This is a genomic window from Stenotrophomonas sp. 3(2025) (genome assembly GCF_052665395.1).
The window spans coordinates 57,672-170,470 of sequence record NZ_JBQOIF010000007.1 but is presented as its reverse complement, the minus strand read 5'-3'; the positions used below and the strand labels follow the sequence as shown (position 1 = coordinate 170,470).

The 112,799-nt window shown below is 66.9% G+C and carries 105 protein-coding genes and 1 tRNA gene (2 of these 106 cut by a window edge); 57 read left to right on the top strand and 49 right to left on the bottom strand.

Features of this window, described 5'->3' with window-relative positions; translation table 11 throughout:
- Window positions 1-1,270: the 5' portion of a DNA repair protein RadA gene (radA, locus tag ACUXVE_RS07910; RefSeq protein WP_025873829.1), read on the bottom strand. The gene continues 107 nt to the left of window position 1, outside the view; the window shows 1,270 of its 1,377 coding nt (coding positions 1-1,270); the start codon lies at window positions 1,268-1,270; the stop codon falls past the left edge of the window.
- A 148-nt stretch (window positions 1,271-1,418) separates the two neighbouring features.
- Between radA and ACUXVE_RS07905 the strand changes: the two genes are divergently transcribed.
- Window positions 1,419-3,476, top strand: coding sequence for a putative bifunctional diguanylate cyclase/phosphodiesterase (locus tag ACUXVE_RS07905; RefSeq protein WP_445514165.1), 2,058 nt, complete (start codon window positions 1,419-1,421; stop codon window positions 3,474-3,476).
- A 295-nt stretch (window positions 3,477-3,771) separates the two neighbouring features.
- Here the strand turns inward: ACUXVE_RS07905 and cyoD are convergent, their stop codons facing one another.
- Genes cyoD through cyoA form a run of 4 tightly spaced genes read right to left on the bottom strand, consistent with a single transcriptional unit; the run spans window position 3,772 to window position 7,791 of the window.
- Window positions 3,772-4,113: a cytochrome o ubiquinol oxidase subunit IV gene (gene cyoD, locus ACUXVE_RS07900; RefSeq protein ID WP_025873831.1), complete on the bottom strand. Its 342-nt coding sequence runs from the start codon at window positions 4,111-4,113 to the stop codon at window positions 3,772-3,774.
- Window positions 4,113-4,751, bottom strand: a complete 639-nt coding sequence (gene cyoC, locus ACUXVE_RS07895; RefSeq protein ID WP_025873832.1) for a cytochrome o ubiquinol oxidase subunit III — start codon at window positions 4,749-4,751, stop codon at window positions 4,113-4,115. The genes cyoD and cyoC overlap by 1 nt, the downstream gene beginning before the upstream one ends.
- Window positions 4,748-6,745, bottom strand: coding sequence for a cytochrome o ubiquinol oxidase subunit I (gene cyoB, locus ACUXVE_RS07890; RefSeq protein ID WP_093817877.1), 1,998 nt, complete (start codon window positions 6,743-6,745; stop codon window positions 4,748-4,750). Before cyoB ends, cyoC begins: the two co-directional genes overlap by 4 nt.
- Before the next feature lie 2 nt (window positions 6,746-6,747).
- Window positions 6,748-7,791, bottom strand: a complete 1,044-nt coding sequence (gene cyoA / locus ACUXVE_RS07885; RefSeq protein WP_093817661.1) for a ubiquinol oxidase subunit II — start codon at window positions 7,789-7,791, stop codon at window positions 6,748-6,750.
- Between the two features lie 338 nt (window positions 7,792-8,129).
- On the opposite strand from cyoA, the gene ACUXVE_RS07880 reads away from it, so the two are divergent.
- Together ACUXVE_RS07880 and ACUXVE_RS07875 are read left to right on the top strand one after the other, a co-directional pair.
- Entirely contained in the window at window positions 8,130-8,558 is a 429-nt protein-coding gene (locus ACUXVE_RS07880; RefSeq protein WP_445514164.1) for a VOC family protein, read from the top strand.
- Complete coding sequence (locus tag ACUXVE_RS07875; protein ID WP_445514163.1) at window positions 8,555-9,187, top strand: GyrI-like domain-containing protein; 633 nt, start codon at window positions 8,555-8,557, stop codon at window positions 9,185-9,187. Before ACUXVE_RS07880 ends, ACUXVE_RS07875 begins: the two co-directional genes overlap by 4 nt.
- 111 nt (window positions 9,188-9,298) lie before the next feature.
- Here ACUXVE_RS07875 and ACUXVE_RS07870 read toward each other — a convergent pair whose 3' ends face one another.
- The 4 genes from ACUXVE_RS07870 to ACUXVE_RS07855 form a co-directional block, all read right to left on the bottom strand.
- The gene (locus ACUXVE_RS07870) at window positions 9,299-11,479 is read right to left on the bottom strand and encodes a hypothetical protein (protein WP_445514162.1); all 2,181 of its coding nucleotides are present in this window, start codon (window positions 11,477-11,479) and stop codon (window positions 9,299-9,301) included.
- A gap of 270 nt (window positions 11,480-11,749) precedes the next feature.
- Window positions 11,750-11,825: transfer RNA gene (locus ACUXVE_RS07865), tRNA-Thr, on the bottom strand.
- Window positions 11,826-11,878: 53 nt separating this feature from the next.
- The gene (locus tag ACUXVE_RS07860; protein ID WP_445514161.1) at window positions 11,879-12,883 is read right to left on the bottom strand and encodes a 2-hydroxyacid dehydrogenase; all 1,005 of its coding nucleotides are present in this window, start codon (window positions 12,881-12,883) and stop codon (window positions 11,879-11,881) included.
- 101 nt (window positions 12,884-12,984) lie between these two features.
- Window positions 12,985-15,873 (bottom strand): autotransporter domain-containing protein, encoded by a 2,889-nt coding sequence (locus ACUXVE_RS07855; protein WP_445514160.1) that lies wholly within the window; start codon window positions 15,871-15,873, stop codon window positions 12,985-12,987.
- Between the two features lie 267 nt (window positions 15,874-16,140).
- On the opposite strand from ACUXVE_RS07855, the gene ACUXVE_RS07850 reads away from it, so the two are divergent.
- The 5 genes from ACUXVE_RS07850 to ACUXVE_RS07830 are packed head-to-tail and all read left to right on the top strand — an operon-like array spanning window position 16,141 to window position 22,146.
- Entirely contained in the window at window positions 16,141-16,641 is a 501-nt protein-coding gene (locus ACUXVE_RS07850) for an RNA polymerase sigma factor (protein WP_222390294.1), read from the top strand.
- Entirely contained in the window at window positions 16,638-17,606 is a 969-nt protein-coding gene (locus ACUXVE_RS07845; RefSeq protein ID WP_222390296.1) for a FecR family protein, read from the top strand. Before ACUXVE_RS07850 ends, ACUXVE_RS07845 begins: the two co-directional genes overlap by 4 nt.
- A gap of 26 nt (window positions 17,607-17,632) precedes the next feature.
- Window positions 17,633-20,431 (top strand): TonB-dependent receptor domain-containing protein, encoded by a 2,799-nt coding sequence (locus tag ACUXVE_RS07840; RefSeq protein WP_445514159.1) that lies wholly within the window; start codon window positions 17,633-17,635, stop codon window positions 20,429-20,431.
- A gap of 45 nt (window positions 20,432-20,476) precedes the next feature.
- Entirely contained in the window at window positions 20,477-21,445 is a 969-nt protein-coding gene (locus ACUXVE_RS07835) for a hypothetical protein (protein ID WP_445514158.1), read from the top strand.
- Complete coding sequence (locus ACUXVE_RS07830) at window positions 21,442-22,146, top strand: hypothetical protein (protein ID WP_445514157.1); 705 nt, start codon at window positions 21,442-21,444, stop codon at window positions 22,144-22,146. The genes ACUXVE_RS07835 and ACUXVE_RS07830 overlap by 4 nt, the downstream gene beginning before the upstream one ends.
- 8 nt (window positions 22,147-22,154) lie before the next feature.
- Here the strand turns inward: ACUXVE_RS07830 and ACUXVE_RS07825 are convergent, their stop codons facing one another.
- The 7 genes from ACUXVE_RS07825 to murJ all read right to left on the bottom strand — a co-directional run bounded on the left by ACUXVE_RS07825 (window position 22,155) and on the right by murJ (window position 31,915).
- The gene (locus ACUXVE_RS07825) at window positions 22,155-22,820 is read right to left on the bottom strand and encodes a lysoplasmalogenase (protein WP_445514156.1); all 666 of its coding nucleotides are present in this window, start codon (window positions 22,818-22,820) and stop codon (window positions 22,155-22,157) included.
- Window positions 22,817-24,700: a M61 family metallopeptidase gene (locus ACUXVE_RS07820; protein ID WP_445514155.1), complete on the bottom strand. Its 1,884-nt coding sequence runs from the start codon at window positions 24,698-24,700 to the stop codon at window positions 22,817-22,819. The genes ACUXVE_RS07825 and ACUXVE_RS07820 overlap by 4 nt, the downstream gene beginning before the upstream one ends.
- A 257-nt stretch (window positions 24,701-24,957) precedes the next feature.
- Entirely contained in the window at window positions 24,958-25,908 is a 951-nt protein-coding gene (gene ispH, locus ACUXVE_RS07815; RefSeq protein WP_093817647.1) for a 4-hydroxy-3-methylbut-2-enyl diphosphate reductase, read from the bottom strand.
- A gap of 27 nt (window positions 25,909-25,935) precedes the next feature.
- Window positions 25,936-26,460 carry a signal peptidase II gene (gene lspA / locus ACUXVE_RS07810; RefSeq protein WP_222390305.1) on the bottom strand — a complete coding sequence of 175 codons (525 nt, stop codon included), beginning with the start codon at window positions 26,458-26,460 and terminating at the stop codon, window positions 25,936-25,938.
- Complete coding sequence (gene ileS / locus ACUXVE_RS07805) at window positions 26,460-29,291, bottom strand: isoleucine--tRNA ligase (protein WP_445514154.1); 2,832 nt, start codon at window positions 29,289-29,291, stop codon at window positions 26,460-26,462. The genes lspA and ileS overlap by 1 nt, the downstream gene beginning before the upstream one ends.
- Window positions 29,288-30,235 carry a bifunctional riboflavin kinase/FAD synthetase gene (locus ACUXVE_RS07800; protein ID WP_025873849.1) on the bottom strand — a complete coding sequence of 316 codons (948 nt, stop codon included), beginning with the start codon at window positions 30,233-30,235 and terminating at the stop codon, window positions 29,288-29,290. Before ACUXVE_RS07800 ends, ileS begins: the two co-directional genes overlap by 4 nt.
- A 75-nt stretch (window positions 30,236-30,310) precedes the next feature.
- On the bottom strand, window positions 30,311-31,915 hold the full coding sequence (gene murJ, locus ACUXVE_RS07795; protein ID WP_445514178.1) for a murein biosynthesis integral membrane protein MurJ: 1,605 nt from the start codon (window positions 31,913-31,915) through the stop codon (window positions 30,311-30,313).
- Between the two features lie 116 nt (window positions 31,916-32,031).
- On the opposite strand from murJ, the gene rpsT reads away from it, so the two are divergent.
- A complete protein-coding gene (rpsT, locus tag ACUXVE_RS07790) occupies window positions 32,032-32,301 on the top strand; it encodes a 30S ribosomal protein S20 (RefSeq protein ID WP_025873851.1) in 270 nt (89 codons plus the stop codon).
- Window positions 32,302-32,491: 190 nt separating this feature from the next.
- Here rpsT and obgE read toward each other — a convergent pair whose 3' ends face one another.
- Genes obgE through rplU form a run of 4 tightly spaced genes read right to left on the bottom strand, consistent with a single transcriptional unit; the run spans window position 32,492 to window position 34,333 of the window.
- Window positions 32,492-33,547 carry a GTPase ObgE gene (gene obgE, locus ACUXVE_RS07785; RefSeq protein ID WP_032975970.1) on the bottom strand — a complete coding sequence of 352 codons (1,056 nt, stop codon included), beginning with the start codon at window positions 33,545-33,547 and terminating at the stop codon, window positions 32,492-32,494.
- A complete protein-coding gene (locus ACUXVE_RS07780) occupies window positions 33,544-33,681 on the bottom strand; it encodes a hypothetical protein (protein WP_157804331.1) in 138 nt (45 codons plus the stop codon). Before ACUXVE_RS07780 ends, obgE begins: the two co-directional genes overlap by 4 nt.
- 59 nt (window positions 33,682-33,740) lie before the next feature.
- Window positions 33,741-34,004, bottom strand: coding sequence for a 50S ribosomal protein L27 (gene rpmA, locus ACUXVE_RS07775; protein WP_049467623.1), 264 nt, complete (start codon window positions 34,002-34,004; stop codon window positions 33,741-33,743).
- Between the two features lie 11 nt (window positions 34,005-34,015).
- Window positions 34,016-34,333 (bottom strand): 50S ribosomal protein L21, encoded by a 318-nt coding sequence (gene rplU, locus ACUXVE_RS07770; protein WP_093817644.1) that lies wholly within the window; start codon window positions 34,331-34,333, stop codon window positions 34,016-34,018.
- Between the two features lie 319 nt (window positions 34,334-34,652).
- Here rplU and uvrA point away from each other — a divergent pair, with 319 nt between their 5' ends.
- From uvrA to ACUXVE_RS07755, 3 genes are all read left to right on the top strand, one after another.
- Entirely contained in the window at window positions 34,653-37,649 is a 2,997-nt protein-coding gene (gene uvrA, locus ACUXVE_RS07765; protein WP_445514153.1) for an excinuclease ABC subunit UvrA, read from the top strand.
- Window positions 37,649-38,056 (top strand): acyl-CoA thioesterase, encoded by a 408-nt coding sequence (locus tag ACUXVE_RS07760; protein ID WP_093817642.1) that lies wholly within the window; start codon window positions 37,649-37,651, stop codon window positions 38,054-38,056. The genes uvrA and ACUXVE_RS07760 overlap by 1 nt, the downstream gene beginning before the upstream one ends.
- Before the next feature lie 77 nt (window positions 38,057-38,133).
- Window positions 38,134-38,859, top strand: coding sequence for an enolase (locus ACUXVE_RS07755; protein ID WP_140224862.1), 726 nt, complete (start codon window positions 38,134-38,136; stop codon window positions 38,857-38,859).
- Window positions 38,860-39,016: 157 nt separating this feature from the next.
- Here the strand turns inward: ACUXVE_RS07755 and ACUXVE_RS07750 are convergent, their stop codons facing one another.
- Complete coding sequence (locus tag ACUXVE_RS07750) at window positions 39,017-39,466, bottom strand: copper chaperone PCu(A)C (RefSeq protein ID WP_093817640.1); 450 nt, start codon at window positions 39,464-39,466, stop codon at window positions 39,017-39,019.
- A 35-nt stretch (window positions 39,467-39,501) separates the two neighbouring features.
- Here ACUXVE_RS07750 and ACUXVE_RS07745 point away from each other — a divergent pair, with 35 nt between their 5' ends.
- The 4 genes from ACUXVE_RS07745 (at window position 39,502) to ACUXVE_RS07730 (ending at window position 43,209) form a co-directional block, all read left to right on the top strand.
- Window positions 39,502-40,278 (top strand): enoyl-CoA hydratase/isomerase family protein, encoded by a 777-nt coding sequence (locus tag ACUXVE_RS07745; RefSeq protein ID WP_093817639.1) that lies wholly within the window; start codon window positions 39,502-39,504, stop codon window positions 40,276-40,278.
- A gap of 153 nt (window positions 40,279-40,431) precedes the next feature.
- Window positions 40,432-41,331, top strand: coding sequence for an acyl-CoA thioesterase II (gene tesB / locus ACUXVE_RS07740; RefSeq protein ID WP_032951563.1), 900 nt, complete (start codon window positions 40,432-40,434; stop codon window positions 41,329-41,331).
- A gap of 3 nt (window positions 41,332-41,334) precedes the next feature.
- Window positions 41,335-41,844: a DUF2007 domain-containing protein gene (locus tag ACUXVE_RS07735; protein ID WP_140224859.1), complete on the top strand. Its 510-nt coding sequence runs from the start codon at window positions 41,335-41,337 to the stop codon at window positions 41,842-41,844.
- Window positions 41,845-41,991: 147 nt separating this feature from the next.
- On the top strand, window positions 41,992-43,209 hold the full coding sequence (locus tag ACUXVE_RS07730) for an RNA polymerase sigma factor (protein WP_428700764.1): 1,218 nt from the start codon (window positions 41,992-41,994) through the stop codon (window positions 43,207-43,209).
- A 51-nt stretch (window positions 43,210-43,260) separates the two neighbouring features.
- Here the strand turns inward: ACUXVE_RS07730 and ACUXVE_RS07725 are convergent, their stop codons facing one another.
- Window positions 43,261-43,824, bottom strand: coding sequence for an EF-hand domain-containing protein (locus ACUXVE_RS07725; protein ID WP_445514152.1), 564 nt, complete (start codon window positions 43,822-43,824; stop codon window positions 43,261-43,263).
- Between the two features lie 156 nt (window positions 43,825-43,980).
- On the opposite strand from ACUXVE_RS07725, the gene ACUXVE_RS07720 reads away from it, so the two are divergent.
- Together ACUXVE_RS07720 and ACUXVE_RS07715 are read left to right on the top strand one after the other, a co-directional pair.
- A complete protein-coding gene (locus ACUXVE_RS07720; protein ID WP_032975961.1) occupies window positions 43,981-44,736 on the top strand; it encodes an arginyltransferase in 756 nt (251 codons plus the stop codon).
- A gap of 38 nt (window positions 44,737-44,774) precedes the next feature.
- Window positions 44,775-45,980, top strand: a complete 1,206-nt coding sequence (locus ACUXVE_RS07715; protein WP_445514151.1) for an endonuclease/exonuclease/phosphatase family protein — start codon at window positions 44,775-44,777, stop codon at window positions 45,978-45,980.
- Between the two features lie 89 nt (window positions 45,981-46,069).
- On the opposite strand, the gene purT is transcribed toward ACUXVE_RS07715, so the two are convergent.
- Window positions 46,070-47,257, bottom strand: coding sequence for a formate-dependent phosphoribosylglycinamide formyltransferase (gene purT / locus ACUXVE_RS07710; protein WP_445514150.1), 1,188 nt, complete (start codon window positions 47,255-47,257; stop codon window positions 46,070-46,072).
- Between the two features lie 145 nt (window positions 47,258-47,402).
- On the opposite strand from purT, the gene ACUXVE_RS07705 reads away from it, so the two are divergent.
- From ACUXVE_RS07705 to ACUXVE_RS07680, 6 genes are read left to right on the top strand one after another with little or no spacing between them, the layout of a single operon-like run.
- Window positions 47,403-48,284, top strand: coding sequence for an SPFH domain-containing protein (locus ACUXVE_RS07705; RefSeq protein WP_445514149.1), 882 nt, complete (start codon window positions 47,403-47,405; stop codon window positions 48,282-48,284).
- A gap of 45 nt (window positions 48,285-48,329) precedes the next feature.
- Window positions 48,330-48,509 carry an Arc family DNA binding domain-containing protein gene (locus ACUXVE_RS07700; RefSeq protein ID WP_445514148.1) on the top strand — a complete coding sequence of 60 codons (180 nt, stop codon included), beginning with the start codon at window positions 48,330-48,332 and terminating at the stop codon, window positions 48,507-48,509.
- Window positions 48,506-48,685, top strand: coding sequence for a DUF4177 domain-containing protein (locus tag ACUXVE_RS07695; protein ID WP_025873867.1), 180 nt, complete (start codon window positions 48,506-48,508; stop codon window positions 48,683-48,685). Before ACUXVE_RS07700 ends, ACUXVE_RS07695 begins: the two co-directional genes overlap by 4 nt.
- Before the next feature lie 2 nt (window positions 48,686-48,687).
- Window positions 48,688-49,977 carry an alpha/beta hydrolase family protein gene (locus tag ACUXVE_RS07690; protein ID WP_445514147.1) on the top strand — a complete coding sequence of 430 codons (1,290 nt, stop codon included), beginning with the start codon at window positions 48,688-48,690 and terminating at the stop codon, window positions 49,975-49,977.
- Entirely contained in the window at window positions 49,974-50,567 is a 594-nt protein-coding gene (locus tag ACUXVE_RS07685) for a PH domain-containing protein (protein WP_301910136.1), read from the top strand. The genes ACUXVE_RS07690 and ACUXVE_RS07685 overlap by 4 nt, the downstream gene beginning before the upstream one ends.
- A 9-nt stretch (window positions 50,568-50,576) precedes the next feature.
- Entirely contained in the window at window positions 50,577-51,386 is an 810-nt protein-coding gene (locus ACUXVE_RS07680) for a M15 family metallopeptidase (protein ID WP_445514146.1), read from the top strand.
- A gap of 384 nt (window positions 51,387-51,770) precedes the next feature.
- On the opposite strand, the gene ACUXVE_RS07675 is transcribed toward ACUXVE_RS07680, so the two are convergent.
- The 4 genes from ACUXVE_RS07675 to ACUXVE_RS07660 form a co-directional block, all read right to left on the bottom strand.
- Complete coding sequence (locus ACUXVE_RS07675; protein WP_222390325.1) at window positions 51,771-52,142, bottom strand: DUF423 domain-containing protein; 372 nt, start codon at window positions 52,140-52,142, stop codon at window positions 51,771-51,773.
- Between the two features lie 104 nt (window positions 52,143-52,246).
- The gene (locus ACUXVE_RS07670; RefSeq protein WP_049467700.1) at window positions 52,247-53,320 is read right to left on the bottom strand and encodes an SRPBCC family protein; all 1,074 of its coding nucleotides are present in this window, start codon (window positions 53,318-53,320) and stop codon (window positions 52,247-52,249) included.
- A gap of 245 nt (window positions 53,321-53,565) precedes the next feature.
- Window positions 53,566-54,207: a response regulator gene (locus ACUXVE_RS07665; protein WP_025873873.1), complete on the bottom strand. Its 642-nt coding sequence runs from the start codon at window positions 54,205-54,207 to the stop codon at window positions 53,566-53,568.
- Window positions 54,207-55,412, bottom strand: a complete 1,206-nt coding sequence (locus tag ACUXVE_RS07660; protein WP_025873874.1) for a sensor histidine kinase — start codon at window positions 55,410-55,412, stop codon at window positions 54,207-54,209. Before ACUXVE_RS07660 ends, ACUXVE_RS07665 begins: the two co-directional genes overlap by 1 nt.
- A gap of 150 nt (window positions 55,413-55,562) precedes the next feature.
- On the opposite strand from ACUXVE_RS07660, the gene ACUXVE_RS07655 reads away from it, so the two are divergent.
- From ACUXVE_RS07655 to ACUXVE_RS07635, 5 genes are read left to right on the top strand one after another with little or no spacing between them, the layout of a single operon-like run.
- Window positions 55,563-56,159: a GNAT family N-acetyltransferase gene (locus ACUXVE_RS07655; RefSeq protein ID WP_093817630.1), complete on the top strand. Its 597-nt coding sequence runs from the start codon at window positions 55,563-55,565 to the stop codon at window positions 56,157-56,159.
- Entirely contained in the window at window positions 56,105-56,965 is an 861-nt protein-coding gene (gene minC / locus ACUXVE_RS07650) for a septum site-determining protein MinC (protein WP_093817629.1), read from the top strand. Before ACUXVE_RS07655 ends, minC begins: the two co-directional genes overlap by 55 nt.
- 36 nt (window positions 56,966-57,001) lie before the next feature.
- Entirely contained in the window at window positions 57,002-57,811 is an 810-nt protein-coding gene (gene minD / locus ACUXVE_RS07645) for a septum site-determining protein MinD (RefSeq protein ID WP_025873877.1), read from the top strand.
- A 2-nt stretch (window positions 57,812-57,813) separates the two neighbouring features.
- The gene (minE, locus tag ACUXVE_RS07640; RefSeq protein ID WP_005408532.1) at window positions 57,814-58,074 is read left to right on the top strand and encodes a cell division topological specificity factor MinE; all 261 of its coding nucleotides are present in this window, start codon (window positions 57,814-57,816) and stop codon (window positions 58,072-58,074) included.
- Window positions 58,075-58,120: 46 nt separating this feature from the next.
- Window positions 58,121-58,600, top strand: coding sequence for a hypothetical protein (locus tag ACUXVE_RS07635; protein WP_032975950.1), 480 nt, complete (start codon window positions 58,121-58,123; stop codon window positions 58,598-58,600).
- An 88-nt stretch (window positions 58,601-58,688) separates the two neighbouring features.
- On the opposite strand, the gene ACUXVE_RS07630 is transcribed toward ACUXVE_RS07635, so the two are convergent.
- From ACUXVE_RS07630 to ACUXVE_RS07620, 3 genes are all read right to left on the bottom strand, one after another.
- Entirely contained in the window at window positions 58,689-59,927 is a 1,239-nt protein-coding gene (locus ACUXVE_RS07630) for a DUF819 family protein (RefSeq protein ID WP_445514145.1), read from the bottom strand.
- A gap of 129 nt (window positions 59,928-60,056) precedes the next feature.
- A complete protein-coding gene (locus ACUXVE_RS07625; RefSeq protein WP_445514144.1) occupies window positions 60,057-62,135 on the bottom strand; it encodes a prolyl oligopeptidase family serine peptidase in 2,079 nt (692 codons plus the stop codon).
- Window positions 62,136-62,353: 218 nt separating this feature from the next.
- Window positions 62,354-64,318 carry an OPT family oligopeptide transporter gene (locus ACUXVE_RS07620; RefSeq protein WP_025873881.1) on the bottom strand — a complete coding sequence of 655 codons (1,965 nt, stop codon included), beginning with the start codon at window positions 64,316-64,318 and terminating at the stop codon, window positions 62,354-62,356.
- A 200-nt stretch (window positions 64,319-64,518) separates the two neighbouring features.
- On the opposite strand from ACUXVE_RS07620, the gene ACUXVE_RS07615 reads away from it, so the two are divergent.
- On the top strand, window positions 64,519-65,667 hold the full coding sequence (locus ACUXVE_RS07615; protein WP_445514143.1) for a DUF1624 domain-containing protein: 1,149 nt from the start codon (window positions 64,519-64,521) through the stop codon (window positions 65,665-65,667).
- 97 nt (window positions 65,668-65,764) lie between these two features.
- Window positions 65,765-67,519: a peptide MFS transporter gene (locus ACUXVE_RS07610; protein ID WP_222390334.1), complete on the top strand. Its 1,755-nt coding sequence runs from the start codon at window positions 65,765-65,767 to the stop codon at window positions 67,517-67,519.
- 55 nt (window positions 67,520-67,574) lie between these two features.
- Here ACUXVE_RS07610 and ACUXVE_RS07605 read toward each other — a convergent pair whose 3' ends face one another.
- The 4 genes from ACUXVE_RS07605 to ACUXVE_RS07590 form a co-directional block, all read right to left on the bottom strand.
- Window positions 67,575-69,560, bottom strand: coding sequence for an alpha/beta hydrolase family protein (locus tag ACUXVE_RS07605; RefSeq protein WP_445514142.1), 1,986 nt, complete (start codon window positions 69,558-69,560; stop codon window positions 67,575-67,577).
- Window positions 69,561-69,627: 67 nt separating this feature from the next.
- On the bottom strand, window positions 69,628-71,622 hold the full coding sequence (locus tag ACUXVE_RS07600; protein ID WP_445514141.1) for an alpha/beta hydrolase family protein: 1,995 nt from the start codon (window positions 71,620-71,622) through the stop codon (window positions 69,628-69,630).
- A gap of 94 nt (window positions 71,623-71,716) precedes the next feature.
- On the bottom strand, window positions 71,717-73,705 hold the full coding sequence (locus ACUXVE_RS07595) for an alpha/beta hydrolase family protein (RefSeq protein ID WP_445514140.1): 1,989 nt from the start codon (window positions 73,703-73,705) through the stop codon (window positions 71,717-71,719).
- A gap of 163 nt (window positions 73,706-73,868) precedes the next feature.
- Window positions 73,869-74,504, bottom strand: coding sequence for a LysE/ArgO family amino acid transporter (locus ACUXVE_RS07590; protein ID WP_025873889.1), 636 nt, complete (start codon window positions 74,502-74,504; stop codon window positions 73,869-73,871).
- A gap of 140 nt (window positions 74,505-74,644) precedes the next feature.
- On the opposite strand from ACUXVE_RS07590, the gene ACUXVE_RS07585 reads away from it, so the two are divergent.
- From ACUXVE_RS07585 to ACUXVE_RS07520, 14 genes are all read left to right on the top strand, one after another.
- The gene (locus ACUXVE_RS07585; RefSeq protein ID WP_025873890.1) at window positions 74,645-75,550 is read left to right on the top strand and encodes a LysR family transcriptional regulator ArgP; all 906 of its coding nucleotides are present in this window, start codon (window positions 74,645-74,647) and stop codon (window positions 75,548-75,550) included.
- Between the two features lie 102 nt (window positions 75,551-75,652).
- The gene (locus ACUXVE_RS07580; RefSeq protein ID WP_222390345.1) at window positions 75,653-76,237 is read left to right on the top strand and encodes a hypothetical protein; all 585 of its coding nucleotides are present in this window, start codon (window positions 75,653-75,655) and stop codon (window positions 76,235-76,237) included.
- A 79-nt stretch (window positions 76,238-76,316) separates the two neighbouring features.
- The gene (locus tag ACUXVE_RS07575) at window positions 76,317-76,763 is read left to right on the top strand and encodes a GNAT family N-acetyltransferase (RefSeq protein ID WP_222390347.1); all 447 of its coding nucleotides are present in this window, start codon (window positions 76,317-76,319) and stop codon (window positions 76,761-76,763) included.
- A gap of 193 nt (window positions 76,764-76,956) precedes the next feature.
- Window positions 76,957-78,648 (top strand): malate dehydrogenase (quinone), encoded by a 1,692-nt coding sequence (gene mqo, locus ACUXVE_RS07570; RefSeq protein ID WP_222390349.1) that lies wholly within the window; start codon window positions 76,957-76,959, stop codon window positions 78,646-78,648.
- 353 nt (window positions 78,649-79,001) lie between these two features.
- The gene (locus ACUXVE_RS07565) at window positions 79,002-81,194 is read left to right on the top strand and encodes a TonB-dependent siderophore receptor (protein ID WP_445514139.1); all 2,193 of its coding nucleotides are present in this window, start codon (window positions 79,002-79,004) and stop codon (window positions 81,192-81,194) included.
- Between the two features lie 260 nt (window positions 81,195-81,454).
- The gene (gene mdcA / locus ACUXVE_RS07560; protein WP_313249470.1) at window positions 81,455-83,098 is read left to right on the top strand and encodes a malonate decarboxylase subunit alpha; all 1,644 of its coding nucleotides are present in this window, start codon (window positions 81,455-81,457) and stop codon (window positions 83,096-83,098) included.
- Window positions 83,099-83,108: 10 nt separating this feature from the next.
- Window positions 83,109-83,429 (top strand): malonate decarboxylase acyl carrier protein, encoded by a 321-nt coding sequence (gene mdcC, locus ACUXVE_RS07555; RefSeq protein WP_445514138.1) that lies wholly within the window; start codon window positions 83,109-83,111, stop codon window positions 83,427-83,429.
- Entirely contained in the window at window positions 83,426-84,334 is a 909-nt protein-coding gene (locus ACUXVE_RS07550; RefSeq protein WP_445514137.1) for a biotin-independent malonate decarboxylase subunit beta, read from the top strand. Before mdcC ends, ACUXVE_RS07550 begins: the two co-directional genes overlap by 4 nt.
- Window positions 84,335-84,336: 2 nt before the next feature.
- Window positions 84,337-85,041, top strand: a complete 705-nt coding sequence (gene mdcE, locus ACUXVE_RS07545; RefSeq protein WP_445514177.1) for a biotin-independent malonate decarboxylase subunit gamma — start codon at window positions 84,337-84,339, stop codon at window positions 85,039-85,041.
- Window positions 85,034-85,684, top strand: a complete 651-nt coding sequence (gene mdcG / locus ACUXVE_RS07540; RefSeq protein WP_445514136.1) for a malonate decarboxylase holo-[acyl-carrier-protein] synthase — start codon at window positions 85,034-85,036, stop codon at window positions 85,682-85,684. Before mdcE ends, mdcG begins: the two co-directional genes overlap by 8 nt.
- A complete protein-coding gene (gene mdcB, locus ACUXVE_RS07535; protein ID WP_445514135.1) occupies window positions 85,681-86,538 on the top strand; it encodes a triphosphoribosyl-dephospho-CoA synthase MdcB in 858 nt (285 codons plus the stop codon). Before mdcG ends, mdcB begins: the two co-directional genes overlap by 4 nt.
- Complete coding sequence (mdcH, locus tag ACUXVE_RS07530) at window positions 86,535-87,455, top strand: malonate decarboxylase subunit epsilon (protein ID WP_445514134.1); 921 nt, start codon at window positions 86,535-86,537, stop codon at window positions 87,453-87,455. Before mdcB ends, mdcH begins: the two co-directional genes overlap by 4 nt.
- A gap of 101 nt (window positions 87,456-87,556) precedes the next feature.
- Window positions 87,557-88,924 carry an SLC13 family permease gene (locus ACUXVE_RS07525; protein WP_071305649.1) on the top strand — a complete coding sequence of 456 codons (1,368 nt, stop codon included), beginning with the start codon at window positions 87,557-87,559 and terminating at the stop codon, window positions 88,922-88,924.
- 104 nt (window positions 88,925-89,028) lie between these two features.
- Complete coding sequence (locus ACUXVE_RS07520; RefSeq protein ID WP_088101547.1) at window positions 89,029-89,748, top strand: GntR family transcriptional regulator; 720 nt, start codon at window positions 89,029-89,031, stop codon at window positions 89,746-89,748.
- 136 nt (window positions 89,749-89,884) lie between these two features.
- Here the strand turns inward: ACUXVE_RS07520 and ACUXVE_RS07515 are convergent, their stop codons facing one another.
- Window positions 89,885-90,223, bottom strand: a complete 339-nt coding sequence (locus tag ACUXVE_RS07515; protein ID WP_088101548.1) for a hypothetical protein — start codon at window positions 90,221-90,223, stop codon at window positions 89,885-89,887.
- Window positions 90,224-90,377: 154 nt separating this feature from the next.
- Between ACUXVE_RS07515 and ACUXVE_RS07510 the strand changes: the two genes are divergently transcribed.
- Window positions 90,378-91,325 (top strand): nucleoside hydrolase, encoded by a 948-nt coding sequence (locus tag ACUXVE_RS07510; protein ID WP_222390361.1) that lies wholly within the window; start codon window positions 90,378-90,380, stop codon window positions 91,323-91,325.
- A 4-nt stretch (window positions 91,326-91,329) separates the two neighbouring features.
- On the opposite strand, the gene ACUXVE_RS07505 is transcribed toward ACUXVE_RS07510, so the two are convergent.
- The 6 genes from ACUXVE_RS07505 to ACUXVE_RS07480 all read right to left on the bottom strand — a co-directional run bounded on the left by ACUXVE_RS07505 (window position 91,330) and on the right by ACUXVE_RS07480 (window position 97,050).
- The gene (locus tag ACUXVE_RS07505) at window positions 91,330-92,604 is read right to left on the bottom strand and encodes an MFS transporter (protein ID WP_445514133.1); all 1,275 of its coding nucleotides are present in this window, start codon (window positions 92,602-92,604) and stop codon (window positions 91,330-91,332) included.
- Between the two features lie 140 nt (window positions 92,605-92,744).
- Entirely contained in the window at window positions 92,745-93,881 is a 1,137-nt protein-coding gene (locus ACUXVE_RS07500) for a metallophosphoesterase (protein WP_445514176.1), read from the bottom strand.
- 82 nt (window positions 93,882-93,963) lie between these two features.
- Complete coding sequence (locus ACUXVE_RS07495) at window positions 93,964-95,502, bottom strand: TerC family protein (RefSeq protein ID WP_222390363.1); 1,539 nt, start codon at window positions 95,500-95,502, stop codon at window positions 93,964-93,966.
- Between the two features lie 62 nt (window positions 95,503-95,564).
- On the bottom strand, window positions 95,565-95,789 hold the full coding sequence (locus ACUXVE_RS07490) for a helix-turn-helix domain-containing protein (RefSeq protein WP_025873919.1): 225 nt from the start codon (window positions 95,787-95,789) through the stop codon (window positions 95,565-95,567).
- A 13-nt stretch (window positions 95,790-95,802) separates the two neighbouring features.
- The gene (locus ACUXVE_RS07485) at window positions 95,803-96,270 is read right to left on the bottom strand and encodes a DUF2975 domain-containing protein (RefSeq protein WP_025873920.1); all 468 of its coding nucleotides are present in this window, start codon (window positions 96,268-96,270) and stop codon (window positions 95,803-95,805) included.
- 186 nt (window positions 96,271-96,456) lie between these two features.
- The gene (locus ACUXVE_RS07480) at window positions 96,457-97,050 is read right to left on the bottom strand and encodes an NMCC_0638 family (lipo)protein (protein WP_032975907.1); all 594 of its coding nucleotides are present in this window, start codon (window positions 97,048-97,050) and stop codon (window positions 96,457-96,459) included.
- A gap of 131 nt (window positions 97,051-97,181) precedes the next feature.
- Between ACUXVE_RS07480 and ACUXVE_RS07475 the strand changes: the two genes are divergently transcribed.
- Together ACUXVE_RS07475 and ACUXVE_RS07470 are read left to right on the top strand one after the other, a co-directional pair.
- Window positions 97,182-97,493, top strand: a complete 312-nt coding sequence (locus ACUXVE_RS07475) for a metalloregulator ArsR/SmtB family transcription factor (RefSeq protein ID WP_025873922.1) — start codon at window positions 97,182-97,184, stop codon at window positions 97,491-97,493.
- 11 nt (window positions 97,494-97,504) lie between these two features.
- Window positions 97,505-98,893: a DUF2867 domain-containing protein gene (locus tag ACUXVE_RS07470; protein WP_445514132.1), complete on the top strand. Its 1,389-nt coding sequence runs from the start codon at window positions 97,505-97,507 to the stop codon at window positions 98,891-98,893.
- 42 nt (window positions 98,894-98,935) lie between these two features.
- Here ACUXVE_RS07470 and ACUXVE_RS07465 read toward each other — a convergent pair whose 3' ends face one another.
- From ACUXVE_RS07465 to arsH, 6 genes are all read right to left on the bottom strand, one after another.
- The gene (locus ACUXVE_RS07465) at window positions 98,936-99,367 is read right to left on the bottom strand and encodes a pyridoxamine 5'-phosphate oxidase family protein (RefSeq protein WP_025873924.1); all 432 of its coding nucleotides are present in this window, start codon (window positions 99,365-99,367) and stop codon (window positions 98,936-98,938) included.
- A 144-nt stretch (window positions 99,368-99,511) separates the two neighbouring features.
- On the bottom strand, window positions 99,512-100,012 hold the full coding sequence (locus ACUXVE_RS07460) for a GNAT family N-acetyltransferase (protein ID WP_445514131.1): 501 nt from the start codon (window positions 100,010-100,012) through the stop codon (window positions 99,512-99,514).
- Between the two features lie 11 nt (window positions 100,013-100,023).
- Window positions 100,024-100,467, bottom strand: coding sequence for a hypothetical protein (locus ACUXVE_RS07455; RefSeq protein ID WP_445514130.1), 444 nt, complete (start codon window positions 100,465-100,467; stop codon window positions 100,024-100,026).
- Between the two features lie 72 nt (window positions 100,468-100,539).
- Entirely contained in the window at window positions 100,540-102,282 is a 1,743-nt protein-coding gene (locus tag ACUXVE_RS07450; protein ID WP_154879619.1) for a GGDEF domain-containing protein, read from the bottom strand.
- A 56-nt stretch (window positions 102,283-102,338) separates the two neighbouring features.
- Window positions 102,339-103,364, bottom strand: a complete 1,026-nt coding sequence (locus ACUXVE_RS07445; protein WP_032975895.1) for an AI-2E family transporter — start codon at window positions 103,362-103,364, stop codon at window positions 102,339-102,341.
- Between the two features lie 86 nt (window positions 103,365-103,450).
- Window positions 103,451-104,182, bottom strand: coding sequence for an arsenical resistance protein ArsH (gene arsH / locus ACUXVE_RS07440; protein WP_222390371.1), 732 nt, complete (start codon window positions 104,180-104,182; stop codon window positions 103,451-103,453).
- 17 nt (window positions 104,183-104,199) lie between these two features.
- Here arsH and ACUXVE_RS07435 point away from each other — a divergent pair, with 17 nt between their 5' ends.
- From ACUXVE_RS07435 to ACUXVE_RS07420, 4 genes are all read left to right on the top strand, one after another.
- Complete coding sequence (locus ACUXVE_RS07435) at window positions 104,200-104,529, top strand: ArsR/SmtB family transcription factor (RefSeq protein ID WP_080149449.1); 330 nt, start codon at window positions 104,200-104,202, stop codon at window positions 104,527-104,529.
- 15 nt (window positions 104,530-104,544) lie between these two features.
- The gene (locus ACUXVE_RS07430; RefSeq protein ID WP_445514129.1) at window positions 104,545-105,051 is read left to right on the top strand and encodes an arsenate reductase ArsC; all 507 of its coding nucleotides are present in this window, start codon (window positions 104,545-104,547) and stop codon (window positions 105,049-105,051) included.
- Window positions 105,052-105,065: 14 nt separating this feature from the next.
- Window positions 105,066-106,088, top strand: a complete 1,023-nt coding sequence (arsB, locus tag ACUXVE_RS07425; RefSeq protein WP_140224925.1) for an ACR3 family arsenite efflux transporter — start codon at window positions 105,066-105,068, stop codon at window positions 106,086-106,088.
- Between the two features lie 185 nt (window positions 106,089-106,273).
- Window positions 106,274-106,666, top strand: coding sequence for a DoxX family protein (locus ACUXVE_RS07420; protein WP_025873933.1), 393 nt, complete (start codon window positions 106,274-106,276; stop codon window positions 106,664-106,666).
- A 39-nt stretch (window positions 106,667-106,705) separates the two neighbouring features.
- Here the strand turns inward: ACUXVE_RS07420 and ACUXVE_RS07415 are convergent, their stop codons facing one another.
- Entirely contained in the window at window positions 106,706-107,713 is a 1,008-nt protein-coding gene (locus ACUXVE_RS07415; RefSeq protein ID WP_025873934.1) for a LacI family DNA-binding transcriptional regulator, read from the bottom strand.
- 95 nt (window positions 107,714-107,808) lie between these two features.
- On the opposite strand from ACUXVE_RS07415, the gene ACUXVE_RS07410 reads away from it, so the two are divergent.
- The 5 genes from ACUXVE_RS07410 to ACUXVE_RS07390 are packed head-to-tail and all read left to right on the top strand — an operon-like array spanning window position 107,809 to window position 112,443.
- On the top strand, window positions 107,809-108,861 hold the full coding sequence (locus tag ACUXVE_RS07410) for a sugar phosphate isomerase/epimerase family protein (RefSeq protein ID WP_445514128.1): 1,053 nt from the start codon (window positions 107,809-107,811) through the stop codon (window positions 108,859-108,861).
- Window positions 108,862-108,887: 26 nt separating this feature from the next.
- Window positions 108,888-110,105, top strand: a complete 1,218-nt coding sequence (locus ACUXVE_RS07405; RefSeq protein ID WP_093817598.1) for a nucleoside permease — start codon at window positions 108,888-108,890, stop codon at window positions 110,103-110,105.
- A gap of 12 nt (window positions 110,106-110,117) precedes the next feature.
- Window positions 110,118-111,242, top strand: coding sequence for a Gfo/Idh/MocA family protein (locus ACUXVE_RS07400; RefSeq protein ID WP_105163603.1), 1,125 nt, complete (start codon window positions 110,118-110,120; stop codon window positions 111,240-111,242).
- A 19-nt stretch (window positions 111,243-111,261) separates the two neighbouring features.
- Entirely contained in the window at window positions 111,262-112,128 is an 867-nt protein-coding gene (locus ACUXVE_RS07395) for a sugar phosphate isomerase/epimerase family protein (RefSeq protein WP_208081889.1), read from the top strand.
- Window positions 112,129-112,164: 36 nt separating this feature from the next.
- Window positions 112,165-112,443 carry a c-type cytochrome gene (locus ACUXVE_RS07390; RefSeq protein WP_445514175.1) on the top strand — a complete coding sequence of 93 codons (279 nt, stop codon included), beginning with the start codon at window positions 112,165-112,167 and terminating at the stop codon, window positions 112,441-112,443.
- Between the two features lie 10 nt (window positions 112,444-112,453).
- Here the strand turns inward: ACUXVE_RS07390 and ACUXVE_RS07385 are convergent, their stop codons facing one another.
- Window positions 112,454-112,799, bottom strand: partial view of a 3-keto-disaccharide hydrolase gene (locus ACUXVE_RS07385; protein ID WP_445514127.1) — the final stretch only. It continues 428 nt past the right edge of the window; the window shows 346 of its 774 coding nt (coding positions 429-774); the start codon falls outside the window, past its right edge; it ends in the stop codon at window positions 112,454-112,456.

Sequence of the window (112,799 nt, the reverse complement as noted above, 5' to 3'; positions counted from 1 at the left end):
AACCGTGGGTCGCCGCCTCGCGCAGGCGGTCCTCGCCGTTGGGCACCGGTCGGATCTCACCGGACAGGCCGACTTCGCCGAACGCGATGGTCTTCTCGGCCAACGGACGGTCCTGCAGCGAGGACAGCACCGCCAGCAGCACCGGCAGGTCGGCGGCGGTCTCCTGCACGCGGATGCCGCCGACCACGTTGACGAACACGTCCTGGTCGCCGACCAGCACGCCGCCATGCCGATGCAGCACCGCCAGCAGCATGGCCAAGCGGTTCTGCTCCAGCCCGACCGCCACGCGGCGCGGATTGGACAGCGGCGAGGCGTCGACCAGCGCCTGCACTTCCACCAGCAGCGGCCGGGTGCCCTCGCGGGTAACCATCACGCAGCTGCCCGGCTGGTGCGTGCTGGCACCGGAAAGGAAGATCGCCGACGGATTGGAGACCTCCTTCAGGCCCTTGTCGCCCATCGCGAACACGCCCAGCTCATTGACCGCACCAAAGCGGTTCTTGAACGCGCGCAGCAGGCGGAAGCGGCTGCCGCTCTCACCTTCGAAATACAGCACGGCATCGACCATGTGCTCCAGCACGCGCGGGCCGGCGATGCCGCCTTCCTTGGTCACATGGCCGACCAGGAACACGGCGGTTCCGGTTTCCTTGGCGAAACGCACCAGCCGTGCGGCACTCTCGCGCACCTGACTGACCGAACCGGGCGCGGCGGTCAGCGTCTCGGTCCAGAGCGTCTGTACCGAGTCGGCCACGATCAGCCGCGGCCCACTCTTGGTGGCGTGTTGCAGGATGGATTCGACACCGGTCTCGGCCAGCGCGTTGACGCCCTCCAGCGGCAGCTCCAGCCGATGCGCGCGGCCAGCGACCTGGGCCAGTGATTCTTCGCCGGTGACGTAGAGCACCGGCAGGACCGCGGCCATCTTCGCCACCGCCTGCAGCAGCAGAGTGGATTTGCCGATGCCCGGATCACCACCGACCAGCACCACCGCGCCCTCGACCAGGCCGCCGCCGAGCACGCGGTCGAATTCACCGATGCCGGTGCTGACCCGGTTGTGTTCGGTCTGCGCCACGTCCTTCAGTGCGGTGATCTTCGGCGGGTCGATCTTGCCCGCCCAGCCGGCACGGCGCGAGGCGGGCGCCTTGGCCGCCGCAGCGCTCTCAAGGACGATTTCCGACAGCGAGTTCCAGGCATTGCACTCGGTGCACTGGCCTTGCCACTTGCTGTATTCGGCGCCGCATTCATTGCAGACATACGCGGTGCGGGCTTTGGCCATCGGAGATTTCCTGCAGGGGCAACGAGCGTGGCAGGATAGCCGAGCCGGGTCGCAGCTGCTGCGACCACTCAAGTCCCACCCGTCGGTGCCGATAGCGGTGGCGGGCGTGCGCCTTGCGGGCGCCCCTCCCTCCTCCTCTGGATTCAACATGACTGGTAGTTACAGTCAGAGCCTGGTCGCCATCTCGTTGCTGGTGGCCATGCTGGCATCGTATACCGCGCTGGATATGGCCGGCCGCCTGGCCACGGCCCAGGGCCGGGTCGCCCGCTGGTGGCTGGCCGGCGGTGCCGCCGCGATGGGCCTGGGCATCTGGTCGATGCACTTCATCGCGATGCTGGCCTTCAAGCTGCCGGTTCCGGTCGGTTACGACCTGGCGATCACCCTGTATTCGCTGGCGGTGTCGATCGGCGCGTCGGCCTATGCGCTGTGGCTGGTGTCGCGCCCCAGCCTGCCGTTGCAGTGGCTGGCCGCGGGTGCGGTGCTGATGGGACTGGGTATCGCCGCCATGCACTACCTGGGCATGGCCGCCATGCGCATGCAGCCCGGTATCGATTACCACCCCGGCTGGTTTGCCGCGTCGATCGCAGTGGCCATCGCTGCCGCCGGTGCAGCGCTGTGGATTGCCTTCCGGCTACGCGTGGAACAGCGCAACACGGTGCGCCTGCGGATGCTGGCGTCGCTGGTGATGGGCCTGGCCATCGTCGGCATGCACTACACCGGCATGGCCGCCGCGCGCTTCCCGCCAGGCAGCGTCTGCGGCGCGATCGGCAGCGGCGGCATCGATCCCCGCTGGCTGGCAGTGCTGGTGATCGTGACCACCCTGGCCACGCTCGGCATCGCCCTGGTGGCCTCGCTGTTCGACCGCCAGATGCGCGTGCGCACCGGCCTGCTGGCCGATTCCCTGGCGCACGCCAACGACAAGCTGATCCAGGCCGCACTGCACGACCCGCTGACCCAGCTGCCGAACCGCATGCTGCTGCAGGATCGCATCGAGCAGGCCATCGAGAAGGCGCAACGCCGCCAGCAGTCGGTGGCGGTGATGTTCTGCGACCTGGATGGCTTCAAGGCCGTCAACGATGCCTATGGCCACCAGCTGGGTGACCGCCTGCTGGTCGCGGTGGCCCAGCGCCTGGGCGCGCAGCTGCGCCCGCAGGACACCCTCGCCCGCCTCGGCGGCGACGAGTTCGTGATCGTGCTGGCCATCGATGCACCTGATGATGCGGCGGTGGTCGCCGAGCGGGTGATCGCCGCGGCCGGTGAACCGTTCGTGCTGGACGCGGCGGAGCTGCAGGTCACTGCCAGCCTGGGCATTGCGCTGTATCCGGACGATGCCAGCGACGAACGCGAGTTGATGGCACATGCCGATGCGGCGATGTACCACACCAAGGAAACCGGCCGCAACGGCTACACCTTCTTCATTCCCTCGATGCAGCTCAGTGCCAACCGCCAGCTGCGGCTGCTGCAGGACCTGCGCAAGGCGATCGCGCGCAACGAGCTGCTGCTGCACTACCAGCCGAAGTTCCCGGCGGCCGATGCACCGGCCACTGGGGCCGAGGCGCTGCTGCGCTGGCAGCACCCGGAACTGGGCCTGCTGGCGCCGGACGTATTCATTCCCATCGCCGAGCGCAGCGGCCTGATCCTGCCGATCGGCGACTGGGTGCTGGACCAGGCCTGCGCACAGCTGCGCGCCTGGCATGACAGCGGATACAGCGACTGGACGATGGCGGTGAACCTGTCGCCGCTGCAGTTCGCCTCGCCGGCCCTGCTGGAGAGCGTGCGTTCGGTACTGGAACGGCATCGCATCGACCCGGCGCGGCTGACTTTGGAGATCACCGAAACCACGGCGATGAAGGACGTCGAGGCCAGCCTGGCCATTCTCAACGACCTGACCGCGATGGGCGTGCACATCGCCATCGATGATTTCGGTACCGGTTATTCCAGCCTGCTGTACCTCAAGCGCATGCCGGCCACCGAACTGAAGATCGATCGTGCGTTCGTGCATGACCTTGAACGCAATGACGAGGATTCGGCCATCGTGTCCTCGATCATCGCGCTGGGTCGTACCCTGCAGCTGCAGGTGGTGGCCGAGGGCGTGGAGACCCAGGCCCAGCGCGACTACCTGAGCGAGCTGGGCTGCGACCAGCTGCAGGGTTACCACCTGGGGCGGCCGATGGAGGCCGAGGAATTCCTGCGCAAGGTGGGGTGAGAGGCAACCGCATCCACGCATGGCGAGGATCTACTGCATCCTCCGGGTGCATTGAGCGGCAACCGCATCCACGCATGGCGTGGATCTACTGCATACCCCGGGTGCATTGAGCGGCAACCGCATCCACGCATGGCGTGGATCTACTGCTTCCTCCGGTGCATTGAACGGCAGCTGCATCCACGCATGGCGTGGATCTACTGCATACCCCGGGTGCATTGAGCGGCAACCGCATCCACGTAACAAACAGAAAGGCCGCCCGGGGGCGGCCTTTCTGCGTGGCAACGTCGCGAAGACGTCAGTGCATCATGTGCACGTTCATGTTGTGCATGACCCACAGGGTACCGACCACGATGATGCCGATCACCACCACGGTGAAGGCCGCAGCGTTGACGTTCCAGCGGCTCTCCGACGAGCGGTCCAGGTGCAGGAAGAACACCAGGTGGACCAGCATCTGCAGCACCGCGGTGATGGCGATCACCACACCGTTGACGGTGCGCGAGAAATCACCCGACATCACCATGTAGAACGGGATGACGGTAAGCACCACCGCCAGCACGAAGCCGATCAGGTACGACTTCACGGTGCCGTGGCTTTCGCCGCCGGCGGCGTGGTCGTGTGCATGGTTGTCATGTGCCATTACAGCGCTCCATTGAGGTAGACGACGGAGAACACGCCGATCCAGATCAGGTCCAGGAAGTGCCAGAACAGGCTCAGGCACGCCATGCGGGTCTTGTTGGTCGGGGTCAGGCCGTACTTCTTCAGCTGCACGAACATCACCAGCAGCCACAGCAGGCCGGCGCTGACGTGCAGGCCGTGGGTACCGACCAGGGCGAAGAACGCCGACAGGAACGCACTGCGGTCCGGACCGTAGCCCTGATGGATCAGGTGCTGGAATTCATAGACTTCCATGCACATGAAGCCGAAGCCCAGCAGCCAGGTGATGCCCAGCCACAGGAACATCTGGCCGACCTGCTTGCGGTGCATGGAGATCATGCCCAGGCCGAAGGTCAGCGACGAGGTCAGCAGCAGCGCGGTTTCCCACGCCACGAACGGCAGCTCGAACAGATCCTTCGCGCCGGGGCCGCCATCGGTGCCGCCGGCCAGCACCACGTAGGTGGCAAACAGCGAGGCGAAGATGAGGCAGTCGCTCATCAGGTACACCCAGAAACCGAAGACGGTGTTGCCGCCGGTGTCGTGGTGCTCGTGGTCGTCATGGCCATGGGCCGCCGCGTGTGCGGCGTGCCCGTGGCTCAGGGTCGAGGTATTGGTGCTCATGCCTTCAGCTCCGACTTCACCAGGCCCTGGGCTTCCAGGTGCTTGCGGTGTTCGTTCTCGATGCGTTCCACCTCGGCAGCCGGGACCCAGTAGTCCACGTCCTGGTCGAAGGTGCGGTAGATGAACGTGGCGATCATGCCGACGAAGCCGATGATGGCCAGCCACCAGATGTGCCAGATCATCGCAAAGCCGAACACCAGGCTGAAGGCGCCGATGACAACGCCGGTGCCGGTGTTGCGCGGCATGTGGATGTCGGTGTACTTGGCCGGCTTCGGCCAGGCTTCACCACGCTGCTTGCGCTCCCAGAAATCGTCCAGCTCGGTGACGTCCGGCAGGGTGCCGAAGTTGTAGAAGGCCGGCGGCGAAGAGGTTTCCCACTCCAGCGTACGGGCATCCCACGGGTCGCCGGTCAGGTCGGCGGTCTTCTTGCGGTCGCGGATAGACACGGCCACCTGGATGATCTGGCACAGGATGCCGGCACCCACGATGAAGGCGCCCACAGCGGCCACCAGCAGGAACGGCTCGTAGGCCGGGTTGACGGTGCTCTGCAGACGACGGGTCATGCCCATGAAGCCCAGCACGTACATCGGCATGAAGGTCACATAGAAGCCGATGAACCAGCACCAGAACGCGCACTTGCCCCAGAACTCGTTGAGGCGGAAGCCGAACATCTTCGGCCACCAGTAGGTGATGCCGGCGAACATGCCGAACACCACGCCGCCGATGATGACGTTGTGGAAGTGGGCGATCAGGAACAGGCTGTTGTGCAGCACGAAGTCGATGGCCGGGATCGCCAGCATCACGCCGGTCATGCCGCCGATGGTGAAGGTGACCATGAAGCCGATGGTCCACAGCACGGGCGTGGTGAACTGCACGCGACCGCGGAACATGGTGAACAGCCAGTTGAAGATCTTCACGCCGGTGGGGATGGAGATGATCATCGTCGTGATGCCGAAGAAGGCATTGACGTTGGCACCCGAGCCCATGGTGAAGAAGTGGTGCAGCCACACGATGAACGACAGCACGCCGATGCAGGCGGTGGCGTAGACCATGCCCTTGTAGCCGAACAGGGCCTTGCGCGAGAAGGTCGCGATGACCTCGGAGAACACGCCGAAGGCCGGCAGCACCAGGATATAGACTTCCGGGTGGCCCCAGATCCAGATCAGGTTGATGTACAGCATGGCGTTGCCGCCACCGTCATTGGTGAAGAAGTGCGTACCCAGGTAACGGTCCAGGGTCAGCAGCACCAGGGTGATGGTCAGCACCGGGAAGGCGGCGACGATCAGCACGTTGGTCACCAGAGCGGTCCAGGTGAAGACCGGCATCTGCATGAGCTTCATGCTCGGGGTGCGCATCTTGAGGATGGTGATGAAGAAGTTGATACCACTCAACGTGGTACCCAGACCCGCCACCTGTAGTCCCCATATGTAGTAGTCCATACCTACATTGTTGCTGTACTCGATGCCCGACAATGGCGGGAACGCCAGCCAGCCGGTAGCGGCGAATTCACCGATCCACAGCGACAGCATGATCAGCACCGCACCGGACACGAACAGCCAGAAGCTGAGCGAGTTGACGAACGGGAACGCGACGTCGCGCGCACCGATCTGCAGCGGCACGGCCAGGTTCATCAGGCCGGTAATCAGCGGCATCGCCACGAAGAAGATCATGATCACGCCGTGGGCGGTGAAGATCTGGTCGTAGTGGTGCGGCGGCAGGTAACCCTCGGACCCGCCGACGGCGATGGCCTGCTGGGTACGCATCATGATCGCGTCGGAGAAACCGCGCAGCAGCATGACGAAGGCGACGATGATGTACATCACGCCGATCTTCTTGTGATCCACCGAGGTGAACCACTCCTTCCACAGATAGCCCCACAGCTTGAACTTGGTGATCAGGGCCATCACGCCCAGGCCACCCAGCACCGCACCGACCAGGGTGGTCAGCACGATTGGATCGTGGGGGATCGACTCAAGAGAGAGTTTTCCCAACATGTTCATTCTCCCGAACCCATGTGGCCTTCATGGCCAGCGTGTTCGTGTTCTTCGGTGGCATCCAGGTTCTTCCCGGATTCCTTGGCATCATGCGCGTCGCTCGGGGCGTGCCCCTCGTGCGCTTCATGGCTGGACGCATCGGCAGCAGCCGCACCCGCATGGGCATGCTTCATGCCGTAGTGCTTGTTGTCGCCCATGTGCTTGGCGATGACCCAGTCGAACAGGTTGTCTTCAACCTTGCCGAAGTAGGTGACCGGGTACCACTCGGAATTCTTCGCCTCGCCCAGCGCCTTGAACGAGGCCTTGTCCAGGCTCTGCTCGCCGGCACGGACCTGGTCCAGCCACTGGCGGTACTGCGCATCGGTGACCGAGTAAGCAGTGAAATGCATCTTGGCGAAGCCTGCACCGCTGTAGTGCGAGGACATGCCCGGGAATTCACCCAGCTCGTTGGCGATCAGGTGGAGCTTGGTCTCCATCGCCGCCATCGAATAGATCATGCTGCCCAGGTGCGGGATGAAGAACGCATTCATCACCGTATCGGAGGTGATCTCGAAGTTCAGCGGGGTGTTGACCGGGAACTTGATCTCGTTGACGACCGCGACCTTCTCTTCCGGATAGATGAACAGCCACTTCCAGTCCAGCGAGATCGCCTGGATGGTGACCGGCTTGACGTCCGATTCCAGGGGCTTGTACGGATCCAGCGCGTGCGAGGACCGCCAGGTCAGCACCGCCAGGACCAGCACGATCATGCAGGGGATCGACCACACCACCACCTCGATCGCCGTCGAGTGGGACCACTTCGGCTCGTAGCGGGCCTTGGTGTTGGAGGCGCGATACTTCCACGCGAAGGTCAGGGTCATGATGATGACCGGGATGACGACCAGCAGCATGAGCACGGTGGCCGTGATCAGCAGTGTCTTTTCATCCTGGCCGATCTGGCCCTTCGGACTGAGGATGGCCACGGCATCGCAGCCGGTGAGCATCACCAGCAATGCGAGCAGCAGGCCCGGGCGCAACCAGCGCCCAAGGGTTTTCAACGGAATCATCGGTCGATCCAATTGCGAGGGAATGCCGTTCCCCGTCCTGCCCGCACCGGCCAAAGCCGGGCCCACCCGTCCAGAAGACAGGCAGGTGAGGTGGGGTCGAGTCAGCCTTTCAATTTTAGGCCGTCACCCACCATTTAAGAAAGGCATTGACAATGATCAGGCGCAGGAAAGGCCCGGATCTGGATGCGACACGTTGTCGCACCGCGCCAATGTTGCGGGCAGAACGCGCGGGAACGGCAGCGCAGCATCGGCCACGAGGGCGACGAGGCGCCTCGTTCGGCACAGTCGACTGAACAGGTTCAGCAAGTTGTGACTCCCCTTTCTTAGAGGAACCCGGCATGGACAAACCCTTCAGCGTTGAACGCATCGACCACCTGGTGCTGAGGGTGCGCGATCTGGCCCGCAGCGAAGCCTTCTATGGCCAAGTGCTGGGCTGCGCGGTGGTGCGGCGGCGCGAGCATCTGGGCCTGGTGCACCTGCGCGCGGGTGCATCGATGATCGACCTGATCAGCCTGGATGGCACGCTCGGTCGCCACGGCGGCAGCGGACCGGGCAGCGAAGGGCGCAATGTCGACCACCTGTGCCTGCGCGTGCACCCCTTCGACGAAGCGGCGCTGGTCGCCCACCTGGCCGCCCACGGCGTACCGGTGCCGGGGCCGGCCGAAGTCAACTTCGGTGCCGAGGGCGACGGATTGTCGTTGTACTTCAAGGATCCGGACGGCAACACGGTGGAGTTGAAGGGGCCTGCCAACGGAGCCGCGCAATGACCCGGTCCGCGGCCACGCCGGCGAAGATCGACTTCAAGACGCAGGACAAGGCGCTGTACCGGCCACCGGCCGGCTCGTTCGTGCGGATCGAGGTGCCGCCGATGTCCTTTGTGATGGTCGATGGCCAGGGTGATCCGAACCAGGCGCCGGCCTATCGCGATGCGGTGGAGTGGCTGTACTCGGTCAGCTACGCACTGAAGTTCGCGATGAAGGCCGAAGGACGGGACTGCGTGGTGCCGCCGCTGGAGGGACTGTGGTGGGCCGACGACCCGTCCAGCTTCGTGGCACAGCGCAAGCACGCGTGGCGCTGGACGATGATGATCCGCACGCCGCTGGACGTCGGCGTTCCCCGATTCAACGAAGCGGTGGCCAAGGCATCGAACAAGCGCGGTACCCCGCCGCAGAGCCTGCGCCTGGCGCTTTACGAGGAAGGCCTGTGCCTGCAGACGCAGCATGTAGGCGCCTACGATGACGAGGGCCCGACACTGGCCGAACTGCATGAACGGATCATGCCGGCACAGGGGCTGACCTTCGCCGGGCCGCATCATGAGATCTACCTGGGCGACCCACGCAAGGTAGAGCCTGCTCGCTTGAAAACGGTGCTGCGGCAACCGGTGCGGGCGCGGTGACAGCCGGGCCTCGGGCTGCTCCGTCAGCCGCCCGCACCGGGGAGACGCAGGGTGATCTGCTTGACCGTGGTCACCGACCGCCGTGGGGTGACGTGCCATTGGAGTGCAGCCTCACGGGCGGCGCGATCCAGACAGCATGTCCGCAGGCGGCAGATACCACAGCGCATAGTGGTCGTCCGCATACACCTGCTCGGCAGCGCCAGTACGCTGCAACCGGTCAGCGGCCTGCCAGAGCAGGGTCTGCGTGCCCGTACTCTCTACCGGCGCCCTGCGCACGATCAGAAAGCGCACGTTGGTCGCTCGCAGGAATCGCAGCGTGCTGTCCAGGGAATCCACTGATGCAGGCCGGGTCAGCGCGATGATATCGAAAGGTTCATAGCGCACTGGAAGCCAGAAACCATCACCGCCGATATCACCGACCACACGTGTGCCTGTCTGGTACAACTGGAGTCGCGAGGCGAATTCGGTCATGCCGGTATCACGCCAGGTCGTCTCGCGCCGCAACTGCAGATCGCGCAGCGGGCGATCCATTTTCAGATCAAACGCACGCGTCCCGGGGCCCCACATGCCGGTAACCAGGCACATCAGGGCCGAGGCCGACGCGAACAGATAGAGCAGCACACGTAGTGTGGCTGCGACCGATGGTACAGCTTGCCACCGGGTAGCCACCTGCTGCACCAGAAACCCGCCGTACAGGATCAGGCAGATGACCGGGGTGATGAAGTAGTTGCCATCTGCGCCGGAGGCGGGGATGTACTTGTTGCCCAGGAGCATCGGGAAGAACAGCAGTCCGATGAACAGCACTGGCGCAGCCCGTCGCCACGCCACCGGTGATGCCCACCCCAGGACCAGCGTGGCAAGCGGCAGAAACAACCAGACATTACCGGTCCAAACGATCTGAACCATCGGATAGCGGCGGGGGTCGAAAAGATACGTCAGCAGCGTACTGCCCGGCGGGAGATATACCAGCAGGTCACTGGTAGGCAAGCGCCCAGCGGGAGCCCGTAGCTCCATGCCCCAGCCTGCGAACAGGTCCAGCGCGGCGTTCGGTGCGATCAAGGGCACCCCGGTCAGCCACCACGTCCTGGCGGTGATCAGTATGAACACAACGACGCTGGACAGGGCCAGGATCATCGCCGGCCATGGCAGCGGAGAACGCGGCAAGCTGCGCCGCTGCAACAATGACCGCGCCCCGAACAGGGTCGCCAGCAGGGTCAGCGCCAGCGCGTAGGGAATGTTGGACAGCCGTGCCTGGCTGGCCATCAACGCCGCCGCCAGGGCGATCCAGAACCACGCTGCGCCATGGCCGTGGCGCAGCCGCAGCGCGGCCAGCAATGCGACGCTTAGGAGCCATGCAGCCAGTGCATCCCCCTTGGCCGTCATTGCGACATTGGCGAAGGCCGGCAGCGTCGCCACCAGTGCAATGATCAAAGGGCGCCAAGCACTACGCACGCGCAACTCGCGCAGAATCAGCGAAGCGGTCCCGAGTGTGGCCAGCCAGCACCCGATATTCATGCCAACGACTGCCGGAATACTGCCCAGCAGCGCCAACGGGACATGAAGCATCTCGGTCAGCTTGGGGTAGTAATGGACCGGCGCGGTAAGCCCTTCGCTCAGGAACACGTTGCCACTGGCCAGCAGGACACGGTCAGCTGCCAGACCGTACCAGTTGGAGTCAAACCCAGTAGAGACCGACGCTTTGGCAAACATCACAAGGCACAACGTAGCGATCAATGCCGCCGTTGCAGGTTGGCTGCGCGAGACCCTGCGAACGGAACCAAGCAGCAGCATGATCAAGCGCGGCCCGCGGTAGAACAACAGCGCCGGCAACAACACAAGCACCGCCAACCATCCAAGCTCGGTCATGCTGCCCAGCCCAACAATGGAAGCAAGCCACAGCAACAGGGACCAGCCGATAAGTCCGGCCAGTGCAATCACGACCTGCCCGGACGGCGCACGACCGACCCGTCCGCCCATCAGGATGCCACCGAGGGCGAACAGGCCCTCCAGGTAGACATAGCTGGCGAACATGGCGAAATCGACACCGTGATGGCGCGCGTACAACGCAACTACCGCGATGACAGCCACCGCGCGCGCCGGGCCTCGCAACCATCGCACGGCAGCCGTCAGAGAGGCGAACACTGCCAGTGCCTCCAGCCCCCCCTGCCAAGCAGCGGGCTGACGGATGTGCCAGCCGAAAAGGCCCGGCCCCACCAGCGACCATATGGGCGCTGCCACGAAGACCAGAGCCAACAGGATGACGAAGGACATGCGCCCCAGCGGATAGGTCACGTCGCGTTCCACAGCACAGGAAGCGGCTGAGCTTATTGCAGGTAGCGCAGCGTTGCTACTTTCATGCTTCGACAACAGCCGAACCTGGGACATCGGCATGCAAACATGTAACCCCCGGTGAAGTTCCGGGACATCCACGGAGGATCCGAGAGCATTCAAGGATATGAGGTATTGCCGGACCAGACGCCACCTCGCCCTGCGACCAGGGGCCGGGGTCCGCGCGCCTGCAAACAAAAAGCCCCGACCAGGGCCGGGGCTTATCGCTGTATCTGGTGCCGGAAACAGGAGTCGAACCTGCGACCTACGCATTACGAATGCGCCGCTCTACCAACTGAGCTATTCCGGCTGAGCAGGCGATTTTACGGGCAGCACTGCCCAACGGTCAATCCGCCCGGCCCCTCAACCCGCCGCCACCCGGTTGCCGCACTCCCGCCCCGCCGCAAAATCGGCCAGGTTGCCCAGCGTGATCGCCGAGATCTCCTGCAGCGCCTCCACGGTGAAGAAGCCCTGGTGGCCGGTCACCAGCACGTTGGGGAAGGTCATCAGGCGCTGGAACGCCTCATCGTCGATGATCTCGCCCGACAGGTCCTGGAAGAACAACGCGCTTTCCTGCTCGTAGACATCAATGGCCAGGTGGCCCAGCCGGCGCGACTTCAGCGCGCGGATCACCGCATGGGTATCGACCAGGCCGCCGCGCGAGGTGTTGACCAGCATCGCGCCGGGCTTCATCCGCGCCAGCGAGGCATCGTCGATCAGGTGCTGCGTATCCGGGGTCAACGGGCAATGCAGCGAGACGATGTCCGAGCGCGAGAGCAGCTCGTCCAGTTCAACCATCGCGCCGATCCCGGCGAACGCCGGCGAGGGATACGGATCGTGTCCCAGCACGGTGCAGCCCATGCCGCGGAAGATGCGCGCGGTGGCCAACCCGATCTTGCCGGTACCGACGATGCCCACGGTCTTGCCATGCAGGGTGCGGCCGAGCAGGCCATCGAGCATGAAGTTGCCCTCACGCACGCGGTTGTAGGCGCGATGGGTGTGCCGGTTGAGGGTCATCACCAGCGCCAGAGCGTGCTCGGCCACCGCTTCCGGCGAGTAGGCCGGCACGCGGGCGACGAACAGGCCGAGCGCATTCGCGCTGGCCAGGTCCACATTGTTGAAGCCGGCACAGCGCAGCAGCACCGCGCGTACGCCCAGTGCATGCAGGGCCTGCAGCACCGGTGCATCGAGCCTGTCGTTGACGAACACGCAGACGGCGGCGCAGTCCTGTGCCAGCGCGGCGGTGTGCACGTCCAGCGCCGCGTCGAAATACACGAACTGGAAATCCTGCCCTGCCCCCTCGTGCTGGTTGGCTTCCTCCAGAAAGCGGCGGTCGTAGGGACGGGCACTGAAAACGGCGATCTGCATGGCAAGGTCTGCGCGGAAATCCGCCACGACCATAGCGCACCCGCCCCCTGATGGGGATGGCACCGGCGGCGCGACGGCCGCCGGTGCCGGTACTGCCTTAGTTAGAACGTATAGCCCAGGCCCAGCATCACGCCGTTCTGCAGCTGGCCGTCGCGGCGCTCGCCCACGTAGTCGACCATCACCGACAGGCGATCGGTGGCGCGGCTGGTCACACCTAGGTTCCAGGCCAGCACCTGCTCGCCCACGGTCTGGCTGCTGGCACCGAACACCAGGTCCGGCGCAGCGGCGAAGCCGGTGCTGTAACGGGCCTGGGTGTCGCCCAGTTCCTTCTGCCAGACCACGCGCGCGCGCGGAGTGATGCGCTCGCCGTTGTTGCCCTCGAAGGTCTTGAACACCTGCAGGCCCGCACCGACGCGGATGCTTTCCAGGCTGTCACCACGCCCCACCAGTGCGCCGGCTCCCTGCCCTTCATTGAAACGGGTGGCCGAGGTGCGCGCGTAATCGACCACCGGTAGCAGCGGCTGGATCACCACGCCCTTGGCGGTGGTGAACGAGAAGCCGTGCTCCAGCCGGGCCGAGATCGCATCGTTGTTGTACTTGGCACGCAACGGAGCCTGCAGGCCGTCGATGCCATCGATGCTGCGGCGGGTGTCGTGGCGCAGGTCGGTATAGCGCACCGAGGCCGACAGGTAACCCCGCGAGTAAGTGGCATCCAGGTAGCCGCCCACATCCAGCGCACGCACGTCGCCGGTGAAACCGGAACCATCGCGGCCCTTGGTCGACATGTCCGCCGCGGCAACGCTGACGCCCAGCGTCACCCGGTCATCGGCCAGCTGCGTATCGGCACCGAGCACGATGCCGCCGACGGTATGGCTCAGGCCGGCCACGCCGCCCTCGCCATCGATGCGGCCGTGGCTGCCGAAACCGCGGCCCCAGAGGCCATGGCTGCGCGCCGCTTCGCCGCCGAAGTTGGTGCTGCCACCGCCCGCCCCCGCCGGCTCCACCAGATGCAGCGCCAACTGGTTGAACAGGCTGCCATTGGCCATGCCCGGCTGTGCCGACGCCGCCTGCGCGGCCTGTGCGGCCAAGCCACCGGCATCTCCGCTGCCGCTGCGCCGTGCGGCCTGGTGCTGCTGCACCACGCTGCCGATGCTGCCGACCAGCGCGTTGTCGGCCAGGCGCAGGCTGGCATGGCCATCACCACGCAGTGCACCGGCCTGCTGGGCGATCACATCGCGGTCAGCGAACTGCAGCGCCCCCAGCAGCGGCTTCAGCCCGGCATCCTGGCGCTGGCCGGCAGTGGCCAGTGCTCGGCCGAGTCCATCGTTGCCATTGTTGCCAGTGAGCTGCGCGAGCTGGTCGAAGCCGGGGTTTGCGGTCAGCGACAGGCCTTCGGCGGTCTGGTTGATGTTGAAGCTCAGCAGCGAATTGTGGCGCGGCCGGAACACCTCGCCGTCGGTGATGCCGGCCGTATAGCCGGTGTCACCCAAGCGCACCGCATCGGTGAAACCGCCCTGGTAGATCGGGCCGCTCACCAGCTCACGCTGGTAGTTGCCGGCGTAGAAACCCTGCGCCACGTTCAGTTCAAGATGAGCGCCCGGCGAGATGACCAGCGCACCCTCGTTGGCGCCGCCGTCGTAGAAGTCGCCCACACGCAGGCGCCCGGCCTGGGAGCCGCCGGCTTCAGTCACGTCGAACAGCACCTTGCCGCCCGGCATGATGTTGACGTAGCCGTGGGTGACCAGATCACCACCACGCGGCATCAGGGTGCCGTACACGCGCAGGCGGTTGAAGCCATCCTCGCGGTACGACGGGCCGGTGGCATCGAGCAGTGCGCTCGAGTCGGTGGCAACCGAGGCGATGTCGCCGTGACCGACCACCATGCCGGCCGCCAGCACGCGCAGCTCCGGCGTGCGCAGGGCACCGCCTTCCAGGGCGATGGTGCCGTTCTCCACCAGCATGAAATCGGCGCCGGTGGTTTCGGCGGTGCGCCAGGTGCCGCCCTTGGCGACGCGGATCACGCCAGCCGAATTGCCCAGCGTGGAGGCGTCCAGTTCATCCAGGCGCAGCTGGCCCAGAAGGAGCTGCTGTGTACCAGGATCGTTGAGGTAATCCTGCACCGAAGCCGGGCCGATGCCGTTCGGGCCGGCGCCGGAGCGGTTGTAGATGTTCACCGCATAGTTGATGTACGTGGTGGCGAAGTCGGTATCGTTCCAGCGCGCGAAGTCGTCATCGACGAACGCCTGCAGCTGGCGCGCAGTGCGCAGGTAGCCTGGATTGATGTCGCCGCTGACATTGCCGGTGACCGTCAGGGTATCGCCCGGATCGCGGTAACCGGCGGCGGTGATGATGTTGTTGCTGTAGATGTCCTGGCCGGGGAAGGTCTCCAGCCTGCGGCCGCTGCCATCGGGATCGAAGCTGACCGAAGCGCCGGTGGTCCGGGCCGGGTCGCGGAACACTAGCAGGCCGTTGGGCTGCACCACCTCGTACATGGCCTTGTGCAGCAGGCCGGCATCCATGCCGCCGCCGTAGTTGCCGGTGTAGATCTCGGTCATCCGCGGCGACGGCGTGTAGATCACCTTGCCACTGTTGCTGGCAGCGTGGATCTGCACCGAGTCGACCAGCGGCAGGTCGCCGGCCAGGTAACGTTCGACGCCACCGGACTGCATGATCGAGCAGGACGAGATGCAGTGGCCGGACACGATGGTGTTCAGGCCGTTGGTGCGGATCACTCCCTGCAGCCACTCACCCGCGATCAGCGCGCCACCATTGGAGGTGCGCAGCACGACTTCGCGGATCGGGCGGCCTTCGGCCTGCGCTTTGGCCAGCAGCGCCGGCAGCGCAACGACGTCGGCGACGGTGACACCGCCACTCAGCACGACGCGATCGCCCTGCACGTGATAGTTCATTGCCATGACGTCATCCATCTGGCCCAGGGTCGCGATACCCACCAGGCCTGCCAGGGCGATGCTCAACTTCGAATGCTTCATTGCGTTCTCTCTCTCCGCCCGCACCACGCGGGTCGAAAGCAGAACGCAGCAGCGGGCTCGACGCCCCCAGTCGACGGCGAGAAAAAACATGAATGCATTCACAATGGAAATGCGGGAGAAACGTGGGCTTCCCCATCCGGTCACCGTCGCGTAAAACTCGGTGACGCGTCCGTCATCGTCGTCCGAGGCCCTCCCCTGTCCGCGCCCTCCCCTTTGCTCCGTCCTGCGCCGGATCTGCCCGGGGTTCCGGATGCCTTCATCGCATTCGTGTGCGAGGAACGCGCGCCGCTGTGCGCTTTCCTGCGCGCCCGCGGTGTCGGCCCCGAGGATGCCGAGGACATCGCCCAGGACTGCATGGAGCGCCTGATCCGCTACCGCGCGCATGGCACCGAGGAGCTGCGGCTGCTGCTGTACCGCATCGCCCGCAACCGCCTGGCAGACCGCGGGCGCTCGCCACAATCGCGCAACCACCTGTCGCTCACCGAACGCGACGGCAACGAAGAAGCCGCCAGTGCTTCTCCTGATCCGCTGCGTCAGGCAGAATCCGGGCAGATGCTCGCCCTGCTGCGCCAGGCACTGTTCAAGCTGCCCGAACGTGCCCGCGAGGTGTATCTGCTCAACCGCATCACCGGGATGAGCTATACACAGATCGCCCGGCATTGCGGCATCACCGCCAAGACCGTGGAAAAACACATTGCCCGTGCATTGCAGGGCCTGCGCAAGGAGCTGGGCCCCGATCCTCTCCACAATGATGGAGATGCCGAATGATCCGCAACGACAACAGGGATGACACGTTGCTTTTTGAACACGCAAGCGCCTGGGTAGCCCGGCTGGACGCCCCCGACTGCAGCGCCGAGGAACGGCAGTCCTTCGAGGACTGGCTGGCCGAGGATCCGGCACATGTCAGCGCGTGGGTACAGGCCGAGAAACTGCACCAGCGCAGCGCCGGCCTGGCCAGCGACCCGTGGCTGCGCACCGCCGCCGCGCGTGCGTCACGCCGGCCGCAGCGGCGTTGGCTGCCCGGTGTCGCCGCCGCTGCAGGCGTGTGCCTGGCCGTTGGCCTGGGCTGGATGCTGTACACCGATGGCAATCCCACACCGCTGACCTACGCCAACGCCAGCCTGCTGCCGCAGCAGCGCACCCTGGCCGATGGCAGCATCGCCACGCTCGACGCCGGCACCACGCTGACCGCACGCTTCGGCTGGCGCAAGCGCGAACTGGCGCTGGAACACGGTCGCATCCAGCTGCAGGTCGAACCGTCATCGCGCTCGCTGCGGGTGCAGGCCGGCGGCAGTTCGATCCGCGACATCGGCACCACCTTCCAGGTTGAACGCCTGGCTGACGGCCGGGTCGAGGTCGCGCTGCTGGAAGGCGTGGTGGAAGTCACCAGTGGCAGCGCGCAGCACACGCTCTCACCGGGCCAGCAGCTGCAGGTCCTGGCCTCCGGCAAGATCCAACCGGGCCCGCAGCTGTCCTCGACCGCCGCCGCCGAGGCCTGGCCACAGGGCCGGCTGGTGTTCGACGGCACGCCTCTGGCCACCGTGGTCGAACGCATGAACCGCTATGGCACCACGCCACTGGTGGTCGCCGACCCGGACATCGCCGACCTCGCGGTCAGCGGCACCTTCCGCGCAGGCGATGCGCATGAACTGCTTTCCGCCCTGGAACTGGGGTGGTCCATTGCTGGCCAGCCGCGCTCGGATGGCGCGCTGGAACTGCGCCGCACCTACTGAGGCGGCGGCCGATGCCGGCGCCGGGTGTGCTTCGTTGGGACGTGCTGCGCTGGGACGTGCTGCGCTGGGGTCTGCTGCAGGCCCTGCTGTGCGTTGTGCTGGTGCCCGGTGTGGCGGCAACGGCGGCGTCAGCAGAAGCCGTCACCCAGGTCGAGTACCGTATCGCTCCCGGCGCCCTGCCGCCGGCCCTGCAGCAATGGGCACGCCAGAGTGGCATTGCCCTGGTGTTCGACGCACGTGAGCTGACCGGCCTGCGTACCGGCGGTGTCGCCGGCTCGCTGGCGCCGGCCGCCGCACTGAAGCAGCTGGTCGCCGGCATGCCGGTGAACATCCTGCAGACTCCCAGCGGCGGATTCGTGGTGCGCCGGCACGCTGCCCCACCTGCACTGGTCGCACAACCCGTACGGCGGTCACCGCCGCCGGCGCCAGCCAAGCCGGTGCAGGTGGAACTGGCGCCGATCCATGTCACCGGCAGCCGCCTGCCGCGCACCTCCGTGCAGACCACGCTGCCGGTAACGGTGATCGACCGCGAGGACATCCTGCGCAGCGGCTACGGCACGCTGTTCGACCTGTTGCGCCACCTGCCCGGCATGAACGGCCATCCGCCATTGAGCACCTCGCGCAGCGGGGACTCGCTGTACCTGCCGGTCGGCGCGGCCGCCACCACCAGCCTGGACGGCATGGGCCCGCGCGCAACCCTGTTCCTGGTCAACGGCCGGCGCCTGCCGCGGTATCCGATGGTGTCGCTGGAAGAAGGCGGGCTGACCGATCTGGGAGGCATTCCGCTCAGCTTCGTCGAGCGCATCGAGCTGGTGCGTGGCGGTGCTTCGGCCATCTACGGCGCCGATGCGATGTCCGGCGTGGTCAACATCATTCTGCGTGACCAGGCCGAGGGACCGGAAGCCACGCTGCAATCGGGTGCCAGCAGCCGCGGTGATGGCGATCAGTACCGGCTGCAGGCGGCCACGGGCGGCCTGCGCGAAGGCGGCGACCGCTGGTTCGCCGGCATCGATCTGCATCGCCTGCAGCATGTGGCCGGTGACCAGCGCGACTGGCATGCGGAAACCTCGCTGTACCCGATCGGGCTGATCATGCCCAACGGTGATTACTACCCGGCCACGCAGTGCCATCCGCCATTGCAGCGCGAAGACGACGGCTGCTGGTTCGACAACGCGCGCCCGCGCTCGCTGCAACCGGCGTCGGAAACGCTGTCCGGCTACCTGCGTTATCGCCACGAGCGCGGTGACGGACGCTACGCCTACGTGGAAGCACGCGCCAGCCACAACCGCCAGCGTTTTGAACTGGGCCCGACCGCCGTTGCCCTCAATTTCAGCCGTGGCGCGATCCTCAACGTGGTCCTGCAGGAAGGTGGCGAGGTGCGCCCGCGCGTGCATGCCACCGAAGGCGACATCAGTTTCGGCATGGGCCGTGAGCGCGCCGGCCGCAGTTGGGATGCCGGCCTCAGCGCGCAGCGCAGCCAGGTGGACCTGCGCACCGAAGGCACCGTTCGCAGCGAACGCCTGCTGGAAGCCACGCGAACGCTGGATTTTCTGCCGGGCTTTTCCACCCTGCCACCGGGGCTGGCAGAGGAGCTGTTCCCGGCCATCCACAACCGCGGGCGTACCGAGCAGCTGCAGGGTTGGTGGGGCATGCAGCGCACGTTGATGACACTGCCCGGCGGACCAGCGCAACTGGCCACCGGTATCGATCTGCGCCGCGAGCGCTGGACCTCGCTGCCCGATCCGCTGCTGGGCAAGGGCGAACTGGCGCTGGGACTGCCGATGGAACAACGCCGGCTGTCGCGGCAGAGCAACGCCGCTTACGCCGAAGTGGGTCTGCCGTTGGCACAGACACTGCGTCTGGACGTTGCTGCACGGCTGGACCGCGATGGCGGTGACACCGCGTTTTCGCCGCGTGCCGGCCTGCGCTGGAGCCCGAGCCCGCACTGGTCGTTCCTGCTGGCCAGTGGCCGCGGCTACCGCGCCCCCAGCATCTTCGAGCGGCGGCGGCCGCCGGGCTACTTCGGCCTGTATGGCCTGCCCGCATCGGAGTCCCTGCCGCCGTGCGCGCGCCCGCTGCGCGATGGCGGCTGCGCGGTGGAAGTGCAGGTGGTGGAGAACGATGGGCTGAAAGCCGAGACCTCGCGCAGCCACTCGCTGGCCGCCAGCTGGACACCCAATGATGCGTTCTCGCTGTCACTGACCCACAACATCGTCGAACTGCGCAACGAGATCCTCGCCCTGCAACCCAGTGATGCACTGTGGAATCCCGGCACCTGGGAGCTGGATGAGCAGGGTCGCCTGCGTGATCTTCGCCTGTCATTCGACAACATCGGCCGCACCACCTCGCGCAACTGGGTACTGCGTGGCGAGTACCGGGTGGATACCGGCCGCAACGGGCAGTGGCTGTTCTCGCTGGATGCGTTGAAACAGCAGGAGCTGCGTCGTGATCGCGGCCATGGCGAATCGGTGGACCTGCGCGGGCATGCCACGCCGGCGAACGCGGGCATCCTCAACGTGCAGTGGCAGAACCCGTCCTGGGACATCGCCCTGCGGGGCAACCGCGTCGGCCGCACCCGCGCATGGCTGGCCGGTGAAGCGTGCGCGCAGGAGCAGCATGACCAGGGCCGTTGCATGAACCCGGCGCAGCTGCGCTGGAACCTGCATCTGGCGCGGCGGCTGAGCCCGCGCGTGATTGCCGCACTGGACGTGCACAACCTGCTTGATGCGCGGCCGGTGAACCACCTGGTCGGCAGCGGCGGGCAGATGCCCGGGCTGGACGATCCACTCGGGCGCTACTTCCTGCTGACCCTGCAGTTCCGCTGAGCGTAGTACCCTACGCCGCCTGTTCCACGGCGTCGAAGGCGAGTCATGAAAGCCTACCTCTGGTTCCTGGGCGCGCTCATGCTGTTCTTCGCGCTGCCCTTCCCCTGCCTGCTCTACTTCGGCACCAGCTGGCCGCTGGAAGCGGGCGACCGCAGCGCGCCTTGGCTGGCACTGACCCTGCTGGCGACGTCGCTGACCCTGTGGCTGGTGCTGCTGTACGCCTTCCTGCATTACCTGCTGCTGGCGCCACCCCGTGCGTTGCAACGTGTGCGCGGCATCCTGGCCGACGGCACGCCACGCAGCGCACGCATCGAGCAGGCCGAACAGACCGGCGTGCAGGTGCGCGGCTTCGCGCAGTGGCGGCTGCAGCTGGCCTTCGACAATCTGTCCGGCACGCCGATCACCGAAACGCTGGTCGTGGTCGACAGCAAGCCACAGCTGCAGCGCTTCACCGTGGGCAACCCGCTGGAGGTGCTGCTCAGCCGCACGCCCGGCCCCGCGCCCAACCTGATGCTGGCAGGATCGCAACCGGAACTGGACCGCGCCAGCCTGTGGCGCCGCGGCATCGGCGGCCTGATCGGCATTGTCGTGGTCGCTGCCGCGTACGTCATGGCCTATCGCCTGCAGAGCGATGGACTGGGCTGGACGTTCCTGGGCTTCGGCCATCCGCTGCTGGTCTGCCCGCTGGTGCTGTGCGGCTACCTGATCGGCCTGCGTCTGCTGGCGCGCCTGCTGGCCGGCACACTGCAGATCGACGCGCGCGGCGAAGCGCTCAAGTACCGTGGTATCGGCGCCGAAGCGCAGGTGCTCGACGTGCGCCAGACCGGCACCTACGTCAACGAACAACCACAGGTCGAGTTCAAGCTGGAGTATCTCGACCGCGAGGGCAACCTGCAGCAGGCCAGCGTGCGCCGCTTCGTTGCGCCGCTCGAACTGGCCAACATCCCGCGCGGGCAGGTCGACATCCTCTACGACCCGGATGATCGCCGCAGCGTGCGCATGGAGCACGCGTGAAGCGGCCCGTGTCCACGCCGCTGGTGTTCGCCGGGGTGGTGCTGGCCCTGGCCGGTGCCGCCACGGCGGGCGGCGCATTGCAGACCGTCAACGCGACCCTGCGCGGCGCCGCATCGACCGTGCCTGCGGATGCGATGCAACAAGACCCATGGGAACAACCGTTGCGCACGTCGGCCATCGCAACGCCACGGGCGGCGCCCGAACCGATGCAGGTGCCCGGGCGCGCGCGGCCGAACCTGCTGCTCGACGCCGAGCGCCTGCAGGCTGCACGGCAGGCGCTGGAAGCGATGCCCGGACTGGCCGGCGAACGCCTGGTCGTCTTCCACAGCATCCACTTCCATGACGACGGCCGCATCGACATCGACCTGGTCGATCCAAAGCAGCCGGGCCACGTAGATAGTTACCACTACCAACGTGGACAATGGCGCAAGGGCGATGCGGTGAATCCGCAGCAGTTCGCGCCGACCATCACCCTGCGCCGCAGCAGCACTGCATTGGCAAACATCGATTTCGATGCCGTGCCACGGGTGACGCAGGCCCTGCAGCAACAGCGCAATGCCCTGATGCGCACGCCGGCCGACGTCGGTCATGTGTATGTGGTCATCCGCAAGGGCGGCAAGCTGGTGTGGTTGCCGGATGAAGTGGCCGGCGACCGCCAGACCGTGCGCCTGCGCTACGACGCCAAGGGCACCCTGCAGTAGAAAAAGGGCTATCTCACCGAGCGGGCGATGGCGTACTGCGCAGCGTAGTAGGTGGACAGCACCAGCAGGCTGGCCATCGGCAGGCCACCGCCGAAGCGATCCCACGCCAGCAGGGAATCACTGGCCACGAACAGCAGTGCGCCAGCGGCAGCCCAACGCGCGCTGCCCGCTTCCAGTGCGTCGACGTGTGGCCGCTTCCAGTAGCGGGCCAGTGCCAGCACTGCCATCAGCGCCAGCACCACGACATAGGCCAGCACCGGAACGCGCATCGGCAGCGGTAGATGCGGCCACAGGCCGGTTACGTTGATCGCAGCGAATGCGGCCAGCAGCACGAAGGCTGCGAGCAGTCCGCGACCCGCGCGCAGGCCGGCTCGGAACGCGGCGATGTAGCACAGATGCGCCAGCAGGAAGGCCACCAGGCCCGGCACGAACGCGTCGAACGGCAGCATCAGTGCGATGTCGCCCACGCAGGACAACAGCATGCCGGCCAGCACCATGCGCCGATAGAACGCATCGGCCGCCGGCCGCACCTGCCAGGCGATGGCGGCGATCAGCAGCGTGGTCGCCGGCTTGGCCAACCAGTGCAGCCAGCGCCCGTCGCCGTCCAGGTAGGCGCCGATGATGGCCAGCACGGCCACCACCAGGATCAACCCATCGCGCGTGCGCAGCTTCATCGTGCCTTCCACAGCTCTGCAAGGCGATCCGGGCGGCCGGCGATGCGCTCCAGCACCGGATACTGCAGGCCGCCGTGGTAGTCGATCTTCATCGTGTCGATGCGGTCGAACTGCTTGACCAGCAGCGTGACCGGGGCCTTGTCAGTGGCGGCTGCAGCCACCGCATCCTTCAAGCGCTGGCTGCTGTATTCGCGACCACCAACGGCGATCACCTTCATGCCCGGCGCCAGGCCGGCATTGAACGCCGGGCTGTCCCAGACCACGTCACCGACCACGCCACTGTCGAGCACCGTCGCTCCCAGCGAGTAAGCCAGCAGCGCTGCCTTCGCGCGCTTTTCCTGCGCCTTGTAGGCCTCGTTCGGCGCATCGCGGTAGACCAGCTTCCAGCCCGCCAGTTCCAGGCCGCCGGTCAGCGATCCGTGCCCGTCCAGGCGTTGGCGCAGGAAGCTCGCCCAGTCGTACGGCGCGATGCCGTTGAGGGTCGCCACCACGTCATCGAAGGTGTACGGATTGACGTCCCAATCGCCGTTGCCGACGCCGAAGAAGGCACGCGCGAAGTCATCCAGGCTGCGCCGGTTGCCGGTCAGTCCACGCAGCTTGCCCTCCACCTCCAGCCACAGCATCTGCCCGCCGGAGTAGTAGTCCTCGCTCATCTGGTAGTTGCGGTACGGCAGGGTGCGACGCTGGGCGATGGTCGGGTCGTTGGTGGTGTCCTGCAGCGGGCGCCAGGCCAGGCCCGGGCGACCACGATCATAGGTGGCCGCCACGTTGGCCAGCATGTCGCGCGCCTGCTCGCTGGACCACAGCCCCGAACGTGCGGCCAGTACCTGGCCCCAGAACTGGGTCTGCCCTTCGTACACCCACAACAGGCTGTCGCCCATCGGTGTATTGAAGTTGGCCGTGGCCAGGTCGGCACCGCGACGGTACTTGCCGTTCCACGAGTGGGTGTACTCATGCGGCAGCAGGTCGCGCATCCACGCGTTGCTGTCCCACTCGGTGAAGTAGCCCGGGTCGGCGCTGTTCTCGCTGGAACGATGGTGTTCCAGGCCGATGCCGCCGAGGCGATCGGTCAGCGCAAGCAGGAACTCGTAGTGGTCAAAGTGGCGCGCGCCGTACAGCTTGTCCGCCTGCTGCACCAGCGCTCGGTGCGCCTTCAACTGCGCGTCGGTCGGCTTCAGCGATTTGGCATCGTCGGCGAAGACGTTCAGATGCACCGGCGCCTTCGCGCCCGGGTCGAGGTCGATGCGCTGGTGATGCTCACCGGCAAACAGCGGCGAATCGACCAGGTGGTCATAGGAAATCGGCTTGAACACCACGGTGTCGCCATCGCGGCGTGCGGTTTCCAGTGCCGTCGCGTAGGCCCAGCCCTTGGGCAGGGTCACGCTGGCCTGCGCCTGCAGGTTGCGCGCGTCCACGCCGGCCGGATACAGCGAATTGGCGTTCCACTGCAGGTTGAGCATTTCCGGGGTCATCACCACCCGGCCCTGGCTGCCTCCCTGCGAAGACAGGAAATCGAAGTGGGCGACGATCTCGCTCACGCCCGCCGGCACATCCACCTTGAACGCGTACACGTTGTACTGGTCGCGCTGCCAGGCCAACGGCTTGCCGTTGGCGGTCACCCGAAGGCCGGCCAGTTTGTCGATCGGGCCGGTGGGCGAATGGTTGCCGGGAATCCACTGCGGGTACAGCAGGGTCATCGGGCCGGGCTTGGCCGGCACGGTGGCGGTCACCTTGAAGATGCGCCGGGCGAGGTCGCGTGCATCGACGTCGATGCGCAGCAGGCCGGGGGCGGCGGTATCACCCGGTGGCGGAGTCTGCGCCAACGCGGGCGTGGTCGCCAGCGCGAACAGCACGGACATCACCAGGGCACGGGTTTTCATCGGCGACTTCCAGCAGTGAAGGATTCCCCGATGCTAGGCCTGTGAGATGCCGAGCCCCATGGCCGAAGGTCATGGTCAGTGGCGCATCGACCAAATGCGGCAAAGCCTCATCGGAGCGTTGGCGATGACTGACAGCATCCACGCATGGCGTGGAACTACTGGAAAGCAGAGCAGTACGGGGTAGATCCACGCCATGCGTGGATGACGTACAGCCGACAATGCGAACCAGGGTTCGCATCCACCCGCAGCGCTGTCACTCAGTCGACCAGACGCAGGCGCAGTTCCTTTGGCAGCGCGAACACCATCGATTCCGGCTCGCCATCCAGCTCGCCCACGCCGGTCGCGCCCAGCTCGGCCAGACGCGCCAGCACGCCATCGACCAGCACCTGCGGTGCCGAGGCACCAGCGGTCACGCCGATATGCTGCTTGCCCACCACCCAGGCCGGGTCGATCTCGTGTGCACCGTCGATCAGGTAGCTCTCCACGCCTTCACGGCGAGCCAGCTCGCTCAGGCGGTTGGAATTGGAGCTGTTCGGCGAACCGACCACCAGCACCAGGTCGCAGCGCTTGGCCAGGTCGCGCACGGCGTCCTGGCGGTTCTGCGTGGCGTAGCAGATGTCGTCGTTCTTCGGCCCCTGCATCGCCGGGAAGCGCTCGCGCAGCGCATCGATGATGCCGCGCGTGTCATCCACCGACAGCGTGGTCTGGGTGGTGTAGGCGAAGTTTTCCGGCTGGTTGATCTGCAACGTGGCCACCTGCTCCACGTCCTCGACCAGGTAGATCTGGCCGGTGCCCGCTTCGCGGTTCCACTGGCCCATCGTGCCCTCCACTTCCGGATGGCCGGCATGGCCGATCAGCACCACGTCACGGCCGGCACGGCAGTGGCGGGCGACTTCGAAGTGGACCTTGGTCACCAGCGGACAGGTGGCATCGAACACCTTCAGGCCACGCCGCTCGGCTTCCTGGCGCACGGCCTGGGACACGCCATGGGCGCTGAAGATGACGGTGTTGTTGTCCGGCACTTCGTCGAGTTCCTCGACGAAGATCGCGCCGCGCTGCTTCAGGTCATCGACCACGAAGCGGTTGTGCACCACTTCATGGCGGACATAGATGGGCGCGCCCAGCGTTTCGATCGCGCGCTTGACGATCTCGATCGCACGATCGACACCGGCACAGAATCCACGCGGGTTGGCGAGCAGCACATCCATCAGTTCAGTCTCCCGGCAGCGGCCGGCTTACGGTTTCGGATTGGCATTATCCGCCTTTTTGGCGGACTTGCCGTCGAACAGGCCGAACAGGGCGATGCCGACGGCACCCACCACGATGGCCGAATCGGCGATGTTGAACGACGGCCAGACATGCTCGCCGACGTACCACTGGATGAAATCCACCACGTGGCCATGCACCTGGCGGTCGATCACGTTGCCGATGGCGCCACCGATGATCAGCGCATACGGCACGGCGGCTTTCCAGTTGCCACGCGCCGTAGCGCGCAGCCACCAGGCCATCAGGCCGCTGATGGCGATCGCCAGTACGGTGAAGAAGTGCTTCTGCCAGCCACCGGCATCGCTCAGGAAGCTGAACGCTGCACCGGTGTTGTAGGTGCGGTACCAGTTCCAGAAGCCGTCGATGACCACCACCGGCTGGAACTCCGGCAGGCTCGACAGCACCCAGGCCTTCGACCACTGGTCCAGGCCGATGATGACTGCCGACAGCAGCAGCCAGACCAGCGCATTGGGATGCGGGCGCGCGGCGGCCATCAGAACCAGCTCCGCACTTCGCCGGCACCGGCGACGTTGGTCACGCAGCGGCCGCACAGTTCCGGGTGGTCGGCACTGCTGCCGACGTCGGCACGGTGGTGCCAGCAGCGCACGCACTTGGCTTTCTGCGTCGGCTGCGCGCTGACGAAGACCTCGTCGGTGGTCGCCGGGCGCACCTGCACGTCACCGCTGATGAACAGGAAGCGCAGTTCATCGGCCAGCGGCTGCCAGCGGGTCGCCTGCTCTTCGCTGGCGGCGATGGTGATCTCCGCTTCCAGCGCGGCGCCGATCGCACCATTGGCGCGCATCGGCTCCAGCACCTTGGCCACCTGCTCGCGCAGGGCCAGCAGCTGGTCGAAGTCGGCCGCGTTGAGCTGTGCGTCGGCCGGCAGCGGAGCCAGGCCCTCGTACCAGGTGGTGAACAGCACGTGGCCGGCACGGTCGCCCGGCAGATACCCCCACAGCTCATCGGCGGTGAAGGTCAGGATCGGCGCCACCCAGCGGGTGAACGCTTCGGCGATGTGGTACATCGCGCTCTGCGCCGAACGACGGCCATCCGAATCGGTCGGCATCGTGTACAGGCGGTCCTTGGTCACGTCCAGGTACAGCGAGCCCAGGTCCACGCTGCAGAAGTTCAGCAGCAGCTGCACGATCTCGGCCATGTCGTAGTTGTCATACGCCGCCTTGATCTTCTCCTGCAGTTCCCAGGCGCGATGCACGATCCAGCGGTCCAGCGCGACCATCTCGTTGAGCGGGCGCAGGTGCTGGGCCGGATCGAAACCGTCGAGGTTGCCCAGCAGGAAGCGGGCGGTGTTGCGCAGGCGACGGTAGGCGTCGGCGGTGCGCTTGAGGATTTCCTGCGACAGCGACATCTCGTTGCTGTAGTCGGCCGAGGCGATCCACAGGCGCAGGATGTCCGCGCCCAGCTTGTTCATGATTTCCTGCGGCTCGATGCCGTTGCCCAGCGACTTGGACATCTTGCGGCCATGCTCGTCCACGGTGAACCCGTGGGTGAGGCACTGCTTGTACGGCGCGCGCTTGTCGATGGCCACGCCGGTCAGCAGCGAGGACTGGAACCAGCCGCGATGCTGGTCCGAACCTTCCAGGTACAGGTCGGCCGGCTTGCCGAAGCCACGGGCAGCCAGCACCGCTTCGTGGGTCACGCCCGAGTCGAACCAGACATCGAGGATGTCGGTGACCTTCTCGTAGTCGGCCGCTTCAGCGCCCAGCAGTTCGGCCGCGTCCAGCGAGTACCACACGTCGATGCCTTCGGCCTGGACGCGGTCGGCCACCTGCTGCATCAGCTCCACCGAACGCGGGTGGATCTCGCCGGTCTGGCGATGGGTGAACAGTGCGATCGGCACGCCCCACGTGCGCTGGCGCGAGATGGTCCAGTCCGGGCGGCCGTCGACCATGCTCTGGATGCGCGCCTTGCCCCACGTCGGGAACCAGCCGACGGTGTCGATGGCGGCCAGCGCATCGCTGCGCAGGTTGGCCTTGTCCATCGAAATGAACCACTGCGGGGTGGCGCGGAACACCACCGGCGTCTTGTGCCGCCAGCAGTGCGGGTAGCTATGGCGGATCTCGACGAAGGCCAGCAGCGCGCCGCTGTCGCGCAGCACCTGCACGATCGCCTCCTGCGCCTTCCACAGGTGCTGGCCCGCCAGCACCACCTCGCCTGCCGGCGGGGTCGATTCCAGGTAGACGCCACGGCCATCAACCGGGGTCACCTGGCCGGCGTTGTACTTGTCCAGCAGGCCGTACTTCTGGCTGACCACGTAGTCTTCCTGGCCGTGGCCGGGGGCGGTATGCACCGCACCGGTACCGTCCTCGTCGGACACGTGTTCGCCGTTGAGCACGAGGATCTCGCGCTCGGGGTAGAACGGATGGATCAGCAGCTGGTTTTCCAGCGCCGAACCTTCGGCCTCACCGTGCAGCACCACCGCGTCCACGCCGTAGCGCTGCAGCGAGCGCTCGGCCAGTGCAGCGGCCAGCACCAGCCAACGGCGCTTGCCGTTGTGCGCCGGGCCTTCGGCCAGCACGTAGCGGATGTCCGCGCCCAGCGATACCGCCAGCGAGGCCGGCAACGTCCACGGGGTGGTGGTCCAGATCGGCACGGCCACTTCCACGTCGGCCGGCAGGCTGACGCCGAACGCCTGCGCTACGGCCTGCGCATCGCGCGCGGTGTAGGCCACGTCGATCGCCGGCGAGGTCTTTTCGTGGTACTCGATCTCGGCTTCGGCCAGCGCCGAGCCGCAGTCGAAGCACCAGTACACCGGCTTGGCGCCGCGCAGCAGGTGGCCGTTAGCGACGATCTTGGACAGCGCGCGGATCTCGTTGGCCTCGAAATCGAAGCTCAGGGTCTTGTACGGGTTGTCCCAGTCGCCGGTGACGCCCAGGCGCTTGAAGTCGGCGCGCTGGATGTCGATCTGCTCCTCGGCGAACTCGCGGCACTTCTGCCGGAACGCGACCGCATCGAGCTTCACCCCGACCTTGCCCCACTTCTTTTCCACCGCGATTTCGATCGGCAGGCCATGGCAGTCCCAGCCCGGCACATAGGGCGCATCGAAGCCGGCCAGGTAGCGCGACTTGACGATGATGTCCTTGAGGATCTTGTTGACCGCATGGCCCAGGTGGATGCGCGCATTGGCGTACGGCGGGCCGTCATGCAGCACGAACAGCGGGCGGCCGGCGGCGTTGTCGCGCAGCTGCTGGTAGAGCCCCTGCTCTTCCCAGCGCGCCAGAATGCCCGGCTCGCGCTTGGGCAGGTCGCCGCGCATCGGGAATTCGGTGGCCGGCAGGTTGAGGGTGGTCTTGTAGTCCTGGCTCACGCAGTGGCTCGCAATCTATGTTCGGAAAGGATGGCACGCGCCTGTTCGGCGTCGCGGTGCATCTGGTCGGTCAGCGCCGCCAGATCGTTGAATTTCTCTTCGTCACGCAGTTTGGCAACGAATTCGACTTCGATGTGGCGCCCGTACAGGTCGCCCTGGAAATCAAACAGGTGCGCTTCCAGCAGCGGCTCCACGCCGTCCACGGTCGGCCGGGTACCGAAACTGGACACTGACGGCCACGGCTGGTCGAACACCCCGTGCACCCAGGTCGCGTAGATGCCCGACAGTGCCGGGGTCTTCGGGAAGCGCAGGTTGGCCGTGGGGAAGCCCAGCGTACGGCCGAGCTGACGCCCACGCACGACGCGCCCGCTGATCGAGTAGGGGCGACCGAGCAGGTCGCCGACGCGGGCGAAGTCGCCTTCCTGCAGCAGCTGGCGGATACGGGTGCTGGAGATGCGGTCACCATGCAGGTCGACCGCTTCGATCTCGCCGGCGCTGAAACCGAGCTCGGCGCCGAGCGCCTGCAACAGGGCCAGATCGCCACGGCGACGGTTGCCGAAACAGAACTCCGGCCCGATCCACACCTCGCGGGCGTTCAGGCGCTGGGCCAGCAGCTGGCGCACGAAGGTTTCGGCGGGCATCGCCGCCATCGCCGCGTCGAAACGCAGCAGGCCGATCGCATCGACGCCCAGTTCGTGCAGGATCTCGACCTTGCTGCGTGCCAGGGTCAACCGCGGCGGCGGCGTACCCTGGGCGAAAAACTCACGCGGCAAGGGCTCGAAGGCCACCGCCACCGCAGCCACACCCAAGGCGCGCGCACGCGCGACCGCGTGCCGCACCAGCGCACGATGGCCCAGGTGGAGGCCGTCGAATGCACCGATGCAGACCACGCTTCCGTTGGGGAACAGCTCCCCGCCCTCGACGCTTCTGAACAGCCTGCTCATCAACTCTCGTTCCGGCCGGCCGAAGCCCGCCGTTTCAATGGTGTAACCCTGAAGTATAGCCGCCGGGAGCCGCGATCAATGCCCACGCAGGTCGCGCGGGCGGAAGCCCATCGCCACCATCGCCAGCAGGTAGGTCAGCCCGCCACCGCCGACCAGCAGGCCGAGCGCGCCGATCCGTTCCCACACGCCCATGGAGGAGAAGCCCGGCAGCCAGTACCGCAGGGCCAGCAGCACGCCGACCATTGCCGTGCACGCCAGCAGCAGGCGCAGCAGGTAGCCGCCCCAACCCGGACGCCGCTGGTAGACATCGGTCTTGCCCAGCCAGTACCAGAGCAGCCCCAGGTTCAGGTAACTGGACAGCGCACTGGCAATGCCCAGCGCCAGGTGCAGGCCGGGTTGCTTGCCGATGGCTGCCATTACGCCCTGCGCCTTCAGCTCGTCGGGCACCATCACCTGGTACAGCACCGCCAGCAGGGCGAAGTTGAACACCATGTTGGCCACCAGCGCGGCGACGCCGGCGCGCACCGGCGTCCTGGTGTCCTGGCGCGCGTAGAACGCCGGCAGCACCACCTTCAGCAGCGCGAACGCCGGCAGGCCGAAGCTCAGGCCGTACACCGACAGCGCCGTCATGCGGGTGTCGAAGGCGGTGAACTGGCCGTGCTGGAAGATCGTGGAGATCAGCGGTTCGGCCAGCAGCAGCAGGCCGAGCATGGCTGGCACCGAGATCAGCAGGGTCATGCGCAGGCCCCAGTCCAGCGAGCGCGAGAAGCCTTCGCGGTCGGTGCTGACGTGGTGCCGTGCCAGCGCCGGCAGGATCACCGTGCCCAGCGCCACGCCGAACACGCCCAGCGGCAGTTCCAGGAAGCGATCGGCCAGCGACAGCCAGGACTGCGAACCGTCGGTCAGCTTGGCGGCGATGACGGTGTCCAGCAGCAGGTTGATCTGCGCTACCGACGAGCCGAACAGGGTCGGCACCATCAGCGTCATCACCTTGCGCACGCCCGGATGGTTCCAGCCCCAGCGCGGCAGGGTCAGCAGGTCGATGCCCTTCAACGAAGGCAGCTGGAACAGCAGCTGCAGCAGGCCGGCGGCCAGCACCGCCCAGCCCAGGGCGAGGATCTGCTTTTCCGGGGTACCACCCAGCCGCGGCGCCAGCCACAGCGCGCCGGCGATCATGCACAGGTTGAGGATGACCGGGGTCAGTGCCGGCATCGCGAAGCGCTGGAAACTGTTCAGCGCGCCGCCGGCCAGGGCGGTCAGCGAGACGAACAGCAGGAACGGGAAGGTCAGGCGGAACAGGTCGACCAGCAGGCCCTGCTTGGCCGGGTCGGTGTCCACGCCACTTGCGAAGACCGATGCCAGCTGCGGGGCAAAGATCAGCGCCAATGCGGTGACCAGCATCAGCACGCCGCCCAGGGTGCCGGCGGTGCGGGCCATCAGTTCACGCAGCTCGGCATGGCTGCGGGTTTCCTTCACCTCGGTGAACACCGGCACGAAGGCGGTGGCAAAGGAGCCCTCGGCGAACAGCCGGCGCAGGAAATTGGGTATCCTGAAGGCGACCCAGAAAGCATCGGTGATGGCGTTGGTGCCGAAGGTCGAGGTCACCACCTGGTCCCGGACCAGGCCGAGAACCCGCGAGACCATGGTCATGCTGCTGAACGACAGCAGGCCCCGCAACATCTTGGGTGAACTCACTCAACGTCCCTCTTGACAATCGACTTGACGTACATTTCTTACGCCATCATACTAGCTAGCTTGCTGTTCCCATAACACCGATTTTTCAGGAAACCACCACCGTGGCCAATATCAAGTCCGCCAAGAAGCGCGCCAAGCAGACCGTCGTGCGCAACGCGCGCAACGTGGCTCAGCGCTCGATGCTGCGCACCGCTGTCAAGAAAGTGATCAAGGCGCTGGACGCCAACGATGCCGCCGGCGCCCAAGCCGCCTTCGCCGTTGCCCAGCCGATCCTGGATCGTTTCAGCGCGCGTGGCCTGATCCACAAGAACAAGGCTGCTCGCCACAAGAGCCGCCTGAACGACCGCATCAAGGCCCTCCAGGCCGCCTGATCCGGTTGGTTGCTGGAGCCCCGGCTCCGGCAGCACGCAAAAGCCCGGCCTCGGCCGGGTTTTTTGTTGCCTGCAATCTTGCGATGCCCGGGGTCGGATCCCTTTTCCCGCAGAAAAGGGATCCGACCCCATTCGGCCGCCAACAAAAAACCCGGCCGAAGCCGGGTTTTTCGCGGGAACCACAACGGCATTACTGCGCGTTGCGTGCCGCCTCGAGCTCGTCTTCCTTCTGGCGATCGAAGAACGCCATGATCCGGCTCATGATCGGGAAGGTGCCTTCGCGACCCAGTGCGGACACCAGGAACCACGGCTCCTTCCAGCCCAGCTCGGCGACGATCTTCTCGGCAGCGGCCTTGGCCTCGTCCTCGAACATCAGGTCGGCCTTGTTCAGCACCAGCCAGCGCGGCTTGGCCAGCAGCTCCGGATCGTGCTTTTCCAGTTCGCGCTCGATGGCACGCACCTGCTCGACCGGCGACACACCTTCCACACCACCTTCCATCGGCGAAATGTCGACGAGATGCAGCAGCAGGCGGGTGCGCTGCAGGTGGCGCAGGAACTGCGCGCCCAGGCCGGCACCGTCGGCAGCACCTTCAATCAGGCCCGGAATATCGGCGATCACGAAGCTGCGGTAGTTCTCCACCTTCACCACACCCAGGTTCGGGTACAGCGTGGTGAACGGGTAATCGGCCACCTTCGGCGTCGCCGCCGAAACGGCGCGGATCAGGGTGCTCTTGCCGGCGTTGGGGAAGCCCAGCAGGCCGACATCGGCCAGCAGCTTCAGCTCCAGCTTCAGCGTGCGCTCCTCACCCGGCTCACCCGGCAGCGCCTGGCGCGGCGAGCGGTTGGTGGAGCTCTTGAAATGCATGTTGCCCAGGCCGCCGCGGCCGCCCTTGGCCACCAGCAGGCGGTCACCATGCTGGGTCAGGTCACCGATGATTTCATCGGTGGCCACGTTGATGATCACGGTGCCGACCGGCACGGTGATGACCAGGTCTTCGCCACCCTTGCCATAGGCCTGGCGGCCCATGCCGTTCTCGCCGCGCTGCGCCTTGAAGATGCGGTCATGGCGGAAGTCGACCAGGGTGTTGAGGTTTTCGTCGGCGCGGATCCACACGCTGCCGCCCGCACCGCCGTCGCCGCCGTCCGGGCCGCCGAGCGGAATGAACTTCTCGCGACGGAAGCCAATGCAGCCGTTGCCGCCGTTGCCGGCGAACACTTCGATTTCTGCTTCGTCTACCAGTTTCATTGTTTCGATGCCTGCGATGGGCGCGGCATGCACGCCGCCACCTTGATGTAGTGCCGGCCGCTGGCCGACAACCGGGCGATGCCCGTTTTACCATTGATTCCAACGAAAAGCCCCGCCGAAGCGGGGCTCTTCATGCAGCGAGCTCTTCATCCAGCACGGCCATGCCGAGGCATGGGCGCCGGACGCAGCCTTATCAGGCTTCGACCGAGACGACGCTGACGGTGCGACGCTTCTTCGGGCCCTTCACCGAGAACTCCACCTTGCCGTCCGTCAGGGCGAACAGGGTGTGGTCACGGCCGAGGCCGACGCCGGTACCCGGGTGGAACTGGGTGCCGCGCTGACGCACGATGATGTTGCCTGCTTCGATGGCCTGGCCGCCGAAGATCTTGACGCCGAGGTACTTCGGGTTGGAGTCGCGACCGTTGCGCGAAGAGCCTACGCCTTTTTTATGTGCCATGACCTATCTCCTTACTTGCTGCCACCGGCAATGCCGGTGATCTCGATTTCGGTGTAGTACTGACGGTGACCCTGGCGCTTCATGTGGTGCTTACGGCGACGGAACTTGATGATCCGGACCTTGTCGGCACGACCCTGGGACAGGACGGTGGCAGTGACCGCAGCGCCGCTCAGGGCGTCGCCGATCTTGATGCCATCGCTGTCGCCGAGCAGCAGGATGTTGTCGAACTTGATCTCGCTGCCGACGTCGGCTTCGAGCTTTTCAATGCGGAGCTTTTCGCCCTGCGCCACGCGGTATTGCTTACCGCCGGTGACCAGTACTGCGTACATGACCAGACTTCCTCTGTAGTTATTGTGGTCTATGGACTGCCGCCGTCGAGGGCGGACAGGAGCGGAATTGTACGTGGACCACCGGGGACGGGTCAAGTCAACCCCTGAACGGCTCTGGAGGCCGGGCCGGAACGGGGTCAGATCCCTTTTCACCACGTGAAAAGGGATCTGACCCCTGCCTGACAGGCGGTCTCACCGGGTGAGACACCGGGCTGGCATTGTCGCCCATTGCCCCCATCTGGTCACCTCGGTAGGCTGACCGATTGCCGCCCTTTCGCTGGCCCGGCGGCCCAGCCACGCCCCCACAACCGGATTCCCCATGGCGATGGATTTCATCCGCATCCGCGGCGCGCGGACGCACAACCTCAAGAACATCGACCTCGACCTGCCCCGCGACAAACTGATCGTGATCACCGGCCTTTCCGGCTCGGGCAAGTCGTCGCTGGCGTTTGACACCATCTATGCCGAGGGTCAGCGGCGTTACGTCGAGTCCCTGTCGGCGTACGCGCGGCAGTTCCTGAGCGTGATGGAAAAGCCGGACCTGGACCACATCGAAGGGCTGTCGCCGGCGATCTCGATCGAGCAGAAGTCGACCTCGCACAACCCGCGCTCGACGGTCGGCACCATTACCGAGATCTACGACTACCTGCGCCTGCTGTATGCGCGCGTCGGCACGCCGCGTTGCCCCGACCACGGCTATCCGCTGGAGGCGCAGACGGTCAGCCAGATGGTCGACCATATGCTGACGCTGGACCCGGAACAGCGCTACATGCTGCTGGCGCCGGTGATCCGCGACCGCAAGGGCGAGCACGCGCAGGTGTTCGACCAGCTGCGCGCGCAGGGCTTCGTGCGTGTACGCGTGGATGGCGAGCTCTACGAAATCGATGCAGTGCCGCCGCTGGCGCTGCGCCAGAAGCACACCATCGAAGCGGTGATCGATCGCTTCCGCCCGCGCGAAGACATCAAGCAGCGCCTGGCCGAGAGCTTCGAAACCGCCCTGAAGCTGGGCGATGGCATGGCGTCGGTGCAGTCGCTGGACGATGCCGCTGCGGCCCCTACCCTGTTCTCGTCCAAGTATTCCTGCCCGGTCTGCGACTACTCGCTGCCGGAACTGGAGCCGCGCCTGTTCTCGTTCAACGCACCGATGGGCGCCTGCCCCGGCTGCGATGGGCTGGGCATGGCGGAGTTCTTCGACCCCTCGCGCGTGGTGGTGCATCCGGAGCTGTCGCTGGCGGCCGGTGCCGTGCGTGGCTGGGATCGCCGCAATGCCTATTACTTCCAGCTGATCGCCTCGCTGGCCAAGCACTACAAGTTCGACGTCGACGCGGCGTGGAACTCGCTGCCGGCCAAGGTGCAGCAGGCCGTGCTGTACGGCAGCGGCGAGGACGCGATCACCTTTACCTACTTCACCGAGGCCGGTGGCCGCACCCAGCGCAAGCATCGCTTCGAAGGCATCATTCCCAACCTGGAACGCCGCTACAAGGAAACCGAATCGGCGGCGGTGCAGGAAGAACTGGGCAAGTACATCAGCGAGCATGCCTGCCCCGAGTGCAATGGCGCACGCCTGAACAAGGCCGCGCGCAACGTGTTCGTGGCGGATCGACCGCTGCCGGAACTGGTGGTGCTGCCGATCGACGAAGCGCTGAAGTTCTTCAGCAGTCTGAGCCTGCCGGGCTGGCGAGGCGAGATCGCCGCGAAGATCGTCAAGGAGATCGGTGAACGCCTCGGCTTCCTGGTCGACGTCGGCCTGGATTACCTGACCCTGGAGCGCAAGGCCGACACCCTGTCCGGTGGCGAAGCCCAGCGCATCCGCCTGGCCAGCCAGATCGGTGCGGGCCTGGTCGGGGTGATGTACGTGCTCGACGAGCCCTCCATCGGCCTGCACCAGCGCGACAACGAGCGCCTGCTGGGCACCCTCACCCGCCTGCGCGACCTGGGCAACACGGTGATCGTGGTCGAGCATGACGAAGATGCGATCCGCCTGGCCGACTACGTGCTGGACATCGGTCCGGGCGCGGGTGTGCATGGCGGCGAGATCGTCGGCCAGGGCAGCCTGCAGGACATCCTGGATGCGCCGCGCTCGTTGACCGGCCAGTACCTGTCCGGCAAGCGCGCGATCGAGATCCCGGCGCGCCGGCACAAGCCGAACCCGAAGATGACGCTGCACCTGCGTGGCGCCACCGGCAACAACCTCAAGGGCGTGGACCTGGCCATTCCGGCCGGGCTGCTGACCTGCGTGACCGGCGTGTCCGGCTCGGGCAAGTCGACGCTGATCAACGACACCCTGTTCTCGCTGGCCGCCAACGAGATCAACGGCGCCTCGCACCCGATCGCGCCGTACAAGGAGATCGACGGCCTGGATCTGTTCGACAAGGTGGTGGACATCGACCAGTCGCCGATCGGCCGTACCCCGCGCTCGAATCCGGCCACCTACACCGGCCTGTTCACTCCGCTGCGCGAACTGTTCGCACAGGTGCCCGAAGCACGCGCGCGCGGCTATTCGCCGGGCCGTTTCAGCTTCAACGTGCGTGGCGGCCGCTGCGAAGCGTGCCAGGGCGACGGGCTGATCAAGGTCGAGATGCACTTCCTTCCGGACGTGTACGTGCCCTGCGACGTCTGCCATGGCAAGCGCTACAACCGCGAAACGCTGGAGATCCTGTACAAGGGCTTCAACATCAACGACGTGCTGGAAATGACCGTCGAAGATGCGCTGAAGCTGTTCGAACCGGTCCCGTCCATCGCCCGCAAGCTGGAGACCCTGGTCGATGTCGGCCTGAGCTACATCAAGCTGGGGCAGAGCGCGACCACGCTGTCCGGTGGTGAAGCGCAGCGCGTGAAGCTGTCCAAGGAACTGTCGCGCCGCGATACCGGCCGCACCCTGTACATCCTCGACGAGCCGACCACCGGCCTGCACTTCCACGACATCGAGGCACTGCTCGGCGTGTTGCACAAGCTGCGCGACGAGGGCAACACGGTGGTGGTGATCGAGCACAACCTGGACGTCATCAAGACCGCGGACTGGATCGTCGACCTGGGTCCGGAAGGCGGTCATCGCGGCGGCACCATCCTGGTGACCGGTACGCCGGAAGACGTGGCCGCATGTCCGGCTTCGTACACCGGCCAGTTCCTCGCACGGATGCTGCCGTCCACCAGCGCGCGACCGGACCAGCCCGCCGCCGTGGCCAACAAGCCCGATGCGCGCCCGCCGCGCAAGGTGAAGCCCGAGAAGCCGGCGAAGAAGGCAGCCGCCGCCAAGAGCACCGGCAAGGCCAGCAAGACCGCCACGACCGGCACCAAGAAGAAGAAGGACGCCTGATGAGCAGCGAACACAAGATCCTGGCCCGCATTCCGATCAGCGTGCGCTGGCGTGACATGGACAGCATGGGCCACGTCAACAACGCCAAGTACATCTCCTACCTGGAAGAGGCGCGCGTGCGCTGGATGCTGGGCGTGGAAGGCGTGTCGATGACCGACCGCATCGCACCGGTGGTGGCCGCCACCAACGTCAACTACCGGTTGCCGATCGTGTGGCCCAACGACATCCTGGTCGAGCTGTTCGTCGAACGCCTGGGCAACAGCAGCGTGACCATCGGTCATCGCATCGTCGACCAGCAGGACGAGTCGAGGCTGTATTCGGACGGCAACGTGGTGGTGGTCTGGATGGACACGCAGACCGGCAAGAGCGCGCCGCTGCCGGACGCGATCCGCAGAGCGTCCACCTGAAGGTAGTGCCGGCCGCTGGCCGGCACTCTCCCCACCGGGCATGGCCCGGCGCTACCGTTCCACATCAAAGGACTGACATGATCCACCAGACCGAACTGCGCGACCTGCTGCCCGGCATGGTCCCCTTCCCCGCCGACGTGTTCCCGGATGACCAGGCCTGGCTTGGCCAGCACCTGTTGCCGCTGCTGAAGATCGACCTGGGCGTGCTGCGCCCGGAACTGGCCGGCAGCGTGGCCACGATGCTGTGCCCGATCGAGCCCTACGACGGCTGCATCGGTGAAACCACCGAAGAACACCACAACGCGTTCACCGGCACCAACTGGATCGCCTTTGAACTGACCAGCGACAACCGCATGCGTTTCCTCGGTGAGGAGGGCTACTTCATCGGCGACCAGGTGCAGGACAAGCACGCGCTGAAGCACATCACCGAGATGCGCGGGAGCTACAGCAAGGCACGTGCGTACTTCCAGCAGCATGGACGCCTGGCCAGCTATTCGCGCTATGGCGACGGCGAGCCCGGCGAGCAGGCCTACCTCGATGTGCTGGGTGGGCAGATCTCGACCGGCAACTGGATCGAAACCGCGGAGATTCCAGCCGCCTTCGCGCTGGCGTTCACCGAGGCTGCCGACGACCGTCATGCGCCGGACGATGCCGAGCGCGCGATCATCACCCGCGATGGCCACAAGTTCTTCGCCGTGGCCGAAGTGGCCGGCTACAACTGGTGTGCAACCGGTGCCGATGCGATCGTGATGCTGTACGAGCCGGAAAGCCGCACGGTGCTGTTCTCGTACGACTGGTCGTAAGCCCCACCGCGCTGCACGCTCGCCGGGCATGGCCCGGCGCTACCGATTAAGCCCCAACGCGCTGCGCGCTCGCCGGGCATGGCCCGGCGCTACCGATGTGGATTCGGCAGTGATGCCTGGGTAGCGCCGGGCCATGCCCGGCGGAACGAGCGCCGCGTTACGGTGCGGCCTTGCGCACTATCAGGGCCGTGCTGACTTCGCTGCCCCCCTCCAGTTGCACCTGCAGCCACACGGGCTGCCCCTCCGCCAATACGCGCCTGCCGTCCATCAACATCAGGTGCAGGCCGCCGGGCTTGAGCACGGCGCGTTCGCCCGGCGCCAATGGCAGGCGCTCGACAGCACGCATGCGGCTGACCCCGTCGACGATCCGGGTCTCGTGCAACGACACATCACCGAAACCCGCACTGCGCGCACCGATGATGGTTACCGCGGTGGAGCAGCCGTTGCGGATCACGCCATAGCCGGCAGTCATGGGCGTCGCCGTCGGGCTGGGCGGCAGACGTACCCAGCCCTGCGAGACGGTGACGCACTCCGGCACAGCGGCCGCCGCCGATGCTGCGCCCGCACACATCATCAACAGTACGCCAACGAATGGTTTGGTTATCATCGCCCAGGTTCCTTCTTCGCAACGAGACCCGCAGCATGACGACGCTCATCGAGGTGATCAACCATGGCCCCATCCGCGAGCTGCGGCTGGCGCGTCCGCCGGTCAATGCACTGGACACCGAGCTGTGCCGGCAGTTGATCCATGCCATCGAACTGGCGATGGCCGAGGACGCGCACGGCATCGTGCTGTCGGGTAGCGAGCGCATCTTCACCGGCGGCATGGACGTGCCGCACCTGCTCTCGCATGGCGATGACAAGCACAAGCTGCTGGACACCTGGAACGCATTCTTCGGCGCGGTACGCACGCTGGCCGAGAGCCGCATCCCGGTGGTTGCGGCGATCACCGGCCATGCACCGGCGGGCGGCTGCGTGCTGGCCCTGTGCTGCGACTACCGGGTGATGGCACGCAGTGCCGATCCGGCGCGCCCGTATGCCATCGGCCTGAACGAGGTGCAGGTTGGCCTGATCGCACCGGAAGGCATCCAGCGCCTGTTGCGCCGTGCGGTGGGCGCGCACCGCTCCAGCGTGCTGCTGGCCACCGGCGCGCTGGTACCGGCCGAACAGGCGCTGCAGATCGGGCTGGTCGACGAACTGGTGGATGGCGAACTGGTGGCGGCCCGTGCGGTGGCCTGGCTGCAGGACCTGCTGAAGCAGCCGCGGCAGCCGATGCTGCTGACCCGTGCCATCGCCCGCGCCGAGCTGCACGACGCCCTGCATCCGGACCTGATCCAGCTCGACCGCTTCGTCGAGGCCTGGTTCGCCCCGGATGCGCAGAACGCACTGCAGGCACTGGTGGCGCGTCTCGGCAAGTAAACGGTATTGCCGGCCGCTGGCCGGCAGCCTGGCAATCCTGCCGGGACGCCTGCGGATGCCGGCTAGCGGCCGGCACTGCCGAAGATGGGGCATCCGGCCTACACCGGTATAATCGACCCCTCTTTCATCGCTGTGGCCGCCCCCTTGAACGACATGCCCGAACCCGTCGTCTCCGAGCTGATCGATCTGCTCACCCTGGAGCGGCTGGAGGACAACCTGTTCCGCGGCCAGAGCCGCGACATCGGTACCAAGTACGTGTTCGGCGGGCAGGTGCTGGGCCAGGCCCTGGCGGCCGCGCAGGCCACGGTTGACAATGGTCGCCATGTGCACTCGCTGCACGCCTATTTCCTCCGCGCCGGCAACATCGACCATCCGATCGTCTACGACGTCGACCGCACCCGCGACGGTGGCAGCTTCTCGGTGCGCCGGGTGACCGCGATCCAGCATGGCAAGGTGATCTTCTTCTGCGCGGCCTCGTTCCAGCAGGCCGAATCCGGTGCCGAGCACCAGCACAAGATGCCCGAAGTGCCGCAACCGGAAGACATCGAACCGAACCGGCCGTTGCCGGCGGAGGTGCTTGAGCGCCTGCCGATCAAGGTGCAGCGCTGGCTGTCGCGCGGCGGTCCGTTCGAGTTCCGCCATGTGTATCCCCGCGATGAACTGAACCCGCCCAAGCGCCCGCCCTACCACCAGGTCTGGCTGCGCCTGAGCGAGCGCGTGGGCGATGCTCCCGAGCTGCACCAGGCACTGCTGGCCTACGCGTCGGACTTCCACCTGCTGGGCACGGCCACGTTCCCGCACGGCATCAGCTACTACCATCCGCACGTGCAGATGGCTTCGCTGGACCACGCGATCTGGTTCCACCGCCCGTTCCGCGCCGACGATTGGCTGCTGTACTCGCTGGACAGCCCCAGTGCGCAGGATTCGCGCGGCCTGGCCCGTGGCCAGTTCTTCACCCGTGATGGCGTGCTGGTTGCCAGCACCGCCCAGGAAGGCTTGATCCGCGTGGTTCCGGACCAGGCAGCAGCGGCCGCCGTGCCAGCCAAGGATTGACCGATGCGTCAGATTTTCAGCAGCCAGCGCGTGGAAACCGTAGAAGGCGTGGCCGAGCTCCTGCGCAGCCACGACATCCAGGTGAAGGTCACCAACGGGCGCTCGTACAAGACCCGTCGACGTGGCCAGTTCAGCTATACCGACCTGGGCAATGCCGGCGCCTACCCGGCGGTGTGGATCGTGCGTGCCGACGACCAGCCACGCGCGCGCGAAATCCTGCGCGAGGCGCGCCTGCTCGACACCACCCGTCGTGACCACCCGACCGCCGAGTTCGCCTTCCGCGATGACGTGCAGGAAAGTACCGGCGGTCGTGGCTGGGCCTGGCGCATCCGCATTGCCCTGCTGGTGGTGATCGCCGGCGTGGCGCTGGTGATCGGCCTGCGCCATCGCGGTACCCCTGCCCCAACCGCGCCGGTGCCCGCCCCGCAGGCACAGCCGCAGCAAGCACAGCCGACCGCGCCGGCACCGCCGGAAGAAGAGGAAGTGCGGGTCCGCATCCAGCCGTCCACGTAACGCGCAGGTAGCGCCGGGCCATGCCCGGCGAGCGCAGCGGCCTGACAGAGACGCCGCCGGGCAAGGCCGGCGCTACCGGGACGCGAACCGGTCACATTCGGCGCGCGCCTCCGTCATGGGACACAATCCCTGCAGGAGCCCGCCGCCATGACGATCTTCGCCGCAAGCATCGACGAAACCCTGGAACGCGAACTGCCGGCCGCCAGCAGCGGTTGCCAGCATGCCTATGGCCGCATCGTGCTGGCCTGCCAGAACACGGTCACCGCCATCGCCCTGGCCATCACCGGCGACCGCCAGGCCAGCGAGGACATCGCCCAGGAAGCGTTCGTGAAGGGCTGGCAGCAGCTGCACCAGCTGCGCAGCGCGAGCAGCTTCCTGCCCTGGCTGCGGCAGATCACCCGCAACCTCGCCCGCGACTGGCTGCGCGCACAACGTGGTCGACCGCTGAGCGGCGAGGCTGCCGAAGTGGCGCTGACCATGGCTGCGGATCCGACCCCGGGCGTGGCCGATCGCCTGCAGCGGCTGGAAGAGGAAATCGCTGCCGAAGACATCATCTCTGCCCTGCCCGCCGACAGCCGCGAAGTGCTGCTGCTGTATTACCGCGAGGGCCAGCATTCGCAGCAGGTCGCCGACCTGCTCGGGCTGAGCGACGCGGCGGTACGCAAGCGCCTGTCACGTGCCCGTGCGCAGGTGCGCGAGGGCCTGCTGCAGCGCTTCGGCGAATTCGCACGCAGCAGCGCGCCCAGTGCTGCGTTCGCAACGGCGGTGGTGTCGATGGTGATGATCGCCGCGCCCGGCACCGCCAGCGCGGCGATCCTGCTGGGAACCGGCGTCGGCGTGGGTGGCAGCAAGCTCGGCCTCGGTGGCGCCAGCGCTGCCGGCGGCACCGCGCTCGGCTCGTTGACCGCCACGCTGGGCCAGCTGCAGATGCTGCCTGCGTCAAGCTGGGCCGCGATCATCGGTGGCGTCGTCGGTGGCGCGCTCGGCAGCTATCTCGGAGGGCGTTTCCTGCTGTCCTACGCAGAGACCGGTGCCGAGCAGGTCCAGGTCCGCCGCTTCGTCAACCTCAGTACCGGCACCAGCCTGGGCTGGTGCCTGGCCATCCTGTTCACCGTGCTGCTGCAGGCGCCGATGTGGGCGCAGCTGCTGGTGCTGGCACTGGGCCTGGTGGTGGTCAACTACCAGTGCCTGGTGACGCTGCGGCGAATCATGGCGCCGCTGCTCGCGCGTGATGCAGCCCGGCGTGGGCGTAACGGGATCAACTGGAAGTACGAATCCATGTACGGCCTGACCGGCATGATGGCGGTGAACCTGGTCGTCATCGGTGCCCTGGCCTACACGATGACGCTCAGCGGCCGCCTGTAACGGACCACGCCGGCAGTGCGCCGGCGTGGTCGTCGATCACCGCATTGAAAATCAGCGCTGCGGCTTCGGCGCGGCGCCGTCACGCGGGCCGCCATGGCGCGGGCCGCCGTGCATCGGGCCCTTGGCGGCGTCGAACTCGGCCTTGCTCAGCTGGCCATCCTTGTTGGTATCGGCCGCGGCGAACCAGGCGTCACGATGCTGCTTCATGCGCAGCTCGCGGTCGGCCTTGTCCAGGTAGCCATCCTTGTTGAGGTCGAGCTGGTCGAAACGCCCGGCCAGGCGCGGATCGGCCTTGGCTTCCTCACGGCTGATGCGGCCATCCTTGTTCGCGTCCAGCTTGGCCCAGCGCTCGCCACCGCGACCACCGTGGCGTCCATGCTTCCAGCGCGGCAGTTCATCACGCGAGAGCTTGCCGTCCTTGTTCCTGTCCAGCTCGTCGAACTTTGCGGCCAGGCGCGGGTTGGCCGCCGCTTCGCTGCGGTCGATGACGCCGTCGCCATTGGTATCCAGCTTGGCCGGACGCTGCGCCGGTGCAGCCGGGGTGTCGGCAGCCAAGGCAATGCCGGTCGCGGAGGTGCCGAGCAGCAGGGCCAGCAGCAGGGGGGTACGGATCATGGGGTCACTCCTGGGAATGGGATTGGCATCGGGGTGAACACCTCACCCTCGGAGGACAACAACGCCTGACCACGACCTCGGTTGACGCAGCCGCCCATTCCATTCATCCAGCGGACAGTCGCCGCCATTGCGACAGGCTGGAGCTATGCTGTGCCCATGGCGAGACACGGCGACAGAGACGACGAACTGCGACTGTTCCAGACCGGCGAGCACCCCTGCGGGTACTGGCCGGACCGGGTTGCACGCGACCTGGTGCTGGACCCGCAGGATCGTCGCCTCGGCGGGCTGTACCCGCTGGCCCTGAGCTGGGGCTTCCGACGCAGCGGTGATCTGGTCTATCGCCCGCATTGTGCGAACTGCCACGCCTGCGTCGCCGTGCGCATTCCGGTGGCCCGCTTCGCCCCGGATCGCAGCCAGCGCCGCTGCGCCGCCCGCAACGCCGATCTGGAAGTGCGCATCACCGCGGCCATGCCACGCGAGGATCTGTTCGAGCTGTACCACCGCTACCTGGTGCATCGTCATGCCAAGGGCGGCATGGACGACCACGGCCCGCACGAGTTCGAACAGTTCCTGATCGGCAGCTGGTCGCACACGCGCTTCATGGAAATGCGCCTGCCCGGCCACGACGGGCAGCCCAGCCAGCTGCTGGGCGTGGCAGTAACCGATGTGACCGAGCACGGGCTGTCGGCGGTCTATACCTTCTTCGACCCCGCCCATGCCGCGCGCGGGCTGGGCACGTTCGCGATCCTGCAGCAGCTGGAGTGGGCCCGCCGCGAGGGCCTGCCCCATCTGTACCTGGGCTACTGGATACGCGAGCACCAGAAGATGGACTACAAGCGGCGCTATCGCCCGCTGGAGGCCTACGATGGCCGCCGCTGGCATGATTTCGATGACGAACTGGACGGACGCTGACAAACCACTGACACCGGGCCAGGTGCACAATAGGGCCCATGAACGCCAAACCCCTGATTCTCGGCCTGGCCCTGCTCTGTGGCGCCGCCGCTCCCGCCTTTGCCACGTCCCCCGCGATGACCGAAAAACCGTCTGCAGCGCTGCGCCTGGCCACCTACAACACCTCGCTGTATTCGGACGAAGCCGGCGGCCTGATCGCCGAGCTGGAAGGCGACAGCGAACATGCGCGCAAGATCGCCGCGGTACTGCAGCAGGCGCGCCCTGACCTGGTGCTGCTGAACGAGTTCGACTTCGATGACGCCCATCGTGCCGCCGACCTGTTCCAGAAGCGCTACCTGGAAGTGGCCCAGCCCGGTGGCGGCAAGCCGCTGCACTTCGCCTACCGCTACCTGGCGCCGGTGAACACCGGTGTGCCCAGTGGCCTGGACCTGGACAACAACGGCGTGGTCGGCGGCGAAGGCCGCGGTCGCGGCAACGACGCCTGGGGCTACGGCCTGCACCCGGGCCAGTACGGCATGCTGGTGCTGTCGCGCTACCCGATCGACGAAGCCAAGGTGCGCAGCTTCCAGCTGCTGAAGTGGAGTGCGATGCCCGGCGCGATCCGCCCGGTCGATCCGCGCACCGGCAAGAGCTTCTACAACGACACCGTCTGGTCGCAGCTGCGGCTGTCGTCGAAGTCGCACTGGGACGTGCCGGTGAAGACCCCGGCCGGCGTGGTCCACGCGCTGGTCTCGCACCCGACGCCGCCGGTGTTCGACGGCCCGGAGAAGCGCAACGCCGCGCGCAACCATGACGAACTGCGCTTGTGGCAGGAGTACCTGTCCAAGGGCGACAAGCCGTGGCTGTGCGACGACAAGGGCCAGTGCGGCGGCCTGGCCCAGGATGCGCGTTTTGTCATCCTTGGCGACCTCAACAATGATCCGGTCGATGGCGATGGCCGCCATGAGGCGATCGTCGAACTGATCGAGAACGCCCGCGTACTGCGCTACCCCACCCCACGCAGCGTGGGCGCCGAGCAGACCAGCCTGGCCTATGCGGCCAAGGGCATTGCCCGCAAGGGTGCGCCGTTCCATGCCACCGGCGATTTCGGCCCGAAGTCCGGCACCATGCGCCTGGACTACGTGCTGCCCTCGGTCGGTTTCGAGTACCTTGGCAGCGGCGTGTTCTGGCCGGCCAATGAGAGTGCCGAAGCGAAGATCGCCGATGGCAGCGACCACCACCTGGTATGGGTGGATGTGAAATAAGCCGGTAGCGCCGGGCCATGCCCGGCGGCTTTTCCGGCCGCGTCGCGCGCCCTATGGGAAGCCGCCGGGCATGGCCCGGCGCTACCGTTTTACGAGCGCAGCTCGACGCCGATCGCTTCGGCGGCCTCACGCGCGATGGCGCGCGCTTCGTCGATGGATTCCGCGCGCGCCAGGGTCACGCCCACGCGGCGATGGCCATGCACGCTCGGCTTGCCGAACAGGCGCACGGCGGTGTCCGGCACCTGCAGTGCGGCGGCCACGTTGTTGAAGTACGGCACGCCTTCGCCATGCGCCAGCAGCGCGCACGAGGCCGATGGGCCACTCTGGCGGATCACCGGGATCGGCAGGCCGAGGATGGCCCGCGCATGCAGCGCGAACTCGCTCAGCTCCTGCGATACCAGCGTCACCAGGCCGGTGTCGTGCGGGCGCGGCGATACTTCGCTGAACCACACCTCGTCGCCCTTCACGAACAGTTCGACGCCGAACAGCCCCCAGCCACCGAGGTCATCGGTGATCGCGCGCGAGATCTCTTCGGCACGCGCCAGCGCCTTGTCCGACATCGGTTGCGGCTGCCAGCTTTCGCGATAGTCGCCCTCCTTCTGCAGGTGGCCGATCGGTGCGCAGAACGACGTGCCGCCGGCGTGGCGTACAGTCAGCAGGGTGATCTCGTAATCGAAGTCGATGAAACCCTCGACGATGCAGCGGCCGGCGCCGGCACGGCCACCGGTCTGCGCGTATTCCCATGCGGGGGCGATGTCCGCCTCGCTGCGCAGCGTGCTCTGGCCCTTGCCCGAGGACGACATCACCGGCTTGACCACGCACGGCAGGCCGATCGCCGCCACGGCGGCGCGGTACTCGGCCTCGGTGTCGACAAAACGGTACGGCGAGGTCGGCAGGCCCAGCGTCTCGGCGGCCAGGCGGCGGATGCCCTCACGATCCATGGTCAGGCGCGCAGCACGCGCGGTCGGGATCACCCGCAGGCCCTGCTCCTGCTCCAGCTGCACCAGGGTCTCGGTATGGATCGCCTCGATCTCGGGCACCACCAGGTGCGGCTGCTCCTGGGCGATCAACTGGCGCAGGGCCATCGCGTCCAGCATGTCGATCACGTGCGAACGATGTGCCACCTGCATGGCCGGGGCATCGGCGTAACGGTCGGCAGCGATCACTTCCACGCCCAGCCGCTGCAGTTCGATGGCCACTTCCTTGCCAAGTTCGCCCGAACCCAGCAGCAGCACACGGGTGGCGGAGGGGGACAACGGGGTTCCAAGCTTGGCCATGGCGGGGTTCCAGCAGCGATGTGAAGGCGGGTGGGCATTCTAGCCGGTCCAGCCGCAGCGCCTGGGCACGCTCAGCCGACGAACGGTAGCCCGAATGTGATATCACTTTGATATCTTAAATTCGAACCCTCAAGGACGTACCGCCATGAAAGAGAAGTCGCTGTCCTCCCTCAACGGCCTGGGCGCGCTCGCCGGGTCCCTGGTCATAGCCCTCGCCGGCGGCGCCCTGTTCGTGGCCGGGGTCGCAGCGAAGGCCAGCACCGGCTCGCCCAACGTGCTGCTGATCCTGGCCGGCCTGCTGATCGCTGCGCTGGCGCTGGTCGCGCTGGCCGGTCTGTACACCGTGCAGCCCAACCAGGCGGCGGTGGTCAGCCTGTTCGGCAAGTACGTCGGCACCGTCAAGGACAACGGCCTGCGCTGGAACAATCCCTTCTTCAGCAAGCGCCGCGTGAGCCAGCGCGTGCGCAATTTCGAGAGCGGCAAGCTGAAGGTCAACGAGCTGGACGGCAGCCCGATCGAGATCGCTGCGGTGATCGTCTGGCAGGTGGTCGATGCCTCCGAAGCGGTCTACAACGTGGACGACTACGAGAGCTTCGTGCACATCCAGTCCGAATCGGCGCTGCGCGCGATGGCCACCAGCTACCCCTATGACCAGCACGAGGACGGCCAGCTGGCGCTGCGCAGCCATGCCAGCGAGATCTCCCAGCACCTGAAGAACGAACTGGCCGAGCGCCTGGCCGATGCCGGCGTGCAGGTGATCGATGCGCGCATCAGCCACCTCGCCTACGCCGCTGAAATCGCCCAGGCGATGCTGCAGCGGCAGCAGGCCAATGCGGTCATCGCCGCACGCACGCGCATCGTCGCCGGTGCGGTCGGCATGGTCGAGATGGCGCTGGCCGAGCTGCAGAAGAACGGCGTGGTGCAGCTGGACGAGGAGCGCAAGGCGCACATGGTCAGCAACCTGTTGACCGTGCTGTGCTCGGACCGCGGCACGCAGCCGGTCGTCAACACCGGCTCGCTGTACTGAGCCACCCTCGCAACGGGGCGCCCCACCGCCCCGCCAGGAGTCTGCATGAGCGAGAAAAAAGCCTATCCGCTGCGCATCAACGCCGAGGTCCTGGCGGCCGCACAGCGCTGGGCGGACGATGAACTGCGCAGCCTCAACGCACAGATCGAATACATGCTGCGCGACGCACTGCGCAAGGCAGGCCGCCTGCCGAAACCCAAGCCATCGCCGGAGGACAAGGAATGAGCAAGCGCTGGAGCTACCTGACCGTCGAGGTCAAGACATCCATGATGGGCCTGCAGAAGGCCGATGACATCCAGGCCGAACTCAGCCGCCAGGGCCAGCTGGGCTGGGAACTGGTCAACATCATCGTCCCGGCGCCAATGCGCCCGGCCCTGCTGGTCTTCAAGAAGGAGCTGTGACCATGAGCGCACGCCGCTCGTTGCTTGCTGTTTCCCTTGCCCTGTTGGCCTCCAGTGCATCCGCTGGCGAACCGCAGCAGGTCGCAGCACGCCTGCTCGATCACCTGCAGGCAGGGCGCACCGCCGATGCCGAGTCCATGCTGACCCCGCAGATGGCCGCGGCTGTGCCTGCCGACAAGCTGCAGGGCCTGTGGCGGTCGCTGGGTGAACTGAAGCAGCGCGGCCCGGCGCACAGCAGCGAGCAGCAGGGCGTGCACCTGGTGGAAGTACCGTTGCAGTTCGCCAGTGGCGCGGTGATCGCGCAGGTGGCGGTGAACGGGCAGGACCAAGTGGCTGGCCTGCTGCTGCGCCCGGCCCCGGCCGCCAAGGCACCGCCACCGCCGGCCGACGCGGACTACAGCGAGGCCGATTTCAGCGTGCCACAGGCACGCGGTGCGCTGCCCGGCACATTGTCCCTGCCCAAGGGCAAAGGACCGTTCCCGGCCGTAGTGCTGGTGCACGGCTCCGGCCCTCAGGATCGCGACGAAACCATCGGTGGCAACCGCCCGTTCCTGGACATCGCCCGCGGCTTGGCCGCCCAGGGCATCGCCGTGCTGCGCTACGACAAGCGCACCCATGCCCGTCCCCAGGACTTCCAGAGCGGCAGCTTCAACGTTGATGACGAGACCACCGACGATGCCATCGCAGCGTTGAGCGCGTTGGCGGCGGACCCACGCATCGACGGCAAGCGGATCTTCGTGCTCGGCCACAGCCAGGGCGGCATGCTCGCCCCGCGCATCGCCAGCCGCTGGCCACAGGCGCGCGGCGCGATCCTGTGGGCCGCGCCGGCGCGCACATTGCTTGAACTGCTGCCGGAGCAGAACCGCTACCTGCTGTCGCTGGACGGCTCGATCAGCGCCCCGGAACAAGCGTTCCTGGACAAGCTCGACGCGCAGATCGCCGCGGCCCGCAGCGAAACTCTTGTGCCGGCCAGCGAACTGCCACTGGGCGTGCCGCAGACGTTCTGGAAAAGCATCGAAGCGGTGAACGCACGCGGCGACGCAGTGGCGCTGAAAAAGCCACTGCTGATGCTGCACGGAGGCCGTGACTTCCAGGTACCGGAAACGGATTGGGCACTGTGGAAAAAAGCCCTGGCCGATCGCCGGGACGTGCAATGGAAGGCCTACCCTGCCCTCAACCACATCGGCATCGCCGGCAGCGGCCCCAGTTCATTGAAGGAATACGCGCAGCCGGGCCACGTCGATGGGCAGCTGATCGATGACGTTGCGCGTTGGGTGGAGGCGCAGCGATGAGCGGCAGTGATGCACGCCCCTTCGAGGTTGCCGAGAGTTCTTCGCTGCGGGTGCTGTGGGTGCTGCTGCCATTGCTGGCGGTACTGGGCGTGGGCATGTGGGCACAGCTGCACGACAATCGCAGCGAGGCTCCCTGGATGGAGGTCACCCTGTCGCCGCCATTCTTCCTGATGGGCGGCAGCGCGGCATGGAGCCTGGCGGTGATCGTGCTGATGGGCATCGGCCTGGGCTGGGCGTTCTTCCGTCGCCGGGTGGAGCTGGCAGGCAACGTGCTGGACGTGCGTTCGACGTTGTACCGTCGCCGCACGCCGGTGGCCGACCTGCTGCTGGACCAGGCCGAGGTGGTCGACCTGAGCCGTGATCGCCGCTATGGCATCCGTTTCAAGACCAACGGCTACAGCATGCCCGGCTTCTACTCCGGGCACTTCCGCCTGCAGGGCGGCGGCAAGGGCTTTGCCCTGGTCACCGACCGCGCACGCACGCTGGCGATTCCGGTGCGCGGCGGCAGCACCCTGCTGCTCAGCCTGGAGCGCCCGCAGGCCCTGCTGGAGGCGCTGCGCAAGGTGGCCGGCACGGCGCCACGGCAGTAAGCTGGATCGATGCACCGTAGCACTCCGCTGTTGATCAACACCGAGACCGTCGAACTGTGGCCTGCGCCGCTGCTGCGCGCGCGCAGCAATCTCGACGCCCGCCTGCTGGCCCGCGCGCAATGGGTACTGCGGCGCAAGCGCGATGGCCGCTACCTGGCGGCAGTACTGGCGCACGGTGTGCACTCGCTGGTGCCGCGCCTGCCACGCGAGCCCGGCGTGGAGGAAGCGCTGGCCCTGCTGGATAGCGCACGGTCACGACCGTTCGGCGCTGCACTGGAAGACCAGTGGCTGCCGCTGGTTGGCCTGCAGCAGCGCCTGCAGCAGCTGGGCCTGGATGCACAGCGCTATGCGCACGACAGCGGGCTGGCACTGGAAGCCGAGCCGTGCGTGCTGCACTTGGCCGGACGTGATCGCTTTGCCCGCCCGTTGTGGCTGCGCTGCGGTGCCGCGCAGGGCTGGCGACGGATGCGCCTGCATGCCGCCCGGGATGGAATTGCACTGGACGCGATCTCCGGCTTCCGCAGCCATGCGTATCAGCTCGGCATTTTCGAACGCAAGCTGGCGCGCGGGCAGAGCGTGCCGCAGATCCTGACGGTCAATGCCGCCCCTGGTTTCAGCGAACACCACAGTGGTCACGCGCTGGACATCGGCACACCGGGGGATGCGCCGGCAGAGGAGACCTTCGAGGCGACGGCTGCGTTTGCGTGGCTGCAGGCCAATGCCGCGGCGCACGGGTTCCATCTGAGCTATCCGCGCGACAACCCGCATGGGATCGTCTACGAACCGTGGCACTGGTGCTGGACACCGGCCAACGGCTGAGCCGCTCGTGGCGGCTGCAAGGCGAAATCCATGGAGCTGCCCGGGCGGACTTCGCATGCGTCCACTACGGGATGGCAAAGACAAAAGCCGGTCGCTTCGCTCGAAGCCTCCATGACGGGTCAGCGCGCGGCTGTTGGGTCCGCCTTCAAGCGAGCCGAGCACCGCAGGCCCGGCGAGGGCGAAGAGGTGCGGGTGTCTGAGCGCAGCGAGTTCCCGCACCGTCCCTCGACGGGCCGAGGAGCGCAGGGCACCGGTGCGCCGCACCGGCTCGCGGCCGGCGGCGCGCTTCTTTTGGTTACTTTTCTTTTCGCGCGAAAAGAAAAGTAACGCCCATGAACGCTGCAGATCGCATCAGCACGGATTGAAGCGACAATTTCGACGCAGTCACCGCCGCAGCGCGTTGATCGCCAGCAGTACCCACCCGGCCATCAGCGTGGTGCCACCTACCGGCGCCAGCCGGGTCGGCCACTGCCACAGCGCACCGCCCACCAGGCTGCCGGAGAACAGCAGCACGCCCAGCAGCAGCACGTACAACGACAGATGCGCGATCGCGCCCTGCGCGCGCGGGCCGAGGGCGGTCAGTACCGCTCCGTGGGCAAAGGCGTACAACGCCGCCATGTTCAGGTGCTGCTGCGCCAGCGGATCGGACACGCCATGCGCGGCATAGGCCGAGAGGCCGATCGAGGCGGCTGCCAGCAGCGCCCCCAGGCAGGCCAGCAACGACGGTTTACGCGCGCGTCGTTCGGAATTGAACATGACAGCTCCTTGCGCAATGCCCGACACCGGGCTCGGGATGAAAAAAAACGCGCCGCAGGAAGCGGCGCGTTTTCGTGTCCAGCACTACATGGGTCAGCCGAAGCTTACTTGACGGCCCAGTAGATGTCGTACGTCGCTTCCGGGGTGAACGACTTGTCCACGCCGTCCTTCCAGGTTTCGTACGGACGGTCGATCACTTCGTTACCCGAGGTCACGGCCCAGGCGCGCAGGGCGCTGCGGGCAACGTCCAGGCCTGCCATGTGACCGGTGTAGGCCGCATGCGCCGAACGGTGCGGAGCAACGCGGACGTACTTGACCGGAGCGCCACCGTCGATCTTGACGGTCAGCTGTTCGGCCGGCACGCCTTCGGCACCCTTCTTCTTCACCGGCTGGGCGATGTCGAAGGCGTACTTCTCAGCACCGAAATCGGTGGTGATGATACGCAGCGGACCGGCGGCTTCCAGGCCATTGGCCTCGATCACGCGCTTGATCCACTCCTGGTTGTCCTTGATGGACTTGGTGATGGAATCCTGGCCACGGTCGACATTACCGGCGGTGACGACCAGCAGGTCTTCGGCCGGGACATCGACGATGCCCAGATCGGTCAGCGGGGCTTCGGAGGTGCGGTAGTCGACATTCGGCACGGTGGCCAGCATGTTCGCCAGGCGCGACAGGCCCATCTTGATGTCATCGCCGATCTGGCGGCTGACATACAGGCCTGCGTAGCGGCCGAACAGGTCGAAGCCATACTTCACCGAGTAGTCCTGGGTGATCTTGACGTTGCGACCGCCCTTGCCGGTCGGCTCCAGGGTGAAGGTGGTGACCTTGTCGTGACCCTTGGAGGCATCGTCGACGGCGATCACAACACGCTTGTTCTCTTCGGCTTCGGTCACCTTCCAGGAACCGGTGCCCAGGTCCTTGGAGGTGTAGTCGAGAGTGGCACCGACGCCGGAGGCCGGGCCGGACAGCTTCAGTTCAACGGCGGGATCGCGCAGTACCAGCGGGTTCCAGTCCTTGAAGCGGCGCAGACTGCTGACCGTGTCGTACACGATCGTCATCTTGCGGTTGGTCTCGATGCTTTCGGTGATGTGACGCTCGCCCGGCAGACAGACGCCAATGATGACGAACAGGCCAGCCACGATCCCCAAGGCGATCAGGAACTCGATAATACGGGTCATTCAGAGAGTCTCCGGGGCCGATCCCACGGCCGGGTTGATTGAAGCGAAGCGCCAATCCTAGCAGGCTTCGCGGGCATTGGTTATCGGGATTGGCGCACCGGTTTCCGTGCCGGCTGCGCATTTGTATGCACAAAGAATTCGAAGGGTAACGCATCCGCGTACCCGGCATGTAGGGGGCAAGTGGGGGGCAACCCTGAATCCGGGCCCAGGCTGCGTGCCAAGTCTTTGTCGCTAAAGGATTTTCCTCACACCAACTGGAGTTCAAACGCTTTCAGGACTGCACGCGTACGGTCACGTACGCCCAGTTTGGAAAGGATGTTGGACACATGGTTCTTGATCGTGCCCTCGGCGACCCCCAGCGAATTGGCGATCTCCTTGTTGGAGAAACCGCTGGCCATCAGCCGCAGGATCTCGGTCTCACGGTCGGTCAGCGGGTCGGGCCGGTCCAGGCTGACGAAGTCGTTGCGCATGTGCTCCAGCCCGGACAGCAGCCGCTGGGTCACCGCCGGCTGCACCAGTGAACCGCCATCGGCCACCGTGCGGATCGCCCCGACCAGCTGCGCCAGGGTCACGTCCTTGAGCAGGTAGCCCTTGGCACCGGCCTTGAGCCCGGCCAGCACCAGCTGGTCATCGTCGAAGGTGGTCAGGATGATGGTCGGCGGCAGCTGTTCCTGCCGTGACAGCACCTGCAGCGCCTCCAGCCCGGACATCACCGGCATGCGCATGTCCATCAGGACCACGTCCGGGCGGATCTGCGGGATCAGCTCGACCGCCTGGCGGCCATCGGCGGCCTCGGCCACCACTTCGATGCCGTCGTCGAGCGCCAGCAGCGAGCGGATCCCCTGCCGCACCAGGGTTTGGTCGTCGACCAGGCAGACGCGAATCATCAACGCACTCCTTCAGGAACCTGGGTAAGGGCTGCCAGCACCGTTGCCGGTACCGTCGCCCGCAGCCGGAAGCCTTCGCCGGGGCGGGTCTCCACCTGCAGCTGGCCTCCACATTGTTGCAGGCGTTCGCGCATGCCGCGCAAACCATTGCCCACATTGACCGTTTCCGCCCCGACGCCATCGTCGCGGGCCTCCACCACCACCTGGTCCGGGACCTCACGGTACACCCGCAGCCACAGGTGGCGGGCGCCGGCATGGCGCACCGTGTTGGTGATGATCTCCTGGGTGCAGCGCAGCAGCACGTGGGCCCGCTGCGGGTCTTCCACGTTCAGCGGCTCCTCGATCTCCAGCTGGATGTCCAGCGACGGCACGTGCTCGGTGAGCGGACGCAGCGCAGCGGCCAGGTCGATGGCGCCGGTTTCGCGCAGCTGGCTGACCACCTCGCGCACGTTGCCCAGCAGCAGCTTGGCCAGGGCATGCGAGCGCTTCACGTGCTCCAGCGCCTGCCCTTCGGCGAGGTGGCCGGCCACTTCCAGATTCAGGGTCAACGCGGTCAGCTGGTGGCCCAGCAGGTCATGCAGTTCGCGCGAAATGCGGGTGCGCTCGTTCACCCGCGCGCTTTCGGCCAGCAGCGCACGGGTGGCGCGCAGCTCTGCATTCAACCGTCGCTGCTCCTCGCGGGCCTCGGCCTGGCGGCGGGCGACCAGCGCGATCACGAACACGAAGCTGGAAAAACCCATGTAGCCGACGGCCTGCAGCACGGCGATGACCGGCGGGAAGCCCAGCGGCTGGATGTAGACCGGCAGCACCGCCAGGTTGCTGGCCACCAGCCACACCACCCCGATGCGCGGGCCCAGCAGCCATGGCAGCAGGCCTGCCACCACCATCAGCAGGATGCTGCCCAGTGCGGTGCCGGAGAAGTAGCTCACGCCGATCGCGCAGGCCGTCAGCAGGATCAGCGCGGCATGGTCGAAGAAGCCGGGCCGGCTTTCGCCCAGCGAGCGCGTCAGCACCCAGTACACGAAGCCGAAGGCCAGGTAGGCCGAGGCCCAGGGAATGATCCGGAAGCCGGCCTCGCCGTCCAGGCTTTCCAGTGTCAGCGACACCGGATCGATCAGGTAGATCGCAAGCCAAAGGCCGACGGTGCCCCAGGTGAACAACCCGGAGTAGCGCAGCATCGCATTGTGGTTGAGTCGGGCCAGCATGGCCCATCGTAGCCTGTGCGCGTCAGGGCCCAAGGGCATAAAGTCATGTTCGGTGCGGTCCCCTGTTCATGCCGCAGCCCACCCCGGGCATGCAATAATCATGCGCAGGGTCCGTACATGGGACCAACCGCGTTACCCCACGGAGTCACAATGTCGATTGTCATCCGCGACGTGCGCGAGCACGAGCTCGATTCCGTCCTGGCTTTGAACAACAATGCTGGCCTGGCCATCCTTCCCCTGGATGCCGAGCGCCTGCGCCTGTTCTATGCAACCGCTGAATATTTCCGCGTCGCCGAGCGCGACGGCAACCTGGCCGGCTTCCTGATCGGCTTCGGCAGCGACAGCCAGCACGACAGCAGCAATTTCGCCTGGTTCAAGCAACACCTGGACACCCCCTTCTTCTATATCGACCGCATCGTGGTCGCCAGCCGCCGTCGCGGTGGTGGCGTCGGCCGTGCGTTCTATGCCGACGCCCAGAGCTTCGCCGAGCTGCGCTACCCGCAGATGACCTGCGAGGTGTTCCTGGACCACGGCGCCGATGCCGCCCTGCTGTTCCACGGCAGCTTCGGCTTCCGCGAGCTGGGCCAGAACACCATGCCGCAGGTGGACGTGCGCGCGAGCATGCTGGCCAAGGAACTGTGCAGCTTCCCGTGGGTGAATGACACCTATGGCGGCAAGCTGCCTGATGTTGCATGGGCGCGCGACCGGCAGCTGCCGGCGCAGGCACAGCGGTCGACGGGGACCTGAGCGTGGCAGTGAATTTCGATTACGAACAGGCCGGTGAACTGAAGATCGGCCAGGTGGGCATTGCCAACCTGCGCATCCGCACCCTCGATGTTGAACGCCTCGTGCAGGAAATGCAGGAGCGGGTGAGCCGTGCGCCGAAGCTGTTCGGCCGTGCAGCGGTGATCCTGGACTTCGGCGGCCTCAGCCAGGTGCCCGACGTGGCAACGGCGCAGGCGCTGGTCGATGGCCTGCGCGGTGCCGGCGTACTGCCGGTGGCATTGGCCTATGGCACCAGTGCGGTCGACCTGCTCTCGCAGCAGCTCGGCCTGCCGCTGCTGGCCAAGTTCCGCGCCCAGTACGAGCGCGCCGAGGCAGAACCTGCCCCGCCGCCGGCCCCCGCACCGGAACCGCGCCGTGCCGCGCGCGCCGAAGCGAAGGCCGCGCCGGCTCCGGCTCAGGCCACGCCGATGGGCAAGACTGCCGATGCCGCCGCGCCACAGCCGGGTCGCATGCAGCTGGGCAACGTGCGTTCGGGGCAGCAGCTGTATGCGGAAAACTGCGACCTGACCGTGATGGCCACCGTCGGCGCCGGCGCCGAGGTCATCGCCGATGGCAGCATCCATATCTACGGAACCCTGCGCGGCCGTGCGCTGGCGGGGGCCCAGGGCAACACCGCGGCACGCATTTTCTGCCGTGATTTCCATGCGGAACTGGTCGCCATTGCAGGCCACTACAAGGTACTGGACGATGTACCGGAAACCCTGCGCGGCAAGGCCGTGCAGGTGTGGCTGGAACAGGACCAGATCAAGATCGCTGCGCTGGACTGATGCAGCACCTCAAACAGAATCATCAGGAGAAGTCCTTTGGCTGAAATCATCGTAGTCACCTCCGGCAAGGGCGGCGTCGGCAAGACCACTTCCAGCGCAAGCCTGGCCTGCGGCCTGGCAAGGCGTGGCAAGAAGGTGGCGGTGATCGACTTCGACGTCGGCCTGCGCAACCTCGACCTGATCATGGGCTGCGAACGCCGCGTGGTGTACGACTTCGTGAATGTCGTGCACGGCGAAGCCACCCTCAAGCAGGCCCTGATCAAGGACAAGCGCTTCGACAACCTGTTCGTGCTGGCTGCCTCGCAGACGCGCGACAAGGATGCGCTGACCCAGGAAGGCGTGGGCAAGGTCCTGAAGGACCTGGCTGCCGACGGCTTCGACTACATCATCTGCGACTCCCCGGCCGGCATCGAGAAGGGCGCCTTCCTGGCGATGTACTTCGCCGACCGCGCCGTGGTGGTGGTGAACCCGGAAGTGTCCTCGGTACGCGACTCGGACCGCATCATCGGCCTGCTCGATTCGAAGACCCACAAGGCCGAATCCGGCCAGGACGTGCCGGCCTTCCTGCTGCTGACCCGCTACACCCCGGTGCGCGTGGAAAGCGGTGAGATGCTCAGCATCGCCGACGTCGAGGAAGTCCTTGGCCTGAAGGCGATCGGCGTGATCCCCGAATCGGGCGACGTGCTCAATGCCTCCAACAAGGGCGAGCCGGTCATCCTGGATGGCGAATCCGCTGCCGGCCAGGCCTATGACGACGCCGTCGCACGCATCCTCGGCGAAGAACGCCCGATGCGCTTCACCAACGTCGAGAAGAAGGGCTTCTTCAGCAAGCTGTTCGGAGGGTAAGCATGGGCCTGTTTGATTTCCTCAAAGCGAAGAAGACCACCGCCGAAACCGCCAAGAACCGCCTGCAGATCATCATCGCGCAGGAGCGCAGCCACCGTGGCGGTCCCGACTACCTGCCGCTGCTGCAGCGCGAGCTGCTGGAAGTGATCAAGAAGTACGTCAACATCGACGTCGATGCAGTGAAGGTGGACCTGGTCAAGGATGGCCAGCACGACGTGCTGGACATCTCCGTGGCGCTGCCTGAAGGCCCGGACAAACCCTGACCCCCTGCCCCGCCCGTGCCTGCATGGGCGGGGCTGCCTGACCCGCATGACTGATACCACGCCCGAACCGAACGTTACCCGCGTCGGCGACATCGCCTTCGCCGATGCCCAGCGCCTGCTCGCCGCGCATGAGCTGCGGCTGCATCACGTTGCGGCCGGCGAGCCGATCCCGGGCAGTTACTGGGGCGAGCCCGAGGCGGGCATCATCGCCAGCGACGTGTACGTGCGCGATGACACACCGGTGCATTCGATGCTGCACGAAGCCTGCCACCTGATCGTGCTGCCACCGGAGCGGCGCGCGCAGGTGCATACCGACGCCACCGATTCGGTACCCGAAGAAGACGCCACCTGCTACCTGCAGATCGTGCTGGCCGGGCACCTGCCTGGTGTCGGCAGTGAGCGGCTGATGGCCGACATGGATGCGTGGGGGTATACGTATCGATTGGGGTCGACGAAGGCGTGGTTTGAACAGGATGCCGAAGACGCAAAGGCGTGGCTGATCGAACGCGGCTTGCCGGTGGCATGACGCATCGGTAGCGCCGGGCCATGCCCGGCGGCATGCACATCCGCCGCCGCGACGCGGTTCGCCGGGCATGGCCCGGCGCTACCGTGGGTCACGTGGCCAGCGCGCGCAGGGTGATGCCGACCACATACGCCAGATAGGTGCCGGTGGCATAGCCCATCGTGCCCAGCAGCACGCCTACCGGCGCCAACGCGGGATGGAACGCAGCGGCCACCACCGGTGCCGAGGCCGGGCCGCCGATGTTCGACTGCGAACCAATGGCGAAGTAGAAGAACGGCACCTTCAACAGCTTGCCCAGGCACCACAGCAGCACGATGTGCACGCTGATCCAGATGATGCCGAGCAGGAACAGCCACGGGCGGTCCAGCAACGCCAGCAGATCCATCTGCATGCCGATGCAGGCGATCAGGAAGTACAGCAGCAGCGAGCCCAGGCGCGAGGCGCCCGCGCCTTCCAGCGTACGTGCACGGGTGAAGCTGAGGCCCAGGCCGAGCGTGGTCGACAGCACCACCACCCACACGAACGGCGCGTCCAGGCTGAACTGCGATGCCCAGCTGACATTGACCTTGAACCAGGCTGCCAGCGGCGCGCCGATGGCGTGGGCCAGGCCGACGCCACCGAAAGCCACGGCCACGATCAGCATCAGATCGGTCAGGCTGGGAATGCGCTCATGCTCGGCCTGGAAGCGGGCGATGCGCTCCTTCAGCTCGTCGATGGCGGAGGTATCGGCACCGCTGCGTGCATCGATCTTCGCCGCGCGCCCAGCCATGAAGATCAACGCCGCCATCCACACGTAGCCAACCCCCACATCGACCACCGCGAACTGGCCGAACGTGGTCGCGTTGACATCGAACACTTCGCGCATGGCCAGCATGTTGGCACCGCCGCCGATCCAGCTGCCGGCCAGTGCCGCCATGCCGGCCCAGGTATCGCCGGCGACGGTGTCCGGATGGATGGCACGCATGACCAGGAACGCGACCACCGCACCCAGCATGATGCTGGCCGAGGCGCCCAGGTACATCAGCACCAGCTTGGGCCCCAGCCGCAGGATGCCCTTGATGTCCACCGCCAGGGTCAGCAGGATCAGCGCCGCCGGCAGCAGGATGTCGCGTGCGATCGGGTTGTACAGCTTGGTGTTCTGCCCGTCGATCAGGCCGAACGTGTTGTAGATGCCCGGCAGCAGATAGCACAGCAGCAGCGCCGGCACGAAGGTATAGAAGCGCTTCCACAGGCCCTGCTCGCGCGAAGCGGTCCAGAACACGGCGCCGAGGGTGGCGGCGATCAGGCCGAAGACGACGATGTCGTTCTGGATCAGGGCAGTCGAGGGCATGCAGGCATCCTGGTAGTGCCGGCCGCTGGCCGGCAACCCCATGTAGGTAGGTCGCAACGTGCAGTTGCCGGCCAGCGGCCGGCACTACCGGAAAGCCGGGCGCCGCCACAAGGGCGGCGCCGGTATCGCTTATTCGCCGATGTGCTGCTTCAGCCAGGCGTTGACGGTGTCATGCCAGAGGATGCTGTTGTTCGGCTTCAGCACCCAGTGGTTCTCGTCCGGGAAGTACAGGAACTTCGACTCGATGCCCTGGCGCTGGGCCGCGGTGAATGCAGCCAGGCCCTGCTCGACCGGAATGCGGAAGTCCTGCTGGCCGTGGATCACCAGGATCGGCTTCTTCCAGTCAGCCACGTGGTTGACCGGGTTGAACTTCTCGTAGTTCGCCGCCTTCTGGTACGGCGTGCCGCCCTGCTCCCACTCGGTGAACCACAGTTCTTCGGTGGCATAGCCCATCATGCGCTGGTCGAACACACCGTCATGGTTGACCAGGCACTTGAACGGGCTGTTCCAGTTGCCGGCGATCCAGTTGACCATGAAGCCGCCGTAGCTGGCGCCCAGTGCGCAGGCCTTGTCACCGTTGAGGAAGTCGTACTTCTTCAGCGCCGCGCTCCAGCCCTTCTGCAGGTCTTCCAGCGGACGGTCGCCCCAGTGCTGGCTGATCGCATCGGTGAAGGCCTGGCCGTACCCGGTGGAGCCGTGGAAGTCGATCATCACCACGGCGTAGCCCTGGCCTGCGTACGTCTGCGGGTTCCAGCGGTAGCTCCAGCCATTACCGAAGCTGCCCTGCGGGCCGCCATGGATCAGGAACGCGACCGGGTAGGACTTGCCTTCCTGGTAGTTGTGCGGCTTGACCACATAGCCGTGCACGGTGTCGTTGTTCCAGCCCTTGAACTCGAACTGCTCGTAGTCGCCGAAGCTCACATCCTTCAGCACTTCGCCAGCGGCCGGGGTCAGTGCGCGCAGCGCGCCGATCGGCTCGCCAGCGGCCGGCAGCAGGCCGACCAGCACCTGGTCGTTGCTCTTCAGGCTGTTGCGGGTGATGGCGACACTGTTGCCGGCCACGTCGACGGCGGTGACGCTGCCATCGCCGATCAGCTTGGTGGCCTTGCCGCTGGCCACGTCGATCTGGAACAGCGGGTGTTCGCCGAGGTCGTCGGCAGTGGTGTAGATGCTGGCGCCGTCGGCGGACAGGGTGATGCCGCCGGCAGAACGGTCCCACTGCGGCGCGATCTCGCGCGTCTTGCCGCTGGCCAGGTCCATCGCCATCAGGCCGAAGCGGTCCGCCTCGAAGCCCGGGCGCTTCATCGCGCGGTAGAACAGGGTCTTGCCGTCGGCGCTGAACACCGGGCCGGCATCCCAGGCCGGGTTGGACGCAGTCAGGTTGATCGGCGCCTGCTTGCCCGCAGCATCGAAGCGGTACAGGTCGAAGTTGGTCGACCACGGCTCCTGCTTGCCGGCCACGCGGATGCTGGCGACCACGCTGCTGCCATCCGGCGACCAGGCGAAATCGTCATTGCCACCGAACGGCTTGGACGGAGCGTCGCCGTCGATGGTCGCGCTCAGCGCCGAAGCGCCCTTGACCGCACCGGCCTTGGCTGCCGGCAACGGGGCGACGAACAGGGTGTTGCGGCGGCCGTCGTTCCAGGTATCCCAGTGGCGCACGAACAGCGAATCGAAGACCTTGCCGCTGGCCTTGGCGCCTTCCACGTCCTTCAGCTTCTTTTCGGTGCAGGCCAGGTCCGAGGCACAGGCCTGGAACACGCCGGCGCTGAACAGCACGCGGTCGTCCTGCGGCGACACGTGGTAGCTGTCCACGTCCACCGGGAAGTCGGTCAGCTGGCGCGGGGCGCCGCCACTGATCGGCTGTGCGTACAGCTGCTGGCTGCCGTTCCTGGCGCTGAGGAAGTACACGGTCTGGCCATCGGCCGACAGCGATGCAGAGTTGACGTTCCAGCCAGCCGGCGTGATCTGCTTCGGCGGTGCCGCGTCGCGGGTGCGCAGGTTGCGCGCGAACAGTGCGGTGCTGGCCTTGAGGTTGGCATCGGTGCTGCGCTTGGCGAACACCACGGTGCCGCCGTCGGCGGTCAATACCGGCGCGGAGACGCGGTCCATGGCCACCATGTCGCGGACTTCCAGGCCACGGGCAGCGGCGACGCTGGGCAGGGCAGCCAGCAGGCTCAGTGGCAGCAGGGCATGACGCAGTTTCATCGGGGTCTCCGCAGGACGGCAAAAAACCGATGGTAGGCCTGCGCGGCCGGGCCTGCCAAGGCCATCGGTCATGGCCGTGGCTGAGCTGCCACCAGAAAGAGCAAACCGCGCCGTAGCGCGGTTTGCTGGGGACACCGGTAGTGCCGGCCGCTGGCCGGCAACCATGGGGCGTCACGGGTTCCAGGGTTGCCGGCCAGCGGCCGGCACTCCCCCATCCCTTACGCCACGGCGCGCTTGCCGGTGCGGTAGATCAGCCAGCCGACCAGGAACAGCACGGCCAGGCCGATCCACTGCGCGGCCGGCAGGTGGAACGGCACGGCCAGCACGTCGGCACGGCTGCTGACCACGATCGGCACGGCGATGGCGATACCCATCAGCGCCTCACCGGTGATCAGGCCGGCAGCGAACAGCACGCCCGGCTTGTGCACGCGGTCGCGGCCCTCTTCGTCATCGGCGCGCACCTTGTGGAAGCGCTCGACCAGGTAGGAGATCAGGCCACCGAGGAAGATCGGCACCATCAGTTCCAGCGGCAGGTAGATGCCGATCGCCGCGGCCAGCACCGGCACGCGGAAACGCGAGTTGCGCGACTTCAACCAGCTGTCGAACGCGATGATGGCGGCACCGACCACGGCACCGATGCCGATGAAGGTCCACGGCAGCTCGCCACCGAACAGGCCCTTGGCCACCGAGGCCATCAGGTTGGCCTGCGGTGCGGCCAGCGCATTCGGGTGCAGCTCGGACTTGACGCCGATGCCGTAGGCGGTGGCCAGCAGGTTCAGCACCGGGGCCATGATCAGCGCGCACGAGAACGCGCCGATGCCCAGCATCAGCTGCTGCTTCCACGGGGTGGCACCGACGATGTAGCCGGCCTTGAGGTCCTGCAGGTTGTCGCCACCGACGGCGGCGGCACAGCACACCACCGCGCCGATCATGATCGCGGCCACCGCACCCAGCGGCGCACCGAAGGCACCGACCGGCTGCAGGCCATCCTTGCCCAGCAGCAGCACCAGCACCGCCGAAGCGAACAGGATGGTGGAGATGGTGATGCCCGAGACCGGGTTGTTGGACGAACCGATCAGGCCGGCCAGGTAGGCCGACACCGAAACGAACAGGAAGCCGGCGACGATCATGATGAGGGTCATCGGGATCGACACGTGCCACTGGCCGACGATGGCCTGGTACAGCGCCAGCAGCGGCAGGGTGAACACCACCAGCGCCACCAGCATCCACTTCATCGGCAGGTCGCGCTCGGTGTGCGCCAGCACCGGGCCACCGCTCTTGCGCGCGGCCGCAAAGCCACTCTTGACGCCGTTGAGCAGCGACTTGCGCAGCGAGATCAGGGTCCAGATGCCGCCGATCAGCATCGCGCCGACACCGAGGTAGCGCATCTTCGCGCCCCAGATCGCGAACGCCGCTTCGGTGGACGAGGCGGTGGCGATCGAGGCGGCCAGCGCCGGATCGGTGTTCATGAAGAACGCCTGGTAGATCGGGATGGCGATGTGCCAGGTCAGGATCGAGCCGGACACCACCACGATGCCGACGTTGAGGCCGACGATGTACCCCACGCCCAGCAGTGCGGGCGACAGGTTGGTGCCGATGAAGGCGGTGACCTTGGAGCTGCCGACATAGGCCGAGGTGGCCCAGGCGTCCGGGATCAGGCGCATGCCGCTTTCCGCGGCCAGCTTCACGAACGCACCGATCACCGCCGACAGGCCGAGGATCTTCAGGCCCGGGCCCGGGTTCTCACCGGCCTTGAGCACTTCGGCCGCAGCCTTGCCTTCCGGGAACGGAAGCGGATCTTCGACGATCATCGAACGGCGCAGCGGCACCGAGAACAGCACGCCCAGCAGGCCACCGAGACCGGCGATGCCCAGCACCCACCAGTACTTGAAGTCCGGCCAGTAGCCCATGATCACCAGCGCGGGGATGGTGAAGATCACACCGGCGGCGATCGACGAACCGGCCGAAGCGCCGGTCTGCACGATGTTGTTCTCAAGGATCGAACCGCCCCCCAGCAGGCGCAGCACGCCCATGGAAATGACCGCGGCGGGAATCGCGGTGGCGATGGTCAGGCCTGCGAACAGACCGAGGTAGGCGTTTGCGGCCGACAGCACCACCGCCAGCACGATGGCCAGGACCACCGCGCGGAAAGTGAGCTGCTTGGGCGCAGCGTCATGGTTCATGAAAGCCCCTGCTGGCAAAAAATCCCTGTCACGCTAGCGTTCAGGGGGCAGCAAGTCCAGCGTGCCAAAGGATGGGGGTTGCAGTTGGAACACGCACGGGCCCGCATCGGCACCGCGAGCCAGCCGATGCGGCAAAGCCCGCGTGGGCACCCCGCAAACGATATGTTATAACTTTCCGTTGACCTGTACCCACCCACCGCATGTCCTCCTTCCCCTCCTCCCGGCTGGCCTCCATCGACCAGCTGCGCGGTACCGTGATGCTGCTGATGCTGCTCGACCACGTGCGCGAGACGTTCTTCCTGCAGCATCAGGTCAGCGATCCGATGGACGCGGCGACCGTGTCCCCTGCCCTGTTCGCCTGCCGCCTGCTGGCCCACCTGTGCGCGCCGGTGTTCGTGCTGCTGACCGGCCTGTCGGCCTGGCTGTACGGCCAGCGCCATGCCGATCCGCGCCGTGCCATTGCGGCGTTCCTGCTCAAGCGCGGCCTGTTCCTGGTGGTGCTGGAACTGACCCTGGTCAACCTCGCCTGGACCTTCCAGTGGCCGCCGGAGACGGTGTACCTGCAGGTGATCTGGGCGATCGGCCTGAGCATGATCGCGCTGGCCGGCCTGCTGTGGCTGCCGCGGCCGCTGCTGGCCGTTCTGGCGGTGACGCTGGTGGTCGGCCACAACCTGCTGGACGGCATACGGGTGCAGGGCGACGGCGCCCTGGCGGTGCTGTGGAAGGTGCTGCACCAGCGCGACTGGATCGAGGCTGGGCCGTTGAGCCTGCGTACCTCCTATCCCGTGCTGCCGTGGATCGGGGTGACCGCGCTGGGCTACCTGATGGCGCCGTGGTTCGCTGCCGGTAGCGACCCGCAGCAGCGCCGGCAGCGGCTGCTGTGGGCCGGGCTGGGCGCACTGGCCACCTTCGCCCTGCTGCGCTTCGCCAACGGCTATGGCGACACGCCGTGGCAGTACCAGCAGAGCACGCTGCGCACGTGGATGAGCGTGTTCAACCTCACCAAGTACCCGCCCTCGCTGCAGTTCCTGCTGCTGACCCTGGGCGTGGGCCTGCTGCTGTTGCGGCTGTACGAGTGGCCGCCGCTGGCGCGTGCGCTGCGGCCGCTGGCCGATATCGGCGCAGCGCCGATGTTCTTCTATCTGCTGCACCTGTACGTGCTGAAGCTGCTGTACCTGGCGGCCCTGAAGACCTGGGGCCCGACCCATGGTTGCCTGTATGCCCTGGACTCGGTGGCCGGGCTGCTGCTGGTGGCCTGTGCATTGGCGGTGGTGCTGTACCCGCCGACGCGGGCGTTCGCGCGGTTCAAGGCGCGCCGACGTGACCTGGCCTGGCTGCGATACCTGTGAACGGTAGCGCCGGGCCATGCCCGGCGTTGCACAGGACCGCCGGGCATGGCCCGGCGCTACCCGGCGCGCGCCTGCAGTGCACGCCTATAATTCCGCGATGAATTCCACTGCTATCGCTTCCGACGACTTCCTGGGCCATCCCAAGGGCGTCTACGTCTGCTTCTTCACCGAAATGTGGGAGCGCTTCTCCTTCTACGGCATGAAGGCGCTGCTGCTGCTGTACCTCACCAAGTACCACCTGTTCGGCGACAAGGCCGGGCTTGACCTGCTCGGCGCCTACGGCGGGCTGGTGTACTGCATCCCGGTGTTCGGCGGCATGTTGGCCGATCGCTGGCTGGGCATGCGCCGGGCAGTGCTGTTCGGCGGCATCCTGCTGGTGCTCGGCCACCTTGGCATGGCCTTCGAGGGCCACGCCGCATACCGGGTCAACGGCGAAGTAGTGCGCGACACCTCGGCACTGGCCGTGACCTACCTGTCGCTGGCGCTGATCATCATGGGCGTCGGCTTCCTCAAGCCGAACATCTCCACCATCGTCGGCAAGCTCTATCCGCAGGACGATCCGCGCCGCGATTCGGGCTTCTCGCTGTTCTATGCCGGCATCAACCTGGGCGCCCTGTTCTCTTCGCTGGTGTGCGGTTTCCTGGGCGAGGTCTACGGCTGGAAGTACGGCTTCGGTGCGGCCGGCATCGGCATGCTGGCCGGCCTGGCGATGTTCCTGTGGGGCCAGAAATACCTGCAGGGCCACGCCGAGCCGCCGCAACCGGCGACCTTGAAGCAGAAGGTGCTGGGCCTGCCGCGCGAATGGCTGATCTACCTGTGCGCGGTGATCGGCGTGCTGCCGGTGGCCTGGCTGATGTGGGCGGCCGGCAACGGTGCCTTCGCGCTTGGCGGTGAAATCAGCCTGGCACTGATGCTGATGCTGGTGGTGCTGGGCGGTGTGCTGGTCTGGTTCGCCTGGTTCACCGGCACCCAATGCACGCCGGTGCAGCGCCAGCAGATGGTCGCGCTGATGGTGCTGATCTTCATGGCGCTGGTGTTCTTCACGATGTACGAGCAGTCGTATGGTTCGTGGGTGACCTTCACCGACCGCCTGCTGACCAAGGACATCGTGCCGGCGCTGGTGATCCGCGAAGGCTCACCGCTGCCGTGGTCGATCCTCTCGCTGCTGCTGGCGCCGCTGGGCTTCGTGGTCAGCGCGCGCCTGTCCGAGCGTCGCCCCGGCTCGCCCGCGCCGCGCACGTTCTTCATCGCCATCGTTGCGCTGATGCTGGTGCTGCTGGTGCGCGACTGCCTGGTGATCCCGCAGACCGCCGGTTCGCTGACCTACCTCGGCGGCCTGTTCCTGGTGCTGCTGGCGCCGGCCTTCGCCGCGTTGTGGACCTGGATGGACCGCCGCGGCTGGGAACCGGGCAAGCCGGTGAAGTCGGCCTGGGGCCTGGTGATCGGTGCGTTGTCGTTCGTACCGCTGGCGCTGGCCGCGCAGCACGTTGGTGCCACCGGCGAGATGGCCAGCGTGTGGTGGCTGGTGCTGGCCTACTTCCTGCTGGCCAGCGGCGAGATGTGCCTGTCGCCGGTCGGCCTGTCGGCGGTCACCCAGCTGGCGGTGCCCCGGGTGATGAGCCTGATGATGGGCACCTGGTTCCTGGCGACGGCCTTCTCCGAAACGCTGGCCGCGCTGTTCGGCAAGCTGGCGGCGATCGACGTACCTGAAGGCGAAACGCTGGACATGGCCGCCGCGGCCGGTGCCTATGCGCACCTGTTCTGGCTGCTGATGTGGATCGGCCTGGGCTGCGCGTTGCTGGCCTTCATCGCTGCGCCGCTGTTGAAGCGGATGATGCATGGGGTGAAGTAACGCCCGGCGGCAGGATGCCGCGGCGGCCACCACGTCGGTCGCCGCCGCGTCTGTTTCAGGGCGCCTTGCCCTTGTCGGAAGACGTCGCGGCGGCAGCCGTGCCACCGCCCAGGCTGCGTGACAGGAAGGCAAGCAATCGGCTGTAGTAGTCGCGCTGGTTGGCCTCCCCGTACAGGCCATGCCCCTCGCGCGGGTAATACAGCGCTTCCACCGGCACGCCGGCCTGTTTCAACGCCGCTTCCATGCGTTCGGTGTGCTGCACCGGCGCGCGCAGGTCTTCGCGACCAGCGGCCAGCAGCACGGGCACCTTGATGCTCGCCGCAAGATTCACCGGCGACACCGCCGCCAGCGTGGCTGGATCACCCAGCCACTCCTGCAGATAGGTCACGCCGGAGGCGCGATCCTGGATGTCGCCCCGTTTGAACATCAACGGCAGGTCGTAGACCCCCACATAGCCTGCCGCGCAGCGGTACAGCCCCGGCTCGCGCACAACGCCCATCATGGCCGAGTACGCACCGTAGCTGGCACCGTAGATGCAGATACGTGCGCTGTCGGCGATGCCTTGGCTGATCGCCCAGCGGGTGGCGTCGGTCACATCGTCCTGCATCGCGCGGCCCCATTGCCGGGCAGCGGCCTGGGTATGTGCACGGCCGTAGTTGCCCGAGCCGCGGAAGTTGACCTGCAGCACCGCGTAGCCGGCGTCGGCCAGCAACTGGTTCTCGCGCTCGAAACCACCATCATCGAACACGCCGATCGGGCCACCATGCGGGACCACCACCATCGGCAGGTTGTGGCCATCACTGCCCCTGGGCAGGGTGAGGAAGCCATGCAGCGGCAGGCCGTCCCGCGCAGCCAGGGTGACCGGGCGAACGCTGGCACCGCCATCGCGATCGAACCAGCGATGGCGGCTGGTGAGGAACGCGGCGTTGCGGGTGGCGGTGGTGTACAGGAAATAGTCGCCGGGATTGGTCGCCGAGCTCACCTTCACCAGCAGCCGCGCGTTGTCGCGGGTGCCGGTGAGCAGGCTCACGACCTGCCCGGGAAACGCCTTTTCAAGCCTGCGCTGGGTGCTGGCGGTCGGCGACTGCTCATCGAAGAAAGCGGTACGCGTGACCGCGCCGACGAACTGGATACCCACAGGCACGCGCGTGCCGGGCTGGTAGACCACGCGGGTGGGATCGACGGTGTCGTCCTGCAGCAGCGTACGCCGCTCTCCGCTGACCGGATCCCAGCTGACCACCGTATCGGGGCCACGGGCCTGCTCCACCACCAGGTACGCCAGCCGGTTGTCGGCGGAGAAGCCGATCGGGCGTTCGATGCGATGGCTGCTGCCTTCGTCGTTGACCAGGATCCACTGATCGCGGTCCTGGCGATAGTAGAGCTTGTTGACGTTGTCGGCGGCGGCGCCATGGGCGAAGCGCAGTTCACCTTGGTTGTCGGTGGTGAACGTTGCGCGCTGCACCGGCGAGCGCGAAACCAGGACGCGGCGTCCGGAGATGACATCCATCCGTTCCAACCGCGTATTGGTGTCGTTGGCAAATGGCCACAGCGAGATCAGCACGTTGCGCTCGTCGGCAGCCAGCGGATCGGCCAGGAATGCAGCCACCTGCTCGGCCACCCGTCCGGTCACGAAGCCGGGCTCGTCCGGGCGCGCACGATAACCGACCAGCAGATCACCACGCTTGCCATTGGCATCGATGGCATACAGTTCGCCGGTCGGTCGTGGCTGGTCCAGTGGCCCCCATTTCTCGGCCAGGCCGATGAGCAGGCGGTTATCACTCACCCAGTCGACCTCGGCGGCATGATTGTTGCGTGGCGGCCGGAAATTGCCGACCAGTTCCATCGTGTCGGTACGCAGCACCGCCACGGCGGTCGCGCCGTCCAGCGGCAAGGTCATGGCCAGGTACTCGCCGGTGGGCGAGAGCTGGATGTCATTGAACTCCGCGCGGCGCACGTAGCCGTCCAGCGAAACCTCCGCAGCCTCAACCCCACCCACGCCGCAGATGGCCATCAATGCAGCCAGCACCGTTGCATGCTTCATCACGTTCTCCTTGAAGCCGGGCATCCCCCTGCCCAGCACCGGGTCCGCGGCGCGCGGCTCGCCTGCCTTACGGCGCCTTGTCGGCGCCTGCGGTCGCGCTGGTGCTGGCGGTGCTGGCGATGCTGCCGCCCAGGCTGCGTGACAGGAAGGCCAGCAGCCTGCTGTAGTACTCGCGCTGGTGCTCGGGCCGGTGGAAACCGTGCCCTTCGGTGCGGTAGTACAGGCTCTCCACCGGTGAGCCGGCCGCCTTCAGCGCTGCCTCCATGCGCTCGGTGTGCTTGATCGGCGCACGCGTGTCTTCGCCGCCAGCGGCCAGGAACACCGGCACTTTCAGCTGCGCGGCCAGGTTCACCGGCGAGCGGGCTCCGAGGATCTTCGGATCGCCTACCCATTCACGCTGCCAGGCCATGGCCGAATCGCTCAACTGTGCCTCACCACTGAACATCAGCGGCAGGTCGTACACACCGACGTAGCCGGCCGCGCACTGGTACAGCCCGGGTTCGCGGATCGGCCCCATCATCGCGGCATACGCACCGTAGCTGGCCCCATAGATGCAGATGCGGTTGCGGTCGGCGATGCCCTCTGCGATGGCCCAGCGGGTGGCGTCGGTCACATCGTCCTGCATGGCCGCGCCCCACTGCTTCGCACCCGCCTGGGTGAACGCGCGGCCATAGTTGGCCGAACCACGGAAGTTGACCTGCAACACGGCATACCCTGCTGCTGCCAGCATCTGCGGCTCGTTGCTGTAGCTGCCCTCATCGAATACGCCGAAGGGGCCACCGTGCGGCAGCACGACCAACGGCAGATTGCGCCCTTCGCTGCCCGGCGGCAGGGTCAGGAAGCCGTGCAGCGGCAGTCCGTCGCGCGCCTTCAGCGAGAACGGACGCACGGTGGCGGCCAGTTTCGGGTCGATCCATTCGCTGCGGCTGAGCAGATGCTCGGCCGCCTTTGCGCGGGTGTCGAACAGGTAGAAATCCCCGGGATTGCTGCCCGACCACGTCTGCACCACCACCTTGCCGCCATCGCGGGTACTGGAGGTGATGAACACCGGGCCGCCGAACGCCGCCTCAAGGCTGCGGTACTGACGGGCATCGACGCCCTTCTCATCGAAGAACCGCGTGCGCGGTGAATCGCCGGCAAACAGCGCGCCCACCGGCACGCGGCTGCCCGGGCGGAAGATGATCGCGTAGGGATCGACCACGCCATCGCGCAGTACCTCGCGCCGCTGGCCGGTCTGCGGGTTCCAGCTGACGATGGCATCGGGCCCGGTGGGCTGCTCGACCTGCAGATAGGCCAGCGCGCCATCTTCGGAGAAGCCGATTGCGGTTTCTATCCGGTGGCTCAGCGATTCGTCATTGACCAGCGACCACTGCGCATTGGTCCCGGCGCGGTAGTAGAGCTTGTTGACGTTGTCCGACGCTGCGCCGTGGGCAAAGCGCACTTCACCCTGGTGATCGGTAGTGAAATCGGCACGCTGCACGGGTGAACCGGAAATGCGCACGCGACGCCCACTGACCACGTCAAGCCGCTCGACCCGGGTGTAGGGGTCCTCGGCGAAGGGCCATACCGCGATCAGCACATTGCGGTCGTCGCCCGCCAGTTCGTCGGTGAGGAAGGCCGCGACGTCCTCCACCTTCTTCGGCTGGATGCGCGTGCCCAACCCGCGCCCCTGCACGCGGTAGCCGACCAGCAGTTCCCCGCCCTTGCCATCGACGTTGACGCCGTAAAGTTCACCGGTGGGCTGTGGCGTATCGAGTACACCGAGTTTCTCGGCCAGGCCGACCAGCAGGCGCTCGTTGCTCACCCATTCAAAGGTGTTGGCGTGGTTCTTGTCCTGCGGGCGGAACACGCCGGCAGGCTTGCGGTCGGACGTGCGCAGGATGACCAGCGCGGTGGAATCGTCCAGCGGTACGGTGCCGGCAACGTATTCGCCGCCCGGCGAGAGTTTGACGTCCGAGAACGACTCCGGTTTCAGGTACTTCTCCAGGTCCACCCCGCCGGTACCCGCCGACGTCCCGCCCACCACCGCGCACAGCAGCGCGGCAAATACAGTCCTGCGCATCCTTCCCCCTCCCTGCCGGACACCCTGTCCAGATTTGCCGATTCTAGGCAGGCCGACGATGGCTCCGCCAGTGGCGAGGGCGCCATCGCCGGACTCAGGGCGCCTTCTCTGCCTTGCCAGCGACCGTCACCTGTGCCGTTGCTCCGCCCAGGCTGCGCGACAGGAACGCCAGCAGGTGGCCGTAGTAGTCGCGCTGGTTGGCCAGGTTGTACAGCCCATGCCCTTCGTTCTTGTAATACAGGGCCTGCACGGGCGTTCCGGCCTGCTTCAATGCCGCCTCCATCCGCTCGGTATGCAGCACCGGTGCGCGCTGGTCTTCGCGGCCGGCGGCCAGCAGCACCGGCACGCCAACCTGCGCGGCCAGGTTGACCGGCGAGCGTTCGACAAGATCCTTGGGCCGTCCCAGCCACTCGCGCAGGTAGATCAACCCGGATTCGTCACTCTGGATATCCCCGCGCGCATACATCAAGGGCAGGTCGTAGATGCCAACGTAACCTGCCGCACAACGGTAAAGACCCGGCTCGCGCACCGTCCCCATCAGCGCCGCATAGGCGCCGTAGCTGGCCCCATAGATGCAGATGCGCTCACGGTCGGCAATTCCCTGCTCGATGGCCCAGCGCGTGGCATCGGTCACATCATCCTGCATCGCCGCGCCCCACTGTTTGCGCGCAGCCTGCGCATGTGCGCGCCCGTAACCGGCCGAGCCACGGAAATTCACCTGCAGCACGGCATAGCCGGCGGCCGCCAGCATCTGCGTCTCGGTGGAGTACGTGCCATCGTCCAGGACCCCGATCGGACCGCCATGCGGCACCACCACCATCGGTAGCGCGCGCATCGGTACCCCCGGTGGCACGGTAAGGAACCCATGCAGGGGGCGGCCGTCGCGGGCCTGCAAGGTGATGGCGCGTACATCGGCACTCTGCGCCGGGTCGATCCAGTCGCTGCGGCTGATCAGGTGCCGGGCGCGCTTGCCCAGCGTGTCATACAGGTAGAAATCTCCCGGATTGCGGCCCGACCAGGATTCCACCAGGACAGTGCTGCCGTCGCGGGTGCTGGAGGTGATGTATACCGGAGCACCCAGCGCGGTTTCCAGGCTGCGATAAAGCCGGGCATCCTCCGAGGTCTCATCGAAGAAGCGCGTACGTGGGGTAGTGCCCATGAACAGCGCGCCCACCGGCACCTGCGTACCGGGGCGGTGGATGATGCGTGCAGGGTCGGCGATCTCATCACGCAGAACCGTTCGCCGCTCGTTGCTCTGCGGGTCCCAGCTGACGATCACGTCGGGGCCTTCGGCCTGCTCCACCTGCAGATAGGCCAGGCGGCCGTCGGCCGAGAAGCCGATGGCCGCTTCGTTGCGCGGGTTCAAGGCCTCATCGTGCAGCAGTACCCATTCGCTGCTGGCACCGGCGCGGTAATACAGCTTCTTTTTCTGGTCAGGTCCGACGCCGTAAGCGAAGCGCACTTCGCCCCGGGCGTCGGTAGTGAAGGCGGCCTGCGCGATCGGCGCGCGCGCGACCGCGTTGCGGCGACCGGTGCTCACGTCCATGCGTTCGATCTGGGTGGCCGCGTTGTCGGTGAACGGAGTGACCGCCACCAGCACGTTGCGATCGTCGTCCTTCAACTCATCGGTGAGGAAAGCCGCCACCATTCCCGCAGGCTTGACCTTGATGTTGGTGCCCAGTCCGGTTTCAGCGGTGCGGTAGCCGACCAGCAGTTCTCCCCCCTTGCCGTTGGCGTTGATGCCGAACAGCTCGCCGGTGGGCGCCGGTCGATCCAGCACACCCAGCTTCTGCGCCATCCCCACCAGCAGGCGTTCATTGCTTACCCAGTCGAAGGTATGGGCGTGGTTGTTGCGGGGTGGGCGGAAGGTGCCGACCATCTTCATGTCGGCGATCCGGTAGATCGCCAGCGCCGTACCCGCCTCGATCGGAACCGTGGCAGCCACGTACTCGCCACCCGGCGAAATCTTGATGTCGGCGAATGCTTCCTGCCGCAGGTAGCGGTCCAGGTCCACCCCGCCGGTACCCGCCGACGTCCCGCCCACCACCGCGCACAACAGCGCGGCAAGCACAATCCTGCGCATCCTTCCCCCTGAGAACGGACTCCCTGCCCGCAGTCTCGATTCTAGGCAGGCAAGCGGCCGCGCCGCCAGTGGGCAGAAAAAACGACGGCACCGTTGCCGGTGCCGTCGTTGCCACTACCTTGGAGAGAGAGTAAGGACGTGGGTTCGGGGGGCGTGCGCCGGGTCAATGGACCCCGCGCACCGCCAGAGTGAGGGCCAGGATGCTGAGGATCACCGCGATGGTGCCGTCCAGCACGCGCCAGGTGCTGGGCTTGGTGAACAGCGGCGCCAGCAGGCGCGCGCCCAGGCCCTGCGCGGTCAGCCACAGGCAGCTGGCGGTGACCACGCCGGCCGCGAAGGCCATGCGTGCATTGCCGAAGTTCTCGGCGATGGAGCCGATCACCATCATGTCCAGCCAGAAGTGCGGATTGATCAGCGAGAAGCCGACTGCCGCCATCAGCACTGCGCGACGACTGCCGTCATCGCTGTCGGCTTCGCCCATGCCACCGCCACCGGCGATCGCACGGCGTGCCGACTTCATCGCATACCACGCCAGGAAAGCCACACCGGTCCAGAGGACGGCGGTGGTCAGCCACGGCAGCGCGGTGGTGAGCGTGCGCAGGCCGGCCACGCTGGCGAAGATGAAAATTGCATCGATGGCCGCGCAGGTGGCGACCACCGGCACGATGTGCTTGCGCAGGATGCCCTGGCGCAGGATGAAGGCGCTCTGGGCGCCGACCACGGCAAACAGGCCGATGCCGGTAGCCGCACCACTGAACCAGGCACCAAGGCCGGTGCTGGCGGAGATGACCGAGAACATGGGATTCACTACCTTGTCTTGCTTGGGGGGAGCGGTGCCTCGCGAAGGCGGACAGCACCGGAACGGGCGCCATTGTCGCGCCGCAACATAGAAAAGACGAGCTAAACTTACTAAATCAACATTAGCGGAGCTTAATCGCCATGCGAATCGACCATGCCCAGCTGCGGGCCTTGGCTGCGGTCATCCGCGAAGGCAGCTTCGACCGTGCCGCGCAGTCGCTCAACGTCACCCCCTCGGCCATCTCGCAGCGGGTCAAGGCCCTGGAAGACCGCATCGGCCGCCTGCTGGTCAAGCGCGGCACGCCTGCGACCGCGACTGCCGAGGGCCAGTTGCTGGTGCAGCTGGCCGAGCAGACCGCCCTGCTGGAGCACGACGCCCTGCACCGCATGGGCCTGGCCGACGAGGACCTGCCGCAGGCCAGCATCCCCGTAGCGGTGAACCACGACAGCCTGGAGACCTGGTTCCCACAGGCCGCCCAGCAGTTCGCGCAGGGCACCGGCACCACCCTGGACCTGCGGGTGGAGGACCAGGACCACACCGTCGAACTGCTGCGCCAGGGCACTGTGCTGGGGGCGGTGACCACCCTGGACGAGCCGGTGCAGGGCTGCCAGATCCACGCGCTGGGCAGCATCCGCTACGCCGCCACCTGTACGCCGGAGTTCCGCGAGCAGCACTTCGCCAAGGGCGTGACCGCACAGGCGCTGGCGCAGGCACCGGTGCTGGTGTTCAACCGCAAGGACGACATGCAGTCGCGCTTTGCCCGGCGCATGGCCGGCGCCGACCTGCCCAGCACCGCGCCGACGTGGTGGATTCCCTCCACCCGCGCCTTCGTGCAGGCCAATCTGGGCGGGCTGGGCTGGACGATGAACCCGCTGCCGCTGGTCAAGCGCCATCTGGACGCCGGGCGCCTGGTCTACGTGCGGCAGCGCGCGTGGGAAGACGTGCCGCTGTACTGGCAGCACTGGAAGGGCGACGTGCAGACGATGGCCCTGCTGACCCGGGCGGTGCTGGACGCCGCCTCGGCACTGGTGCAGCGCAGGCGCTGAAGAGGGGATGGAGGGGATCAAGTCGCTTGTGGCATAAACGGCTTGATCCCCTCCGTCCCCTTTTCATGCAAGCATCGGTGCAACCGACGATGGGGCCGACCGATGGAAACCGAACCGGTATTCCTGCATATCCGCGTGGTGATGGGGATCATCCTCGGCCTGTCCATCACCACCCTGCTGAAGGGGCTGGCGCAGATCATCGAACACCCGCAGCGGCGTGGCTGTTCGGCGCTGCACCTGTGCTGGGTGGTGTGGACGCTGGTATCGCTGGTGACCTTCTGGTGGTGGGAGTTCCGCCTGGTTGAAGTACACCGCTGGACGTTTGAAACCTATCTGTTCGTGATCACCTACTGCGCCACCTGGTTCCTGCTGTGCGCGCTGCTGTTTCCCGAAGACCTGCGCGAGTACGGAAGTTACGGCAACTACCTGATGCAGCGGAGACGCTGGATCTTCGGAGTGATCGCGATACTGACGCTTCTGGATCTTGTGGATACCGCGATCAAGGGTGAAAGTCGATGGCGGCTGCTGGGTACGGCCTACCCACTGCATACCGCCCTGATGCTCGTCGTCGCTGCGCTCGGCTGGCGCCTGCACCGCGCGCGTTCGCAGTTGGTGCTGGCCGCAGCAACGCTGGCCTACCAGCTGCTCTACTTCGCGGCGGAATACTTCACCATCGGCAGTGAGTGAGGAGCGCCGCCGGTCTCCATCCAATCTCCATGGGCGTCGGCCACAATCGCCCGGTTCCGTTCGACCGCAGGTTTCCCAGATGACGATCCACTACCGCAATGCCCGTCCCGATGACGCCGCCGCCTGCATCGACCTGCGCGGGCGCACCCGCGAGAACGCCTTCAGTGCCGCGAAACTGGCCGAGCTGGGCATCACCGAAGAAAGCTGGGCCGCAGGTATCGCCGATGGCGATTCGATTGGCCGCGTCGCCTGGGAGGGCCAACGGATGGCCGGTTACTGCTTTGCCGACCGCGAAAGCGGCGAGGTGCTGGTGCTGGCCCTGCTGCCGGAATTCGAGAACCGTGGCATCGGCCGGCAACTGCTGCAGGACGTGGTCAGCCTGAGCCGCGAGGCCGGCCACAGCCGCCTGTTCCTGGCCTGCTCGGCCGACCCACGCTCGCGTTCCCATGGCTTCTACCGTCACCTGGGCTGGAAGGCGACCGGCAAGATCGATGAGGCCGGTGACGAGATCCTTGAGCTGGCGTGATCGAGGGCATCGCCGGGCATGGCCCGGCGCTACCGGGTGAGGGTGCCGCGAGCCGTCGGATGCTGCGTTGCATCAAAATCGGACCGGAAGCGGTTAAAATTGCCACAGGAATGCTGCAAGGCGTTGTTTCTTCACGCTCTTTCCCTGTTTCTTGCGCATCCTGACCCCCTTCCCCGCCAACGATCCCGCCCCCATGAAGAAATTTGGCAAGGCCCTGCTCGCCCTGCTCGTGCTGCTGTTGCTGGTGGCCGCGCTGTTCCTGTACTGGCCGCTGACCCAGCGCTCGGTGCCCGCCGCGAACAACGACAAGCCCGTCGATGTCGTGCTGGTCGGCGCCGGCATCATGAGCATCACCCTGGCCACCTACCTGCAGGAACTGCAGCCGGACTGGAACATCCAGGTCTACGAGCGTCTCGACGGCGTCGCCGGTGAAAGCTCGGACGGCTGGAACAACGCCGGCACCGGCCACTCGGCATTCGCCGAACTGAACTACACCCCGGAACTGCCCGATGGCAGCATCGAGACCAAGCGCGCGGTCGGCATCGCCGAATCGTTCGAAGTCTCGCGCCAGTTCTGGTCGCACCAGGTGAAGGAAGGGCGGCTGAGCCAGCCCAGCGACTTCATCAACCCGACCCCGCACATGAGCTTCGTCTGGGGCGATGACAACATCGCCTACCTGCACAAGCGCCAGCAGGCGCTGGTGAAGAACCCGCTGTTCTACGGCATGCAGTACTCCGAGGACCCGGCGCAGATCAAGCAGTGGGCACCGCTGCTGATGGAAGGCCGCGACCCGAAGCAGAAGGTTGCCGCAACGTGGATGCCGCTGGGCACCGACGTCAACTTCGGCGTCATCACCCGCCAGCTGACCGCCGGCCTGCAGCACAGCCCGAACTTCGGGCTGCACCTCAACCACGAGGTCAGCGCGCTGCGGCAGAACGCGGACAAGAGCTGGAACGTGACGGTGAAGGACCTCAAGGCCGGCACCGAATCGACCACCCACGCCCGCTTCGTGTTCATCGGTGCCGGTGGCGCCGCGCTGAAGCTGCTGCAGATGTCGGGCATCCCGGAATCGAAGGACTACGCCGGCTTCCCGGTGGGCGGCCAGTTCCTGGCCTTCCAGGGCCAGGACGTCACCTCGCGCCATGGCGTGAAGGCCTATGGCATGGCCGAGACCGGTTCGCCGCCGATGTCGGTGCCGCACCTGGATGCGCGCAAGCTGGATGGCAAGCCGGTGGTCCTGTTCGGGCCGTTCGCGCTGTACAGCACCAAGTTCCTCAAGCACGGCTCGTGGTGGGACCTGTATTCCTCGGTCAACCACAACAACGTCGGCCCGATGCTGGAAGTGGGCAAGGACAACCTGGACCTGGTGCAGTACCTGATGGGCCAGGCACGCCTGAACGATGCAGATCGCCAGGCCGAACTGGTCAAGTACTTTCCCAATGCCAAGCCGGGCGACTGGAAGCTGATCACTGCCGGCCAGCGCGTGCAGATCATCAAGCGTGATCCGCTGAAGGGCGCGGTGCTGCAGTTCGGTACCGAGATCGTGACCGACAAGGACCACACCCTCGCTGCGCTGCTGGGTGCCTCGCCGGGCGCTTCGACCTCGCCGCCGATCATGCTGGACCTGATGGCCAAGGCCTTCCCGGAACAGATGAAGGCCGGTTGGGAAGCCCGCCTGCGCGAGATCGTGCCGTCGTACGGCCGCAAGCTCAACGAAAGTGCCGCGCTGACCAACGAGATCCGCACGTTGACCAGCCAGACCCTGCACCTGCCCTACCTGGAGGTTCCGGTGGAAGCAGGTACGACGCCAGCACTGGCACCGACGGCCGCGCCGGCCCCGGCCAAGGAAAAGCGCAATGCCAACGAAGAGCTGCAGGCGCTGTAAGCCTGCACTTGGCGGATGCCTGCGGACGGCCACCTTCGGGTGGCCGTCTGCGTTTGCGCGCGGCGACGGATCGAATTTCTTCCGCACGGGAGCTCTCTGACCCGTTCCGGGAGGCCGCTCGCAGGGTCAGAGCCCAGCGCCTGCGGCAATGGGATCCGACACGTCCTGACGCTTGCTGCCCGCCTGAAAGCCCCTGCGCGATGACGCGAATTGTAATGTTGTTAAGAATTATTTACATTTTCGTCCTGCGCAGTGACCGCGCCCTTACGGATGGACCTGATGTGCCCGATGCCGCCGCCGGGTGCTGGACGACTGTTGCCGCCCCTTCCCCGCCTCCACGCTTCGAGCCCGCCATGACCCAGAGTTTCTCCAACCGCCTGCCCCGCCGTGCACTGCTGCCCGCTGCACTGTTGTCCTGCCTCACCCTGGTTGTGCCGTCGGCATTGGCCGAGGTCGCTGCCGATGTCTCCGACGCCAAGACCCTGGACCGGGTGAGCGTGCGCGCCGAGCAGTCCGCGCCGCCATCGAGCACTACCCGCCTGCCGATCACCCTGCAGGAAACGCCGCAGTCGTCCACGGTGATCGGCCTGCAGCGCCTGCAGGACGAATCGTTGTTCAGCCTCAACGACGTGATGCGCAATGTCACCGGCGTCAGCGTGTCCTTCTATGACACCCAGCGTCCGCTGTACTACGCGCGTGGTTTTGCCATCACCGATTTCCAGGTGGATGGCATTCCCACCTACAGCGGCTCGACCAACCAGGAATACGACACCGCCTTCTATGACCGGGTGGAAGTGATCCGCGGCGCCAACGGCCTGCTCAGCGGCGCGGGTGTGCCGTCGGCCACGGTGAACCTGCTGCGCAAGCGCCCGGGCAAGGAGTTCGACGCTACGTTCTCGGTCAGCGCCGGCAGCTGGGACTACCGCCGCATGGAAGCGGACGTGACCGCACCACTGACCGCCGACGGCCGCTTCCGCAGCCGCGTGGTGGCCGCCTACACCGATCGCGATTTCTATTACGACCGCTACAAAGAGAACAAGATGGCCGGCATGGCCGTGCTGGAAGGCGATGTGACCGACAGCACCACGGTGACCGTCGGCTACCAGACCCAGGACAACAACCCGGTGGGCTCGACCTGGGGCACCGTGCCGTTCTTCGACAGCCAGGGCAACTTCGCCCATCTGCCGCGCTCGACCAACCTGGCACCGAAGTGGAGCTACTGGCAGCGCGAGACCAGCACGGTGTTCGCCAACCTGGAGCAGCGCTTCGGTGACAACTGGCTGCTGAAGATCAACACCGCCCATACCCGTGGCAACGTGCAGAACATGCGCCTGTACGGCACCGGCAATCCCGACCCGGTGACCGGCGCGGGCATCTACCTGCGCACCGCCGCCGGCGATTCGGAAGACACCCGCCGCAACGTCGACGCCTACCTGACCGGCACCTTCAACCTGTGGGGCCAGCAGCACGACGTGACCGTGGGCGCGCAGTGGGCCGACCTGGAAGGTACCACCAACACCCTGGCGCTGAACTACCCGCGTGACTGGGCTCGATGCGGCAGCGAGCGCTGCTACTACATTCCCAACGTGCACACCTGGGATGGCGACATCTCCGAAGTGACCTACACCCTCACCGGCGCACGCCGCGTGGCCAAGACCACGCAGAGCGGTTTCTACCTGGCCACCCGCCTGCGCCTGGCCGATCCGCTGGCGCTGATCGCCGGCGCACGCCTGAGCCGCTGGCAGACCCAGACCCGCGCCTACAACGCGGCCGGCGCTTACACCGCCACCAGCGGCGCATACAAGGTGAGCGATGAAGTCACCCCATACGTGGGCCTGGTGTACGACATCACCCCGAACGTAGCGGCCTATGCCAGCTACACCGAGATCTTCAACCCGCAGAACTACAAGGACCGCAACGAAAACCTGCTGGCGCCGGTGCAGGGCTCCAACCTGGAAGCGGGCCTGAAGACGCAGTGGTTCGACGGTCGCCTGACCGCCAACGCGGCGGTGTTCGAAGCCAAGCAGGACAACTACGCAGTGCGCGACATGAGCGTGCCGGAAGGTTCGCTCAGCGACGGCAGCTCGGCCTACATCGGCGTCAACGGCACCAAGGCGCGCGGCTGGGAAGTGGACGTCAACGGCGAGATACTGCCGGGCTGGACGGTCAATGCCGGCTATACCCACGTCAAGGTGACCCGCGCGGCCACCGACCTGCTGTACGCCAATCCGGCCGAAGACCTGCTGCAGCTCAACACCCAGCTGCAGCTGCGCGGCGCGCTGGAACGCCTGAGCATCGGCGGTGGCGTGCAGTGGCAGAGCAAGGTGCAGGGCTACAACATCCCCTACCCGCTGGGCGGCACGGTGACGGTGAACCAGCCGGCGTATGCGCTGGTGCAGTTCAACGCCAACTACCGCATCAGCGACAACTGGACGGCGACGCTGAGCGTGCGCAACGCGCTGGACAAGACCTACTGGGCCAACCTGGACTACAACAACTACGGCGAACCGCGCTTCGTGGCGGCCAGCCTGCGCTGGAAGTTCTGAGCACCCCGGGAACGGTGGGTGCCGACCATTGGGGGGGGGTGCCCACTGTTTGGGTGGGTGCCGACCATTGGGGGGGTGCCCACTGTTTGGGTGGGTGCCGACCGTTGGTCGGCACGCTTCTGACGCTCCGCCACGACCCACGGTCGTGGCCCACCTGACTGGGCCCGCCTTCGCGCGGGCCTTTTCTTTGCTGCACTGCGGGTTGCACACCCCTCCGTAATTATGGCGTAATTATTCCAACGCCATTCGGAAGTCCGTCGATGAACCCGAGTTGGGACACGCTGGAGCGGGGCCGCCAGGCGCGGCTGGAACGCGCCGCGCCATGGGCCAGGGGCCACGAGGTGGCGGCCGGCGATGTCGCCGAGCTGCTGCACGCGCTGCTGGAGCCGGGCGACAAGGTCTGCCTGGAAGGCAACAACCAGAAGCAGGCCGACTTCCTCGCCCAGACGCTGGCCGACCTCGACCCGGCACGGGTGCATGACCTGCACATGGTGCAGTCGGTGCTGTCGCTGCCCTCGCACCTGGATGTGTTTGAACGCGGCATCGCCTCCAGGCTGGACTTCTCCTTCTCCGGGCCGCAGTCGGTGCGGCTGGCCAACCTGGTGGCCGAAGGACGCATCCAGATCGGTGCCATCCACACCTACCTGGAACTGTTCGGCCGCTACTTCATCGACCTCACTCCGCGCGTGGCACTGGTCGCGGCGCAGGCTGCCGACCGCCACGGCAATCTCTACACCGGCCCCAACACCGAAGACACGCCGGTGATCGTGGAGGCCACCGCATTCGGTGGCGGCATCGTCATCGCCCAGGTCAACGAGATCGTCGACACCCTTCCCCGCGTCGATATTCCTGCCGACTGGGTCAACTTCGTGGTGCAGGCGCCGCGCCCGAACCATATCGAACCGCTGTTCACCCGCGATCCGGCGCAGATCTCCGAGATCCAGGTGCTGATGGCGATGATGGCGATCAAGGGCATCTACGCCGAGTACGGCGTGAACCGGCTCAACCATGGCATCGGCTTCGATACCGCAGCAATCGAACTGCTGCTGCCGACCTACGCCGAGTCGCTGGGGCTGAAGGGAAAGATCTGCCAGCACTGGGCGCTCAACCCGCACCCGGCGCTGATTCCAGCCATCGAATCGGGTTTTGTCAGATCGGTGCACTCGTTTGGTTCGGAACTGGGCATGGAGAAGTACATCGCCGCGCGCGGTGATGTGTTCTTCACCGGCGCCGATGGTTCGATGCGCTCCAACCGCGCGTTCTCGCAGACCGCAGGGCTGTATGCCTGCGACATGTTCATCGGCTCCACCCTGCAGATCGACCTGCAGGGCAACAGCTCCACCGCAACGCGCGACCGCATCGCCGGCTTTGGCGGTGCACCCAACATGGGGTCGGATGCACGCGGCCGCCGCCACGCCAGCGACGCCTGGATCAAGGCGGGCCAGCAGGCCGCGCGGCCCGGCGAGATGCCACGCGGGCGCAAACTGGTGGTGCAGATGGTGGAAACCTTCCGCGAGCACATGGCGCCGGCCTTCGTCGACCGCCTCGATGCCTGGGACCTGGCCGAGCGCGCGAGCATGCCGCTGCCGCCGGTGATGATCTACGGCGACGACGTCAGCCATGTGCTGACCGAGGAAGGCATCGCCAACCTGCTGCTGTGCCGCAGCCCGGAGGAACGCGAGCAGGCGATCCGCGGCGTGGCCGGCTATACCGCCGTGGGCAGGGGACGGGACCGCGCCATGGTGGAAAACCTGCGCGACCGCGGAGTGATCCGCCGCCCGGACGATCTCGGCATCAACGTGCGCGATGCCAGCCGCGATCTTCTTGCCGCGCGTTCGGTGAAAGACCTGGTGCGCTGGTCCGGCGGTCTATATGACCCGCCCAAGCGCTTCCGCAACTGGTAAGGGCCACGCCATGGAAACCCTCGACTATCGATTCAATGGCACGACGCCCGTGCGCTTCCCCACCGATGCGGTGCTGGTGGGCGTACTGGCCTCGGGCAACCTGGAAATCCTGCTGGAGCCGGCCGAGCTGGACGGTGCGATGACCGTGCGCATCATCACCGCTGCACGTGGCTTCGGCACGGTATGGCAGGCGGTGATCACCGACTTCGCACAGCGTCATCCCCTGCGCGATGTACGCGTGTCGATCAACGATGCCGGCGCCACACCGGCGGTGGTCAGCCTGCGCCTGGACCAGGCCGTCGAGACCCTGCTTGCCGGAGGCCAGCCATGACGCTCGCACAGCGCACCAGCTACTACGAAGCCGATGCCCGCGCGCGCATCGCGGGACTGCTTGATGCAGGATCGTTCCGCGAATTTCTCGGCCCAGCCCGGCGCGCCATCAGCCCGCATCTGGCGCAGCTGGACCAGCCTGCCGCGTTCGACGATGGCATTGTCGTCGGCGAGGGACGCCTGCGTGGCAAGCGCGTGCTGGTGGCCGCGCAGCAGGGTGAATTCATGGGCGGCGGCGTGGGCGAGGTGCATGGCGCCAAGTTGACCGGCCTGCTGCGCCGCGCGGTGGACACCCACCCCGACGGCGTGCTGCTGCTGCTCGATACCGGTGGTGTGCGCCTGCATGAAGCCAACGCCGGGTTGATCGCCATTTCCGAAATCATGCGCGCCACGCTCGGCGCGCGTGCCGCCGGGGTACCGGTGGTGGCGCTGATCGGCAGCGGCAACGGCGCCTTCGGTGGCATGGGCATCGTCGCCCGCTGCTGCAGTACGGTGATCATGTCCGAGGAAGGACGGCTGTCGCTGTCCGGCCCCGAAGTGATCGAGACCGTGCGCGGCGTGGAGGAATTCGATTCGCGCGACCGCGCATTGGTGTGGCGGGTGACCGGTGGCAAGCACCGCTACCTGATCGACCAGGCGCAGGTGCTGGTGCCCGATGCGATCAGCGCATTCGCCGAGGCCGCCTCGGATGCGCTGCAGCCAGACACCGCCAGCGCCGACCCCGACGCGGCACTGACCGCGCTGCAGGCACGCCACGCCGCGTTGAAGGCGCGCGTACAGGCGTGGGGCGACTGCAACGATGGCCTGCAGATCTGGGCACGCCAGGGCATTGCCGACCCGGAACGTCTGGCGCTGCTGGAAACCGATGCCTTCCTTGCCGCCACTGCGCACCGGAGCCTGCCATGAGCCTGCCATTGAACACGCTGCTGGATGCGCTTTTCCCGCGTGGCCATACGATCGCGGTGAACGACTCGGTACTGACCGGAACGGCGACTACCGACGACGGCGAGGTGACGGTGATCGGCACCACCGACAGGATCGAAGTCGGTGTGGACCACGCGCTGGTGCTGGCCGACACCGTGCTTGCCAGCACCGCTGCACATCCGCAGCGGCCCATCGTGATGCTGGTCGATACCGCCGGCCAGCGGCTGGCGCGCCGCGATGAGCTGCTGGGCATCAACGGCTACTTCGCCCACCTCGCACAGACCCTGGACCTGGCCCGCCGCCGTGGCGCGCGCCTGGTCACGCTGGTCTACGGCGAATCGGTCAGTGGCGGCTTCCTGTCGTTCGGGCTGATGGCCGACCTCATCCATGCCCTGCCCGATGCGCAGGTGCGGGTGATGGATCTGCGCGCGATGGCACGGGTGACCAAGCAACCGTTGGAAAAACTGCAGGCGCTCAGCCTGACCTCGCCGGTGTTCGCACCGGGCGTGGAGAACTACGTGGCGATGGGCGCAGTGCAATCGCTGTGGGATGGCGATCTGGCGCATCACCTGCTTGAAGCACTGCGTGCAGCCGTCGACGGTGACCATCGCGCCGCACTGGGCGCCGAACGGGGTGGCCGCACGCTGGCTGCGCAGGTAGCCACTGCTGTGAGCCAAGGCAATGCCTGAGCGGCCGGCCCGGCACACGCTGGTCTGGCTGTCGGCCGATGCCGATTGGCGGGCCGACCTGCCCGCGCACGAGCCGCGTCTTGCCGCCTGGTTCGCGCAGGGCTTCCCTGCAGTGGCGGCGCGTCGTGCCGCGGATGATGCCGATACGCGCCTGCGATTGGGCGTTCCGTTGCCACCGGCCGAAGGCAAGCAGCGCCTGTCGTTGCGCGTACCGCTGTGCGACGTCGCGAACATGCGCGCTCCGCCGGCGTTGAGCGAGCTGCTGGCAGCAGGCGACGCAGGTGTTCCACAGCCGTGGCAGGAATCACTCCACGACCTGCAGGCACTGGCCCCGGCCCGTGTGTTCGGCGCCTTCGCCTGGCAATGGCTGACCGCCCTGCCCTATGTACATGAGCGTTCGGACATCGACCTGCTGTGGCAGGTGACCGATGCCGCGCAGGCCGAGGCGCTGATCGCGCAGTTGCTGGCATGGCAGACCCGCCATCCGCATCGCCTTGATGGCGAGCTGTGCCTGCCCGATGGTGGCGCAGTGAACTGGCGCGAACTTGCCGGCCGCAGTCGCCAGGTACTGGTGAAACGCCTTGATGGAGCCGCATTGGAAGCGCGTGATGCACTGTTCGCCACGCGCGAGGCGATCGCATGATCGCCGCCCCGAAGCCGTTGCCGGCACGCGACGCGGTGGTCGACAGCGCACGCCTGGGACGGCTGGCCATTGCCAGCCTGCACGCCGAGCTGGCGTGCGCCCCGAAGCCGGGCCTGGTCACCCCGTTCGACAGCGGCAGCCATGACGACATGGATGCCGGCACCTTCCTGCGCAGTCTTTTCGCCCTGCGCCACTACTTCACGGCGGTGGCCAGGGCCGGTGCCGCCGGCGCCCCCTTCACGGTGCTGCGCGATCACGGTATTGCCGCTGAAGCGGCCATGCTGGTCGCCACCGCCGGCATCAACACCCATCGCGGTGCGATCTTCAGCCTTGGCCTGCTGGTGGCCGCCGCCGCTGAGCGCAGGCGCGTGCATGGCCATGCCGTGTCGGGCGCGCATGTGTGCCTGGCGGTTCAGCAGTGGAATGACGCACTCATCGCTGCGCCGCTGGACCCGCACAGCCCGGGACAGCGCGCACGTGCGCGTCATGGGGTCTGCGGCGTACGCGAACAGGCTGCCGCCGGCTACCCGGTGCTGCGCGAGCTGGCCCTGCCTGCCCTGCGCCATGCGCTGGACAGCGGCCTGCCGCGCGAGGCCGCGTTGTGCCAGACGCTGATGCAGCTGGTGGCACAGGTGGACGATCTGAACCTGCTGCATCGCGGCGGTACCGAGGGCCTGCGCTGGGCGCAACAACAAGCGGCCACATTCCTTTCCGCCGGTGGCGCCTTCGCGCCGGACTGGCGCATGCGCCTGCAGTCCCTCGGCGATGCGTTCGTGAGGCGTCGGCTCAGCCCGGGTGGCAGTGCCGATCTGCTGGCCTGCGCCTGGTTCCTGCTGCAGCAGGAGGGCGCATGAGCCTGGCCCTGCTCTGCCCCGGACAGGGTGCGCAGCATCCGGCGATGTTCGACCATGTGCGCGGCATGGCCGCTGCACGCGCGGTACTGGATGCGGCGAGCGACGCGCTGGGGCGCGATGTGTTCGCGGCCGCGGCCGACGACGACCGCTTCGACAACGCACAGGCGCAGCCGCTGCTGTGCGCCGCCAGCATCGCGCACTGGCATGCCCTGCGCGGCGCCGTGCCAGACCCGATCGTGGTGGCCGGGTACAGCATTGGCGAACTGGCGGCACATGCCATCGCCGACAGTTTCAACGTGACCACCTGCCTGTCCCTGTCGGCGCAGCGTGCACGATTCATGGACGCCGTCAGTCCGGTCGATGCCGGAATGCAGGCGATGCTGGGGCTGGATCGACAGACGGTGCAGACATTGTGCGAAATCCACGGCACGCACGTGGCGATCGCCAACGGCACAGATCATTTCATCGTTGGCGGCACGCTGCCGGCACTGCGTGCGCTGGCCGCTGCCGCGCACGCACAGGGTGCCGAGGTGCGCGTGCTGCCGGTACATGTGCCGGCGCATACGCCACTTCTGTCGGCGGCGGTCACACCGTTTGCCGCCGCACTGCAGGCCACCACGTTGCACGCGCCGCGCCTGCCGTTGCTGGCCGGCATCGACGCACGGCCGGTGCGCGACACCGCAGCGGTGGTGCACACGCTGTCCGCGCAGCTGGCACAGACCATCGAATGGGCACAGGTGATGCGCCAGGCCTTCGAGCGCGGCGCGCGCGTGTTCCTGCAACTGGGCCCTGGCAACGCACTGGCACGCATGATCGCGCCGGCCTATCCGTGCTGCGAGGTACGCGCGATCGAGGAATTCCAGAGCCTGGACGGCGCGGCGGCGTGGGTCCGCAGCGCGCTGCAGCGGCTGCAGTAACGGGTTTGAGCAGTACGTAACGCGCAGTACGTAACAGGCCATACCCCGGGATGGCGGGCTTCCATCCGTGCAACACGCGAATCAGGTGTCTGGGAGGGCGCATGACTCCACAAATTGCAACGATCATCGGTCTGGTGATCATGTTCATCGTCGCCACCGCGATGCCGATCAACATGGGCGCCGTCGCCTTCGCACTGGCCTTCATCGTCGGCGGGCTCTGGGTCGACATGGGGGGCAAGGAGGTGCTCGCCGGCTTCCCGGGTGACCTGTTCCTGACCCTGGTCGGCATCACCTATCTGTTCGCCATCGCGCAGAAGAACGGCACCATCGACCTGCTGGTGCACTGGGCGGTGAAAGCGGTACGCGGCCATATCGTGGCCATCCCGTGGGTGATGTTCGTGATCACCGCCGTGCTGACCGCCTTCGGTGCGCTGGGCCCGGCCGCGGTTGCGATCATCGGCCCGGTCGCGCTGCGCTTTGCCAAGCAGTACAACATCAATCCGCTGATGATGGGCCTGCTGGTGATCCATGGCGCGCAGGCGGGTGGCTTCTCGCCGATCAGCGTGTACGGCAGCATCACCAACGGCGTGGTGCAGAAGGCCGGGCTGGAAGTCACCGAAATGGCGGTGTTCCTGACCAGCCTCGGCTTCAACTTCATGATGGCCACGATCTGCTTCTTCGCCTTCGGCGGCATCGCGCTGCTGCGTCGTGGTTCGATCACTGCGGCGGGCACGGTGGGTACCGCGGAGCTGGCGATGGCCGGTGGCCCGCAGGCTTCATCGCGGCAGTTCGCCATCGAAGGCCACGGTGCCCTGGTCGCAGCCGGTGGTGGCACCCTGTCCAACGATCCGGTGGCCCTGGATGCGGTGGGCCTGACCCGCGAGCGGCTGTTCACCCTGATCGGCCTGCTCGGCCTGGGTGTGGCCGCGCTGATCTACAACCTCAACGTCGGCCTGGTCTCGATCACCGTTGCGGTGGTGCTGGCCCTGCTGTCGCCGCAGAGCCAGAAGGGTGCGGTGGACGGCATCAGCTGGTCCACCGTGCTGCTGATCTGCGGCGTGGTCACCTACATCGGCGTGCTGGAACATGCCGGTGCCGTGGACTTCATCGGCCACGGCGTCTCCAGCATCGGCATCCCGCTGCTGGGCGCGCTGCTGGTCTGCTACGTGGGCGGCATCGTCTCCGCATTCGCCTCGTCGGCGGCGGTGCTGGGCGCCACCATTCCGCTGGCCGTGCCATTCCTGATGCAGGGCCATCTCAGTGCCGCAGGCGTGATCTGCGCGCTGGCGGTGTCCTCCACCATCGTCGATGTCAGTCCGTTCTCGACCAACGGCGCACTGGTGGTGGCCTCGGCCGCGAAGGAAGAACGCGAAACGCTGTTCCGCCGCTTCCTGGTCTACAGCGGCCTGGTGGTGGCATTCGGCCCGCTGCTGGCGTGGCTGGTGTTCGTGGTGCCGGGCTGGATGTAAATGCCTGCGGTAGTACCGGTCGCTGGCCGGCAACCTCGTGCATCCGTCGAACGATCACGGGTTGCCGGCCAGCGGCCGGCACTACCTGGCGTTACACTTTCCGCATGGCCATCGCTCCCGCTCCGCGTCCTCCGAAGAAGCGCGCCCCTCTGTATGAGGAGGTGGCCGAACACGTGCGCGAGCGGATCTACGACTACCGCCTGCCGCCGGGCGAGTGGATCGACGAACCGGCGCTGTGCGAGGAACTGGCCATCAGCCGTACGCCCCTGCGCGAAGCGTTGAAGCTGCTCGCCGCCGAAGGCCTGGTGCAGATCGATGCCGGCCGCGGCGCACGGGTAACCCGGCTTACCCTGGAAGACCTCAACCAGCTGTTCCCGGTGATGGCGATGCTGGAAGGCCGATGCGCGCATGAAGCGGTCAAGCACATCGACGACGCCGGCGTGCAGCAGCTGGAAGACCTGCACGCGGCGATGGAAGCGGCCGCCGCCGAGGGCAACATCGCCGAGTACTACCGCAACAACTACCTCATCCACGAGACGGTGCAGCATTACGCCGGCAACCCGTGGCTGATCCGCATCACCCACGACCTGCACCGCATCCTGAAGATGCATCGCGGCCGCCAGCTGCTGGCGCCGGGCCGCACCGCGCAGTCGCTGGCCGAACACCGCGAACTGATGGACTGCTTCCGCCAGCGCGATGCTGCCGCCGCCGAACGCACGATGGAACGCCACCTGCTCAGCCAGGGCCAGGCCTTGGCTGCGTATGTGGCCAATGGCGGATTGTTGAACGTGCCTGCGCCGTTGCCGACCGAAGGCGGAAGCTGAGCTCATGGGATTGCCGGCCAGCGGCCGGCACTACCCCGGCGAGGCCCGGTCACGGTAGTGCCGGCCGCTGGCCGGCAACCTCGATAGGTCACGTCCGGGTAGTGCCGGCCGCTGGCCGGCAACCTGGAATCTCTCCTCAATCGCCGCCGCCGCAGCTGCCGCCGTCTCCGCCCCCACCGCTGTCGCCACTGCTGCAGTCGGAACTGCTGTAGCTGTGGTGGCTGTTGCTGTCCCCGGAATAGCCCCCGGAGAAATCGGCCGGTCCACCGCCGCTGCCATCGGCGCGCGCGGGCGAACCATCGGCAGTGGCCATCGCCATGCACACGATCGCGCCGACCAGTGGCAGCAGCCACACCACCAGCAGCTGTCCGGCGCGGCTGCTGGCGGGAAGGTCGTCGCGGCCCAGCACCACGAAGCTGGCCACCAGGTTCAGCCCCAGCACCAGGGCAATCAGGACGAGGGTCACAGCCAGCATGGCGCAGCTCCTTGCGACGGGTTCGGGCCCGCAGACGATACCACCGCCGCCGGTTCGCCCTGCCTGTCATGAAGATGGGACAATGTGGGGCGCGCCGGCCTGCCCTCAGGGCCGCCGGCCCCCCTGCACCAGACGGAAGAAGAAGAACAACAACATGCTGAAAGTCATTTTCGATACCGACCCGGGCGTCGACGACGCGCTGGCGCTGCTGTACCTGCACAAGCACCCGCAGATCGACCTGATCGGCGTCACCACCACCTTCGGCAATGCCTCGGTGGAGTCGACCACCCACAACGCGCTGTACCTGAAGCAGGCCTGGGGCCTGTCCGCGCCGGTCGCGCGCGGCGCCGAAGGCCCGCTGCAGCCCGAAGCCACCCCGGAAGCCTGGCCGGTGCACATCCATGGCCACAACGGCCTGGGCAACCACCCGGTGCCGGAAACGCTGGATGCAACCGCCGACGGCCGTCCTGCCCACCAGCTGATCATCGACCTGGTGCGCGCCCATCCGGGCGAAGTGACCCTGGTGGCGGTCGGCCGCATGACCAACCTGGCGCTGGCCCTGCAGCAGGCCCCGGACATCGCCGGCCTGGTGCGTGGCGTGGTACTGATGGGCGGTGCGTTCCACGTCAACGGCAACATCACCCCGGCGGCCGAGGCCAACATCTGGGGCGACGCGGAAGCGGCCGACATCGTGTTCACCGCCCACTGGCCGGTCACCGCAATCGGCCTGGACGTGACCACCCGCGTCGAGATGAACCGCGACGGCCTGGACAAGCTGGCCGCGATCGGCGGCGCCGATGCCGAACTGGTGCGCGCCCTGTCGCAGGACTACGTCGACTTCTATCTGCAGGCCGGCCACAAGGGCATGGTCGTGCACGACTGCTGCGCCTGCATCGCCCTGACCCGCCCGGAGCTGTTCCAGTTCGAGCGCGCCAGCGTGCGTGTGGCCACCGACGGCGTCGCCCGTGGCATGACCATTCCCAAGCCGGAAGGCATGGGTTTCGGCCCCAGCGTGTGGGACGGCCATGTCCTGCAGTCCATCGCCATCGGCGTGGATGCGGCCGCGGTGCTGGCCGACATCGAGCAGACCCTGAAGGTCTAAGCGCTCACTGCCCGCCCCGGGACACGGGGCGGGTCTTCGGCACGGTCTCCGGCAGCGTCCACAGCACCGGCAGCACCAGCACCGCCACCAGCGCGATCATCGCCCCCGGCGCCGCCGCCCAACCGCTGCGTTCCACCCACCATTGCGCCAACCACGGCGTCGCCCCGCCAAACACTGCGGTGGCCATGGTCACCCCCAGCGCCAGGCCACTGACCCGGCCCTCGCCGGGGAACTGCTCGGCCGTGGCCGGTGCCGCCACCGCACTGATACCGCCAGCCACACAGGCCAGGCTCACCGCTGCCAGCACGATGCCCAACGGCGCAGCAGCGGCCATCCAGCCAAACATCGACGACGGCAGCAGCGCCGCCAGCACCGTCAGCCCCAGCAGCAGCGGACGCCGCCCGAAGCGATCGGACAGCGCCCCGCACAGCGGGGTGATCGCGATCACCGCCACCGCCGCGATCGTCGACAGCCACAGCGCATCACCTTCGTCGTGCCCCTGTGCGTGCAGGAATGCTGGCACATAGGTGATGCCCACGTAGTAGGTGATCGAACCCAGTGCGGAAATCGCGAACGTGCGCGCCACGGCACCGGGATGGTTGCGCAGCACGTGCCGCAGCGGCGTAGCCGGAATGCTGCCTTCGCGCCGCTGCCGTTCGAACTCCGGCGATTCGTGCATGCCCGAACGCGCGATCAGGATCACCAGTGCCAGCGCCGCGCCGAACAAGAACGGGATCCGCCAGCCCCAGCTGTCCAGCTGCGGCGCAGGCAGCAGGGCCACAGTGAGCGCGGAGATGGCCACTGCCAGCAGCGCGCCGACTTCGCTGGCCGCCGAGGCCAGTGAGGTGACCAGGCCACGTCGTCGCGCCGGCGCGCTTTCCAGAAGATAGGCGACCACGCCGGTGTATTCGCCGCCCACGGAAAAGGCCATCACGCAGCGCAGGATCAGCAACAGCACGCCAGCAGTCGCACCGGCGGTGGCCGCGGTCGGCAGCGACGCGGTGGCCAGCATGGCCGCGGCCATCAACGCCATCGAGGCCAGCAGCATCCAGCGCCGGCCGAGCCGGTCACCCAGGTGGCCGAAGCACAGCGCACCGAGCGGACGCATGAGGTAGGACACCGCAAAGCCGGCCAGGGTGACCAGCATCGCCTCTTGGCCACCGCCGAAGAACACGCGCGACAGCACCGTGGCGAAGTACAGGTACAGGGTGAAGTCGTACCACTCCACCACCGTGGACAGGCCGGCCACCCACATCGAGCGCTGCCGTCCTGCGGTCATTGCGTGCTTTCCTTCATGGCCGCAGCGTGTCATGAAGGCGGTGACGATGCGGTAGATCCACGCCATGCGTGGATGGCTTGCCCTCTGGTAATCGGGGGCAGAGCCCTTTCCTGTCTGCAAAGGGATCCGACCCCACCGCATCACGGCGCCCGGCGCAGGGTGATCAACGTGATCTCCGACGGCACGCCGATGCGCGCCGGGAACCCGGCCCACAGGCCGGCACCGTTGCTCACGTACAGCGTCATGCCATCCACCGCGTAGCGACCGGAGACGAAGCCGCCGTTGGCGCGCTTCACCAGCTGGTCCATGCCGATGATCTGTCCGCCATGGGTGTGCCCGGACAGCTGCAGCTTCACCCCGCGTGCAGCGGCCTCGCGCGCATTGCGTGGCCGATGGTCGAGCAGGATCACCGGTGCGCTGGGGTCGGCACCGGCCAGGGCGGCCTCCAGGTCGGGCAGCGGCAGGCCATAGCGTGCGGCGACCGGGTCGGTGACGCCGGCGATGGTCAGTGCCGCACCGCCACGGCGCACCTGGGTGTGGCTGTTTTCCAGCACCTGCATGTGCAGCGCGCGGAACGCCTGCATCCATTCGCTGTACTGCGCGTAGTACTCGTGGTTGCCGGTAATGGCGATCACCCCGTCCGGCGCACGCAGGTCCGCCAGTGGCGTGTAATCGTTGCGGCGCGCCTGCACGCTGCCGTCGATCAGGTCGCCGGTGATCACCACCAGATCCGGCTGCAGTGCATTGCTTGCAGCCACGACCTGGCGCACCCAGTCGCCGGTCAGCAGGCGGCTGGCGTGGATGTCGGTGAGCTGCAGCACACGGTAGCCATCGAAGGCCTGCGGCAGGCCTCTGATGGCCACCTCGATCTGCCGTGGCTTGGGCACGGCCATGCCCTGGCTGACACCGAAGGCACTGAGCAGCAGCGCCAGCACCGCGGCAGACGGGCGCAGCGCCTTGCTGCGCAGTACGGAAAGGGCACGCGGTGCGCGCAGCAGGCGCGCGGCCAACAGGCTGGCGTCCAGCACCAGCAACGCCAGGGCCAGCAGCAGCACGGCGGTGGAACCGGTGGCCAGCGTGGCAATGGCCAACTTCGGAATTTCCGGTGAGGCCATCGTGCCCCAGAAGCTGGCGACGATGCGCAGCTGCACGGCAATGCCCACCAGCAGCACCGACAGCACCAGCTTCGACCAGACAGGCAGGCGCAGCGGCCAGAAAAGGCGCCAGGCCACATACAGGCCCATCAGAAAACCAATCGTACTCAGCACTACGACAATCCAGAACGGCGAACAGGCCCGCCATGGTGACGGCAGAAGATGGCGATGGATAGAGCCGGGCATGGGCCCAGCCCCGACATCGTCACGCTTCCGGCAGGCGTTCCACCCGCAACCGGGTGATGCGCCGCTTCTCCATCGCCAGCACGGTGATGCGGATACCGGCCACCTCCAGCGTGTCGCCGATGTCGGGCAGGCGCCCCAGTTGCTCCAGCACCAGCCCGGAAATGGTCATGTAGTCCGCGCTGCGCGGCAGCGACACGCCGGCCAGCCGCTGCAGGTCGTCCAGGGTCAGCGCGCCGTCGGCGTCCCAGCAGTCCTCGCCCTGTGCAACCACGCCATAGCGCTCGTCCTGGGTATCGGCCAGATCACCGGCGATCGCCGCCAGCAGGTCGTTGGCCGTTACCAGGCCTTCCACGCTGCCGTACTCGTCCACCGCCACTGCCAACGGCACCGGGTGCTGGCGGATCAGCTCCAGGGCCTGCAACGCACTGGCGCTGGACAGCACGTACTGCGGCTCGCGCAGGTTGCCTTCCAGTTGCAGTGGCTTGCCCTGCAGCAGGTCGGCCAGCAGGTCACGGCTCTGCACCACGCCTCGCAGGCTGTCCAGATCGCCCTCGCCCACCAGCATCCGTGTATGCGGCGACGCCACCAGGCGTGCGACCACATCGTCGTGACCACGCGCCATGTCGATCCACTGCACGTCGGCACGCACCGTCATCACGCTCGATACCGGACGGTCGGCCAGGCCCAGCACACTGCGGATCATCTCGTGCTCGGCGGGCTGCAGGCGTTCTTCGGTGCTGCCGCGCTCATCGGCTTCATCTTCATCGTGGCCATTGGCCTGGCGCGCACCCAGCAGCCGCAGCACGGCATCGGCAGTACGCTGGCGGAACGGCTGGCGCTGCTCGTTGCGCTCGCGGTTGAAACGTATCCACTGGTTGAACGCTTCCACCAGGATCGAGAACGCGATGGCCGCGTACAGGTACCCCTTCGGAATCCTGTAGCCCAGGCCCTCGGCCACCAGGCTGAAACCGATCATCAGCAGGAAGCCCAGGCACAGCACCACCACGGTCGGGTGCTTGTTGACGAAGCGGGTCAGCGGCTTGCTGGCCAGCAGCATCAGCGCCATCGCGATGGTCACCGCCGCATACATCACGCCGAGGTTGTCGACCATGCCGACCGCGGTGATCACCGAATCCAGCGAGAACACCGCATCGAGCACCACGATCTGCGCCACCACCATCGCAAAGCTGGCATAGACCTTCTTGCCGTCCTCGTGATGCTCGCGGCCTTCAAGCCGCTCGTGCAGCTCCATGGTGCCCTTGAACAGCAGGAACAGGCCGCCGCCGAGCAGGATCAGATCGCGGCCGGAGAAGCTGTGCTGGAACAAGGTGACCAGTGGTTCGGTCAGTTTCATGATCCAGGCCAACGCAGCCAGCAGCACCAGCCGCATCAGCAGCGCCAGCGCCAGGCCGATCACCCGCGCGCGGTCGCGCTGGTGCGGCGGCAGCTTGTCGGCCAGGATCGCGATGAACACCAGGTTGTCGATGCCGAGAACGATCTCCAGCACGACCAGGGTTGCAAGGCCCATCCATATCGAGGGGTCAGCCAACCATTCCATTTCAGGTCCGTTTCGTCAGTAAGGGAAAAGTGGTGGGGTGCAGGCGTGCGGCGCGGCCAGGCTCAATCCGCATCCTGCGCCTGCGCAGGGTCATGCCCGAGCAGGTCGCCAGGGCTGCATTGCAGTTCGCGGCAGATCGCATCGAGGGTGGAAAAGCGGATCGCGCGTGCCTTGCCCGTCTTCAGGATCGACAGGTTGGCCAGGGTGATGTCGATGCGCCCGGCCAGCTCGGACAAAGTCATGCCGCGTTGCTGCAGCATGCGGTCGAGGGTGATGACGATCGCCATCAGATCATGCCCATCAAATCACACCGTCCAGATCGTCGCGCATCGCTGCGCCAACGGTGAACACCCGCGCCAGCACGAACAGCATCAGTACGGCCACCAGGCCGGTGATCGACATGCCACCGCCAACTTCCATCCACGCAAAGTCCGGCCCCATCCAGCTGGCATACAGACCGATCACGATGGACAGCACCTCCATCGCCAGCATCAGCCAGGCCATGCGTTGCAGGCGTACGGCATTGGCATGGGTGAAGGGGCGTTCGTTGGCCGCAGAACGCAACAGCCGCGCCAGGTGGCGCAGGAACACCAGGCACAGCACCAGTAGTGCGACGATGGCGGCAAGGCCCACGCAGAAATGCAGGAACAGATGCGAACCGTGCACGGCCGCGGCCTGCGCGTCGTGCACGCTGTCCAGCAGCCAGCTGCGGTCGTAGGCCACCAGCGGCACCGCCAGCAGCGCGGCCAGGATGCCCAGCCAGCACATCGCGCGCACCGCCTGCACGGCGGTCTGGGCCAGGGTGAACAAGCCGCGCGCAGGAAGGACGCGGGCGGGACGAGCGGTCAAGCAGCCTCCGATGTGGAGCGGCCCTGCCGCCCCAGGGTGGATTTATCGATAAACGATATATCACATCCCCGGGCTGTTGGCTGAATCGCGTGTACTCCTGCAGCGCTACCGGGCGGGTGCCGGTGCAGGCGGCGCGGCCTGTTCGCGCATCGCCTCGCCCGGCGTGGCCGAGGCCATCGCTTGCACCCCGGCCTCGGCGGCCTGCCGGGTGACCAGCCGGAAGCGCACGCGCAGCTTGCTTTCGCCCGGCGTTGCCCAACCGTACTGGATCGCCACCTGGTCGCCGGACAATGGACCGCGCGAGGGCAGCGAGCGGATCTGCAGCGGCTTCGGTGCGGCCTGCATCAGCCGCGCGAAGCCCTTCTGCACCACCGCCGGGTCGGCCTTCTCGGCATACACGGTGCAGGTGCCATCGTCGGCCCAGCTGACCGCATAGCGGCCACTGGCCAACGGCACCATCCATGCCATGCCCGGCTGGCCCTGCAGCAGCGTAGCGGCCTCGGCCGGCTGCAGCGGCGTCAGGCCATTGGCATCCATCAGCGACTGCAGCCGCGCCGGCGCGCCGATGTGCTGCATGCAGGCCGTGTCGAACAGTTCGCTGAAGGGATCCTGCGCCGGTGCCTTCGGCGCACGCGCAGGCTGGGCCATCACCACGATCGGCAGCAGCAGGCCAGCGATCAGCCAGGGCGCAGGGCGCATCGGAACTCCACGGAACGGAAAACAGCGGGGAGGATGACAAAGCCGGGAGGCAGTACGCAACGGGCACGCCCGCGCTTGACATCACCTGCCACCAGGGGGAACATCAGTTAACGAATTAGTTAACTGCAACCATGGACCGCATCTTCGAAGCCCTGGCCTCCACCGCACGCCGGCAGATCCTGGCCTACCTCAGCGCCGGCGAACTCAGCGCGGGCGAGCTGGCCGAGCGCTTCGATTTCAGCAAGCCGGCACTCTCCAGCCACCTGCGCATCCTGGAAGACGCCGGCCTGATCGAACGCGAGAAGCGCGGCCAGTTCGTGTACTTCCGGCAGGTGCCCGACCGCCTGGCCAACACGCTGTTTTCCTGGGCTGCCGAAGTCTGTCCGGTCGGCGGCCCGCTGAAGCGCGAAGCGCGCGCACGCCGCAAGACACCCGCCCGCTGAGGAGCACTGCGATGCCCGGTTCGACCCGCACCAGCCGTTCGTTCCCGAGTATCCAGCTTCCGGCACACGACGGCGGTGGCCCGGTGGAAGTCACCCTGATCGCGCAGCTCGGCATTGGTGCCGGCGATGCGCTGGTAAGCGATGCCAGCCAGCGCCAACGCCACCACCCGGCCTTCATCGATGCGCTGGACGAGCCCTCGGCACGGCTGGGTGGCATGCACCTGCAGCACGGCGATCCGTCATCGCTGTACAGCTTCGTGGTGGGTGCCGGCGGCCATCCCTTCCACCGCCATGCCGGGCCGCGCATGTTCACCGCCATCGCCGGCAGTGCCGGTGCCGAGCTGCGGTTTGCCAGCGCATCCGATCAGCAGCTGGCGGACGATCCGTCGCACTTCCTGCGGTCGCTGCGTCGTGTCCGCATCCCTCCCGATTGCCTGTTCACCGTGCGCTTTGGTGGTGGCACCTGGCACCAGTTCGCCTCGAACAGTCCGGCCCACCCTGCCCTGTTCGCGCTCTCGTGCCACAGCAATGAACTGGCCGGGGCAATGAGCGCGCAGGCACGCGCCCAGGCACAGGCAAACGCCGCGGATATTCCCAGCCTGACCGACGTGCTGCCAGCAGCGCACTGGCCCGGCGCAACCACACTCGCCGCCACGCCGTTGCTGCAACTGTCACTGCGGGCGGCAGCGCCCAGCCTGCGCGCGCGCCTGTGCGTGCAGACGCGCACGTTGCTGGGGCCGCTGCGTCGCTTCAGCCTGGAGCCACTGCGCGGATTCGTGGAGCGGGCGACACCGGCGTACCCGGTCTGCAGCAGCGCGTCGTCGCCTCCAGCGGGAATGCTCGCCAGCGCCCTGCCGCACAGTCACTACAACGACACGACCACGCTGACCCTGCACGGCGGGCAGACCCGCCATCGCTCGGCCTCCGCCCTGCTGGCCGACATACTGGACGGGTTCCTGCGCAACCCGCCGGCGGGCGTCGGCCGCTTGATGGCCCTGCGCAATCGTCTGGTTGCACCACTGCGTCTGCGCACCTCGCCGCTGGGCTGCCCGGTGTCGTCGCTGCTGTCCACCAATCGCAGCCGCGTGTTCGGCGGCCGTTTCCCGGTGCTGGATGCGCGGGTGGATGCGGAAGACCGGTGTGCCGAAGTGCTGCTCGGCGCAGACGACCGCCATCTCCGCTTCCGCAGCAGCGTGCATGTGCAGTTCTGCGAGGACGGCCAGGTCCACATCAGCCTGGGCTCGCGCGTGCAGACGCTCAATGCGTTTGGCCGCTTCTACATGGCCATGATCGACAGCGCCCATCGCCATTACGTGGCCCCGGCACTGCTGCGCCGCGCCGTTGAACATGCGCTGGCACCGGAACTGGCCGCGTGGTCCGGCACGCCTGCACATTCCTGAGCTGCGGCAGCAATGTGCAGGGGCCCTGTGCGGCCCCCGCGATCAGACCACGATCTCGCCCTCGTCCTCGCCATCCCAGTAATGGATGCGGCTGGCGTGTACGTGGATCAGCACCAGACCCGGCGTATCCACGCCCTGCTCGAACCACCGCTCCAGGTCCTTCACCCAATGCTGGGCCATCGTGGCGCGATCGCGGATCAGCGCCGCCCTGCCCTGCACGTGCACGAACAGCGGTGGCTTGCCCAGCAGCGACTTGCTGCCGGTCAGGCCCAGCGCCACGTTCGGGTCGGCGCTGATCTCGCGCACCATGTCGGTGTTTTCCATGGTGAAGAACCAGCTGTCGCCGTCGTAGTCCACATCGCCGTTGTTGCTCATCGGGCGGCCAGCGATCTGGCCGCCGGCATGGGTCTGCAGCATGGTGAAATCGATGCCGGCCATTTTCTTGGCCAGTTCGGGAAGGGTGAGCGTGGTCATGGGCAGTTCCTTCAACAGATGGGTGTCCAGCGTCTGCCCGACGCGGTGACCGATGCGTGGATGGCTGCTGGCGCCTTCTTCACGCAGTGGCCGCAGTTGGCCTTCCCGCGTGCAACGCCCCCGCGCCGCGGTGACCGTCACTCATCAGCGTAGATAGCGGAACACCAGGTCATCCGGATCGCTGCGCGCCGCCTGCGCGTCCAACACGCCGCCGAGGCGGACCGCCACTGCCTGCGAGGCGTGGTTGTCCGCTGCCATGTAGCTCACCAGCGTCGGCAATCCGCGCACGACGAACCCCCAATCACGCAGCGCCGCCGCCGCTTCGCTGGCGAAACCCTGCCCTTCCTGCCCGGCATACAGCAACCAGCCCAGTTCCTGTTCCGGAAACAGCGGGCCATGGTTGATGCCGACCTGGCCGATGCACTCGCCCGTGTCGCGGCGCTCGATCATCAACGCGCCGTGGCCGAACAGATGCCAGCTGGCCAGGTCGTGGCAGAACTGCCCCCACGCGGCGACCTCAGCGAACGGCCCGCCCATGCCGCTTGCACGGGGCGAGGCCAGGAACGCGGCATACACCGGGAAGTCATCCAAGCATTGCGCACGCAGGCGCAGGCGCGGTGTCTCCAGCACAGGGATGTGGATCATGCGTGTGCCAGTCAGTACACGGCCAGGAAGCCGCAGCCGCGGCGTTGTGGTTGACCCTCGACAGTCACCTGCACGCTGGCCGACGTATCCACGCCTTCGGCGTTGCGGCAGGGCTCGCGCTTGATCTCGACGATGGTGGGCTGCTTGCCCAGCGTACCGTTGAGTACCGTCAACGAACTGGGCGCACCGGCCGGCTGGCCGAGGTAGCGCAGCGTTCCAGCGCTGCTGCGGCCAGCAACGTTGAGCGTGGCATCGTGGTTGCCCTTGCCGGTGGAGGCGATCTCGATGGACCAGCCGGCGCCCCCGCCGGTGAAGGCAGGCACCGGGCTGGCATCAGCGGCGATCGACGGATGACGCGGCGCATCGGCGCCCGGATCGGGCCGCGGTGTGCTGCTGGCGCAGCCAGCGAACAGGCCCGCCAGCAGCGTGGCAGTCACAACGGAACGCAGGGGCATGGCGTACTCCAGGGACGGGCGAGTGGCCAGTCTAGGCAGCAGCGCGTGCGCTGGCGATGAACGAGGCTGCCCTCAGCGTGCCGCACGTCCAGCAGGGGACACCTGCACCCGGTCGCGGCCCAGCGCCTTGGCCTCGTACATGGCGGCGTCGGCGGCACGCACCAGCGCGTGCCAGCCGATCGGGTCAAGCGCGCCCTGGGCAACACCGAAGCTGGCCGTGACCCGCAGGATGTCACGGCTGCCCAGCACGATGTCGTGCGCACGCAATGCCACCCGCAGCGACTCGGCCAACCGCCGGCCACTGGCCAGATCACCATCGGCCAGCAGCACCAGGAATTCCTCGCCACCGTAACGGGCGATGCTGTCGTTGCGGCGCAGGTGGCTGCGCAGCAACTGCGCCACCTGCACCAGCACGTCATCACCGGCCGCGTGCCCCTGGCCATCGTTGATCGCCTTGAAATGGTCCACGTCCAGCAGAATCACCACCGCCTGCGTGCTTCCCTCGGCACGCCGCTGTCGTACCCGTTCCTCCAGCGAGCGCCGGTTCAACAGGCCGGTCAGTTGATCGGTATCGGCCAGCTCACGCAGTTCACGGGTCAATGCCGAGCGCTGGTGCGACTTCGCCCGCAGTACCTCGATGGCATCGAACAGGCGCTGCATTTCCGCCATCGGGTGGGTGGCATGCTGCTCTGCACCCGGCGTGTCCGAGGCGATCTGGATCACCTGCGCCTGCGCCTGCAGCAACGGCCGCAGGATCTGCACGTGGGCGATGCGCAGTGCCAGCGCAAGCAGCAGCAGCGTACCCAGCACAGTGGCACCCAGCACGGCCAGGCGTACCGCTTCCTTGTTGCGGGTGTGCTGGAAGCGCGCGATCGAAACGCCGAGGTAGCCATCACGCAGCGCTTCCAGCGATTGCAGGGTGGGCACATAGCGCGCGGTGAACTCGGCCGCCGTCCACGGTGCAGGCGCGCCGCGCCGGCCATCGTCGATCAGCTTTTCCACCATCGGCAGCGACTGGCCGAAGAACTGCCGGCGCGCCATGTCCCAGTGCAGGGACAGCGCCGGCTCGCTGCGGAACACCGATTCGTGGCTGGCGGCCAACCGCCACAGCTCCAGCAGGCGGCCCTCGGTCTGCTGCGCAGCGCGCACCTGCGACTCCCGCCACGCGCCGGGCACGGCCAGCGGCGCCATCACGTTGGATGCCAAGCGGCCACCGTGCTCGCGCAGGTCGATCAGGATCTGCCCCTGCATGGCAGGAATCGCGGCTTCGCGATCAGCCGCGACCAGATCGCTGATCTGCACCGAGGTCAGCGCCTGCAGCCGGTCGTACACCGCGAACATGTTGTTGATCGCGTGCTCCACCTCCTCTGCCGAGCGCTCGCCTCTTGGCAGCGCGGCCACCCGGTCGACCGCGGCGCGCGCAGTCTGCAACCGGCGCCGCGCTTCGTGCAGGCGCGGTGTTTCGTCCACCACCCGCGGGTCGTTCTGGAACACGCTCTGCAGGTGCTGCGTCGCTGCGTCCACCCGCTGCCGTGCGACCGCCAGCTGCGCGGCCAGTCGGCGCTGCTCCTGCACATCGGTGCTGTCGGCGCCGAGCAGGCTGTTGGCCGGTCCACGCTCGGCCGACACCAGATTGGCCAGTTCGAAGGTCTGCCGCAGCTGCTGCAGGCTGACCAGGTTGGCCTCGGCTTCGGTGTAGCGCTGCGTGCCCTGCACCAGCGCGATGGCCATCAGCGGCAGCGTGCACAGCACGAACAGGCCACCGAGGATCCAGAGCCAGGTCTGCAGTCCGTTTGGCGATGCCCTGCGGCCCATCGATGTGTCCCCTGGGGTGCGGATCAGTGTAGCGCTCTGCCCCGGGTAAAGGCGGGTCAGATCCAGCGCTGGTCCACCAGTTCGCGCTTCACGTAGGCGTAGAACACCGGCGCGGCTACCAGTCCGGGCAGGCCGAAGGCCGCCTCCATCACCAGCATGGCCAGCAGCAGCTCCCAGGCGCGCGCCTGGATCTCGCCGCCGACGATGCGCGCGTTGAGGAAGTACTCCAGCTTGTGGATCACCACCAGGTACAGCAGCGCAGCCACGGCCACGTAGAACGACACCGACAGCGCGACGATGGCGATGATGGTGTTGGAGATGATGTTGCCCACCACCGGCAGCAGGCCCGCCAGGAAGGTGATCAGCACCAGCGTCTTCGACAACGGCAGGTGCACGCCGAACAGCGGCAGCACGCCCAGCAGGAAGATGGCGGTGAACACGGTGTTGAGCAGCGATATCTTCACCTGCGCGAACACCACCTGGCGGAACGCGGTGGCCAGGCGGCTGGTGCGGCCGATCAGTTCCTGCGCCAGCGGGCCCATCTTCGGCAGCGGCAGTTCGTCGTACAGCGCGATCATCGCGCCCAGCACCATGCCGATCAGCACCCGCACGCCCACCTGCACCACCGATGTGCCGGCCACGCCCAGCTGGCGCTGGTGCTCGGCGGCCCATTCGTTCACGGCGGCGCGCAGCGCCGTCAGATCCTCGGGAATGTAGGGCTGCAGCAGGGCCGGCACCTGGTGGCGCGAGGTGTTGAGGATGTCCATCAACCGCGCCAGCAGCACGTCCGGGCCACCGGTCTCGTTGCGGAAGAACGAGGCCACGCCGATACCGGCCAGCACCAGCACGCTGATGATCACCGCCGACAGCACGATCACCGCGATCGCCCGCGCCCGGCCGGGACGCAGCTTGCCTTCCACGGTGGAGGCCAGCACATGGGTCAGCTGGAACACCAGCAGGCCCGACAGCAGGGTCACCACCAGGCCAAGCTTCAGTGCCAGCCACATGCCCAGCAGCATCATCAGCCAGGCGGCGATGCGTGCGGCGGGAGGCCTGGGCAGGGTCGGGATGACGAGGGACATCGGGGCACATCCTGGTGGGGTGGCCCATGGTAGTGGATTGAGGTGATGCGCCCGCGCATGCGCGTCCCTGTGGCGGTCGCGTGCCGTCAGCGTGCGGCCACCGCCCCTGCCGCACGCGCCAATGCGGCCGCCTCCTGATCACCCTTGCGCTCGCTGTAGCGATCCACCAGGTAGTCCGCGCGATCCCGCGTGAGCAGGGTGAACTTGACCAGTTCCTCCATCACATCCACCACCCGGTCGTAGTACGCGGAGGGTTTCATCCGCCCGTTCTCGTCGAACTCCTGCCATGCCTTGGCCACCGAAGACTGGTTGGGGATGGTCAGCATGCGCATCCACCGCCCCAGCACGCGCAGCGTGTTGACCGTGTTGAACGACTGCGAACCGCCACTGACCTGCATCACCGCCAGCGCCCTGCCCTGCGTCGGGCGCACGCTGCCGTCTTCCAGCGGCAGCCAGTCGATCTGGTTCTTGAACACGCCGGTGACCGTGCCATGGCGCTCCGGGCTGATCCAGACCTGGCCTTCGGACCAGTGCGACCACGCGCGCAGGCGCTGCACTTCAGGGTGATCGGCGTCGACGCTGTCGAGCATGGGCAACCCATGCGGATCGAACACCCGGGTCTCGCAGCCGAGGTGGCGCAGCAGGCGCTCGGCCTCCAGCGCCAGCTTGCGGCTGAACGACTGCGGGCGCAGCGAGCCATACAGCAGCAGGATCCGCGGCGGGTGTGCGCGGCCGGCGCCCAGCAGGGTCGGGTCGGGCTGGGGAAGCGAGGCTTCGGCCAGATTCGGAAGGGTGGCACTTGCGATGGATTCATTCATTCGACTATTCTAGAAATATGGAAACGAAGAATGCAATCGCCGCCCTTACCGCCCTCGGCCATGCCACCCGGCTGGCCGCGTTCCGGCTCCTGGTCGAAGCCGGCCCGGCCGGACGCATGGCCGGTGACATCGCCGCCGCCCTGCAGGTGCCGCCGGCCACGCTCAGCTTCCACCTGAAGGAGCTGCTGCAGGCCGGGCTGGTCGAGAGCGAGAGCCAGGGCCGCAATGTCTGCTACCGCGCCAACTTCAGCGCGATGACCGGCCTGATCGACTACCTCACCCACAACTGCTGCGCGGGCTCGCCCGATCCGGCCTGCAGCCCCACCTCCCCTGATTGCGCCTGCTGACCGGAAATCTGCTTCGTGACCACCCAACGCGTCCTGTTCCTGTGCACGGGCAATTCCGCCCGCAGCGTCCTCGCCGAAGCCACCCTGCGGGCGTGGGCCGGTCATCGCTTCGAGGTCTTCAGCGCCGGCAGCCAGCCCACCGGCGAGGTCAATCCGTTCGCACTTGCGCAGTTGCAGGCCGAGGGCATTGCAACGGCAGGCCTGCGCAGCAAATCGTGGGACGAGTTCGCCGACGGCGCGCCGATGGACCTGGTGATCACGGTCTGCGATGCCGCGGCCGCCGAGGCATGCCCGGTGGTGTTCGGCGATTTCGTGCGCGCGCACTGGGGCCTGCCTGATCCGGCTGCCGTCGATGGCAGCGCGGAGGACAAGGCGGCTGCGTTCGCGCAGGCCCACGCCATCATCAAGGCACGGTTGCTGGGCCTGCTGGCATTGCCCGCAGACACATGGTCCGATCGTGTGCGGTTGAAGGATGCGCTGGATCGCATTGGCTTCGTGCAGCCTGGGGACGGCCAGGCGTGAGCGCACCAGCACCGATGGGATTGTTCGAGCGTTACCTGACCCTGTGGGTGGCGCTGTGCATCGTGGCCGGCACCCTGCTTGGCCACGCGCTGCCGCAGCCATTCGCTGCGCTGGCGTCGGCGGAGGTGGCCAAGGTCAACCTGCCCATCGCGGTGCTGATCTGGCTGATGATCATCCCGATGCTGCTGCGGGTCGATTTCAGTGCGATGCGCCAGCTCGGCCAGCACTGGAAAGGCATCGGCGTAACGCTGTTCATCAACTGGGCAGTCAAGCCTTTCTCGATGGCGTTGCTGGGTTGGTTCTTCCTGCGCCACGTGTTCGCCGACGCGCTGCCCGCCGCGCAGATCGACAGCTACATCGCCGGGCTGATCCTGCTGGCAGCAGCGCCCTGCACCGCGATGGTCTTCGTGTGGAGCAACCTCTGCCGCGGCGATGCCAATTTCACCCTCAGCCAGGTCGCGTTGAACGACGCGATCATGGTGGTGGCCTATGCACCGGTGGTGGCGCTGCTGCTGGGCCTGTCGGCGATCAGCGTGCCGTGGGACACGCTGCTGCTGTCGGTGTCGCTGTACATCATCGCGCCGGTGCTGGTGGCCGCACTGCTGCGGCGCTGGATGCTGGCCCGTCGCGGCCAGGCTGGCCTGCAGTCCGCGCTGCGCACGCTGGGCCCGGTCTCGCTGCTGGCCCTGCTGCTGACGCTGGTGCTGCTGTTCGGTTTCCAGGGCGAGCAGATCGTGCAGCAGCCGCTGGTCATCGCCATCCTGGCGGTGCCGATCCTGATCCAGGTCTACTTCAACTCCGGGCTGGCCTACCTGCTCAACCGGCGCCTGGGTGTTGCCCACTGCGTGGCCGGTCCCTCGGCGCTGATCGGCGCCAGCAACTTCTTCGAACTGGCCGTGGCCACCGCCGTGGGCCTGTTCGGCGTGCATTCCGGCGCGGCGCTGGCGACCGTGGTCGGCGTGCTGATCGAAGTGCCGGTGATGCTGTCTGTGGTGCGCGTGGTCAATGCATCGCGCGGCTGGTACGAGCGGCGCTGAGGCAGGCACGCACCGCGCAGGTCGGCAGGCTGCCGGCGCCATCGCTCTCAACATCCACTTCACCCGTGATGGGATTCGATGGCCGGACAGGAGCTCCTGCTGCAGCGCCCGGTCGGTTGGGCAAGGCATACCGCCCTGCATCGTTGTTGATCATCCCCCGCCCTGCCCACCCTGAGGACGTTGCCGTGGACACATCGCTTCACTCCCTTGCGAAGCTGGCCGCCCGCGTGTTGCTGATGCTGCTGTTCCTGGTATCGGGCCTGGGCAAGCTGTCCGACCCGGCGGCGACACAGGGCTACATGGCGGCGATGGGTCTTCCCGGCATCCTGTTGTGGCCCACCATCCTGTTCGAGATCGGCACGGCCCTGTGCATCCTGCTCGGTTTCCAGACCCGGGCAGTGGCCGCGGTGCTGGCCGCCTTCAGCCTGGTCACGGCCTTCATCTTCCACCACCAGCTCGCCGACCCGGTGCAGCAGATCATGTTCCTGAAGAACCTGGCCATCGCCGGCGGCTTCCTGCTGTTGGCCTGCAGCGGGCCTGGCCGCTTCAGCGTGGACGCCAGGCGCGGCAAGCCCTGATGCGGGCAAAGCGCGGCATCCCGCCGCCCTGCCCTTGCCTCAGCGTCCCTTGGGCGGGGCCGTCGAACCCCGCAGCATCACGCTGAAATCCAGCGTCTGCTGAAGCGGTACATCGACCTGTTCGATGATGGCGAGCAGCAGGTTGACCGCGCGCTCACCGATCTCCCGCATCGGTTGCCTGATGGTCGTCAACGGAGGCGTGAGGTAACGCGATGACGCCAGGTCGTCGAAGCCGACGATGGAGACGTCATCCGGCACGCGGATGCCCAGATCCCGGCAGGCTGCCAACGCACCCAGCGCCATCTGGTCACTGAAGCAGAAGATCGCGGTGGGTGCGGTTGCGGGCGGCAGCAACGCCATCGCGGCCGCATGACCGGACTCCACGGAAAAGTCACCCGGCACGACGCTGAGGTGGCGCAGGCGGCCACGCGCCCTGCCGGCGGCGCGCACGCCTTCCAGCCGTTGCGTGTGCAGGGGATTGTCGGGCGGTCCGCCCACCACAGCGATCCGCTCGTGCCCCAGTCCGTACAGATGCTCCATCACAGCGCGCGCGGCGGCCGCGTTGTCGATGTGGACGCTGGGGATGCCCAGCGCGGGATCGAATTCGCAGCCATTGACCACCGGTGCAGCGGTACCTCGTTGCTGGACAATCTCGCGCGCCGTCGGCGGCAGGCGATGCCCCAGCACGATCAGACCATCGGCCTCGTTGCGTCGGAGCATCTGCGCGTAGCGCTCCTCGCGCTCGGGCAGGTTCTGGGTGTCGCCCAGCAGGACGGCGTAGCCCACGGCCTGCGCCGCATCCTCCGCGCCCTGCAGGATCTGCGCGAAGAACGGGTTGGCGATGTCCGGCACGGTGACCAGGATCTTGCCGCTGCGCTGTGTCTTGAGGGTCCTGGCCACCGTGTTGGGCACGTAGCCCAGCGCAGCAGCGGCCTGCTCAATGCGCGCGCGTGTAGCCGGCAGCACTTTGTCCGGCCGGGAAAGCGCTCGCGACACCGTGCCTGCGGAGACGCCGACGTGCCTTGCGATGTCGTAGATGGTGGCCATGGCGTTACCTCTTCCTTCCGCTGTGCAGTGCACAACGGGTCTTTCGAATGCCCCTGCTAGGATAATGCAATCGATTGCATCGAGGGCGAATCAACGTGAAGACGCTCAAGGGTCCAGCGCTGTTCCTGGCGCAGTTCATCGGCGACACACCTCCCTTTGATCGGCTGGACACGCTGGCCGGATGGGCCGCGGGGCTGGGCTATTCTGGCGTACAAGTGCCGACCAGCGCGCCCCACCTGTTCGATCTGGCCGAGGCGGCGCGCAGCCAGGCGTACTGCGACGATGTCAGCGGCATGCTGGGCGGATATGGCCTGCAGATCACCGAGCTGTCCACCCACCTGCAGGGGCAGCTGGTTGCCGTCCATCCGGCCTATGACAGCCTGTTCGACGGATTCGCGCCGCCGGAAAAGCGTGGCGATCCGGCCGCCCGCCAGGCCTGGGCGGTGCAGCAGCTGCTGCTGGCCGCCAAGGCCAGCCAGCGCCTGGGGCTGACCGCGCATGCCACGTTCTCCGGCGCACTGGCCTGGCCTTACTTCTATCCCTGGCCGCAGCGGCCACCCGGGCTGGTGGACGAAGCCTTCGCCGAACTCGGCCGACGCTGGCGCCCGATCCTGGATGCCTTTGACGCCTGCGGCGTGGACCTGTGCTTCGAGATCCATCCCGGCGAGGACCTGCATGACGGCGCGACCTTCGAGCGCTTCCTCGACGTGGTGGACCACCATCCCCGCGCGAAAATCCTGTACGACCCCAGCCACCTGCTGCTGCAGCAGATGGACTACCTCGGCTTCATCGACCGTTACCACGATCGCATCGGCATCTTCCACGTCAAGGACGCGGAATATCACTCCAGTGCCAGCAGTGGCGTGTATGGCGGCTACCAGGACTGGATCGATCGTCCGGGGCGGTTCCGTTCACCCGGCGATGGGCAGATCGACTTCAAGGCGATCTTCTCGAAGTTCGCCCAGTACGACTTTCCCGGCTGGGCAGTGCTGGAATGGGAGTGCTGCCTGAAGCACCCGGAAGACGGCGCACGGGAAGGAGCCGCCTTCATCCGCGACCACATCATCCGCGTGACCGAACGCGCCTTCGACGACTTTGCCGACAGCGGCACCGATCCCGGATCGCTGCGCCGCATGCTCGGGATCTGAGACATCACTGCCTGGGAGGGCAAGCCATGACGCACACCATGTCGCGCTTGGGCGCGATGATGTTTCTGCAGTTCTTCATCTGGGGGGCATGGTTCGTCACCCTGGGAACCTATCTGGTGCAGGGCCCGCTGCAGGCCAGCGCAAGCCAGGTGGCGACGGCCTTCCTCAGCCAGTCCATCGGTGCCATCGTCGCGCCTTTCCTGGTCGGTTTGATCGCTGACCGCTACTTCGCGGCGCAGCGCATCCTTGCGGTCCTGCACCTGGCTGGCGCAGTGCTGATGTGGCTGGCGTCCACCGCAACCAGCTTCAGCATGTTCTCCGCCTGCGTCATGGGCTACATGCTGCTGTTCATGCCGACGCTGGCACTGGCCAACAGCGTGGCGATGCGGCACATGCAGTCGCCCGAGAAACAGTTCCCGCTGGTGCGGGTGGCCGGCAGCGTCGGCTGGATCGTGGCAGGCGTGCTGATCGGCTGGCTGGGCTGGGAACAGGCGCACCGGCTCGAGCTGACCTTCCGGATGGCGGCGATGGCGTCGCTGGCGCTGGGCCTGTATGCGTTCACCCTGCCGCACACCCCGCCGCTGGCACAGCAGCGCGACGCCGGGCTGGGGCAGATCCTGGGGCTGGATTCGCTGCGCCTGCTGAAGTCACGCTCGTACCTGGTGTTCTTCCTGGCGTCCATCGCGATCTGCATCCCGCTGGCGTTCTACTACAACTTCACCAACCCGTATCTCAACGACCTGGGCGTGCGCGGCGCGGCGGGCCTGCAGTCGCTGGGACAGGTCTCCGAAGTCCTGCTGATGCTGGCCATGCCGTTCCTGTTCGTGCGCCTGGGGGTGAAGACGATGCTGGCGGTGGGCATGGCCGCATGGGTCGTGCGTTACGTCATGTTCGCCTTTGGCGATGCGGGCGGCGGCTTCTCGCTGCTGGTGATCGGCATCGTGCTGCACGGCATCTGCTACGACTTCTTCTTCGTCACCGGCCAGATCTACACCGATGCGCATGCCGGCCCGGCCGCGCGCAGCAGCGCGCAGGGATTCATCACCCTGGCCACGTATGGCGTGGGCATGCTGATCGGCACGTTCCTGTCCGGCGCGGTGGTGGAGCACTTCACCACGGCAGCCGGTCCGGACTGGCAGCAGATCTGGCTGTTCCCGGCAGGGGTCGCGCTGCTCGTGCTGATCGCCTTCCTGCTGCTGTTCCGCGACCGGCCAGTGGTTGCGGCCGCAGCTTCCACGCCCTGAGGACCCTACCTGATGCCAAAGCCTGGAATCGCCATCGTCGGCACGGGAATGATCGGTGCCGTGCACCGTCGCGCGGCGCTGCTGGCGGGCGCCGACATCCGTGGCGTGGCCGCCTCTTCTCCGCAGCGCGCACGCGACGTGGCGCAGGCGTGGGGTGTCCCGCGTGCCTATCGGGACATCGAGGAGGTGGTCGCTGATCCACAGGTGCAGGTCGTGCACGTATGCACGCCCAACCACCTGCACCGCCCCATGGCACAGGCCGCACTGGAAGCCGGCAAGCACGTGGTCTGCGAGAAGCCGCTGGCCACCACGCTGGAGGACGCCCGGGCGCTGGCGGCGTTGGCTACCGCCAACGCGCTGGTCGCCACGGTGCCCTTCGTCTACCGCTACCACCCGGTGGTCCGCGAGGCGCGCGCGCGCATCGCCCACGGCGAACTGGGGCCACTGCACCTCATCCACGGCAGCTACCTGCAGGACTGGCTGCTGGACCCGGCCAGCAACAACTGGCGCGTGGACCCGGCGCTGGGCGGCGCCTCGCGCGTGTTCGCCGACATCGGCTCGCACTGGTGCGACCTGGTGGAATGGGTCAGCGGCGAGCGCTTCGCCGAGGTCAGCGCGGCATTCGACACGGTGATCGCCGAACGCAGCACCGACACCGGGCAGAGCTTCACCACAGCAGCGGCCGGTGGCGCGATGCAGGCGGTCACCAGCGAGGACGTGGCCGCGGCGATGTTCCGCACCGGCGCCGGGACGCTGGCATCGTTGACGGTCAGCCAGGTATCGGCCGGACGCCACAACCGTCTCTGGTTCGAGATTGATGGTGCCAGGGCCAGTGTGGCGTTCAACCAGGAAGATGCCGAGCGCCTGTGGATCGGCAAGCCCGACCAGCGCGAGGAAGTATTCGTGCGCGGGCCGGGCGCCGGCAGTGCCGAACAGCGCCGGCTGTCGCTGTTGCCGGCCGGGCACGCGCAGGGCTACGGCCACTGCTTCGAGGCATTCGTCGCCGACACCTACCGCGCCATCGAAGGCGAGCGACCGGATGGCCTGCCCACCTTCGAAGACGGTGTGCGCTCGGCGCTGATCGTCGACCGCGTCATCACCTCGGCCAGGACCCGTGCCTGGACCGCCATCGGTTGAACCCCGGGAGCCTCCCTTGATGAACACGCCTGCCCGCAGAACTGCCACCCTCGCCCTGCTGCTGTTCGCTGCCCTGCCCGCCTTCGCCAACGAAGCCGTTACCCCGCACAAGCCCATCGCCGTGCAGATGTACACACTGCGCAACGCCGGCCCGCTCGACCAGCAGTTGAAGATCGTCCACGACGCCGGCGTGGATGCGGTGGAAACGGTGGGCACGCAGGGCGTCAGCGCGGCCGAACTCAAGCAGTTGCTGGACCGGTATTCGATCAGGGCGATTTCCTCCCACGTGCAACTGGCCGAGCTGCGCAAGGACCTGGACGGCGTGGTGGCCTTCAACCGGTCGATCGGCAACACCACCCTGGTGGTGCCTTACCTGGACGCGAAGGATCGGCCGACCGATGCCGCAGGCTGGACCGCGCTGGGCAAGGAACTGGGCGCGATCGCCAAGCAGGTACGGGCCAAGGGCATGCGCCTGGCCTACCACAACCATGACTTCGAACTGGTCGACTTCAATGGCCGGACCGGCCTGGAACTGCTGTTCGCAGCGGCCGGGCCGGACCTGCAGACCGAGCTGGACCTGGCTTGGGTCGCACGTGCGGGCCTGGACCCGGCGGTGATGCTCGGCAAGTTCCGCGGCCACCTGTTCGCGGTACACGCCAAGGACAATGCAGCCAAGGGCCAGGCCGAAGACGAGGGCGGCTTCGCTGCCGTCGGCCAGGGTGTGCTGGACTGGCGCGCGATCCTGCCAGCCGCCGCAGCGGCCGGCGTGCACTGGTACATCCTCGAGCACGACCAGCCACGCGATCCGGCCAAGGTCATCCAGACCGGCGCGGACTACCTGCGTGAACACCTGTCCCCCCGCCTGCCAGCCAGCGCGCAGCGCTAGTACGCGAAGGAGTCCTGATTGAAAACGATGCTGAAAATGGCTGTGATTCTCTGTGCGGCGATGCTGGCAACCACGGCATGGTCCAAGGACGACCCTGCAGCCGGCGCAAAGCTCTACACAGCGAACTGCACGGCCTGCCATGGTGCCGATCGCGCCGGCATGCCAGGCGCATTCCCCGCGCTCACCGACATCGGCAAGCGCCTGGATGCCGCGCAGATCAAGGACAAGATCAGGAAGGGCGGCGGACTGATGCCGCCGTTCTCCCAGCTGTCGCAACAGGAGATCGACGACATCACCAGCTTTCTGGCGAAATAGGCCGCCAGCGTTACAGTTCGCGCACCCATATGTTGCGGTAGCTGACCTTGGCGTCGTGCTCCTGCAGATGGATCGGCGCGCACGCATGCGGTGAATACGAGGGCGGGCCGATGTACTCGGTCCTGCCCGCCAGCACGGTGTCGTCCTGCACCAGCACACCGTTGTGCAGCACGGTGATGCGCGCGGGCGAGATGAGCCCGCCGCCCGGCGAGAAGCGCGGCGCCTTCCAGAGGATGTCGTAGGCCTGCCACTGCCCCGGTGCGCGCGAGGCGTTCACCAGCGGCATGGCCTGCTTGTAGATGGAGCCGGCCTGGCCGTTGGCATAGGTCGGGTTGTTGTAGCTGTCCAGCACCTGC

Bases quoted from the DNA above. Each gene is read 5' to 3' on its own strand.
- ACUXVE_RS07665 (WP_025873873.1), bottom strand. From the start codon at position 54,207: ATGATTCGCGTCTGCCTGGTCGACGACCAAACCCTGGTGCGGCAGGGG.
- mqo (WP_222390349.1), top strand. From the start codon at position 76,957: ATGAAGAAATTTGGCAAGGCCCTGCTCGCCCTGCTCGTGCTGCTGTTG.
- ACUXVE_RS07755 (WP_140224862.1), top strand. From the start codon at position 38,134: ATGATCCACCAGACCGAACTGCGCGACCTGCTGCCCGGCATGGTCCCC.
- ACUXVE_RS07390 (WP_445514175.1), top strand. From the start codon at position 112,165: ATGGCTGTGATTCTCTGTGCGGCGATGCTGGCAACCACGGCATGGTCC.
- tesB (WP_032951563.1), top strand. From the start codon at position 40,432: ATGCCCGAACCCGTCGTCTCCGAGCTGATCGATCTGCTCACCCTGGAG.
- ACUXVE_RS07685 (WP_301910136.1), top strand. From the start codon at position 49,974: ATGAGCGGCAGTGATGCACGCCCCTTCGAGGTTGCCGAGAGTTCTTCG.
- ACUXVE_RS07435 (WP_080149449.1), top strand. From the start codon at position 104,200: ATGGAAACGAAGAATGCAATCGCCGCCCTTACCGCCCTCGGCCATGCC.
- ACUXVE_RS07520 (WP_088101547.1), top strand. From the start codon at position 89,029: ATGGCCATCGCTCCCGCTCCGCGTCCTCCGAAGAAGCGCGCCCCTCTG.
- cyoC (WP_025873832.1), bottom strand. From the start codon at position 4,751: ATGAGCACCAATACCTCGACCCTGAGCCACGGGCACGCCGCACACGCG.
- cyoA (WP_093817661.1), bottom strand. From the start codon at position 7,791: ATGATTCCGTTGAAAACCCTTGGGCGCTGGTTGCGCCCGGGCCTGCTG.
- ACUXVE_RS07465 (WP_025873924.1), bottom strand. From the start codon at position 99,367: ATGACCACGCTCACCCTTCCCGAACTGGCCAAGAAAATGGCCGGCATC.
- ACUXVE_RS07450 (WP_154879619.1), bottom strand. From the start codon at position 102,282: ATGGGCCGCAGGGCATCGCCAAACGGACTGCAGACCTGGCTCTGGATC.
- ACUXVE_RS07620 (WP_025873881.1), bottom strand. From the start codon at position 64,318: ATGAACCATGACGCTGCGCCCAAGCAGCTCACTTTCCGCGCGGTGGTC.
- ACUXVE_RS07730 (WP_428700764.1), top strand. From the start codon at position 41,992: ATGACGATCTTCGCCGCAAGCATCGACGAAACCCTGGAACGCGAACTG.
- mdcG (WP_445514136.1), top strand. From the start codon at position 85,034: ATGCCTGAGCGGCCGGCCCGGCACACGCTGGTCTGGCTGTCGGCCGAT.
- rpmA (WP_049467623.1), bottom strand. From the start codon at position 34,004: ATGGCACATAAAAAAGGCGTAGGCTCTTCGCGCAACGGTCGCGACTCC.
- ACUXVE_RS07700 (WP_445514148.1), top strand. From the start codon at position 48,330: ATGAGCGAGAAAAAAGCCTATCCGCTGCGCATCAACGCCGAGGTCCTG.
- mdcC (WP_445514138.1), top strand. From the start codon at position 83,109: ATGGAAACCCTCGACTATCGATTCAATGGCACGACGCCCGTGCGCTTC.
- ACUXVE_RS07460 (WP_445514131.1), bottom strand. From the start codon at position 100,012: ATGATCCACATCCCTGTGCTGGAGACACCGCGCCTGCGCCTGCGTGCG.
- ACUXVE_RS07845 (WP_222390296.1), top strand. From the start codon at position 16,638: ATGATCCGCAACGACAACAGGGATGACACGTTGCTTTTTGAACACGCA.
- ACUXVE_RS07600 (WP_445514141.1), bottom strand. From the start codon at position 71,622: ATGCGCAGGACTGTATTTGCCGCGCTGCTGTGCGCGGTGGTGGGCGGG.
- ACUXVE_RS07515 (WP_088101548.1), bottom strand. From the start codon at position 90,223: ATGCTGGCTGTGACCCTCGTCCTGATTGCCCTGGTGCTGGGGCTGAAC.
- ACUXVE_RS07525 (WP_071305649.1), top strand. From the start codon at position 87,557: ATGACTCCACAAATTGCAACGATCATCGGTCTGGTGATCATGTTCATC.
- mdcH (WP_445514134.1), top strand. From the start codon at position 86,535: ATGAGCCTGGCCCTGCTCTGCCCCGGACAGGGTGCGCAGCATCCGGCG.
- ACUXVE_RS07580 (WP_222390345.1), top strand. From the start codon at position 75,653: ATGGAAACCGAACCGGTATTCCTGCATATCCGCGTGGTGATGGGGATC.
- ACUXVE_RS07495 (WP_222390363.1), bottom strand. From the start codon at position 95,502: ATGGAATGGTTGGCTGACCCCTCGATATGGATGGGCCTTGCAACCCTG.
- ACUXVE_RS07835 (WP_445514158.1), top strand. From the start codon at position 20,477: ATGAAAGCCTACCTCTGGTTCCTGGGCGCGCTCATGCTGTTCTTCGCG.
- ACUXVE_RS07490 (WP_025873919.1), bottom strand. From the start codon at position 95,789: ATGGCGATCGTCATCACCCTCGACCGCATGCTGCAGCAACGCGGCATG.
- obgE (WP_032975970.1), bottom strand. From the start codon at position 33,547: ATGAAACTGGTAGACGAAGCAGAAATCGAAGTGTTCGCCGGCAACGGC.
- ACUXVE_RS07445 (WP_032975895.1), bottom strand. From the start codon at position 103,364: ATGTCCCTCGTCATCCCGACCCTGCCCAGGCCTCCCGCCGCACGCATC.
- ACUXVE_RS07475 (WP_025873922.1), top strand. From the start codon at position 97,182: ATGGACCGCATCTTCGAAGCCCTGGCCTCCACCGCACGCCGGCAGATC.
- arsH (WP_222390371.1), bottom strand. From the start codon at position 104,182: ATGAATGAATCCATCGCAAGTGCCACCCTTCCGAATCTGGCCGAAGCC.
- murJ (WP_445514178.1), bottom strand. From the start codon at position 31,915: ATGTTGCGGGGCCTGCTGTCGTTCAGCAGCATGACCATGGTCTCGCGG.
- ACUXVE_RS07875 (WP_445514163.1), top strand. From the start codon at position 8,555: ATGACCCGGTCCGCGGCCACGCCGGCGAAGATCGACTTCAAGACGCAG.
- ACUXVE_RS07550 (WP_445514137.1), top strand. From the start codon at position 83,426: ATGACGCTCGCACAGCGCACCAGCTACTACGAAGCCGATGCCCGCGCG.
- mdcB (WP_445514135.1), top strand. From the start codon at position 85,681: ATGATCGCCGCCCCGAAGCCGTTGCCGGCACGCGACGCGGTGGTCGAC.
- ACUXVE_RS07880 (WP_445514164.1), top strand. From the start codon at position 8,130: ATGGACAAACCCTTCAGCGTTGAACGCATCGACCACCTGGTGCTGAGG.
- ACUXVE_RS07695 (WP_025873867.1), top strand. From the start codon at position 48,506: ATGAGCAAGCGCTGGAGCTACCTGACCGTCGAGGTCAAGACATCCATG.
- cyoD (WP_025873831.1), bottom strand. From the start codon at position 4,113: ATGGCACATGACAACCATGCACACGACCACGCCGCCGGCGGCGAAAGC.
- arsB (WP_140224925.1), top strand. From the start codon at position 105,066: ATGGGATTGTTCGAGCGTTACCTGACCCTGTGGGTGGCGCTGTGCATC.
- ACUXVE_RS07670 (WP_049467700.1), bottom strand. From the start codon at position 53,320: ATGACCCGTATTATCGAGTTCCTGATCGCCTTGGGGATCGTGGCTGGC.
- ACUXVE_RS07725 (WP_445514152.1), bottom strand. From the start codon at position 43,824: ATGATCCGTACCCCCCTGCTGCTGGCCCTGCTGCTCGGCACCTCCGCG.
- ACUXVE_RS07505 (WP_445514133.1), bottom strand. From the start codon at position 92,604: ATGACCGCAGGACGGCAGCGCTCGATGTGGGTGGCCGGCCTGTCCACG.
- ACUXVE_RS07630 (WP_445514145.1), bottom strand. From the start codon at position 59,927: ATGCCCTCGACTGCCCTGATCCAGAACGACATCGTCGTCTTCGGCCTG.
- ACUXVE_RS07655 (WP_093817630.1), top strand. From the start codon at position 55,563: ATGTCGATTGTCATCCGCGACGTGCGCGAGCACGAGCTCGATTCCGTC.
- ACUXVE_RS07745 (WP_093817639.1), top strand. From the start codon at position 39,502: ATGACGACGCTCATCGAGGTGATCAACCATGGCCCCATCCGCGAGCTG.
- rplU (WP_093817644.1), bottom strand. From the start codon at position 34,333: ATGTACGCAGTACTGGTCACCGGCGGTAAGCAATACCGCGTGGCGCAG.
- ACUXVE_RS07575 (WP_222390347.1), top strand. From the start codon at position 76,317: ATGACGATCCACTACCGCAATGCCCGTCCCGATGACGCCGCCGCCTGC.
- ACUXVE_RS07485 (WP_025873920.1), bottom strand. From the start codon at position 96,270: ATGTGCTGGCTGGGCATCCTGGCCGCGCTGCTGGCGGTGCCGCTGGTG.
- ACUXVE_RS07680 (WP_445514146.1), top strand. From the start codon at position 50,577: ATGCACCGTAGCACTCCGCTGTTGATCAACACCGAGACCGTCGAACTG.
- ACUXVE_RS07690 (WP_445514147.1), top strand. From the start codon at position 48,688: ATGAGCGCACGCCGCTCGTTGCTTGCTGTTTCCCTTGCCCTGTTGGCC.
- ACUXVE_RS07860 (WP_445514161.1), bottom strand. From the start codon at position 12,883: ATGCAGATCGCCGTTTTCAGTGCCCGTCCCTACGACCGCCGCTTTCTG.
- ACUXVE_RS07825 (WP_445514156.1), bottom strand. From the start codon at position 22,820: ATGAAGCTGCGCACGCGCGATGGGTTGATCCTGGTGGTGGCCGTGCTG.
- ACUXVE_RS07470 (WP_445514132.1), top strand. From the start codon at position 97,505: ATGCCCGGTTCGACCCGCACCAGCCGTTCGTTCCCGAGTATCCAGCTT.
- ACUXVE_RS07510 (WP_222390361.1), top strand. From the start codon at position 90,378: ATGCTGAAAGTCATTTTCGATACCGACCCGGGCGTCGACGACGCGCTG.
- ACUXVE_RS07735 (WP_140224859.1), top strand. From the start codon at position 41,335: ATGCGTCAGATTTTCAGCAGCCAGCGCGTGGAAACCGTAGAAGGCGTG.
- minC (WP_093817629.1), top strand. From the start codon at position 56,105: ATGGGCGCGCGACCGGCAGCTGCCGGCGCAGGCACAGCGGTCGACGGG.
- ACUXVE_RS07615 (WP_445514143.1), top strand. From the start codon at position 64,519: ATGTCCTCCTTCCCCTCCTCCCGGCTGGCCTCCATCGACCAGCTGCGC.
- ACUXVE_RS07660 (WP_025873874.1), bottom strand. From the start codon at position 55,412: ATGCTGGCCCGACTCAACCACAATGCGATGCTGCGCTACTCCGGGTTG.
- ACUXVE_RS07800 (WP_025873849.1), bottom strand. From the start codon at position 30,235: ATGAGCAGGCTGTTCAGAAGCGTCGAGGGCGGGGAGCTGTTCCCCAAC.
- ACUXVE_RS07635 (WP_032975950.1), top strand. From the start codon at position 58,121: ATGACTGATACCACGCCCGAACCGAACGTTACCCGCGTCGGCGACATC.
- uvrA (WP_445514153.1), top strand. From the start codon at position 34,653: ATGGCGATGGATTTCATCCGCATCCGCGGCGCGCGGACGCACAACCTC.
- ACUXVE_RS07585 (WP_025873890.1), top strand. From the start codon at position 74,645: ATGCGAATCGACCATGCCCAGCTGCGGGCCTTGGCTGCGGTCATCCGC.
- ACUXVE_RS07400 (WP_105163603.1), top strand. From the start codon at position 110,118: ATGCCAAAGCCTGGAATCGCCATCGTCGGCACGGGAATGATCGGTGCC.
- ACUXVE_RS07405 (WP_093817598.1), top strand. From the start codon at position 108,888: ATGACGCACACCATGTCGCGCTTGGGCGCGATGATGTTTCTGCAGTTC.
- ACUXVE_RS07610 (WP_222390334.1), top strand. From the start codon at position 65,765: ATGAATTCCACTGCTATCGCTTCCGACGACTTCCTGGGCCATCCCAAG.
- ACUXVE_RS07455 (WP_445514130.1), bottom strand. From the start codon at position 100,467: ATGCCCCTGCGTTCCGTTGTGACTGCCACGCTGCTGGCGGGCCTGTTC.
- ACUXVE_RS07780 (WP_157804331.1), bottom strand. From the start codon at position 33,681: ATGAAGAGCCCCGCTTCGGCGGGGCTTTTCGTTGGAATCAATGGTAAA.
- ACUXVE_RS07595 (WP_445514140.1), bottom strand. From the start codon at position 73,705: ATGCGCAGGATTGTGCTTGCCGCGCTGTTGTGCGCGGTGGTGGGCGGG.
- ACUXVE_RS07415 (WP_025873934.1), bottom strand. From the start codon at position 107,713: ATGGCCACCATCTACGACATCGCAAGGCACGTCGGCGTCTCCGCAGGC.
- ispH (WP_093817647.1), bottom strand. From the start codon at position 25,908: ATGGATGTGCTGCTCGCCAACCCGCGTGGATTCTGTGCCGGTGTCGAT.
- ACUXVE_RS07750 (WP_093817640.1), bottom strand. From the start codon at position 39,466: ATGATAACCAAACCATTCGTTGGCGTACTGTTGATGATGTGTGCGGGC.
- ACUXVE_RS07760 (WP_093817642.1), top strand. From the start codon at position 37,649: ATGAGCAGCGAACACAAGATCCTGGCCCGCATTCCGATCAGCGTGCGC.
- ACUXVE_RS07675 (WP_222390325.1), bottom strand. From the start codon at position 52,142: ATGTTCAATTCCGAACGACGCGCGCGTAAACCGTCGTTGCTGGCCTGC.
- ACUXVE_RS07705 (WP_445514149.1), top strand. From the start codon at position 47,403: ATGAAAGAGAAGTCGCTGTCCTCCCTCAACGGCCTGGGCGCGCTCGCC.
- ACUXVE_RS07590 (WP_025873889.1), bottom strand. From the start codon at position 74,504: ATGTTCTCGGTCATCTCCGCCAGCACCGGCCTTGGTGCCTGGTTCAGT.
- ACUXVE_RS07820 (WP_445514155.1), bottom strand. From the start codon at position 24,700: ATGAAAACCCGTGCCCTGGTGATGTCCGTGCTGTTCGCGCTGGCGACC.
- ACUXVE_RS07395 (WP_208081889.1), top strand. From the start codon at position 111,262: ATGAACACGCCTGCCCGCAGAACTGCCACCCTCGCCCTGCTGCTGTTC.
- ACUXVE_RS07720 (WP_032975961.1), top strand. From the start codon at position 43,981: ATGGCGAGACACGGCGACAGAGACGACGAACTGCGACTGTTCCAGACC.
- ACUXVE_RS07480 (WP_032975907.1), bottom strand. From the start codon at position 97,050: ATGCGCCCTGCGCCCTGGCTGATCGCTGGCCTGCTGCTGCCGATCGTG.
- purT (WP_445514150.1), bottom strand. From the start codon at position 47,257: ATGGCCAAGCTTGGAACCCCGTTGTCCCCCTCCGCCACCCGTGTGCTG.
- ACUXVE_RS07905 (WP_445514165.1), top strand. From the start codon at position 1,419: ATGACTGGTAGTTACAGTCAGAGCCTGGTCGCCATCTCGTTGCTGGTG.
- minE (WP_005408532.1), top strand. From the start codon at position 57,814: ATGGGCCTGTTTGATTTCCTCAAAGCGAAGAAGACCACCGCCGAAACC.
- cyoB (WP_093817877.1), bottom strand. From the start codon at position 6,745: ATGTTGGGAAAACTCTCTCTTGAGTCGATCCCCCACGATCCAATCGTG.
- mdcA (WP_313249470.1), top strand. From the start codon at position 81,455: ATGAACCCGAGTTGGGACACGCTGGAGCGGGGCCGCCAGGCGCGGCTG.
- ACUXVE_RS07605 (WP_445514142.1), bottom strand. From the start codon at position 69,560: ATGAAGCATGCAACGGTGCTGGCTGCATTGATGGCCATCTGCGGCGTG.
- ACUXVE_RS07625 (WP_445514144.1), bottom strand. From the start codon at position 62,135: ATGAAACTGCGTCATGCCCTGCTGCCACTGAGCCTGCTGGCTGCCCTG.
- ACUXVE_RS07855 (WP_445514160.1), bottom strand. From the start codon at position 15,873: ATGAAGCATTCGAAGTTGAGCATCGCCCTGGCAGGCCTGGTGGGTATC.
- ACUXVE_RS07565 (WP_445514139.1), top strand. From the start codon at position 79,002: ATGACCCAGAGTTTCTCCAACCGCCTGCCCCGCCGTGCACTGCTGCCC.
- ACUXVE_RS07715 (WP_445514151.1), top strand. From the start codon at position 44,775: ATGAACGCCAAACCCCTGATTCTCGGCCTGGCCCTGCTCTGTGGCGCC.
- lspA (WP_222390305.1), bottom strand. From the start codon at position 26,460: ATGGCCGCCGCGCGCCCGCATCCCAATGCGCTGGTCTGGCTGCTGCTG.